This is a genomic window from Paenibacillus ginsengarvi, from assembly GCF_003626695.1.
Classification (GTDB): Bacteria; Bacillota; Bacilli; order Paenibacillales; family NBRC-103111; genus Paenibacillus_AB; species Paenibacillus_AB ginsengarvi.
Genome location: NZ_RBAH01000003.1, coordinates 292,845 through 388,914, shown reverse-complemented (window position 1 = coordinate 388,914; position 96,070 = coordinate 292,845). Strand labels below are relative to the sequence as shown.

92 protein-coding genes, 2 tRNA genes, 1 rRNA gene and 2 pseudogenes (1 of these 97 running past the window's edge) are annotated in these 96,070 nt (G+C 50.3%); 72 read left to right on the top strand and 25 right to left on the bottom strand.

The genetic code is table 11. The features are described from left to right. The 9 genes from D7M11_RS06755 to dnaA all read right to left on the bottom strand — a co-directional run. Positions 1 to 121: ribosomal RNA gene (locus D7M11_RS06755) — 16S ribosomal RNA — on the bottom strand; the annotation flags it as partial. A gap of 345 nt (positions 122 to 466) precedes the next feature. Next, positions 467 to 1,516 (bottom strand): HD-GYP domain-containing protein, encoded by a 1,050-nt coding sequence (locus D7M11_RS06750; RefSeq protein WP_120746382.1) that lies wholly within the window; start codon positions 1,514 to 1,516, stop codon positions 467 to 469. A gap of 47 nt (positions 1,517 to 1,563) precedes the next feature. Continuing rightward, on the bottom strand, positions 1,564 to 4,026 hold the full coding sequence (gene gyrA, locus D7M11_RS06745) for a DNA gyrase subunit A (protein ID WP_120746381.1): 2,463 nt from the start codon (positions 4,024 to 4,026) through the stop codon (positions 1,564 to 1,566). 103 nt (positions 4,027 to 4,129) lie between these two features. After that, a complete protein-coding gene (gene gyrB / locus D7M11_RS06740; protein WP_120746380.1) occupies positions 4,130 to 6,040 on the bottom strand; it encodes a DNA topoisomerase (ATP-hydrolyzing) subunit B in 1,911 nt (636 codons plus the stop codon). Positions 6,041 to 6,048: 8 nt separating this feature from the next. Continuing rightward, the gene (gene remB / locus D7M11_RS06735; protein WP_120746379.1) at positions 6,049 to 6,330 is read right to left on the bottom strand and encodes an extracellular matrix regulator RemB; all 282 of its coding nucleotides are present in this window, start codon (positions 6,328 to 6,330) and stop codon (positions 6,049 to 6,051) included. A 37-nt stretch (positions 6,331 to 6,367) separates the two neighbouring features. After that, complete coding sequence (gene recF / locus D7M11_RS06730; RefSeq protein ID WP_120746378.1) at positions 6,368 to 7,477, bottom strand: DNA replication/repair protein RecF; 1,110 nt, start codon at positions 7,475 to 7,477, stop codon at positions 6,368 to 6,370. An 11-nt stretch (positions 7,478 to 7,488) separates the two neighbouring features. Further along, positions 7,489 to 7,707, bottom strand: a complete 219-nt coding sequence (gene yaaA / locus D7M11_RS06725; protein ID WP_120746377.1) for a S4 domain-containing protein YaaA — start codon at positions 7,705 to 7,707, stop codon at positions 7,489 to 7,491. A gap of 14 nt (positions 7,708 to 7,721) precedes the next feature. Beyond that, positions 7,722 to 8,867 carry a DNA polymerase III subunit beta gene (gene dnaN / locus D7M11_RS06720; protein WP_120746376.1) on the bottom strand — a complete coding sequence of 382 codons (1,146 nt, stop codon included), beginning with the start codon at positions 8,865 to 8,867 and terminating at the stop codon, positions 7,722 to 7,724. Between the two features lie 219 nt (positions 8,868 to 9,086). Then, the gene (dnaA, locus tag D7M11_RS06715; RefSeq protein WP_240040980.1) at positions 9,087 to 10,451 is read right to left on the bottom strand and encodes a chromosomal replication initiator protein DnaA; all 1,365 of its coding nucleotides are present in this window, start codon (positions 10,449 to 10,451) and stop codon (positions 9,087 to 9,089) included. Between the two features lie 577 nt (positions 10,452 to 11,028). On the opposite strand from dnaA, the gene rpmH reads away from it, so the two are divergent. From rpmH to D7M11_RS06655, 12 genes are all read left to right on the top strand, one after another. Next, positions 11,029 to 11,163 (top strand): 50S ribosomal protein L34, encoded by a 135-nt coding sequence (rpmH, locus tag D7M11_RS06710; protein WP_110841751.1) that lies wholly within the window; start codon positions 11,029 to 11,031, stop codon positions 11,161 to 11,163. A gap of 93 nt (positions 11,164 to 11,256) precedes the next feature. Further along, the gene (rnpA, locus tag D7M11_RS06705) at positions 11,257 to 11,598 is read left to right on the top strand and encodes a ribonuclease P protein component (RefSeq protein ID WP_120746415.1); all 342 of its coding nucleotides are present in this window, start codon (positions 11,257 to 11,259) and stop codon (positions 11,596 to 11,598) included. 228 nt (positions 11,599 to 11,826) lie between these two features. Further along, positions 11,827 to 12,573 carry a membrane protein insertase YidC gene (gene yidC, locus D7M11_RS06700; protein WP_120746374.1) on the top strand — a complete coding sequence of 249 codons (747 nt, stop codon included), beginning with the start codon at positions 11,827 to 11,829 and terminating at the stop codon, positions 12,571 to 12,573. Continuing rightward, positions 12,570 to 13,187: an RNA-binding cell elongation regulator Jag/EloR gene (gene jag, locus D7M11_RS06695; protein ID WP_120746373.1), complete on the top strand. Its 618-nt coding sequence runs from the start codon at positions 12,570 to 12,572 to the stop codon at positions 13,185 to 13,187. The genes yidC and jag overlap by 4 nt, the downstream gene beginning before the upstream one ends. A 235-nt stretch (positions 13,188 to 13,422) precedes the next feature. Further along, the gene (mnmE, locus tag D7M11_RS06690; protein ID WP_120746372.1) at positions 13,423 to 14,796 is read left to right on the top strand and encodes a tRNA uridine-5-carboxymethylaminomethyl(34) synthesis GTPase MnmE; all 1,374 of its coding nucleotides are present in this window, start codon (positions 13,423 to 13,425) and stop codon (positions 14,794 to 14,796) included. Between the two features lie 51 nt (positions 14,797 to 14,847). After that, complete coding sequence (gene mnmG / locus D7M11_RS06685) at positions 14,848 to 16,743, top strand: tRNA uridine-5-carboxymethylaminomethyl(34) synthesis enzyme MnmG (RefSeq protein WP_120746371.1); 1,896 nt, start codon at positions 14,848 to 14,850, stop codon at positions 16,741 to 16,743. 4 nt (positions 16,744 to 16,747) lie between these two features. Further along, the gene (rsmG, locus tag D7M11_RS06680) at positions 16,748 to 17,470 is read left to right on the top strand and encodes a 16S rRNA (guanine(527)-N(7))-methyltransferase RsmG (protein ID WP_120746370.1); all 723 of its coding nucleotides are present in this window, start codon (positions 16,748 to 16,750) and stop codon (positions 17,468 to 17,470) included. Positions 17,471 to 17,671: 201 nt separating this feature from the next. Next, entirely contained in the window at positions 17,672 to 18,490 is an 819-nt protein-coding gene (gene noc, locus D7M11_RS06675) for a nucleoid occlusion protein (RefSeq protein WP_120746369.1), read from the top strand. A gap of 203 nt (positions 18,491 to 18,693) precedes the next feature. Continuing rightward, positions 18,694 to 19,455 carry a ParA family protein gene (locus D7M11_RS06670; protein WP_120746414.1) on the top strand — a complete coding sequence of 254 codons (762 nt, stop codon included), beginning with the start codon at positions 18,694 to 18,696 and terminating at the stop codon, positions 19,453 to 19,455. Then, on the top strand, positions 19,448 to 20,302 hold the full coding sequence (locus D7M11_RS06665) for a ParB/RepB/Spo0J family partition protein (protein ID WP_120746368.1): 855 nt from the start codon (positions 19,448 to 19,450) through the stop codon (positions 20,300 to 20,302). The genes D7M11_RS06670 and D7M11_RS06665 overlap by 8 nt, the downstream gene beginning before the upstream one ends. Positions 20,303 to 20,459: 157 nt before the next feature. Then, positions 20,460 to 21,623 (top strand): aminotransferase class V-fold PLP-dependent enzyme, encoded by a 1,164-nt coding sequence (locus D7M11_RS06660; protein ID WP_120746367.1) that lies wholly within the window; start codon positions 20,460 to 20,462, stop codon positions 21,621 to 21,623. Positions 21,624 to 21,664: 41 nt separating this feature from the next. Next, positions 21,665 to 22,177 carry a DUF4446 family protein gene (locus tag D7M11_RS06655; RefSeq protein WP_240040979.1) on the top strand — a complete coding sequence of 171 codons (513 nt, stop codon included), beginning with the start codon at positions 21,665 to 21,667 and terminating at the stop codon, positions 22,175 to 22,177. On the opposite strand, the gene yyaC is transcribed toward D7M11_RS06655, so the two are convergent. Next, positions 22,143 to 22,754, bottom strand: a complete 612-nt coding sequence (gene yyaC / locus D7M11_RS06650; RefSeq protein WP_120746366.1) for a spore protease YyaC — start codon at positions 22,752 to 22,754, stop codon at positions 22,143 to 22,145. The two genes, D7M11_RS06655 and yyaC, sit on opposite strands and share 35 nt — an antisense overlap. Before the next feature lie 125 nt (positions 22,755 to 22,879). On the opposite strand from yyaC, the gene D7M11_RS06645 reads away from it, so the two are divergent. The 4 genes from D7M11_RS06645 (at position 22,880) to D7M11_RS06630 (ending at position 24,477) form a co-directional block, all read left to right on the top strand. After that, the gene (locus D7M11_RS06645) at positions 22,880 to 23,137 is read left to right on the top strand and encodes a putative Se/S carrier protein (protein ID WP_120746412.1); all 258 of its coding nucleotides are present in this window, start codon (positions 22,880 to 22,882) and stop codon (positions 23,135 to 23,137) included. A 17-nt stretch (positions 23,138 to 23,154) separates the two neighbouring features. Then, complete coding sequence (locus D7M11_RS06640; RefSeq protein WP_120746365.1) at positions 23,155 to 24,024, top strand: mechanosensitive ion channel family protein; 870 nt, start codon at positions 23,155 to 23,157, stop codon at positions 24,022 to 24,024. A gap of 37 nt (positions 24,025 to 24,061) precedes the next feature. Beyond that, on the top strand, positions 24,062 to 24,286 hold the full coding sequence (locus D7M11_RS06635; RefSeq protein WP_120746364.1) for a DUF951 domain-containing protein: 225 nt from the start codon (positions 24,062 to 24,064) through the stop codon (positions 24,284 to 24,286). Between the two features lie 100 nt (positions 24,287 to 24,386). Then, positions 24,387 to 24,477: transfer RNA gene (locus tag D7M11_RS06630), tRNA-Ser, on the top strand. A 225-nt stretch (positions 24,478 to 24,702) separates the two neighbouring features. Here D7M11_RS06630 and D7M11_RS06625 read toward each other — a convergent pair. Further along, positions 24,703 to 24,888: a YjzC family protein gene (locus D7M11_RS06625; RefSeq protein ID WP_120746363.1), complete on the bottom strand. Its 186-nt coding sequence runs from the start codon at positions 24,886 to 24,888 to the stop codon at positions 24,703 to 24,705. Between the two features lie 261 nt (positions 24,889 to 25,149). Between D7M11_RS06625 and rpsF the strand changes: the two genes are divergently transcribed. The 4 genes from rpsF to D7M11_RS06605 all read left to right on the top strand — a co-directional run bounded on the left by rpsF (position 25,150) and on the right by D7M11_RS06605 (position 27,006). Continuing rightward, complete coding sequence (gene rpsF / locus D7M11_RS06620; protein WP_120746362.1) at positions 25,150 to 25,434, top strand: 30S ribosomal protein S6; 285 nt, start codon at positions 25,150 to 25,152, stop codon at positions 25,432 to 25,434. A gap of 48 nt (positions 25,435 to 25,482) precedes the next feature. Further along, complete coding sequence (gene ssb / locus D7M11_RS06615; RefSeq protein ID WP_120746361.1) at positions 25,483 to 25,989, top strand: single-stranded DNA-binding protein; 507 nt, start codon at positions 25,483 to 25,485, stop codon at positions 25,987 to 25,989. Between the two features lie 21 nt (positions 25,990 to 26,010). Next, positions 26,011 to 26,283 (top strand): 30S ribosomal protein S18, encoded by a 273-nt coding sequence (gene rpsR, locus D7M11_RS06610; protein WP_120746360.1) that lies wholly within the window; start codon positions 26,011 to 26,013, stop codon positions 26,281 to 26,283. 228 nt (positions 26,284 to 26,511) lie between these two features. After that, the gene (locus tag D7M11_RS06605; RefSeq protein WP_120746359.1) at positions 26,512 to 27,006 is read left to right on the top strand and encodes an RNA polymerase sigma factor; all 495 of its coding nucleotides are present in this window, start codon (positions 26,512 to 26,514) and stop codon (positions 27,004 to 27,006) included. 82 nt (positions 27,007 to 27,088) lie between these two features. On the opposite strand, the gene D7M11_RS06600 is transcribed toward D7M11_RS06605, so the two are convergent. Next, positions 27,089 to 28,309: an SGNH/GDSL hydrolase family protein gene (locus tag D7M11_RS06600; RefSeq protein WP_120746358.1), complete on the bottom strand. Its 1,221-nt coding sequence runs from the start codon at positions 28,307 to 28,309 to the stop codon at positions 27,089 to 27,091. Positions 28,310 to 28,541: 232 nt separating this feature from the next. On the opposite strand from D7M11_RS06600, the gene D7M11_RS06595 reads away from it, so the two are divergent. The 12 genes from D7M11_RS06595 to D7M11_RS06540 all read left to right on the top strand — a co-directional run bounded on the left by D7M11_RS06595 (position 28,542) and on the right by D7M11_RS06540 (position 43,004). After that, positions 28,542 to 29,477, top strand: a complete 936-nt coding sequence (locus D7M11_RS06595; protein ID WP_158606486.1) for a DUF2232 domain-containing protein — start codon at positions 28,542 to 28,544, stop codon at positions 29,475 to 29,477. Between the two features lie 21 nt (positions 29,478 to 29,498). Then, positions 29,499 to 31,460, top strand: coding sequence for a DHH family phosphoesterase (locus D7M11_RS06590; RefSeq protein WP_120746356.1), 1,962 nt, complete (start codon positions 29,499 to 29,501; stop codon positions 31,458 to 31,460). Continuing rightward, positions 31,457 to 31,897, top strand: coding sequence for a 50S ribosomal protein L9 (rplI, locus tag D7M11_RS06585; RefSeq protein ID WP_120746355.1), 441 nt, complete (start codon positions 31,457 to 31,459; stop codon positions 31,895 to 31,897). The genes D7M11_RS06590 and rplI overlap by 4 nt, the downstream gene beginning before the upstream one ends. A 28-nt stretch (positions 31,898 to 31,925) precedes the next feature. Beyond that, the gene (gene dnaB / locus D7M11_RS06580; RefSeq protein ID WP_120746354.1) at positions 31,926 to 33,293 is read left to right on the top strand and encodes a replicative DNA helicase; all 1,368 of its coding nucleotides are present in this window, start codon (positions 31,926 to 31,928) and stop codon (positions 33,291 to 33,293) included. A gap of 217 nt (positions 33,294 to 33,510) precedes the next feature. Beyond that, positions 33,511 to 34,797 (top strand): adenylosuccinate synthase, encoded by a 1,287-nt coding sequence (locus D7M11_RS06575; protein ID WP_120746353.1) that lies wholly within the window; start codon positions 33,511 to 33,513, stop codon positions 34,795 to 34,797. Between the two features lie 186 nt (positions 34,798 to 34,983). Further along, complete coding sequence (locus tag D7M11_RS06570) at positions 34,984 to 35,556, top strand: hypothetical protein (protein ID WP_120746352.1); 573 nt, start codon at positions 34,984 to 34,986, stop codon at positions 35,554 to 35,556. 280 nt (positions 35,557 to 35,836) lie between these two features. Beyond that, positions 35,837 to 37,291, top strand: coding sequence for a peptidoglycan DD-metalloendopeptidase family protein (locus D7M11_RS06565; protein WP_205127035.1), 1,455 nt, complete (start codon positions 35,837 to 35,839; stop codon positions 37,289 to 37,291). Positions 37,292 to 37,540: 249 nt separating this feature from the next. Continuing rightward, on the top strand, positions 37,541 to 38,257 hold the full coding sequence (gene yycF, locus D7M11_RS06560) for a response regulator YycF (RefSeq protein ID WP_120746350.1): 717 nt from the start codon (positions 37,541 to 37,543) through the stop codon (positions 38,255 to 38,257). 1 nt (position 38,258) lies between these two features. Beyond that, positions 38,259 to 40,097 (top strand): cell wall metabolism sensor histidine kinase WalK, encoded by a 1,839-nt coding sequence (walK, locus tag D7M11_RS06555; protein ID WP_120746349.1) that lies wholly within the window; start codon positions 38,259 to 38,261, stop codon positions 40,095 to 40,097. Beyond that, on the top strand, positions 40,094 to 41,371 hold the full coding sequence (locus D7M11_RS06550; protein ID WP_120746348.1) for a YycH family regulatory protein: 1,278 nt from the start codon (positions 40,094 to 40,096) through the stop codon (positions 41,369 to 41,371). The genes walK and D7M11_RS06550 overlap by 4 nt, the downstream gene beginning before the upstream one ends. A 34-nt stretch (positions 41,372 to 41,405) precedes the next feature. Then, on the top strand, positions 41,406 to 42,164 hold the full coding sequence (gene yycI / locus D7M11_RS06545) for a two-component system regulatory protein YycI (protein WP_120746347.1): 759 nt from the start codon (positions 41,406 to 41,408) through the stop codon (positions 42,162 to 42,164). A 33-nt stretch (positions 42,165 to 42,197) separates the two neighbouring features. Then, the gene (locus D7M11_RS06540) at positions 42,198 to 43,004 is read left to right on the top strand and encodes an MBL fold metallo-hydrolase (protein WP_120746346.1); all 807 of its coding nucleotides are present in this window, start codon (positions 42,198 to 42,200) and stop codon (positions 43,002 to 43,004) included. Here D7M11_RS06540 and D7M11_RS06535 read toward each other — a convergent pair. Continuing rightward, on the bottom strand, positions 42,973 to 43,182 hold the full coding sequence (locus D7M11_RS06535; protein ID WP_193556130.1) for a hypothetical protein: 210 nt from the start codon (positions 43,180 to 43,182) through the stop codon (positions 42,973 to 42,975). The two genes, D7M11_RS06540 and D7M11_RS06535, sit on opposite strands and share 32 nt — an antisense overlap. A gap of 175 nt (positions 43,183 to 43,357) precedes the next feature. On the opposite strand from D7M11_RS06535, the gene D7M11_RS06530 reads away from it, so the two are divergent. The 14 genes and pseudogenes from D7M11_RS06530 (at position 43,358) to D7M11_RS06470 (ending at position 57,013) form a co-directional block, all read left to right on the top strand. After that, positions 43,358 to 44,563, top strand: a complete 1,206-nt coding sequence (locus D7M11_RS06530) for a S1C family serine protease (protein WP_193556129.1) — start codon at positions 43,358 to 43,360, stop codon at positions 44,561 to 44,563. Positions 44,564 to 44,566: 3 nt separating this feature from the next. Continuing rightward, on the top strand, positions 44,567 to 44,734 hold the full coding sequence (locus D7M11_RS36865; protein ID WP_193556128.1) for a CxxH/CxxC protein: 168 nt from the start codon (positions 44,567 to 44,569) through the stop codon (positions 44,732 to 44,734). A 74-nt stretch (positions 44,735 to 44,808) separates the two neighbouring features. Further along, entirely contained in the window at positions 44,809 to 45,288 is a 480-nt protein-coding gene (gene rlmH / locus D7M11_RS06525) for a 23S rRNA (pseudouridine(1915)-N(3))-methyltransferase RlmH (protein ID WP_120746345.1), read from the top strand. Between the two features lie 476 nt (positions 45,289 to 45,764). Continuing rightward, positions 45,765 to 46,196 (top strand): arsenate reductase ArsC, encoded by a 432-nt coding sequence (locus D7M11_RS06520; RefSeq protein ID WP_120746344.1) that lies wholly within the window; start codon positions 45,765 to 45,767, stop codon positions 46,194 to 46,196. Positions 46,197 to 46,211: 15 nt separating this feature from the next. After that, positions 46,212 to 46,535, top strand: coding sequence for an ArsR/SmtB family transcription factor (locus tag D7M11_RS06515; protein WP_120746343.1), 324 nt, complete (start codon positions 46,212 to 46,214; stop codon positions 46,533 to 46,535). A gap of 15 nt (positions 46,536 to 46,550) precedes the next feature. Continuing rightward, positions 46,551 to 47,954, top strand: a complete 1,404-nt coding sequence (locus D7M11_RS06510) for an arsenic transporter (RefSeq protein ID WP_120746342.1) — start codon at positions 46,551 to 46,553, stop codon at positions 47,952 to 47,954. Between the two features lie 31 nt (positions 47,955 to 47,985). Next, the gene (gene arsC, locus D7M11_RS06505) at positions 47,986 to 48,411 is read left to right on the top strand and encodes an arsenate reductase (thioredoxin) (RefSeq protein ID WP_120746341.1); all 426 of its coding nucleotides are present in this window, start codon (positions 47,986 to 47,988) and stop codon (positions 48,409 to 48,411) included. 10 nt (positions 48,412 to 48,421) lie between these two features. Next, positions 48,422 to 48,901: an ArsI/CadI family heavy metal resistance metalloenzyme gene (locus D7M11_RS06500; RefSeq protein WP_120746340.1), complete on the top strand. Its 480-nt coding sequence runs from the start codon at positions 48,422 to 48,424 to the stop codon at positions 48,899 to 48,901. Continuing rightward, positions 48,898 to 49,341, top strand: coding sequence for a protein-tyrosine phosphatase family protein (locus D7M11_RS06495; RefSeq protein ID WP_240040978.1), 444 nt, complete (start codon positions 48,898 to 48,900; stop codon positions 49,339 to 49,341). Before D7M11_RS06500 ends, D7M11_RS06495 begins: the two co-directional genes overlap by 4 nt. 105 nt (positions 49,342 to 49,446) lie before the next feature. Beyond that, a complete protein-coding gene (locus tag D7M11_RS06490; protein WP_120746339.1) occupies positions 49,447 to 49,896 on the top strand; it encodes a MarR family winged helix-turn-helix transcriptional regulator in 450 nt (149 codons plus the stop codon). Between the two features lie 51 nt (positions 49,897 to 49,947). After that, a pseudogene (locus D7M11_RS06485) lies at positions 49,948 to 51,014 on the top strand (flavin-containing monooxygenase). A gap of 84 nt (positions 51,015 to 51,098) precedes the next feature. Beyond that, positions 51,099 to 51,983 (top strand): arsenite methyltransferase, encoded by an 885-nt coding sequence (locus D7M11_RS06480; protein ID WP_120746338.1) that lies wholly within the window; start codon positions 51,099 to 51,101, stop codon positions 51,981 to 51,983. A gap of 881 nt (positions 51,984 to 52,864) precedes the next feature. Beyond that, the gene (locus tag D7M11_RS06475; RefSeq protein ID WP_240040977.1) at positions 52,865 to 53,488 is read left to right on the top strand and encodes a DUF6518 family protein; all 624 of its coding nucleotides are present in this window, start codon (positions 52,865 to 52,867) and stop codon (positions 53,486 to 53,488) included. 501 nt (positions 53,489 to 53,989) lie between these two features. After that, positions 53,990 to 57,013 carry an HD domain-containing protein gene (locus D7M11_RS06470; protein ID WP_120746337.1) on the top strand — a complete coding sequence of 1,008 codons (3,024 nt, stop codon included), beginning with the start codon at positions 53,990 to 53,992 and terminating at the stop codon, positions 57,011 to 57,013. A 267-nt stretch (positions 57,014 to 57,280) separates the two neighbouring features. Here D7M11_RS06470 and D7M11_RS06465 read toward each other — a convergent pair whose 3' ends face one another. Beyond that, positions 57,281 to 57,757, bottom strand: a complete 477-nt coding sequence (locus tag D7M11_RS06465) for an SRPBCC family protein (RefSeq protein WP_120746336.1) — start codon at positions 57,755 to 57,757, stop codon at positions 57,281 to 57,283. 111 nt (positions 57,758 to 57,868) lie between these two features. On the opposite strand from D7M11_RS06465, the gene D7M11_RS06460 reads away from it, so the two are divergent. From D7M11_RS06460 to D7M11_RS06450, 3 genes are all read left to right on the top strand, one after another. Next, entirely contained in the window at positions 57,869 to 58,312 is a 444-nt protein-coding gene (locus tag D7M11_RS06460) for a winged helix-turn-helix transcriptional regulator (RefSeq protein ID WP_120746335.1), read from the top strand. Positions 58,313 to 58,375: 63 nt separating this feature from the next. After that, positions 58,376 to 59,257, top strand: coding sequence for a phosphotransferase family protein (locus tag D7M11_RS06455; RefSeq protein WP_120746334.1), 882 nt, complete (start codon positions 58,376 to 58,378; stop codon positions 59,255 to 59,257). A 72-nt stretch (positions 59,258 to 59,329) separates the two neighbouring features. Further along, on the top strand, positions 59,330 to 60,019 hold the full coding sequence (locus tag D7M11_RS06450) for a phosphoribosylaminoimidazolesuccinocarboxamide synthase (protein ID WP_120746333.1): 690 nt from the start codon (positions 59,330 to 59,332) through the stop codon (positions 60,017 to 60,019). 77 nt (positions 60,020 to 60,096) lie between these two features. Here the strand turns inward: D7M11_RS06450 and D7M11_RS06445 are convergent, their stop codons facing one another. Continuing rightward, entirely contained in the window at positions 60,097 to 60,429 is a 333-nt protein-coding gene (locus D7M11_RS06445) for a DUF1904 family protein (protein ID WP_120746332.1), read from the bottom strand. A gap of 168 nt (positions 60,430 to 60,597) precedes the next feature. On the opposite strand from D7M11_RS06445, the gene D7M11_RS06440 reads away from it, so the two are divergent. The 3 genes from D7M11_RS06440 to D7M11_RS06430 all read left to right on the top strand — a co-directional run bounded on the left by D7M11_RS06440 (position 60,598) and on the right by D7M11_RS06430 (position 62,765). Beyond that, a complete protein-coding gene (locus D7M11_RS06440; protein WP_120746331.1) occupies positions 60,598 to 61,908 on the top strand; it encodes a DEAD/DEAH box helicase in 1,311 nt (436 codons plus the stop codon). Between the two features lie 174 nt (positions 61,909 to 62,082). Continuing rightward, positions 62,083 to 62,283, top strand: coding sequence for a cold-shock protein CspD (gene cspD, locus D7M11_RS06435; protein ID WP_120746330.1), 201 nt, complete (start codon positions 62,083 to 62,085; stop codon positions 62,281 to 62,283). Positions 62,284 to 62,408: 125 nt separating this feature from the next. Beyond that, the gene (locus tag D7M11_RS06430; RefSeq protein WP_120746408.1) at positions 62,409 to 62,765 is read left to right on the top strand and encodes a nucleotide excision repair endonuclease; all 357 of its coding nucleotides are present in this window, start codon (positions 62,409 to 62,411) and stop codon (positions 62,763 to 62,765) included. Positions 62,766 to 62,884: 119 nt separating this feature from the next. Here the strand turns inward: D7M11_RS06430 and D7M11_RS06425 are convergent. Further along, a tRNA-Met gene (locus D7M11_RS06425) sits at positions 62,885 to 62,961 on the bottom strand. 80 nt (positions 62,962 to 63,041) lie between these two features. Beyond that, positions 63,042 to 64,142 (bottom strand): winged helix DNA-binding domain-containing protein, encoded by a 1,101-nt coding sequence (locus tag D7M11_RS06420; RefSeq protein ID WP_120746329.1) that lies wholly within the window; start codon positions 64,140 to 64,142, stop codon positions 63,042 to 63,044. Positions 64,143 to 64,274: 132 nt separating this feature from the next. On the opposite strand from D7M11_RS06420, the gene D7M11_RS06415 reads away from it, so the two are divergent. The 6 genes from D7M11_RS06415 to D7M11_RS06390 all read left to right on the top strand — a co-directional run bounded on the left by D7M11_RS06415 (position 64,275) and on the right by D7M11_RS06390 (position 76,073). Next, positions 64,275 to 64,622: a YciI family protein gene (locus D7M11_RS06415; RefSeq protein ID WP_120746328.1), complete on the top strand. Its 348-nt coding sequence runs from the start codon at positions 64,275 to 64,277 to the stop codon at positions 64,620 to 64,622. 6 nt (positions 64,623 to 64,628) lie between these two features. Then, positions 64,629 to 65,852 carry an RNA polymerase sigma factor gene (locus tag D7M11_RS06410; protein WP_120746327.1) on the top strand — a complete coding sequence of 408 codons (1,224 nt, stop codon included), beginning with the start codon at positions 64,629 to 64,631 and terminating at the stop codon, positions 65,850 to 65,852. A gap of 248 nt (positions 65,853 to 66,100) precedes the next feature. Beyond that, positions 66,101 to 73,009, top strand: a complete 6,909-nt coding sequence (locus D7M11_RS06405; protein WP_193556127.1) for an InlB B-repeat-containing protein — start codon at positions 66,101 to 66,103, stop codon at positions 73,007 to 73,009. Between the two features lie 219 nt (positions 73,010 to 73,228). After that, positions 73,229 to 74,977: a sensor histidine kinase gene (locus D7M11_RS06400; RefSeq protein WP_120746325.1), complete on the top strand. Its 1,749-nt coding sequence runs from the start codon at positions 73,229 to 73,231 to the stop codon at positions 74,975 to 74,977. Then, positions 74,955 to 75,299, top strand: a complete 345-nt coding sequence (locus D7M11_RS06395) for a LytR/AlgR family response regulator transcription factor (RefSeq protein ID WP_120746324.1) — start codon at positions 74,955 to 74,957, stop codon at positions 75,297 to 75,299. Before D7M11_RS06400 ends, D7M11_RS06395 begins: the two co-directional genes overlap by 23 nt. Positions 75,300 to 75,371: 72 nt before the next feature. After that, positions 75,372 to 76,073, top strand: a complete 702-nt coding sequence (locus tag D7M11_RS06390) for an AfsR/SARP family transcriptional regulator (RefSeq protein WP_120746323.1) — start codon at positions 75,372 to 75,374, stop codon at positions 76,071 to 76,073. A 34-nt stretch (positions 76,074 to 76,107) separates the two neighbouring features. On the opposite strand, the gene D7M11_RS06385 is transcribed toward D7M11_RS06390, so the two are convergent. Then, positions 76,108 to 76,347 carry a hypothetical protein gene (locus D7M11_RS06385; RefSeq protein ID WP_120746322.1) on the bottom strand — a complete coding sequence of 80 codons (240 nt, stop codon included), beginning with the start codon at positions 76,345 to 76,347 and terminating at the stop codon, positions 76,108 to 76,110. A 375-nt stretch (positions 76,348 to 76,722) separates the two neighbouring features. Between D7M11_RS06385 and D7M11_RS06380 the strand changes: the two genes are divergently transcribed. Next, positions 76,723 to 77,184, top strand: a complete 462-nt coding sequence (locus D7M11_RS06380; protein WP_120746321.1) for a phage tail protein — start codon at positions 76,723 to 76,725, stop codon at positions 77,182 to 77,184. A 43-nt stretch (positions 77,185 to 77,227) separates the two neighbouring features. Here the strand turns inward: D7M11_RS06380 and D7M11_RS06375 are convergent, their stop codons facing one another. Continuing rightward, the gene (locus tag D7M11_RS06375) at positions 77,228 to 77,797 is read right to left on the bottom strand and encodes a DUF4062 domain-containing protein (RefSeq protein WP_120746320.1); all 570 of its coding nucleotides are present in this window, start codon (positions 77,795 to 77,797) and stop codon (positions 77,228 to 77,230) included. A gap of 110 nt (positions 77,798 to 77,907) precedes the next feature. On the opposite strand from D7M11_RS06375, the gene D7M11_RS06370 reads away from it, so the two are divergent. The 6 genes from D7M11_RS06370 (at position 77,908) to D7M11_RS06345 (ending at position 86,329) form a co-directional block, all read left to right on the top strand. Beyond that, positions 77,908 to 78,930 (top strand): hypothetical protein, encoded by a 1,023-nt coding sequence (locus tag D7M11_RS06370; RefSeq protein ID WP_120746319.1) that lies wholly within the window; start codon positions 77,908 to 77,910, stop codon positions 78,928 to 78,930. 17 nt (positions 78,931 to 78,947) lie between these two features. Continuing rightward, positions 78,948 to 79,463 carry an endonuclease V gene (locus tag D7M11_RS06365; RefSeq protein ID WP_120746318.1) on the top strand — a complete coding sequence of 172 codons (516 nt, stop codon included), beginning with the start codon at positions 78,948 to 78,950 and terminating at the stop codon, positions 79,461 to 79,463. Between the two features lie 17 nt (positions 79,464 to 79,480). Then, complete coding sequence (locus tag D7M11_RS06360) at positions 79,481 to 80,809, top strand: SMI1/KNR4 family protein (protein ID WP_120746317.1); 1,329 nt, start codon at positions 79,481 to 79,483, stop codon at positions 80,807 to 80,809. A gap of 265 nt (positions 80,810 to 81,074) precedes the next feature. Then, on the top strand, positions 81,075 to 82,163 hold the full coding sequence (locus D7M11_RS06355; protein WP_158606483.1) for a GtrA family protein: 1,089 nt from the start codon (positions 81,075 to 81,077) through the stop codon (positions 82,161 to 82,163). After that, positions 82,163 to 84,448 carry a glycosyltransferase family 2 protein gene (locus D7M11_RS06350; protein ID WP_120746315.1) on the top strand — a complete coding sequence of 762 codons (2,286 nt, stop codon included), beginning with the start codon at positions 82,163 to 82,165 and terminating at the stop codon, positions 84,446 to 84,448. Before D7M11_RS06355 ends, D7M11_RS06350 begins: the two co-directional genes overlap by 1 nt. A 42-nt stretch (positions 84,449 to 84,490) precedes the next feature. After that, the gene (locus tag D7M11_RS06345) at positions 84,491 to 86,329 is read left to right on the top strand and encodes a hypothetical protein (RefSeq protein WP_205127034.1); all 1,839 of its coding nucleotides are present in this window, start codon (positions 84,491 to 84,493) and stop codon (positions 86,327 to 86,329) included. Between the two features lie 18 nt (positions 86,330 to 86,347). Here the strand turns inward: D7M11_RS06345 and D7M11_RS06340 are convergent, their stop codons facing one another. From D7M11_RS06340 to D7M11_RS37250, 3 genes and pseudogenes are all read right to left on the bottom strand, one after another. Next, on the bottom strand, positions 86,348 to 86,881 hold the full coding sequence (locus D7M11_RS06340; protein WP_120746313.1) for a hypothetical protein: 534 nt from the start codon (positions 86,879 to 86,881) through the stop codon (positions 86,348 to 86,350). Between the two features lie 118 nt (positions 86,882 to 86,999). Beyond that, a complete protein-coding gene (locus D7M11_RS37255) occupies positions 87,000 to 87,554 on the bottom strand; it encodes a hypothetical protein (RefSeq protein WP_240040983.1) in 555 nt (184 codons plus the stop codon). 30 nt (positions 87,555 to 87,584) lie between these two features. Beyond that, positions 87,585 to 87,884, bottom strand: a pseudogene (locus tag D7M11_RS37250) (helix-turn-helix transcriptional regulator); the annotation flags it as partial. 41 nt (positions 87,885 to 87,925) lie between these two features. Between D7M11_RS37250 and D7M11_RS06330 the strand changes: the two are divergent. Beyond that, positions 87,926 to 88,633, top strand: coding sequence for a DUF4386 domain-containing protein (locus tag D7M11_RS06330; protein ID WP_120746311.1), 708 nt, complete (start codon positions 87,926 to 87,928; stop codon positions 88,631 to 88,633). A 96-nt stretch (positions 88,634 to 88,729) separates the two neighbouring features. Then, a complete protein-coding gene (locus D7M11_RS06325) occupies positions 88,730 to 89,755 on the top strand; it encodes an alpha/beta fold hydrolase (protein ID WP_120746310.1) in 1,026 nt (341 codons plus the stop codon). Here the strand turns inward: D7M11_RS06325 and D7M11_RS06320 are convergent. Next, on the bottom strand, positions 89,722 to 90,432 hold the full coding sequence (locus D7M11_RS06320) for a G1 family glutamic endopeptidase (RefSeq protein WP_120746309.1): 711 nt from the start codon (positions 90,430 to 90,432) through the stop codon (positions 89,722 to 89,724). The two genes, D7M11_RS06325 and D7M11_RS06320, sit on opposite strands and share 34 nt — an antisense overlap. Positions 90,433 to 90,597: 165 nt before the next feature. Between D7M11_RS06320 and D7M11_RS06315 the strand changes: the two genes are divergently transcribed. Then, positions 90,598 to 91,407, top strand: a complete 810-nt coding sequence (locus tag D7M11_RS06315; RefSeq protein ID WP_338042479.1) for a TetR/AcrR family transcriptional regulator — start codon at positions 90,598 to 90,600, stop codon at positions 91,405 to 91,407. 50 nt (positions 91,408 to 91,457) lie between these two features. On the opposite strand, the gene D7M11_RS06310 is transcribed toward D7M11_RS06315, so the two are convergent. Together D7M11_RS06310 and D7M11_RS06305 are read right to left on the bottom strand one after the other, a co-directional pair. Next, positions 91,458 to 92,246: an ABC transporter permease gene (locus D7M11_RS06310; RefSeq protein WP_120746307.1), complete on the bottom strand. Its 789-nt coding sequence runs from the start codon at positions 92,244 to 92,246 to the stop codon at positions 91,458 to 91,460. After that, a complete protein-coding gene (locus tag D7M11_RS06305) occupies positions 92,243 to 93,139 on the bottom strand; it encodes an ATP-binding cassette domain-containing protein (RefSeq protein WP_420817726.1) in 897 nt (298 codons plus the stop codon). The genes D7M11_RS06310 and D7M11_RS06305 overlap by 4 nt, the downstream gene beginning before the upstream one ends. A 202-nt stretch (positions 93,140 to 93,341) precedes the next feature. Between D7M11_RS06305 and D7M11_RS06300 the strand changes: the two genes are divergently transcribed. The 4 genes from D7M11_RS06300 to D7M11_RS06285 form a co-directional block, all read left to right on the top strand. Beyond that, positions 93,342 to 93,848, top strand: coding sequence for a MerR family transcriptional regulator (locus tag D7M11_RS06300; protein WP_120746305.1), 507 nt, complete (start codon positions 93,342 to 93,344; stop codon positions 93,846 to 93,848). After that, complete coding sequence (locus D7M11_RS06295) at positions 93,845 to 94,288, top strand: SRPBCC family protein (protein ID WP_120746304.1); 444 nt, start codon at positions 93,845 to 93,847, stop codon at positions 94,286 to 94,288. The genes D7M11_RS06300 and D7M11_RS06295 overlap by 4 nt, the downstream gene beginning before the upstream one ends. Positions 94,289 to 94,290: 2 nt before the next feature. Further along, positions 94,291 to 94,725, top strand: coding sequence for an SRPBCC family protein (locus D7M11_RS06290; RefSeq protein WP_120746303.1), 435 nt, complete (start codon positions 94,291 to 94,293; stop codon positions 94,723 to 94,725). Positions 94,726 to 94,901: 176 nt separating this feature from the next. After that, on the top strand, positions 94,902 to 96,070 hold the 5' portion of the coding sequence (locus D7M11_RS06285; protein ID WP_158606482.1) for a methyl-accepting chemotaxis protein. The gene runs 553 nt beyond the window's last position; only the first 1,169 of its 1,722 coding nucleotides appear in the window; the start codon lies at positions 94,902 to 94,904; its stop codon lies off the right edge, out of view.

The window sequence follows — 96,070 nt, the reverse complement described above, 5'->3', positions numbered from 1 at the left end:
CGGGCAGGTTGCCTACGTGTTACTCACCCGTCCGCCGCTAACCCCGAAGGATTCGCTCGACTTGCATGTATTAGGCACGCCGCCAGCGTTCGTCCTGAGCCAGGATCAAACTCTCCAAAAAGGTAAAACCTTATCAGATAAGCTGATAGCTCATTACTTAACTAGCTTGTTGTGGTCTCTTGCGAGACCTTCACTTGCACGCTCGTTGTTCAGTTTTCAAGGAGCAATCAATGACTTTCGTCATTTTTCGCCGTTTTGCGGCGACCTCTTTAATATACCACATCAGCCTATCTTGTTGCAAGCTTTTTTTTGAAAACATTTTTCGTAGCTTGCTTTCGATCAATGCCTTCCGAAGCGGCAAGAAATAGATTACCACGCCCACAAGGTGAAGTCAACACTTTTTTTGAAAAAGTTTGTACTAACAAAAGAAAAGCGAATACCCTTAAGGGCATCCGCTGCTGCTGCTCTATAAAACTTCCTGGATGAACAACGTCCGATCGACGGCCAAATTAATGATAGTCCCGCTTACGTTGACCATCGGACGTGTCGGATTCGCTCTGTCCGTAAATATGATCTCTCCAGCCCGGTTATCGCTTAAACGTACGACTGTCCCGTTATGGAACTGCGTTACTTTGTTGATGAAAGTCGATACGATCGTAGGGTCAAGCTTGCCGAAGGACTCCTTCTGGACTTGCTCCAACACGAGATATGGCGACTCGGCCTTTTTATATGTCCGATTGCTCGTCATCGCGTGGAAAACGTCCGCTACGGCTACCACTTTCGCATACGGATGGATCTTCTCTCCTTTAACGCCCATCGGATAACCTGAGCCGTCGTCCCGCTCGTGATGCTGCAGGACACACAGCTTGGCGCCGTCGTTAAGCGAAGGTATGCTCTTGAGCATCGTATACCCATAAAGCGTATGCCGTCTCATTTCCTCCACCTCAGCATTCGTCAGCTTGGAGGGCTTGGACAATATAGCGGCATCCACCTTTGCGTTTCCGACGTCGTGCAGCAGGCCGCCGAGCGCGATCGGAATCCAGTCCTTGCTCTGAAAACCGTGCCACTTGGCAAGCAAGTACGAGGTTAAAGAAACCATGATGCTGTTGTGAAACAGATAATCCTCGGTGCCGAGCATCCTCGGTGTAAACGTCAGCACGTTATAATGCTCGATTTTGGCGATCAGCTGCTCCAATCGGGTGCGGATATCCAAAATCGGAAATTCGGGAGAAGACATCGCGTCCTTATACACCTTTTTGAGCAACTGGAGCATTTTATCGTACTCGGCGGTAAACGGCGTCTCCTCTTGCTTCAGTTCCTCCGCTTTGTCGGCTGCTTCCGGTTCTGTCTCTCTGGACTCGATCGTAACGGACGGAATCAGGAACGCCCGTAAAATGTCGTGCTCCCGCTGGGAAACGTTGAAGCCTTTTTTCAGTAGAACGTTCCCCATCTTCGTAACGACGTCTTCGATTACTTTATCGCCTATCTTTAACTGGGAAACGGAAATGGTCGCCATCTTATTCGCCTTCCTCGGGATTCAGAATATCGATTGTTCCGTTTCCGCTATTGCTCGGTTTCCGGATCGGCTTCTTCCGCGGCTTCCTCGTTTTTCTCCACTCTCGTAACGGTAGCAACCTCTTCGTCTTCGCGAATGTGAATCAGCTTCACGCCCTGCGTGTTACGGCCCATCGTGTTAATGCCGGACATGCTAGTCCGGATAATCGTACCCGACGCCGTAATAATCATTAGGTCTTCCTCGTTCTTGACCACCTTCAGGCCGACGACAGGCCCGTTTTTCGGTGTAATATTAAGCGTTTTGATTCCTTTGCCTCCGCGCGTCTGGATGCGGTATTCCTCCATCGGGGTGCGCTTTCCGTAGCCTTTGGAAGTCACGATCAGCACATCGTCGTTCAAGTCGACGACGTCCATATCGATAACGTCATCGTCGTCAGCGATCGATATGCCTTTTACGCCGGTTGCGGAACGGCCCATCGAACGGACGTCATCTTCCGAGAAGCGGATCGACATCCCTTGACGGGTACCCATAATGATTTCCTGCTTGCCGTCCGTCAGCTTCACACCGATCAGATCGTCGTCTTCGCGCAGATGGATGGCGATCAGCCCGGCTTTGCGGATGTTGATATAGTCGTCCAGCGGCGTTTTCTTGACGATCCCCTTCTTCGTAGCAAAAAACAAATATTGCTCCGAGTCGAAGCTCTCAATCGGGATAACCGCGTTTACGGTCTCTCCCTGCTCGATTTGGATCAGGTTAATAATCGGCGTCCCTCTGGCCGTGCGGCTCAAATCCGGAATCTCGTATGCTTTAAGCCGGTACGCCTTCCCTTTGTTCGTGAAAAACATCAAATATTGATGCGTATTGGAAACGAACAAATGTTCGAGGAAGTCCTTATCCTTCGTATCCATGCCGATCACACCACGGCCGCCGCGTTTTTGGCTGCGGTACGTCGTTACCGGCAAACGTTTCACGTAACCCGAGTGGGTAATCGTGATAATAACGTCTTCCTGTGGAATGAGATCTTCGTCCTCGATGCTTTCTTCGCCGATCGTAATTTCGCTGCGGCGCTCGTCGGCATATTTCTCCCGAATCTCGCGAAGCTCGTCGCTAATAATGCCGAGAATCAAATTCTCGTCAGCCAAAATAGCCCGGTATTCAGCGATTTTCTGCATGAGTTCCGCATATTCCGCTTCGATCTTTTCCCGTTCCAAGCCGGTCAAACGCTGCAAACGCATATCGAGAATCGCTTGCGCCTGCTCATAGCTCAGGCTGAACCGGCTGATTAAGCCGTCGCGGGCCTCTTCAGTCGTTCTGGATGAACGGATGAGCGTAATGACCTCGTCCAAATGGTCGAGCGCGATGCGCAAGCCTTCGAGAATGTGCGCCCGGGCTTCCGCTTTTCTCAGATCGTACTCGGTTCTGCGGCGAATAACTTCCTGCTGGTGTTTCAAATAATGATAAAGCATATCCCTCAGGTTCAGCACCTTCGGCTCGCCATTGACGAGCGCCAGCATGATGATCCCGTAATTGGACTGCATCGGCGTATGCTTGTACAAATTGTTCAAAACAACGTTCGGGTTCACGTCCCGGCGCAGTTCGATCACGATGCGCATGCCGTTCCGGTCGGATTCGTCGCGCAGATCGGTAATGCCGTCGATATGTTTGTCGCGCACAAGCTCGGCGATTTTCTCGACAAGCTTCGCCTTATTTACCTTGTAAGGCAGCTCATAGACGATAATGCGCGCTTTGTTATTGTTTTCTTCGATGTTGACCTTCGCCCGCATCGTTGCGCTGCCTCGGCCCGTCGTATACGCCTGGCGGATGCCTTCGCGGCCCATAATATAGGCGCCTGTCGGAAAATCCGGTCCTTTGATGACCTGCATAAGCTCGAGCGGCGTCACATCCGGATTGTCGATCAGCATCTGAACGCCGTCGATTACCTCGCCCAGGTTGTGAGGCGGAATGCTCGTTGCCATCCCGACGGCAATCCCGTAAGAGCCGTTGACGAGAAGGTTCGGGTAACGCGAAGGAAGAACGGACGGTTCCACTTCTTCGCCGTCATAATTGGGTACGAAATCGATCGTTTCCTTCTGCAAATCGCGCAGAAGCTCCGTCGATATTTTGGACAGACGGGCTTCCGTATACCGCATCGCGGCCGCAAAGTCTCCGTCGATGGAACCGAAGTTGCCATGTCCGTCGACAAGCATGTACCGGGTCGAGAAATCTTGCGCCATCCCGACCATCGTTTCATACACGGCCGAGTCGCCATGCGGGTGGTATTTGCCGATGACTTCGCCGACGATTCTCGCCGATTTTTTGTAAGGTTTATCCGGAGCCATGCCAAGTTCAGACATCGCGTACAAAATACGGCGGTGAACCGGCTTTAGCCCATCACGGACGTCCGGGAGCGCGCGGCTGACGATAATACTCATAGCGTATCCCAAGAACGACTCGCGCATTTCGGAGCTGATGTCGATATCTTTTATGAGCGAACGGTTTTCTTCAGACATGAGACCTCCTGGAAGCTGGTTGATCTGCGAAGCTTGCGGAGCCTGACGCCCCGCTGCCGATACGAGCGCAGCATCTGCTGCCGCGCCCGCACGGTCATCCTATTTATACGTCCAAATTTTTGACGAACTTGGCATGCTCCTGAATAAACTCCCGGCGCGGCTCGACGTTATCGCCCATAAGCGCGTCGAATATTGCGTCCGCCTCGATCGCATCCTGAATGCTCACCTGCAGCATCGTCCGGCTTTCCGGGTCCATCGTCGTTTCCCACAGCTGGCCGGGATTCATCTCGCCAAGACCTTTATACCGCTGAATGTTCACTTTGACGCCTTCGCCGAACTCCTGCAAAACCGCATCGCGCTGCTTCTCGTTATAGGCATAACGCACCGTTTTGTTCCGCTCGAGCTTGAACAGCGGCGGCTGCGCGATATAGACGTAGCCAGCTTCGATAATTCTTCGCATATACCGGTAAAAAAACGTCAGCAGCAGCGTCCGGATATGGGCGCCGTCCACGTCGGCGTCGGTCATAATGATGACTTTATGGTAACGCGCCTTGGCAATGTCGAAATCGTCGCCGATCCCCGTACCGATCGCCGTAATGATGGCGCGGATTTCCGCATTGGACAAAATTTTGTCGAGACGGGACTTCTCCACGTTCAAAATTTTACCGCGAAGCGGCAATATCGCCTGAAAATGCCGGTCGCGCCCGTTTTTGGCCGATCCGCCGGCGGAATCCCCTTCGACGATATACACTTCGCTGATCGAAGCGTCGCGGGAGGAACAGTCGGCCAGCTTGCCCGGCAAGGAGCTGACTTCCAGAGCGCTTTTGCGCCGCGTCAGTTCCCGCGCTTTTCTGGCGGCTTCGCGGGCGCGGGCGGCTTGAATGCCCTTTTCGATGATCCGCTTGGCGATGGCCGGATTTTCGTTCAAAAACTCCTCCAACTTGTCCGCAAACAAGGACTCGACGATGCCTCTCACTTCGCTGTTGCCAAGCTTCGTCTTCGTCTGGCCTTCGAATTGCGGGTCGGGAATTTTGACGGAGATGATCGCCGTGAGTCCTTCCCGGACGTCATCGCCGCTCAGATTGGAGTCGCTGTCCTTGATGGAGTTCGATTTGCGGGCGTAGTCGTTCAATATGCGCGTGAGTGCGCTTTTGAAGCCGGACTCATGTGTTCCGCCTTCGTGAGTGTTGATATTGTTGGCGAACGAATAAATGTTCTCCGTGTAGCTGTCGTTATATTGCAGCGCAATTTCCGCTTGAATCTTATCTTTCTCGCCCTCGATATAAATCGGCGGCTCGTGAATCGCCTGCTTCGTCCGGTTCAAATATTCGACGTAGGAAATAATGCCGCCGTCCGCCTTGAACGTGTTCGACATATCATGCCGCTCGTCCTTAAGCTGGATCTCTATGCCTTTGTTCAAAAAGGAGAGCTCGCGTATGCGGGATTGCAGAATGTCGTATTCGAATTCGGTTGTTTCCGTAAAAATGTCCGAGTCCGGCTTGAACGTGATCTTCGTCCCTGTCTCGTCAGTGTCTCCAATCACTTGAATGTCGTATTGCGGCGCTCCGCGGCTATATTCCTGCTTATGAATATGGCCGTCCCGCATTACTTCCACGATCAGCTGCTCCGACAGCGCATTAACTACGGATACGCCTACGCCGTGAAGGCCCCCGGATACTTTATACCCTTCACCGCCGAATTTGCCGCCGGCGTGAAGGACGGTCAGCACGACTTCGAGCGTCGATTTTTTCAGCTTCGCGTTTTCGCCGACCGGAATGCCCCGGCCGTTGTCGATGACGGTTACGCTATTATCCTTGTGAACGATGACCTGGATCAATGTGCAAAATCCCGCCAACGCCTCGTCGATGCTGTTATCTACTACTTCCCAAACCAAATGGTGAAGCCCCCGGACGCCGGTTGACCCAATATACATCCCTGGGCGTTTGCGTACCGCTTCGAGCCCCTCAAGCACCTGGATCTGGCTTTCGTCGTATGCGTGTTGGTTGACAGTCATTCGCTAGGTCACCTACTTCTTTGATTTGAAAATATCTCGATATCGCTAACGAGCAAACTGCTTGTCCGCTTTTTGAGAGTCGTCGACGAAATCGGGGAATAATACACTTTCGTCTTCGTCACGACGATCGATTTGCATTCTTCCTCGCCGATCACTTCCACGTTTTTTTCTTTTTGCGCATGAAGCACGAAACTTTTCGATATTTTCGAAGACTTCTCGATAGACAGATCGAAGATGGCGATCAGCTCGGACGTACTGATGATTTTTTCCCCGCCTATATGAATAAACATGCCGAATCAGCTCCCTCTTTCGAACTTAAGCGATTGTTTAAACCAGTTGGCCGTTTCGCACATGAAAAATGGAGGCGTTCTTCAGTCGATTCATCTGCAGGCTTTCGGTGCCGGTCGTCGTGATGAACGTCTGAACTTTCGTCTGGAACGTCTCGAGAAGTTGAGTTTGCCGATAAGTGTCCAATTCGGAGAGCACGTCGTCGAGCAGCAGGATCGGGTACTCGCCGACCTCCTCCTGAATGAACTCGATTTCCGCAAGTTTGAGCGACAGCGCGGTCGTCCGCTGCTGCCCTTGCGAGCCGAATGTTTGCACGTCCTTTTTGTTGATCGAGAATGCCAGATCGTCCTTGTGAGGGCCGTAAAGCGTCGTCCCCCGGCGCATTTCCTGATCTTTAGCCTGTGATAACTTTATCATAAATTGCTCAAATAAAACAGATTCTTCTACCGAACCGTCATAGGCGAAGGAAGGGACGTAGCCAATTTCCAGCGTCTCCGTGCCGTTAGTTATCCCCATGTGGATAGATTCCGCCCATTTTTGCAGCTTATGAATAAAGTTTTGACGCTTTTTCATAATTTTAATACTCAAGGTTACAAGTTGTTCGTTCCAAACCTCCAAAAGCGTCTCGTTCACCTTCGATTCGCGGAACGACGTTTTCAGCATATTGTTGCGCTGGGCCAGCACTTTCTGATATTGCGACAAATCGTATAGATACGAGGGCTGGACTTGCCCGATCTCCATGTTGAGAAATTGCCGCCTGATGCTCGGGGAGCCCTTGACAATATTTAAGTCTTCGGGTGCGAACATGACAACGTTGAGCGCCCCTATGAAGTCGCTCAGCCTTTTTTGATCCAGGCCGTTAATTTTTGCTTTTTTGCCTTGATTCGTAAACGTCAGATCCAGCGTACATGGACCGTACTTTTTTTCGATTTCTCCGCGCAGCATCGTCCGCTCCGCCCCGAAGCGAATAAGCTCCTTATCCTGATGCGTCCGGTGCGACTTCGTCAAGGCCAGCACGAATATCGCTTCGAGCAGATTCGTTTTCCCTTGTGCGTTCGGGCCGATAATGATATTGACGGCACCCTCCGTCGCAAGCTCCACCGATTCGTAATTGCGGTAATCGCGCAACGCCAGTTTTTTTAAGTGCAAGAAGAAGCCTCCTAGCTTCGCCGAGCGACTGTAAACTCGCCGCAGCCTTCGACTTTCACCCGGTCACCGGCATACAGCTTGCGCCCTCTGCGGTTTTCCGGTTCGCCGTTTACGGAAATAGTCGTTTCCTTGACGAAAAACTTCGCTTCTCCGCCAGTCGAGATGCAGTCCGCCAATTTGAGAAATTGGCCGAGCGTAATAAATTCCGTTGAGATCGTTATAGGTTTCATCGCTGATTACTCCGTTATCCGTTCGTCGTCCGGTATGGCATGATCAGATGCAGCATATTCCCATGATCGCCCGGCTTAATAATTATCGGCTGCATCGATCCGCGGAAGCAGATCTGAATATGTTCACTGTCGATGATTTTGAGCGCATCGAGCATATATTTGGAGTTAAACGAGATGCTGAGCAGGTCGCCGGACAATTGGTGCGCTTCGATATTTTCCGTCACTTTGCCGAGCTCGCTGGAGCTGGAAGAAATTTCGACCGTCTGGTCTTCCTTCAGCGTCATTTTGACAATATTCGTCTTTTCTTCGCGGGACAGCAAATAAGCGCGGTCGATGCTGTCCGCAAGCTTTCTCGTGTCAACCGTAAGCTCGGTCTGAAACGACTGCGGAATGAGCTTCGACGTATCCGGATAGGCGCCGTCCAGGATGCGCGTGTAGAAGGAGATGCGGTCCATTTTGAACAGCACCTGATTGTTCGCAACTACGATTTCGATGCCCATATTGTGGTCCGGAAGCAGCTTGCTAAGCTCATTCAAGCTTTTACCCGCGATAACGATATTTTGCAAATCTACGGCGTCGCCGATCGCGATCTGCGCTTCTCGGGATGCCATCCGCAGCCGGTCGCAAGCGATCATCTTCAGCCGCTCTTGTTGGAAATTCCACAAGACACCGGTCAAAATCGGCGACGTTTCGCTTGTGGACACGGCAAATGTTGTTTGGCGAATCATGCTTTTGAGCAAATCGCTGGAGATCGTCATTACGTTGTTCTCTTCGAGCTGAGGGAGCAGCGGATATTCTTCGGGATCGAGACCGACGATCTGAATTTCGGCCGAGCCGGAGCGAATCCATGTAATAAAATTTTCTTTCACCTCGAGCGTTACGTCGGACGATGGCAATTTGCGCGTCATTTCGATAAAAAACTTCGCCGGCAGCACAACGCTTCCGGGGGTCATGACCTGAACGATCTCGGTGCCGTCGATTTCGATCGGAATAAAACTTTGTATCGAAATTTCCGTATCCGAAGCGGTCAGCGTAATGCCGGTAGGTTCCACATCTATTTTGATGCCGGTCAAAATGGGAATGGTGGTCCGGCTGGAGATCGCTTTGGACACGTGCTGAATCGCCTCGTTGAAGACGTCTTTCAAAATATTCAGTTTCATCATTTCAACTCCCGGTTCTAAATGGTTCCGATGCGCGCATAAGAATAGGCGTAGGGAATCGCCCTAAGATGCGCGAATGCCGAACGTCGCTATTCATAAGTATATATCTTTTATAGTGATGGTAGTAGTAGGGACCCTGAATATGTGGATATGTGCGAAAATCGCTTGAACAATAAAGCCTATCCACATGTGAATAGTTTGTGCATAGGCTTCCGCTTATTAAGAGGACGGGTTTTTAATTTTTTCGGTAATCGCCTGAATGATTTTGTACAAGTCCTGATCGTTCTGCAGCGCGGTCGTTATTTTTTCGTGGGCGTGAATGACGGTCGTATGGTCCCGGCCGCCGAACGCTTCGCCGATCTTCGGGAGCGAGTAGTCGGTCAGCTCGCGGGATAAATACATCGCCACCTGCCGCGGAAAAGCGACGGCTTTCGTCCGCTTTCGCGCCTTGAATTCCTCCAGCTTCAGGCTGTAAAACTCGCCGACCTTTTGCTGAATATCATGGATCGTAATGATTTTCGGCCTGCTGGACGGGATAATATCCTTCAGCGCCTCGGCTGCCAGATGAGTCGTGATGTCCTGGTTGATCAAGGACGAGTAGGCGACGACACGAATCAGGGCGCCCTCCAGCTCGCGGATGTTCGTATCGATCTGGTTGGCGATGTACACCATCGCTTCGTTCGGAATATCGAGGTTTTCGGCTTTCGCCTTTTTGCGCAGGATGGCGATCCGCGTCTCCAGATCGGGCGGCGCGATGTCGGTAATAAGCCCCCATTCGAAGCGGGATCTCAGCCGGTCCTCCAGCGTTGGAATTTCTTTCGGCTGGCGGTCGCTCGAAATAATAATCGCCTTATGCTCCTCATGCAGAGCGTTGAACGTATGGAAAAACTCTTCTTGAGTTCCTTCCTTGCCGGCCAAAAACTGTATGTCGTCGATCAGCAGCACGTCGATTTTCCGGTATTTGTTGCGGAAATCTTCGCCTCTGTTGTCGCGGACGGCATTAATGAACTCGTTCGTGAATTTTTCGGACGATATATATAAAACGCGCGCCCCCGGATTGTGCTCCAGCACGTAGTGGCCGATCGCGTGCATCAGATGCGTTTTGCCGAGCCCGACGCCCCCGTACAAAAATAAAGGATTGTACGCTTTTGCGGGCGCTTCGGCAACGGCCAGCGAGGCTGCATGCGCGAAACGGTTGCCCGATCCGACGACAAACGTATCGAACGTGTACTTCGGGTTGAGAATGTTATAAATGCTGCCGTCTTCCAATACGGGAGGCTGCTTGACGATCGGAGTGGCTCCTGAAGGAGCGGCTTTGCCCACCGGTTCTTCGGTGTCCTGGATAATGAAGCTGACTTCGACGTCCCTTCCCAGATATTCCAGCACGTTTGCGGCGATCATCTTCTTGTAGCGGCTCTCGAGCCAATCCCGGGCAAAGCTGGACGGTGCGCATACGGTCAGCTGCGTTTCGGTAAAGACGGACGCCTTCGTTGATTTCAGCCAAGTGTCGAAGCTTGGTTTACTTAGTTTGGTTTGAATCACGGACAACACTTGCTGCCATAAATCGTGGGTATGACCGTCCACAGTTTGTTCACTCCTTCGATTATTGCCGGTAGAACAGTGGGCCATGCTATGTGAAAGACTTCAAAGGTTATGTCGGTAATTATCCACATTTGTCAAAGGTTTGGGAATATAATAATGAACGTACGGGGAAAATTGTTCACAAACTTATCCACAAGCTGTTGATAACCGGAGAAGTGCGGAAGACTATTCACAACCGAAAACAATACTATAATAGCAGAGATGGCGCGTGTTTTCAAACATTATCCACAATATCTAGACCTTGTGCGTAAAAGTTGTCAACAGCACTACATATTGTTTATAGGCTGTGTAAAAACCGACAAATTGCGATTTTAAAGCCTCGAAAGTTATACACAAGTGGATAATGGTGGCGAAAAAGCGAACCGGGGCTGTGAATAGTGGACAAGCTTCGACGGGACAGACGGATTTTGGCAGCCGTCAGGGCGAATGACGGAGCGGAACATTTGCACCAGGACAGAGAGACGATCGATTAATAAAATTGACTTTTAGGGGCAAAAATGATTTAATGTATAGAGGCGTTTTCGGATGATTCACGGAAATACCGTAGGAGGTGCAATCGATGGGTCCGACCTTTAAACCGAATGTTAGCAAACGTAAAAAAGTGCACGGTTTTCGCAAGAGAATGAGCACGAAAAATGGCCGCAAAGTGTTGAAAGCACGCCGCCAAAAAGGAAGAAAAGTAATCAGCGCGTAATGAAAGGCCACTTCAAGGTGGTCTTTTCTTTTTGAGTGTTTCCGAAAATTTATACTTCCGCTAATCGCATTAGCAGGGTAGATGGTGAAGAAGATGCAGAAAGAGCTGAGGCTGACCCGCAGGGAAGATTTCAATAAAGTGTACCGCTACGGCAAGTCGACCGCGAATATGCAGGTTGTCGTATATTGTTTGCCAAATCCGCGGATCGAGCGTTTCCGGATGGGGGTATCGGTAAGCAAAAAGCTTGGAAGCGCCGTTGTCCGAAACCGGATCAGGCGGCTGCTGAAGGAGATCGTCCGGTTGAACGAGGAGCGGATCCGTTCGCATTACGATTTTATCGTCATCGCCCGCAAGCCGGTCGTCGACATGGACTACGGCCAGCTCGAAAAAAGCTTGATGCACGGGCTGAAAAGAGCCCAATTACTGCGAAATTAAGGCGGCAAACGGTTGTCCACATGTGGACTAATTTGCTGAGCCGAAAATTCCAGCGGAAAGTTTCATTTGCTGTCCAACATGTGGTATAGTTGATGTTGGATAGGAGGGCCGTTTCCCGTCTTTGACGGTGCCTTTTTTTGAACGATTCGGGAAGGTCTAATGTTCCGGGTACGGTCGACTATAGCTTGCATAGCGTTTCATAGATAAAGATCTAGGAGGAAGCAAATTTTGGCCCGACGTCGCATACAATTTGCCGCGCTGTTTGCTGTTGCCGTCGTTTTGTTATCCGGTTGCAGCAGTATGTCGGCGCAAACGAACCCGATTGACCCGAGCAACGGGATCTGGGACCGGTATTTCGTGCATCCGCTTTCTTGGCTGCTGAACTGGTTCGCCGACCTGTTATGGGGGCAGTACGGTTTATCCATTTTGGTCGTAACGATCATTATCCGCTTCCTGGTGCTTCCTCTTACGCTGAAGCAGTACCGCAGCTCCAAGGCGATGCAGGCGATTCAGCCCGAGATGAAGAAAATCAAGGACAAGTACAAGGAAGATCCGAAGAAGCAGCAGGAAGAAACGATGAAGCTGTTTCAGAAGAACGGAGTCAATCCGCTCGCAGGCTGTCTGCCGCTTCTCGTGCAGATGCCGATTCTGATCGCGCTGTATAACGCCATCGTCCGCAACGGCGAAATCAGCCAGCACACGTTTCTGTGGATGCAGCTCGGCACGCCCGATCCGTATTACGTGCTGCCGACGCTTGCCGCGATAACGACGTTCCTGCAGCAAAAAGTAATGGCATCCCAGACGACTCCGCAGATGCAAAATTTGATGCTCATTTTTCCGGTGCTGATTTTCGTCATGTCGATGAATTTCGCCTCGGCTTTGCCTTTGTATTGGGTATACAGCAACCTGTTTACTGTCGTGCAATCTTATTTGCTGTACGGTAGATCTAACCAAAAGGGTGGCTTATCGAAATGAGAACAATCGTTGTCACGGGAAAAACGATCGAGGACGCTGTAAAGTCCGGACTCGCGCAGTGGAGCGTTCCGGAAGAGCGGGTGAAGGTCAAAGTATTGGAACAGCCCTCCAAAGGGTTATTCGGCTTGATAGGCGCGCGGGAAGCGAAGGTAGAGCTGGAGCTTATTCCGGATGCGCTGGAGGAAGCCGTCAAGTTTTTGGAAGATGTGTTTCGTACGATGGACATCCAAGTGAAAATCGATCGTGAAAATACCGATGACGGCGTGCAGCTCAATTTGACAGGCAAAGAATTGGGTATACTGATTGGAAGAAGAGGCCAGACGCTGGACTCGCTGCAATATTTGCTCAACATTGTGGCGAACCGCTACGCCGACTCCCATATCCGAATCGTGCTCGACGCGGAAAGTTTCCGCAAGCGCCGCAGACAGACGCTAGAGGAGCTGTCGAACCGGTTGGCGACGCGAGTGATCCGGACCCGCAAGGAAGTCGTGCTGGAGCCGATGTCGCCGCAAGAGAGAAAGGTGATTCACTCCAAGCTGCAGCATCATCCGGATGTGAAGACCTACAGCAAAGGGGAAGAGCCGAACCGCCGAGTCGTTATTGCACTCAGATAGATGACTTCAGGCATGAGCCGTATCCCCGCAGCAACTAAGGAGCTTTAGCGGAATGGTCGTCTTGGCTGACGAGCGATGTGTTGCAGACCGTAAGGGCGGGCCTGTTCGTCAAAAGAAAGGCGCGTTATTCCGGTAAGGCCCTTAAATGGCAATGGCTCCGCTTGGGCGGCAGTCATTGTTTTTGTTTTTCCGGTCTTGCAGACGTAGGGGTAAAGGAAAGGTGGTGTATAACGAGATGGCAGATACGATTGCCGCGATTTCGACTCCTCCGGGCGAAGGAGGCATATCCGTCATTCGCGTAAGCGGCGCCGATTCGATCGGAGCAGCCGATCGAATTTTTTCATTTAAAGGAAAGCTGAAAGATGTTCCTACTCATACGGTGCATTATGGGCATGTGATTCAGCCGGCTACGGGGGAGCGCGTGGAAGAGGCGCTTGTAACCGTCATGCGCGGCCCTCGATCGTTTACGACCGAGGACGTTGTCGAGATCAGCTGTCACGGCGGCATTATAGCGGTCAAGAAGGTGCTCGATCTTGTGCTGGAGCAAGACGTCCGTTTGGCCGAGCCGGGCGAGTTTACGAAGCGGGCTTTTTTGAACGGCCGCATTGATCTTGCCCAGGCGGAGGCGGTTATCGACTTGATCCGAGCGAAGTCGGATCGGGCGTACAAGATCGCGCTGCGGCAAGTGGAGGGGACGCTGTCCAAGCAGGTGAAGCAGCTGCGGCACCGGCTTGTTGAACTGATGGCTCATATTGAGGTCAACATCGATTATCCCGAGCACGACGTAGAAGAGATGACGAACGCTTTTATCCGGGACAAGTGCAAGGAGGCGCTCGCCGATCTGGACCGGCTGCTTCGCACGGCGGAACAGGGCAAAATTCTTCGCGAAGGCATCGTCACGGCGATCGTAGGCAGACCGAATGTAGGTAAATCTTCGCTGCTTAACGCCCTCGCCGGAGAGAGCAAGGCGATCGTTACCGATATTCCCGGCACGACACGCGACGTTATCGAGGAGTACGTCAATTTGAACGGTATCCCGCTCAAGCTGCTCGATACGGCCGGTTTGAGGGAAACGGATGATATCGTCGAACGGATTGGCGTCGAGCGTTCGCGCAGCGCATTGACTGACGCGGATTTGATCATAATGGTTGTGAACCGCAGCGAGCCGCTCCACGAGGATGAGAAGCTGCTAATCGAACAGGTGCGGGATAAGATGAGCATCGTCGTATTGAACAAAAGCGATTTGCCTTTGCAGGCCGATCTGGACTATATTCAGGCTCGTTTTGAACCGGAGCGAATCGTCTCGATGTCGGTCAAGGAGGAAGAGGGACTGGAGCGTTTGGGACAGGCGATCGGGGGCCTCTTTTTCGGCGGTCAGCTCGAGATGAACGATATGACGTATGTGAGCAACGTCCGGCACATTCATCTGCTGAAAAGCGCGATGAGATCGCTTGAGGAGGCGCTGGAGGCGGTCGACGGGCAGATTCCGATCGACATGATCCAGATTGATATAAGCCGGGCGTGGGAGCACCTCGGGGAGCTTGTCGGGGATTCGGCGCATGAATCGCTGCTCGATCAAATATTTTCGCAATTTTGCTTGGGGAAATGAATGGGAATGTATGTTCGTATATATTGACTGGTAGGCAAAGGAGGGGTAAGGATGATAACCAATTATACTGCTGGCCATTATGATGTTATCGTTATCGGAGCCGGTCACGCCGGCTGCGAGGCTGCGCTGGCTTCGGCCAGAATGGGCTGCGATACGCTGCTGCTGACGATCAACCTCGATATGGTCGCATTTATGCCATGCAACCCGTCGATCGGCGGGCCGGCTAAAGGGCATGTTGTCCGGGAAATTGATGCGCTCGGCGGTGAAATGGGACGCAACATCGACAAAACGTTTATTCAGCTTCGTATGCTCAACACGGGGAAGGGACCTGCGGTTCATGCGCTGCGCGCCCAAGCCGACAAATTTCTGTATCAGCATACGATGAAGGAAACGATTGAGAAGCAAGAACGGTTGACGATGCGCCAAGGGATGGTCGAGGAGCTTATTGTCGAGGACGGCGTGTGCACCGGTGTTATTACGAAGACGGGGGCACAGTATTTCGGCAAAGCGATCGTGCTGACGACCGGCACGTATTTGCGCGGCAAAGTCATTATGGGCGATCTCATGTACGAGAGCGGGCCTAACAACCAGCAGCCTTCGGTCAAGCTGTCGGAGAGCTTGAAGAATCTTGGCCTCGAGCTCGTTCGTTTCAAGACGGGGACTCCGCCGCGCGTACAGAAGGAAACGATCGACTTCTCCAAGATGGAGATTCAGCCGGGCGATGAGCAGCCGAAATATTTCTCATATGAAACCGAGCCGTTCGTAAGGGAACAGCTTCCATGCTGGCTGACGTATACGTCGGCTGATACGCACGAAATCATTAACAGCAATCTGCATCGGGCGCCGATGTTTTCCGGAGCGATCGAAGGGACCGGACCTCGCTATTGTCCTTCTATCGAGGATAAGATCGTCCGCTTCGCGGATAAGCCGAAGCATCAAATCTTTTTGGAACCGGAAGGGCGGAATACGTCGGAGTATTACGTTCAGGGGCTTTCCACTAGCATGCCGGAGGAAGTTCAGCTTTCGATGCTGAGGTCGATTCCCGGTTTGGAAAATGTAAAAATGATGAGGACCGGTTATGCAATCGAATATGATGCAATGGTCCCGACCCAGCTATGGCCTACGCTGGAAACGAAAAAAATTCCCGGCTTGTTTACGGCTGGTCAAATTAACGGTACGTCAGGTTACGAGGAAGCGGCCGGGCAAGGGGTTATGGCCGGCATCAATGCAGCAAGAAAAGTACTCGGGAAAGAACCGGTCATCCTGGATCGCTCGCAAGGGTACATCGGAGTACTCATCGACGATCTCGTGACGAAAGGAACGACCGAGCCTTACCGGCTGCTTACTTCAAGAGCGGAGTATCGTCTGCTGCTTCGCCATGACAATGCGGATCTTCGGCTGACGCCGATCGGTTACGATATTGGGCTTATATCGGAAGAGCGCTATCAGAAGTTTTTACACAAAAGGTCAACAGTTGCGCTGGAAGTGGAGCGTCTGAAAACGACAAAGCTTCGTCCGGAGCCGAATGTTCAGCAGCTTCTGACGGACCTGGGGACGGTGCCGCTTAACAATGCGGTGGACATGATTTCCTTGCTGCGCAGACCGGAAGTGACCTATGCCCATCTGGAACAGCTATCGCCTTCGCCGTACGAGCTGAACGAAGAGATGAAAGAGCAGGTTGAAATCCAGATCAAGTATGAAGGCTATATCGAGAAGCAGCTGATCCATGTCGAGCGCTTGAGTAGGATGGAAAAGAAGAAGCTGCCTGAAGATTTGAACTACGCAGAGATCCGCGGTATAGCGAATGAAGCGAAACATAATCTTGCGCAAATCAGACCGCTCTCGATCGGGCAGGCGTCACGAATCGCGGGGGTTACGCCGGCCGACATTTCGATACTGCTCGTATATTTGGAGCAATACAATAAAACCGCAACCGCAAGAGGCTGATACGATGAACGATGTGAAAAAGCTGTTTACCGACCTTTTGCTTCAAAAAGGGCTGCACGTATCCGATACGCAGTGGAATCAATTCGAGGCGTATTTTCGCGAGCTTGTTTCGTGGAACGAAAAAATGAATTTGACCGGCATTACGGAGAGAGAGCAGGTGTATATCAAACACTTCTACGACTCGCTTTCTCTTTCTTTTTTTGTGCCGATGTCCGGCATCGCTACGATGGCCGATATTGGGTCCGGTGCCGGTTTTCCAAGTATTCCGCTTAAAATCATGTTTCCGCATTTGCGGGTTACGATTGTAGATTCCTTAAATAAACGAATTCAGTTTTTGAACCATCTTGTTCAAACGTTAGGGCTTGAACATGTCGATTGCTTGCACGGCCGGGCAGAGGATTTGGCCCGCAACGTTTCACTGAGAGATTCGTTCGACCTGGTTACCGCTAGGGCAGTGGCGAGGCTTAATGTGCTGAACGAATTTTGCTTGCCGTTCGTGAAATCCGCCGGTTTGTTTGCCGCGATGAAAGGGGCAGACCCGGAGGAGGAACTGCAAGAAGCGGCTTTTAGCTTGAAGTTGCTTCGCGGGGAAGTGAAGTCGGTTGTACGTTTTGAACTTCCGGTTGAGCAATCGGAACGTCATATGATTATAGTGGAAAAGACTGGGAAGACGCCTGCCAAGTATCCGCGAAAAGCGGGATTGCCGTTAAAGCAGCCGTTAGTTTAATAAAACTGCAAATGAAATGTTCCACGTGAAACATTCAATAAATGTTTATATGGCAGAGGCAGGAAATCGAGAGTTTCTGGAGAATTAGTATAGTAAAGTCGAATGGGATGATGGCAGGATCAGCAGCCATTCAAACCAGGATGGGGAACCCTCGGACAAAGCTTTCATTGCAACGAAAGGAATTGGGTGATTGGTTTCCATATGAAAGAACAATTCTCCAAGCTGTTCGGGTTCTCGGAGCGGACAAACCAGGATGAAGTAAAAAATGTTTCTATTCATGAAATCGTGCCGAGTCCCTATCAACCAAGGACTGTATTTGACGATGAGAAGATCGATGAGCTTTGTCAAACGATAAAAACTCACGGTGTTATTCAACCGATCGTCGTTCGAGTCCGTAATCACAAGTTTGAGATTATTGCCGGGGAACGCAGATGGAGAGCTTGCAAAAAGCTGGGCCTCGATACGGTACCGGCGATCGTACGGGAGTTTAACGATGCTCAGGCGGCATCCATCGCTTTAATCGAAAACTTACAGCGCGAAGGATTGACCTCGATCGAAGAGGCGGTAGCTTACCAACAGTTGATGGAAATTCACGGCTTGACGCAGGAAAGCTTGGCTCAAAGGCTTGGGAAAAGCCAATCTACGATCGCGAATAAAATACGGCTGCTGAATTTGAGCGAACCCGTAAAGCAATGTTTATTGGAACGCAAAATAACAGAACGACACGCGCGGGCTTTGCTTGCTCTCGACAGCGAAGATTTACAGCTCAAAGTATTAAATGATATTATTACGAAAGAGCTGAATGTCAAGCAAACAGAGGCGAGAGTCAAATTTTATAATGAAGCCGCTTCTATAAAGAAAAGTAAACGAGTTTCTTTTTCCAAAGATATTCGGCTGGCTGTTAATACAATCCGTCAGTCTGTGGAAATGGTCGCCGGATCTGGCTTGCAAATTAAGACGGATGAGAAGGACCATGACGATCATTATGAATTTATTATTCGTATCCCTAAAAAGCATTGATGGGTTTTGTGAGAAAAGCTCCAATTCATGGAGCTTTTCTTTTTTTTAGGAGCGCGAAATATTTCAAGTTGCTAGAGTTTAATGGTATAATGGAAGATGTCGACTCATTATTGGATGGTTTGAACATAGGAAGAAAAGGCTTAGAACTGAAGGCGTTTTAATGCAGCCATGCTGTGTAGGGATTCTTGATTGAGGTGAAGATGTTGGCTAAGATTATAGCTATTGCGAATCAAAAAGGCGGGGTCGGGAAAACAACGACATCCGTTAATCTGGGAGCTTGTTTGGCTACTTTGGGCAAACGAGTCCTGCTTGTAGATATAGACCCGCAAGGAAACACAACGAGCGGGATCGGCGTAAATAAAGCTGATGTTGTACATTGTATTTATGATGTTCTTATTAATGATGTGCATCCGAAAGATACGATTGTAAGTACCGCGATCGAAAACCTGAAAATCATTCCTGCGACGATCCAGTTGGCCGGAGCGGAGATCGAGCTCGTTCCGACGATTTCGCGCGAGGTTCGGCTGAAGAAATCGTTGCAACTGGTCAAGCATATGTTTGACTACATATTGATCGATTGTCCGCCGTCCCTAGGAATACTGACGATCAACTCTCTCACTGCGGCTGATTCGGTCCTTATTCCGATTCAATGTGAATACTACGCGCTGGAGGGATTAAGCCAGCTGCTCAATACAGTGAGACTGGTTCAGAAACATCTGAATACGAACTTGCAGATTGAAGGCGTATTGCTCACCATGTTTGATGCCCGGACGAATCTCGGCATCCAAGTTATTGAAGAAGTGAAAAAGTATTTCCAGCAGAAAGTGTATCAAACGATTATTCCGCGTAATGTACGTTTAAGCGAGGCTCCGAGTCACGGACAATCCATCATTACTTACGATCCGCGCTCAAAGGGAGCGGAAGTATATTTGGAATTGGCGAAGGAAGTGGTCTCCTATGAGTAAGCGTCTTGGCAAAGGACTGGACGCGCTAATCCCGTCGCTTCATGTAGGCGAAGAAGATAAAGTAGTCGAAATCTCTTTGAAAGAGCTTCGGCCCAATCCATATCAGCCGCGTAAAACTTTTAATGAAGACTCGATCAGCGAACTGGCTCAATCGATCAAAGAGCACGGTGTTATTCAGCCGATTATTGTTCGTAGTGTTCTTAGAGGGTTTGAGATTATTGCCGGGGAACGCAGATTTCGAGCGTCGCAGCATTGTGGGCTTGAGAAAATACCGGCGGTAATAAGAAATTTTAGCGATCAACAAGTGATGGAAATTGCTTTGATCGAAAATGTACAGCGTGAAGATTTGAATGCAATCGAGATTGCCAATGCGTACCAAGCTTTAGTTGAACAGTTTCAGTTTACTCAAGAAGAGCTGTCGGTTAAAGTGGGGAAGAGCCGATCTCATATTGCAAACTTTTTGCGGCTGCTGCAGCTGCCGGATGATGTGAAGCAACATGTTTCACGTGGAACATTATCGATGGGGCACGCGAGAGCGATTGTTGGTGTGAAGGATGACAAGACCAAAAAAGAGTTGGCAAATTTGACGGTTAAAAATGAGTGGAGTGTCCGTTTCCTGGAAGATTATATTAAACAGCTGGAGGAAACGAAACAGCCGCAAAAAGAGAGAAGCAAAGAAAGGAAAGGCGACCCATATATCGATCAGCTGGAGGAATCGCTGCGCGATCGATATCGGACGACAGTTAAAATCAAACATCAGAACGATAAAGGAAAAATCGAACTGCTTTATTATTCAAAGGATGATTTGGAACGGTTGCTTGAATTGCTGCAGGGAAAAATAAGCTAAGGTAATTTTTCGAGAATGATTCGAAAAAACCTTAACATCAGACCAGTAAAGCATACCAAACTCATACCCATCTAGGGGTGACATGGTATGCTTTTTCGGTGAAATGCAAGTTGATATTCAAAAAAATGCAGTCAAAAAGAGGGAGGGAGAGGGCTGTATGGCAGTTAAGTATTTTGACAACGCAGCTTCTTCGTGGCCGAAACCGCCAGCTGTACTCGAAGCGATGCATGAAAGTATGTTACATGCGGCAGCCAATCCCGGTAGAGGCAGCCATCAAATGGCGGTGAAGGCGAGCCGTATTTTGTTCGAGACACGGCACGTTATTGCGAAGCTGATCGGGGTTCATAATCCGAATCATATTTCGTATGCGCTCAATACGACAATGGCATTAAATGAAGCGATAAAGGGATTTGTCAAAAAAGGCGATCATGTGATATGTACAAGTGTGGAGCATAACTCCGTGAGAAGGCCGCTTGAATATTTGAAAATCCACATGGATGTGCAAGTAACGTATGTAGAGGCGGACAGTACGGGACAAGTGAAGGTGGAGGATGTCGAAGCGGCTTTCCGATCAAATACTACACTCGTCATTTGTAATCATAGCTCAAACTTGCTCGGAACGATTTTGCCTGTGGAGCAAATAGCGGAACTGGCCCGAAAAAGAGGGAGCAAACTATTGGTGGACGGCGCCCAAACGGTTGGGATTATTCCGCTCCATGTCGAGCAAATGGGGATTGATATGTTCGCCTTCCCGGGACATAAGGGGATGCTTGGACCGCAAGGAACCGGTGGACTTTATATTCATCCAAACTTGGAACTGGTACCGCTGCTGCATGGGGGGACGGGAAGTCAGTCGGAGTCAATCGATCAACCGACCGTGAGGCCAGACCGATATGAAGCAGGTACGCAAAATACGGTAGGAATCGCGGGACTTAGAGAAGGTGTAAAATTTGTACTGAATGAAGGTGTCGAGGCGATCCATAATAAAGAATGGAATCAAATTCAACTGCTTATGGAAGGATTGCAATCGGTGGAAGGGGTAAGGCTGCTTGGGCCGAAATTAGGTGAACCTAAAACAGGGATTGCCGCATTCGTGCTGGAACATGCCGATTCATCGGAAGTTGCTTTCATTTTGGATCAAAGCTTTCAGATCGCTGTTCGTGCCGGTTATCATTGTACACCTCTAGCGCATGAAGCGGCAGGGACGACAAAAACGGGAGCTGTACGGGCAAGTATCGGATATTATACGACAGAAGCCGAAATATCAGACTTTATTGGGGCGATTCGCGAAATTAGCAAGCATTACCGGGATATGGTGTAAGACCGTGTGACGATCCAAAAAAGAGGGAAGGAATCAAAACGTTGAACGATTGGGCGAACTCCATAAAACCTGTTTATATGCTCGCAGGCTGTGCTGTGCTTGCGCTCTTATTTATCGTCGTACTAATTGTACTCATCGCTCTGTCCGTCAAGCTGTCTAGGCTGCGCAAATCGTATGAAGAAATGATGGGCGGAGTAAACGAAACGAATATAGAGCAAATGCTTCTCGAATATAAACAAAAAATCGATATGGCGGTAGCGTCCCATGAAACCCAAAACAGACGCATAAGCGATATCGAATCGAAGCTGAAAACCGTAACGTCCAAAATCGGCGTTGTGCGGTATAATGCATTTGGGGAAAGAGGGTCCGATCTTAGTTTCTCGGTGGCGTTCTTAAGCGATAATCAAGATGGTGTTGTTTTGTCAGGTATTCACAACCGCGACGAAACGCATATGTATGCCAAACCGATTTCCGCCGGGCAGTCCGTTTATCGGCTTACCCCTGAGGAAAAGGACGCGATTATTCAATCCCTGGAACTTGTTGAGTCGAAGTAATTCGCCTGGCCAGCATAAGAGAGCGGAAGATGGAGCGGGATATAATTTCGGACATTTTCATCACGACGCTAAGGCGCGTATTTTGCAGCACAAAGTATTCCATAAAACCGCCGACGTTTACGATTCCTGTAATGTGCATATGTCCGAGCGGAGGCAGTTCTTTCTGGACTCCGGCTCCTGGTTTGACAGGACCGTCTGCAACCGTAATGCATCCGACACTGGATACTTGGCCCAGGCATGCGTCAAGTGCAACGATGTAAGGAGAGTCGTACAGCCGGTCGATTTCGGCGATCGTATCGTTCAGATTCATGGCGTGTACCGGCTCGTCCAACGTACCAAAAAGATGGAGACCGCTGTAGTGGTATTTATGCAGATGAGTACCGATTAACGGGCCCAGTGAATCGCCGGTTGACCGGTCAGTTCCGATACATACGAATACGATTTGCTGATGGACAGGGACCTGCGCGAAATAGTGAAACAGACGCTCGGTGAGCGAATCCACAACGTTAGTATCGCTATAATTGAAGCGATAGCTGGCCGGGTCGGTTTTGTTGAACAGACCGAGTGAAAACTTCATGGCGGTTCCTCCTAAGCTACATAGAATACGATAACGATGGCGATTTTTACTAGTATACGAAAAAGAATGCTTGTTTATACGTACCGGATATGAGAGAATTGGAGATCATTTATCCACAGGCGGTGATGGACCTGGAGACGATGCTGATTGCGTTTGATTCGACGCAACAGGCGCTGCGTACGGAAATGCTGCTGGAATATGCAGATGTGGATATCGATATTCGGCCGACGCCGAAGGAAATAACGGCAGGATGTGCACTGTCAATTGATTTTCCGGCCGAGGAGTTCGAGAAGGTGAAGGAGATTATTCAATCCGAAGATGTGGAAATTCGCGGAATTTTCAGACGATTAAACGAAGAGTATGAGCTGGTTTTCAGTAGCTGAAATCAGGAGGATGCGTTATGGGAAGTCATCAAGCATGGATATCCATGCTTCAAGATGTGAGCGGGTGGGCACACTTTAAACAATCTACATGGGATTATTTGGTAGATCCGGCGAATTGGACTTCCTGGTTAATTATTCTAATTAAAGTAGTTGTTATTTATACGGTAGGCCGGGCGATCAATTCGATCACGCGCAGAGCGGTCCGGCATATGGTGCAGGAAAGGGAAAAGAGCCCGCTTAAATTCGATCCGAGACGGACGAAGACGATTGGAAGGCTCATTGGCAATCTGATCTCCTCCGTTGTTAATTTTTTTGTCATTATTCTTATTCTTTCGCAGTTCGGCTTTAATTTGGCTCCGATTTTGGCAGGTGCCGGCGTGCTTGGGCTTGCTATCGGCTTCGGCGCGCAAAGTCTTGTTAAAGACGTCATTACCGGATTTTTCATTATTTTTGAAGATCAATTTGCCGTAGGCGATGTGATTCAAACCGGGGCGTTTAAAGGGACGGTAGAAGAGATTGGCATGCGGGTTACTCGCATTCGGAATTTTACAGGGGAAGTACATATTATCCCTAACGGACTCATTACTCAGGTTACGAACTACTCCAACTATAATTCGCTAGCTATCGTAGACGTCACCATTGCTTACGAAACGGATCTGGAGAAGGCGCAGCAGATAACCCGGCAAACGCTGCATAAGGTTTATGAGAGCAGCGATCTGATCGTGAAGGAGCCGGCCATACTCGGCGTGCAGGCGGTCACCAATACGGAAGTAACGCTCCGTATTTCCGCTGAATGCAGACCGAATACGCAAGCGGAGGCCATCCGCGGCATGAATCTGGAACTGATGAGGGCGCTGGAGCAGAACGGTCTTAAAAAGATTGGATAGCCGCCCTGCGAGTGGCGGGAAGGAGAGGAAAAGAGAGATGGAACGAAAACAATTCGATCTGGGCGATATCGTGCAAATGAAAAAGCCGCATCCGTGCGGAACGAACGAATGGGAAGTCATCCGGATGGGCATGGATATCCGCATCAAATGCGTACACTGCAAGCATAGCGTGCTCATTCCCCGGTTGGAGTTCGAGAAAAAGATGAAGAAAGTGCTTCGATCGGCAGCTGCCGGCGATGCGGAATCAGGCGGAGCATCTTAAATCATTTTTTGGTAAAATCATTGCGAAAAGGGCCTTGCGAAACCTCAAATCAGTGTGCTATAATAAATCTTGTCCTCATTTTGAGGATAGTGGCCGATGCGGAAAGGTACCCAAGAGGCCCAAGGGGGCTGACTCGAAATCAGCTAGGCGTCGCAAGGCGTGCGTGGGTTCGAATCCCACCCTTTCCGCCATACATAAAAAGTCACGACTCTTCGGAGTCGTTTTTTTGTTGCGGAAGGGGGCTGGGATGAGAACCGAAGGTTCGTCGGAGGATAAGCTTCGATAGGAACCGCTGCGCAGTCGGCCGTAAAGGCCGCATCCCACCCTTTCCGCCATACATAAAAAATCACGACTCCTCGGAGTCGTTTTTTGTTGCGAACAACCTCCTACCCGGGTAGGAGGTTGCGCTGCGTGATTCAGTCGTTTCCCTTCTTCGTCCATTTCCGGTCTTTGTTCGTCGTTTCCGGGAACTTCTCGCCCTGCTTGAGCTGAATCTGCTTGGGGTTCGTAATGCCCATATGGAAATCATTCTCGCCGATTTCGATATAGGTTCCATTGTTTGGAGCCGTCATTCCTGGCTTGAATTCGGTTTGTTCTCCCATCGTTGTCACCTCCGAGCGTTATGTTTTTTCAGTCGATGCCGCATCTGTAGGTTGCGGTTATAGGCGGCAAAACATGCCCCGAGCGGCCGACCATATTTTACATAGATGAACGAAAGCATGAAGCGGGATTGTGCTGAGGTTTCGACTTGTATTACAGTGGGCATTTTGATATAGTTATAAGGTGCGAGTTTTGACTGCAAAGCCCGCTCCTTGCTTCCGGCAAATCCGGAAGCCGCTAAGTCCAAAAGGAGGTGAATATCCATGCGCAAATACGAAGTGATGTATATCATTCGTTCGGACATCGAGCAAGATGCTGTTCAAGCAACGATCGAGAAATTCCAAGGCATCATCGGTAACGGTGGCGAAGTTACTAAGCAAGAAGTAATGGGGAAGCGCCGTCTTGCGTATGAGATCAACAAGTTCCGTGACGGGATTTACGTGTTGGTGCATTTCAACGCGACGAACGAAGTCATTGCTGAACTTGACCGCGTAATGAAGATTTCCGATGAAATCATTCGTTGCCTGATCGTTAAAGACGTAGCTTAATCGTTCCTGAATGAGTAGTAGTAGTCGATCGTTAGGGAGGGGTTTCGATTGTTGAACCGTGTAATTCTCATCGGCAGACTGACGCGCGATCCGGAGCTGCGGTACACGCCCTCGGGCGTTGCCGTTACGCAGTTTACGATTGCCGTAGACCGGCCGTTCTCGAACCAGCAAAACCAGCGCGAAGCCGACTTTATCCCGGTAGTCACCTGGCGGCAATTGGCTGAAACTTGTGCGAACTATTTGCGCAAAGGCCGATTGGCGGCGGTGGAAGGCCGGATTCAAGTGCGAAACTACGACAACAACGAAGGAAAGCGCGTTTACGTAACTGAGGTAATAGCCGATAACGTACGATTTTTGGAATCGGCTAACAGTGGGGCGAATCGCGACGAATTCGGCGGTGGAAGTGGCGGAAGCAGCGGCGGCGGTAACAGCGGTGGCGGAAGTTATGGCGGGAATAGCGGCGGCAGCCGAAATGGCGGAGCGCGGGACAATCAGGATCCGTTCTCGGACGACGGAAAACCCATCGATATTTCCGATGATGATTTGCCGTTCTAGGCAGAAAGGAAGGAATCTCGCATGAACAGACGTGAGGGCGGAGAAGATCGCGGCGAACGCAAATTCTCCAAAAAAGGCGGACGCAACAAGCGCCGCAAAGTGTGTTATTTCACAGCCAACAAAATCACTCACATTGACTATAAAGACATCGAAACGCTGAAGAAATTCATCAGCGAGCGCGGCAAAATTTTGCCACGCCGTGTCACCGGTACGTCCGCGAAATACCAACGCATGCTGACGATCGCTATCAAGCGTTCCCGTCAAATCGCATTGCTGCCGTATACGACGGAGTAATCGTAAGCCTATAGCAAGGTGATCCAAACAAGAAGGCAGGGCGTTCATACGTCCTGCTTTTTGCTTTTGACTATTTAAGATAAAGTTAAGAAATCCGGCTTATTCTCCTTAAGGTTTGCGCGGTACAATAAATCCCGTAAAGCAGTTTTAACGAAATAACCAAGAAGGTTGCTTTATTTCGTTAAACAGCGTAAGACCAAGAAGAGATGAAAGAGGCTGGGCCGGATTATGACACAAGCTGAAGAACAATTGTTCCAACACATATATAGCACATACCGGATTCCGCTGCATCGCTATTTGGCTAAGCGTACCGGGGATGATAGCGAAGCGGCCGATTTGGCGCAGGAAACATTCGTGCGCATGTACGAGAAACGCGTGCAGCCGGAAACTGCCAAAGCTTGGCTGTTCAAAACGGGCTATCATCTGTTTATCGATCAGTGGCGGAAAAAGCGCAGAACGCCGCAAGTGCCGCTCGAATCGATTCCGGATATGCCGGTCGTCGGCGGATCGCCGGAAGTAGTAGCGGTCGGTGCGGAGCTTCGTTCGGAAATCAGCCAAGCGCTGAGCAAGCTGAAAGCCAGAGACCGGCAGGTGCTGCTGATGCTGCTTAACCGGGGGCTGACATATAAGGAAATAGCCGATCATTTCGGAGTTACCGAGAACGCGATCAAGACGCTCGTGCATCGGGCCCGGAAACGGATGAGAGAGCTTATGGAAGCTTGATATGGAGCTTATTCGAATCATGAACCGTAAAAAATAAGGAAGAACCGGAGGCTGCTGCTCCCGGTTCTTCTTTGCTTTTTGCTTAAGAGTTGATGAAGGCAGTGCGGCTCTGCTGCACGTATTGAACGTCGAAACCGAGTCCTTCGGCCATTAGGCGAAGCGGAATATAGGTTTTCATCTCGCCGTTGCTGTCATGGGCGTGGGGAGCGGCGGTTTCGATCTGCTTCGCGGTACCATTCACGGAGATCGTTGTGGAGTCGAGAGTAAGCGCCACGCTGCTTCCGTTGTAACGGACGGTTGCGGTTTTCGTTTCGTCATTCCAGTCCACAGTGGCTCCGAGAGCTTCCGAATATTCACGAAGCGGTACGAACGTGCTGTCTCCGATCAGCGCCGGCAGATGCGGTGTAGCAATCGTCCGGCCGCCGACCACGACCGTAATCGGGTCGGTTTTCGCCAGATCGTCGCGATAGTCGCCCCAGATCGACTTGGCGAACAGCTCGGCGATTTTCTCATAGCCGGACTGGTTCGGATGAATATCTTTCTCGGCAATATGCGTAAACGTTCCTTCGCTGCCGACAAACGCTGCGGCCACCGGTACGGCGGTAACCTTGAAATTGTTTTTGGTAAACGACTGTTCGATCTGCTTCAGCGTAGCGGTAAACAGGTCCTTGAGCTTCTGCGCTTTTGCATATTCCGCCTTCATGAAGGCAGGTACGGGCGAATATTGGTCCGCGATGTACACCCGAACGTTTTTATTGATGGTGAATATGTTTTGCAGGGTAGAGGTCACATTATCGGTATAGGTTTTCATCCAGGTTGCCGCGAATGCATCCAGATCGGCATCATTCATGTTCTGCAGATCGGTTATGATTTTCGAGCCGATGTCGTTGCCGCCAATCGTAATTGTGATGAGCGTCGCCGCGGCGATGTCCGCTTTGATTTTGGCCGTATCGCTGACAACCTGATCGGCGCGGGGGTCGGGCAGCGAAGGCTGGAGGTCGGATCCTTTTATTTTTTTCCCGTCGGCAACGGCTTGCAGCATCGTCTTCAGTCCGGCGCTCGTCAGTCCGCCGATCCCGTAGTTGGCTGCGGTTGCGCGTCCATGCAGAAGAGCTTGTTCGTACACCCGGTCGGAGTAGCCGTATGGAATGGAATCGACCGTCATGCCGGGCTCGAAACCGATAGCGATCGAATCGCCGAACACGACATACCGTTCGGGAGCGGCGGATGCGGCTGAGACGCTCGAGGCGAGACAGGCGAAAACGAGAAAACAGGCGAGCCAAAGCGAGAATAGGCGTTTCATGAAGAAGGGTCCCTCCCAAGTTTTAAGCTTTAGATGTATATATTCGCCTTCGCCAAACCCGGCACCTGCGGACCTTATCTGGAAAATCGTGTTTTTTGCGGCGGTTCCCCGAAACGGGACAGTATCCGGGGTTTATGCTATAATTTGTATCATAGCCAAAAATAGCTGTTTGGCCGGGAGCTGCGAGGATCGGTGCCGCTTGAACCTGATTTCGTTAAGAGGTGACGTTTTGTTGAACAACAGGCAAGCCTTGTTATGGAGCCTCATCCTGGTGGTGCTGCTCTTGCTCATGTTTACCCCGCTCGTCATGGTGGCGATCAGTCTTGCCATGATTCCGACGGTGTTTTTGTTCGTCAAATTGGATACGAAACGATTTGTTGTTTATTATGTATTGTCGCTGCTGGCCGTTTATGTCGTAACTGCCATATTCGGCGCGGGTATTCTAGGTACGGTCGCCTCGATTGTGTCTTTGTCGCTGTTAATACCGAGTATCGTGATGGGGATCTTCTACAAAAAAAGATCGTCGGCGCGCTCGGTGCTGACGGGCGGCACGATTGCTTTTTTGACGCAATTGCTTGTGTTCCTGATTCTGCTTACGACGTTCGGGGTTCACGTAACCGATGAAATGCGCCAATTCGTGCGCAGCAGTCTGGATACGATGCCGGGAGAGCTGAAGCAGATGCTGCCGCAAAATATGATCGATCTCATCATCGATATGATGATAAGGCTGCTGCCGCTTTATTTGATCGGCATATCCTTGTATTTTAGCGTGATTACCCACTGGCTTGCCCGGAAGGCGCTAGTGCGCAGCGGAGAGATGATTCCTGCCTTACGTCCGGCGAAGGAATGGATGCTGCCGAAGTCGTTTGTGTGGTACTACTTGATTGCGCTCATTCTCGGTTTCATATTCACGGGAACCAGCGATACGATGATCGACATGATCCTGCTGAACGTGATGCCGATTCTGATGGTTGCTTTCGCTGTTCAGGCGCTCGCCTTCTTTTTCTTTCTCGGCGATGCGAAGGGGTGGTCCCGGTCGGTGCCGGTCGTCATTGCCGTCGTGCTGGCGCCGCTCATGGTGCTTCTGCCGTTTCTCATGCAGCTGCTCACTTTGCTAGGCTTGTTCGACGTCGCCTTCCCGATTCGGGCCCGAATGAAGAAATCATAGACGTTTAGGAGCGGAGGACGTATGCCGAAGTATTTGTTGAATCGCTGGCATGGACTTCATATTTACTGGTCGTCAATCGTTATCCTGCTGCTGTCGATTGCGCTTTTTTTCTATGAATGGATTCTCGGCGTCTTGGGCCTCATTACCGGGGGCGTACTGGCGTATTACACGCTGGCGGCGGAGCGGGCGTTTCGCAAAGGGCTGAATCAGTATGTCGGAACGCTGTCGCACCGGATCAAAAAAGCGGGCAACGAAGTTTTTAACGAGCTGCCGATCGGCATTATTTTGTACGATGAGGAACGGACGATCGAATGGCATAACGGGTTTGTCGGCAAAATGACGGGCCGCGATTCGCTGATCGGCGAACCGCTGCACGAAATGCTGCCGGGCCTAAAGGGCAAGGATGACAAGGATTGCAGGCTTGACCTTACCGTCGGCAAAAACATTTTCCAAGTGCAGGTCAAGGCGGAGCACCGGCTGCTGTATTTTCAGGACGTAACGGAGCATAGGGTGCTTGCCAAAAAGTACGAGGAAGAGAAAATCGCCATCGGCGTCGTCATGCTGGACAATCTGGACGAAGCGACGCAAGGGATGGACGATCAGAGCCGAAGCGTCATGCTGGCGAAGGTGACCAGCGAATTGACCGGATGGGCCCAGAAAAACGGCGTTTACTTGCGCCGGACGGCGTCGGATCGATTCCTCATCTTCATGAATAACAGATCGCTCCGGCAGCTGGAGCAAGCCCGGTTCGAAATATTGGACGACGTCCGCGACCTGACGATCGAGTACAAGCTGCCGATGACGCTCAGTATCGGTGTAGGGGCCAGCGCCGACAGCTTGATCGAGCTCGGGCAGCTCGCGCAAACGAGTCTCGATATGGCGCTCGGGCGCGGCGGCGACCAGGCGGCGGTCAAGGTCGGGCAGCGGCTCTCTTTCTACGGCGGGCGCTCGAATGCGGTGGAGAAGCGAACGCGCGTAAGAGCAAGGGTCATCTCCCACGCGCTCAGGGACCTGATCCGGGACAGCGACAAGGTCATCATTATGGGCCACCGCATTCCCGATATGGATTCCATAGGAGCAGCCATAGGCGTTCTGAAAGCGGTCCAGGTCAGCCAGAAGGAAGGATATATCGTTCTCGAGGGGATGAACCCGTCCATCCTGAAGCTGATGGAAGCGATCAAGGAAGACGAGAAGCTGTACAAATGGTTCGTAACGCCGGAGCAGGCGATGCAGATTACAACGCCGCGAAGCCTCGCTGTCGTCGTCGACACGCACAAGGCGTCGATGGTGGCGGAGCCGAAGCTGCTCCAGCAGACGCACCGGATTATGGTGATCGATCATCATCGCCGCGGCGAAGAGTTTCTCAGCGAAGCGACGCTCGTTTATATGGAGCCGTACGCCTCGTCTACGTGCGAGCTTGTGACCGAGCTGCTGCAATATTTTCACGACCGGCTATCGATGGATGTGCTCGAAGCGACGTCGCTGCTGGCCGGTATTGTCGTCGATACGAAGAGCTTCTCGCTGCGCACGGGGGCTCGAACGTTCGAGGCGGCTTCGTTTCTGCGGCGCAACGGCGCGGACTCCGCGTTAATTCAGCGGATGCTGAAGGAAGATTTGGAGCAGTACATCCGCAAAGCGGAGATCATTAAACATGCAGAAATTATATATGAGCATATCGCGGTGGCGACTACTGCCACAGGGCGTAAATATCCCCAGTTGCTCATTGCGCAGGTTGCCGATACACTGATCAACATGACCGATATTATGGCTTCGTTCGTGGTCAGCGAGCGAACCGACGGCTTGATTGGTATCAGCGCCAGGTCGCTGGGTCAGATCAACGTTCAAGTTATCATGGAACGGCTCGGCGGAGGCGGCCATTTAACCAATGCGGCTACACAGCTCAGCTGTACGGTAGAAGAGGCGCTAGCCAGGCTGAAGCAGGTTTTGAAGCAAGTTAATGAAGAGGAGGGGCTATTCGAATGAAGGTTATTTTTCTGAAAGATGTTAAGGGCCAAGGGAAAAAAGGGGAAGTCAAAGAAATGGCGGAAGGTTACGTCCGCAACTTTTTGCTGCCGAAAGGACTCGCTGCGATTGCGTCGGACGGGAACGTCAAACAGCTTGAGCATCAGAAGCTGTCCGAGGATAAGCGCAAGGAGAAGGAAAAGGCCGACGCGCAGGCGCTCGCGGAGAAGCTGAAGGAAATGGTCGTTACGATCAAATCGAAGGCAGGCGAGGGAGGCCGGCTGTTCGGCTCGATTACGAGCAAGCAAATCGCCGAGGAACTCGAGAAAAAAGGAATTCATCTCGACAAGCGCAAAATCGAGATGAACGACGTGATTCGTTCGCTCGGAACAACGATCGTTAAGGTGAAGCTGTATCCGGAAGTAACGGCCGAGCTTCGCGTCCAAGTGTCGGAATGAGCCAGGCAAGCGAAAGAAGGAGTAAGACATGAACGGGGAACAGTTGCTCGAAAATCGCATACCGCCGCAAAATTTGGAAGCGGAGCAAGCGGTTCTCGGAGCGATCCTGCTGGACAGCGATGCTCTGATCACAGTCATGGAACGGATCGGCAGCGACGATTTTTACCGCACTTCTCATCAGCATATATTCGGCTCGATGCTGGAGCTTGCGCAGCAGAACGAGCCGATCGACCTCATTACGCTGACCGCCAGGTTGCAGGACAATCAGCAGCTCGAAGGGGTCGGCGGGGTCACCTATTTGAGCCAGTTGGCGAACAGTGTGCCTACGGCGGCCAACGTCGACTACTACGCGCAGATCGTCGAGGAGAAATCGATGCTGCGCCGCTTGATCCGTACGGCGACGCAAATCGTCTCCAGCGGTTATGCGGGCGAGGACGACGTCAGCAGTTTGCTCGGCGATGCCGAGAAGCGCATTCTGGAAATTTCGCAGCGCCAGTCGGGAAGCGGATTTATTTCGATTCGCGACGTGCTGATGGAAGTATTCGAGAAAGTCGAATTTCTATACAATCACAAGGGCGGGAATAGCGGTATCCCGTCCGGCTTCCCCGATCTCGACCGGATGACGTCCGGCTTCCAGCGTTCGGACCTCATCATTGTGGCCGCGCGGCCGTCTGTAGGGAAGACGGCGTTCTCGCTTAATATTGCGCAAAACGTCGGAGTCCGGGCGAAAGAAACGGTCGCCATCTTCAGTCTCGAGATGGGCGCCGCTCAGCTCGTCCAGCGGATGATCTGTGCGGAGGCCAACGTCGATGCGACGCGGATGCGGACCGGCCAGCTCGAGGGCGATGATTGGGAGAAGCTGACGATGGCGATCGGAACGTTGTCCGAAGCGAATATTTATATCGACGATTCTCCGTCGGTGACCGTCGCCGATATTCGTGCAAAATGCCGGAGGCTGAAGCAGGAAAAGTCTCTCGGCATGATCCTCATCGATTATTTGCAGCTTATTCAGGGCCGGGGCAAAGCCGGCGAGAATCGGCAGCAGGAAGTATCGGAAATATCGCGGACGCTCAAGCAGATCGCGCGTGAGCTGAATGTGCCGGTCATCGCCCTTTCGCAGCTCAGCCGTGGCGTTGAGCAGCGGCAGGATAAGCGGCCGATGATGTCCGACTTGCGGGAATCCGGCTCGATCGAGCAGGACGCCGACATCGTCGCGTTTCTGTATCGGGACGATTACTACGACAAAGAGTCGGAAAAGAAAAACATTATCGAGATTATTATCGCCAAGCAGCGGAACGGCCCTGTCGGAACCGTGGAGCTGGCGTTTCTGAAAAATTACAATAAATTCGTTAGTCTCGATCGCACCCATCAAGAGGTGGCAGCCGGGGCGGGTTGATCGTGCGACCCGCTTCGTTTTTCTTTTTAATTGGAGTTTCACTTCCTGGGGTTATAGTATATTGTCTATTTTCCGAACAATAGGCCCTCACTGAGTGGAATTGTTCGTTTATTCGTTGACTTTGCACAAGGTGACTGATAAACTGAAAATGCCGCCTTGGATACGAGGCGGTGAACTCAGTGTGCCGATTTTCACACTTTAACTGGAGGTTTTGCGCATGTCTAGCGTTGTTGTTGTCGGTTCCCAATGGGGCGATGAAGGAAAAGGCAAGATTACCGACTTTTTGGCGGAATCCGCCGAGGTCGTTGCGCGATATCAGGGCGGAAACAACGCCGGGCATACGATTTTGATCCAGGATAAGAAATATAAGCTGCATTTGATTCCATCCGGAATTTTCTATAAGAACAAAATTTGCGTTATCGGCAACGGCATGGTCATTAATCCGGCTGCCTTGATCGAAGAGATCAACTACATCCACGAGAACGGCTTTACGACGGACAATCTCAAAATCAGCGACCGCGCTCATCTGATTATGCCGTACCACCTGCTGCTGGACGGCCTGGACGAAGACCGCAAGGGAGCGAACAAGATCGGTACGACCCGCAAAGGGATCGGTCCTTGCTACATGGATAAGGCTGCCCGTAACGGCATCCGGATCGCCGATCTGATGGACGCCGAAGAATTCGAGCGCAAGGTCCGTCACCTCGTCGCCGAGAAAAATACGCTGATCGAGCAAGTATACGGCGGCAAAGGGCTGAATGCCGACTCGATTTTGAAAGAATATTTGGAATATGCCGAAGTGCTGCGTCCATACGTAACGGATACGTCCGTCGTACTGAACGATGCGATCGACAACGGCAGACGCGTTCTGTTCGAAGGCGCCCAAGGCGTCATGCTCGACATCGATCAAGGCACTTATCCGTTCGTTACATCGTCGAACCCGACTGCGGGCGGCGTATGTATCGGTTCCGGCGTAGGACCGACGAAGATTCATCAAATTATCGGCGTTGCCAAGGCGTACACAACGCGTGTAGGCGACGGTCCGTTCCCGACCGAGCTGAACAATGAGACCGGCGACTGGATTCGCGAGAAGGGCAACGAATACGGTACGACGACAGGCCGTCCGCGCCGCGTAGGCTGGTTCGATAGCGTTGTGCTCCGTCATGCAAGACGCGTAAGCGGGATTACCGGCTTGTCGCTCAACTCGATCGACGTATTGTCCGGGCTGGAAACGGTCAAAATCTGCACCCATTACGAGTATCGCGGCGAAAAGATCGACTACTACCCGGCAAGCCTGAAAATGCTGTCCGAGTGCGTAGCCATCTACGAAGAGCTGCCGGGCTGGTCGGAAGACATCTCCGGTGCCAAGTCGCTCGAGGATCTCCCGGAGGCGGCCAGACATTATGTAGAGCGCGTCTCTCAGCTGTCCGGCATTCCAATCGCGATCTTCTCCGTTGGACGCAACCGCGATCAAACGAATATCGTGCGCCCGATCTACTCCTGATCGCACGTCACATAGCCTTAGGAAAGCCGTCATGCCGGTCGTTTGCGCCGGACAGGGCGGCTTTTTCGCGTTTAGGATGTCCGGCAATCGAGCATATTTAAAGTTTCAAGCGAGCCGTTTTCGTCAATACTGGTGCTATCGAACTTTAAAGCTTCGCAAGATGAGGCGACAAAGGTGGGAGACATCATGAAATGGATCGGCTGGCTTTTGAAAACGATCGTAACCGGAATCATCGTGGCAGGCTTGACGGCCGCCGCCACTTTGTATGTGCTAAACGCTTACGTGCAGGAGATGCTGAAGCCGTATGAGGCGATATTGCCAACCAAACCCATTGCTTTTTCAGAATTTGTAGCAAAATTGTGGTCCGGGTCGAATAAGGTAAGTGGAGGGGGTAATCCGCAAGCGGGGAAGGAGAGGACGCCTCAGCCAGATACGAACAAACCGGTAACGCAGCCGCAGCAGGACGACGCTGTAGCGGTCTGGTCGCAGACGGGAAATTCGGATGCCCGCGAAAAGGAAAAAGTGGTGATGAGCGCCGAGCAGTTTCAGGCGAAGCGGGAAAAGCTTTCGGAGCAAGACAAAACGAGCGTGTTTACCCTGCTCATTTCCAAACTGCCGGAAGAGGAGCTTCAGCTTATTTCGACGAAGCTGGAGGATGGGCTTACCGCCTCGGAGCTGAAGGAAATCGAGAAGATCGTGGAACAGTACTTGCAGCCGCAAGAGCTCGCAAAATTGATGGAGATTGTGAACAAATACTAGACTTTCTTCGACATTTTAATAGGGATAGCGGTCCAACTGTTTGCAGATGCCGCCTTTTTCACGATCCTCTCACTTGGCTTTGCCGCAGAAAAGTTGAAACAAGTAGACAGACTGTGGTAAAGTAGAAACGTTGGTGTCGGCTTTTGCTGCCGAATGTTGCCAACTTTCGTAAAAACCAACGTAAGAGGAGACGCTCATGGACTCATACAAGAGTAAAGGTTGGGCGAAGACAGCGTTTGAATCGGTCAAGCGTTTGTGTTCCAAAACCCAATATATAAGCTTGTTTGATAGAATCAAGAAAAGACGGCCTCTACATCGTACGGAATCGCTGCTGCGCACGTATCGGCTTCGGCTATTGCAAGGCGTAGGCGCCTTGGGGCTTCTGGCCTCCATTTCGATCGGCGGCAACGAATACGTACAGATGCATACATACGAAGTATACCATGTATATGTTGGCGATCAGCTCGCGGGAACGGTCAGCGATCCGAAAGTTGTGGAAGAGTACATCATAGGCAGAGTCAAGCAGCTGGAAGAGGATAATCCAAACGTACATATGGTGCTTAATACGGATGAGGTCGCCTACAAAGCTGAAAAGGCTTACAAAATACAAAGCGACGACCAAGGCACGCTTGGCAATCTGAACGAGCTGCTGAAGTCTCACGCGGTCGGCGTACAGCTGCTTGTCGACAACAAGCTGGTCGGTATCGTCAAGGATAAGGAAACGGCCGAAGTCGTTCTGAACCGGATCAAGGATAAATATGCGCCGCAGAAAAAAGAAGCGGGACGCGTATCCGTACTGTCGGCGCCTCCTGAGCCGCAGGTCGGTGAATCGGTACTACAGTCCGCCGATTTTATCGAGAAGATCGACATGAACATTACCGATATTAAGCCAGAGGAAGTTGCGGCTCCTGACGATCTGGTCCGGAAGCTGGAAACCGGCGATGTGGCGCCAAGCAAATATACGGTCGTCAAGGGAGACTGTGTCGGCTGTATCGCCAAAAAGCTGAACATTTCCAAACAGCTGATTTATGAGAAAAACCCATGGATTCAAGACGATAAAATCAAAGTAGGCGACGTGCTCGACGTGACGATGCTGAAGCCTGCCTTAACGGTAAGAACGGTCGAGAAGCTGGTTGAAAGCCAGGAAATCCAATATGAGACGATCTACGAGAAGGACGATACGATGCGCGCCGGCGAAACGAAGACGATCAAGCCGGGCAAAAACGGCTCGAAGAAGGTAACGTTCCTCGTAACGAAGGCGAATGGTTATATGGTGGAGGAGGAGCTCGTTGGCGAAGAAGTGGTCGAGCAGCCGACTCCCGAATATGCGAAGAAGGGCACCAAGGTCATTCTCGGCGAAGGTACGGGCAAGTTTATCTGGCCTGTAGTTGGAGCGAAGCTGTCGGACTACTTCGGCATGCGTTGGGGCAAAATGCATAAAGGCGTCGATATTACCGGCAACCGCAACATTATGGTCGCCGACAATGGCATCGTAACCTATACGGGCGATAAAGGCGACGGATACGGCAATAAAGTCGTCGTCGATCACAAGAACGGTTATGTGACTGTGTACGGCCACTTGAGCAAGATTGAAACAACCAAAGGCAAAGTCCTCGAAAAGGGCGAGAAAATCGGTATTATGGGCAGCACCGGCGATTCGACCGGCGTGCACCTGCATTTCGAAATTCAGCGTAACGGCGTACCCGAAAATCCGCTTAAATTTTTATCTCAATAATAAGGCCTTATTTCTGCGTCATCCAACAGGTGCGGAGCCGAACTTGATTCGGCTTTGCGCCTTTTTTGTTTATATTTTCGGGGCTCCCCGCAAAGTATCTGGAATAAGCTTCGGAGCCTAGGCTTCACTTTGTGGGGTTTTTTTGGGATATTATTGTATTACCCGAAAGCATGCGATTTTGAAACGCCATGTATGGTAAAATAAAGGGAAGTGAAAAGTAGAATCTCCCATAGAGGACGGTGAAGGCGAATGTACGGCAAAATACTGGTCGTGGACGACGAGCAACCGATCGCGGAAATATTGAAATTCAACCTGGAGAAGGAAGGATACCAGGTCATATGCGCATTCGACGGCGGTAAGGCGGTAGAGCTCGCCTTCTCCGAAGATCCGGATCTCATTCTGCTCGATATTATGCTGCCGGTCAAGGACGGCATGGATGTATGCCGGGAAGTGCGCGCGAAGAAGGATACGCCGATCATTATGCTGACGGCCAAAGACTCCGAGGTGGATAAGGTGCTCGGACTTGAGCTGGGCGCCGACGATTATGTGACGAAGCCTTTCGGCACGAGAGAGCTGCTTGCCCGGGTGAAAGCCCATCTGCGCAGGCAGAACAAGGCGAATCAGGTAAGCCAAGAGGCAGTGGAGCCGGCGGGGCTGCGCATGCACAGGCTGACGATCGATACGGATATGTATTTGGTATACAAGGACGGACAGACGCTTGATCTGACGCACCGGGAGTTTGAGCTGGTTTATTATATGGCTAGAAACAGCGGCCGGGTCATGACGCGCGAACATCTGTTGCAAGCGGTGTGGGGCTTCGAATACTTAGGCGACGTCCGGACGGTCGATGTGACGATCCGCCGGCTGCGGGAGAAGATCGAGGACGATCCGAGCCGTCCGGAGTACATCATGACACGCCGCGGGCTAGGCTATACGATGCGCAACCCGAAGGCGGGAGGCGCTTAATTTGAAAGGAATGCGTTTTTTCCAGTCGGTCCAGAGCAAGATCATTATCATTTACGTGCTGCTGATCTTGATGGCGATGCAGCTCATCGGTGTGTACTTCGTGCGTACGATGGAGCGCTCGTTCATCGATAACTTCACGTCTTCGCTCAATACGCAGGCCGATCTGCTGGCCGGCTTCTCCAAGCGGTATTTGACCGAGGGGCAGGATGCCGGTCCTTCTGCGGAAGCGAAAAAGTCCAACGCGGAGCTGAACGAAATCGTCAAGCTGTTCAACATCAGCGATGCGGAAATCCAGATTATCGACGCGAACGGGATCGTGCTGACGACCTCGGTGTCGAGCAAGGCTTCGCTCATCGGGCAGAAGTCGACGCAGGCGGAAGTCGTTTCGGCGCTGCAAGGGATCAAGGATATCGAATCGGTCATGGTCGACAGCGACGGTCATCGGCGCAAGGTGGTAGCTCAGCCCGTCAGCGAAGGAGCGAAGGTGCTCGGTGCCGTCTATATTGTGGCTTCGATGGAATCGCTGTACGGAACGATGAACCGGATCAACAAAATCTTTTTGTCCGGTACGGGAATCGCGCTTGCTTTTACCGTGCTGCTTGGCATCGTCCTTGCGCATACGATTACGAACCCGATCAAGGAAATTACGAGACAAGCTTCGGCGATGGCGGACGGCAATTTCAGTCAGCAAGTTTCGGTCAAAGGGCCGGACGAAATCGGACAGCTTGGCAATGCGTTCAATCATATGACGAACCGGCTGAAGGAAGCTTTATCGCTTAACGAGGAAGAGCGCGAGAAGCTTTCGTCTGTGCTGGCCAACATCAACGACGGCGTTATCGCGACGAACGATCAAGGGACGGTTATTCTCGCCAATCGCAAGGCGAAGCAAATGCTGCAGCCCGCCAGCGACGATATGACGGACCGGAGTATATGGGACGTGCTCGGGCTGGAAGAGGGGCATATCGGACAATACGTGCAAGGGGAGCATCAAATCGCAACAATCGAGATTCCGAACGAGGAAGAGGGGGATTTCGTAACGCTGCGAGTCGTCTTTACCCCGATACATCGCAGGGGGATCGGCATTACCGGAACGATCGCGATGCTGCAGGATATTACGGAGCAGGAGCAGCTGGAGAACGCACGGCGGGAGTTTGTTGCAAACGTATCGCATGAGCTGAGGACCCCGCTTACAACGATCAAAAGCTATCTGGAGGCGCTGGACGATGGCGCTCTCGAGGACCGGGCATTGTCGCACCGGTTCGTAGGGGTTATGCGCAACGAATCAGAGCGGATGATCCGGCTTGTTAACGACCTGCTTCACCTGTCCCGGCTCGATTCGCGCAAGGGGCTTGTGAGCAAGGTGCCGACGAATGTGCTCGACATGCTGGAAGAGGTGGCGGACCGGTTCTCATTCCAGCTCGATCAGAAGGAAATCTCGATTCAGATCGAAGTGGCGCACGACATTAACGAAATTATGCTCGACCGGGATCAGATCGATCAAGTGCTGGACAATCTCGTATCAAATGCGATCAAATATACCCCGGAAGGGGGGGCGATTACGATCCGCGCAAGCCGTACCAACAAGGACTGGCTGGAGATTTCCGTACAGGATAACGGGATCGGTATTCCGAAAAAAGATTTGGCGCGTATCTTCGACCGGTTCTACCGCGTAGATAAGGCGCGTTCGCGAAATATGGGGGGGACCGGACTCGGCTTATCCATTGCCCGGGAAATAGTAAAAGCGCATGGCGGAACGATCTCGCTCGATTCCGAGCTGAATCAGGGAACGCGCGTTTCGTTCGCGCTGCCGATCCCGCCACTGGAAGGTGAAGCGGTATGATCGAGAAATCGAAGACGGTCATCCTCGCTTTTCTCGTCCTCGCCAGCCTGCTGCAAAGCTATATGCTGCTGTTCAGCTCGCCGCGTCCGGCGCCGACGAACCAGGCCGAATACGTGCAGACCGATCCGATCGGAACGCAAACGACGGCGGCCGAGCTTATTTTTCCCGAGCTGATCGTGCTGCATACGGGCAAGACGACGCATACGGCGGTGTACCCGAACCATCTGCATTATAAAGAAATTATGAAGATGCTGAAGGGTCGGACATTCGATAACTTCAGACGCATATCAACGCTTCAACCGAATGTAGACTGGGAGGAAGTTCGCAGCAAAATGGCTGGCGTCGAAGTCCGCTTTCAGCGGGGCGGCGTTCCGTTCAGCATTCTGAAAACGGTGTTCCAATTGCGAGGCGATGTTCCGCTCGATACGGAGGGCGTTAGCCGCATATGGATCTATGTCAACCGCGACGCCGAAGAGGTGCGGACCTTTTTCCAAACCGACTACAACCTATATGAAGCGAGAGCCGATCTGAACAACAAAAATATTGAGCAAATGGTCGGATTCGGCGAACTGCTCGTGAGCTATCACTACAAGGACGACTTTTACTTGCCGGATCTGCCGCTCGAAGTGCCGAGGTATAAGATCGCGATCAACGAAATGCCGGTCGACCAGCTCCAGAAGACGTTGTTCGTGGACCCGCGCAATACGCGCAACTTCCGCAACAAGGACGGTTCGGACACGTACTACACCGACGGCAAACGAGGGCTCCAGGTAAAGCCCGACCAGCAGTGGATGAGCTATACCGACCCGATTCCAGTCGTAGACGCACGTAACGATGTAAGGGAAAATCTGAACGCGGCCGTACAGTTCATCAACCAGCACGGCGGGTGGAACGGCAGCTTTATGACGAAGGCGATTACGCCGTCCCAGCTCATTGGGCGCCAGCAGTTTACGTTCCGGCAGTATTACGACTCGTTCCCGATCATCGGCGATGGCAGCGAAAGCTTCGGGCTCATCCGGATCGTTCTGCAAAACAGGGTCGTGGCGAGTTATGAACGGTCGCTTGCGATGCTGGACAACTCGAGGGTCACTCGTTCGCTTGTTACGATCGAAGGAGGCAAGGCGCTGGACGATATGGTGAACGCCTTTGTGCGCAAAAATCTGATCGTGGCGATTACGCCTGCATATCAGCCGGTTCTGCGGGATAAGACGATGGAGCTGAATCCGGTATGGGCGGTGGAGCTGCGCGACGGAACGTACGAATATTTGAAATGATGCTGTAGGACGAGGAACGGGGGCTGGCGGCAGCATGGATTGGAGCAGAGCGAAATCGATCTTTATCGTAGCTTTTCTGGGGCTAAACCTGCTGCTCGGGTACGAGCTATGGGTAGGCAAGTGGAATATTATCGGCGATTCGAAGCAGACGTCGGCGGATATCGCCCAGGAGCTGGACCGCATCATGATCGCTCGGGGTATCAAGATGACCGCTGCCGTGCCGAAGGATACTCCGAAAATGCGGGAAATAACGGTCAAATGGGTCGACGGAGAAAGCTACGGGCGCAAGGTGATGCTTCCCGAGCCGATCAAATATAACCTGTTTTTAAGCAAAGGCTCGCTTAAGGATCTCAGCAGCAAGGCTATACCGAAGATCGAGTCATATGCGTATGATCGGGTGACGAGCAAGGACGGCTTGTTTATGATGAACCAGCTTGTCGGGGAGTATCCGCTGTTCGACATCAATTTGGAGCTGTTCATGAACAACGGGGAAGTGAACGGCTACCGGCAATCGTTCGTCGAGGTGGATGCGGAGTCGGAAGGCAAGGAAGAGAAGAAGGTCATCTCGGCGTATACGGTGCTGCGGACGCTGGCGGAGAAATATTTGCAGAACGGCGCCGTTATCTCGGACATTCGGCTCGGCTATCACGGCCAGTTTTTTGAAACGGAGCAGTGGTCGACGCTGCCGGCTTTCCCGACATGGCGGGTGGCGCTGGAGAACGGGGATATTTATTACGTGCAGGGCTTCCGCGGGGATGTGGAGACAGCGGAACGCGTGCCGAAGAAGCCGTAAAGACGAAATGAATTGGGACAGGAGAAATGAACGATGACGATCCGGTTTACGATATTGGCAAGCGGCTCGACCGGCAATTCGCTGCTGGTGGAGAGCGAGGAGTCGAGGGTGCTTGTGGATGCCGGACTAAGCGCCAAAAAAATCGAGCAGCTGATGGGGGAGCGGGACATATCGGGTTCGCAGCTCGACGCGATCCTGATCACCCACGAGCATTCGGATCATATCAAAGGCGTAGGCGCGCTGGCGCGAAAGCACGATTTGCCGGTTTATGCGAACGAGAAAACGTGGGAAGCGCTGAACAAACATCTGGGCGAGCTGGCCGAAGAAAAAATCAAAGTCATGGAGACCGGCAGCGTCGTCCAGTTCGGAGCGCTCCAGGTGGAGTCGTATCCGATCTCGCACGACGCCGCGGAGCCGGTCGGCTATTGCTTCCATGACGGGGAGCATAAGCTGAGTCTCGCCACCGATCTCGGTTATGTCAGCTCGAAGGTGAAGGAGAAGCTGGCCGATTCGGATGCGATCATTCTCGAGTCGAACCATGATGTGGATATGCTGCGCATGGGCAAGTACCCGTGGAATATCAAACGCCGCATCTTAGGCGATACGGGCCATCTGTCGAACGAATCGGCGGGCGAAGCGCTCTGCGAGATCGCCTCCGGACAGACGGAGACGGTTTATTTGGCTCACTTGAGCCGGGACCACAACTTGATGGATTTGGCCAAACTGACCGTGAATAATATATTAGAGGATCGCGGCATCGAGTGCGGCGACCGCAAGGTGGAGCTGAGAGATACATATTTCGATCGGCCTACGAGATGGGATAGGCTCGGTCCGGAGTGAGGAGCCGGTCGACTTCGGCCATCTTGGCCTCGATTTCGCCGCGCGTCATAACGCCTTTCTCGATCAGCAAATCCATGAGCACGGTGACGAGCAGCGTATTGCGGTAATGCTCTTCCTTCAGGTCGGCGAGCTTGCCGATCCAATTCAGCTCCTGCAAGGAGGTTGAGATGCGATTCAATATATTTCTCCCCTTTTCCAGTGAATTCGGCTCGTACTTTGTGTCCAAATCTAGTAAAATAAGAGGGTAGCGGCTTGTAGTATTAGTATAGGCTGCTAGAAGCGAAAACATTCCTCTTTTTTCCGGACGGAAATCGAGTGGAAATAGAGTGAAGGACCCGAGAGGAGAAGCGGGCATGAGCTTGTTTGATGACGATTTTTACACAACGAAGCTGCCCCGAAAAAACCGCTGGACGCATGAAGGATCGGAATTTCCTTCCGCCAGACGGAGTAAGATCGGCTCTCCCGCGATCGCGACGGTGGCAGGCGCTACGGCGGCTCTTGTGCTCGGGGCAATCCTGATCGGGGTCGGCACCCACCGCAGCGAACCGGAAAGTGCGGCGGCCGTGCCGGTCATGTCTACTGGAAATAGCTATCAAATTATGGAGGACCAGGTCGTACGGGCGGTAGAGCGCGTAAAGCCGGCGGTCGTCAGCATCATCAGCGCTATGGAAAGTGCGGGCAGCGGACAGAGCCTTGGCATCGGTTCGGGCGTTTTGTTTCGCAAGGACGGAGACAAGGCTTACATCGTGACGAACAACCATGTGGTGCAGACGGCGACCCAGATCGAGGTTATTCTCGCAAACGGCGAGCACCGCAAGGCGAAGCTGAAGGGCAAGGATATGATTACCGATCTGGCCGTTCTGGAGATCGATGCAGCCGGCATCCAGCAAGTGGCCGAGTTCGGCGATTCCGAGAGGCTGAAGGCCGGGCAAACGGCTATCGCCATCGGCAGTCCGCTCGGACTGCGCTTCGCGCAAACGACAACGGTCGGCGTCATCAGTTCGCCGCACCAGAAGGTGCCGATATCGTTCGGCGGGGACGGCAACTACGACTGGGAGATGGACGTCATCCAGACGGATGCGGCCATTAACCAGGGCAACAGCGGCGGGGCGCTGGTCAACCTGGAGGGCAAGCTGATCGGCATCAACAGCATGAAGGTGGCCGAGAAGGGCGTCGAAGGGCTCGGTTTTGCGATCCCGATCAATTCCGCCAGAGAAACGATCGAGAGTCTGCTGAAGTACGGCAAGGTGAAGCGTCCTTATATGGGCGTTACAACCGAGCCGCTGCGGAGCTACAAAGGAACGGAAGTATTAAAACTGCCCGATTCGGTCAAAAATGGACTTATCGTCATCGATGCGATCGGCCCGTCGAAGGAAGCGGGACTGGCGACGAACGACGTCATCACCGAGCTCGACGGCAAGCCGGTCTACGACAACATCACCCTGCGGCAGTACATGTACGGCGAGAAAAAAATCGGCGACAGCATCAAGGTGACGTATTACCGGGGCGGGAAAAAAGCGACGGCTACCGTCCAATTGGGCGAGAAGAAAGAGGATTAAGCGATGCTGGTGGTATGCAAAGAGCATGTAGAGCTGGCGATCGACATCTTCGTGGACGAATACGAAGAGGCGCCGGACATCTATGATCTGAAGGAAGTCCATTTCACCGCGTGGGAGCCTCCGGCTACTTGCGAACGGTGCAAAAACAAGCCGGAATTTTTGGTCATATAACATGAATCGTGCGGGGGCCTGCGAAGGCTCCCTTGTTGTATATATAGAATTAGTGAAGGGAACGAACAAGAGCCATGCAAATTCAAATTATCGCGGTAGGCAAATTGAAGGAGAAATATTTTACGGACGGCATCGCCGAATATTCGAAGCGGCTGACGCCTTACGCCAAGCTGACGATTACCGAAATCACGGAAGAAAAAGCGCCCGAGCGGATGAGCGATGCCGAGGAGCAACAGGTGAGGCAGAAGGAAGGAGAGCGTATCCTGGCAACGCTTCGGCCCGACACGCATGTTATCGTCATGGCCATCGGGGGCCACATGTGGTCATCCGAGGAGCTGGCCGATCAGATCGACCGACTGGGTACCTACGGCAAAAGCCACGTCACCTTCATCATCGGCGGCTCCATCGGCCTTTCCGACGACGTGCTGAAGCGGGCCGATGCAAAGCTGTCGTTCGGACGTATCACGTACCCGCATCAGCTTATTCGCCTTGTGCTGGTGGAGCAGGTTTATCGGGCTTTTAAGATTATGCGGGGGGAGCCCTACCATAAGTGACGGCGAAAGATTAGGAGTGAAAAAGTTCGTCTCGCCATATATTCGCCCTGTTCACTCATCGGGCCATACGGCCCTCGGCCTGTAGCGATAACCCAATTCAACGTGTTCTATCCGTTCCATCACGGCCTCACACGCGCCCATGTTCCACCAAGCCAAAACAAAGGAGAACGTCCATCACAGGTGTTCTCCTTTTCGTCACGCATGATCTTCCATTGCCTCCTTTGCTTCCATCTGCGCATAAGCTTCACCCAGTCCAATGGACTTGTAATACTCCCGCGTCACATCGTCCATGAGCCTCACAGCTTATGGGAGTATCCCCCCCAATAAGATTCAGACAATAGGCAACGTGGAGAAGAGTCCCAGGAAGATTACTAAAACGAATATGTCGTTTTTCATAAGTCTTTACAAATACTTAACTTTCCTTAAATAATCAAGTAATTATATAATCATTTACAAATGGAATTGGGTGTGGGAAAATGAATAAAAAAGTAACCCAAATTTATTTTCTTTGTGGCCAGAACCGTTGTCGTAGTCAAATGGCTGAAGCTTTTGCCAAGCATTACGGAGGCGAGCGTGTCGTTGTGGAAAGTGCCGGCTTAGAGCCATCAAACATGCTTCATCCTTTCACGATTGAAGTCATGCGGGAGGTGGGCATCGATCTTTCGCAGAACGTTTGTAAAAAGATTGACATGAAATTTTTTATTTCCGCTAACGCTATTGTCAAACTTTGTGAACAAGTGGTCGAACGTTGCCCGATCGTACCATTCAATATCATGAACGTTGAGTGGAACATTACCGATCCTCTGGCCATTGATGGCGGAACGATTCAGGATGTTAGGAGAGCACGGGACGAGATTCAGGAAAAGGTCATTGATCTATTGAAGGGGATGAATATCCCTTTTGCCTAGAAAGGAGTAACATGCATGAATTCAATTGAAGAGATAGCCGATGTGTTGAAGCTGCTGGGCGATAAAAACAGACTTACAATCGTTGCCTTGCTGAATGAGAAGGAACTATGTGTGTGCGAAATTGTTGACTTGCTACAAACGAGCCAGCCGAACATTAGCCAACATATGCGCAAGCTAAAAGACGGCGGCCTGGTCAAAGAGACGAAAAAAGGGCAATGGGTCTATTATTCCTTAAACATTCAAGACAAACCCTATATCGCAGAAATTCTAAAGCAGATTCCTTCGCAAAAAGAAAAGATTCAATCTAACATCTGCGAAGAGAATGATTGCTGCAACTGAGTCCGGAGGCTTTATATGATTGCTTTCCTTATTTTTTTAATCACCTTAACGTTTGTCATTTGGCAGCCGAAAGGGTTGAATATCGGTTGGTCGGCGAGTGCCGGAGCCATTCTCGCATTACTTTTCGGCGTAGTTAGCTTCGCGGACGTCGGCACCGTTACCGGCATTGTTTGGAACGCGACCTTGGCATTTGTGGCCATTATTTTAATATCCCTTGTGCTTGATGAAATCGGATTTTTTGAATGGGCAGCATTGCATATGGCGCGATTAGCACGCGGAAATGGATTGCTCATGTTCGTGTTTATTGTGCTGCTTGGATCAGCCGTTGCAGCTTTGTTCGCTAACGACGGAGCAGCCTTGATCATTACGCCAATTGTGCTTGCTATGGTGCGTGCGCTTAAATTTGAAGAAAAAATGATTCTTCCGTTTATTATGGCAAGTGGTTTCATTGCGGATACGGCTTCTTTGCCACTAGTCGTTAGTAACTTGGTGAATATTGTATCGGCTGATTATTTCAGCATTGGTTTTGCGGAATACGCGAGCCGTATGATTATTCCGAATTTCTTCTCGATCTTGGCGAGCCTTCTCGTGCTGTACCTGTATTTTCGAAAAAGTATCGCGAAAAGCTACAAGCTCTCCGAGCTTAAAATACCGAAAGAAGCCATTAAGGAGAAAAGATTGTTTCAACTCTCCTGGGTCATTCTAGCGGCTCTCCTTGTTGCTTATTTCGGCAGTGAATTTTTATCCATTCCGGTGTCCATCATTGCCGGAGTGGCTGCAATTGTGTTTCTGATGGCCGCAAGAAAAAGCCCTGTCATCCACACTTGGAAGCTCGTCAAAGGGGCTCCCTGGGCTGTCGTCATCTTCTCCATCGGCATGTATGTTGTCGTGTACGGCCTACGAAATGCAGGTCTTACAGACGCATTGGGAAGCGTTATTCAAATGATCGCAGACAAAGGGCTGTTCGCTGCTACCGTGGGCATGGGCTTCATTGCGGCGATTCTGTCCTCGATAATGAACAATATGCCAACCGTCATGATTGACGCTTTGGCGATACAAGGCACACAAGCCGAAGGTTTCATTCGCGAGGGACTGATCTATGCGAATGTGATCGGCTCGGATTTGGGGCCGAAAATCACCCCGATTGGATCCTTGGCCACTTTGCTTTGGCTGCATGTCTTATCGACGAAGAACGTGAAGATCAGTTGGGGTACGTATTTTAAGATCGGCATTATTCTAACGATTCCCACATTATTCATTACGCTTGTCGCTCTTTTTGCGTGGCTTTCCTTACTTAAATTCTCGAGCGTCAATGTCTGGCTCCTTATTATGCCTGTCGTTTTAGTTCTTGCCATTATCGCCATGCTCGTCTTTAAGGGGGCATTAGGAAGCAAGAATAGAGGAAACCAAGAAGTCTAACCATAATCGGATAAATAAGGAGACGTATACCGTGGAGAAAAAACCTTTCGTTTACTTTTTGTGCACCGGCAATTCGTGCAGAAGCCAAATCGCAGACGGATTTTTACAAGCATTAGGCAGCGATAAATACGAAGTCAAAAGCGCAGGGCTTGAGGCACATGGATTAAATCCGCGTGCGGTTGAGGTGATGCAAGAAGCTGGCGTGGATATAAGCCGGCATACGTCCGATGTAATCGATCCGGATGTGTTGAATCGTGCCGATTACGTGATTACACTATGCGGCCATGCAGATGAACATTGTCCCGTGATCATGAACAAAAACGTGACGAAATGGCATTGGGGCTTTAATGACCCGGCCAAAGCAACCGGAACGGAAGAGGAAATCATGAAGCAATTCCGCACCGTACGGGATTCGATTAAAAGTCGGATTGAACAATTCGTCAAAGAAGGGAAATGAGGTTGCTCCTATGATCAAAAGAATGCATGTCGCATTAAACTGTACCGATCTGCATAAATCCCTTGACTTTTACCGGGCCTTCTTCGGGTCAGAACCGAGTAAAATCAAAGAGAATTATGCTAAATTCGAGCTCGATGAACCGTCCCTCCATTTTTCGCTTAACGTTCGCCCCTTCGAACAAAAGGGTGTACTGAACCACTTAGGATTTCAAGTTAACAACACCGAAGAAGTGCTTGCGATGGGTGAACGGCTCCGCCAGAGCGGTCTGTTGCTTATTGACGAGATGAATACGACTTGCTGCTATGCTGTACAAGATAAAGTATGGGTATACGATCCCGACGGGAACGCATGGGAAATTTTCTACACGAAAGAGGACTCGGAATTCGAGTCGGCCGGAGAAGCACGAGACTTATCACTATGCTGCGCACCACCATCGGCACCGGTTAAGGTGGAGTTCGGATCTTTTAAAAGGGGGGGGGATAATCGGTGACTGCTGAAAAAAGCTATCAAGCTTTAGTCGAGGATAAGATTTTTATGGGCGCCGCGGCTGATTTGGAAGCGATGGTGAAGAACGAAGGCATCGAAATCGTCGTCGACCTCCGCGGAGAAGCAACGGAAAGCGCCTATCCTAACCCGGGCGTACAATGGATACAAATCCCGTTGACCGATCAATCTAGCATCCCCCAAGAGGAAGCATTTCGAACAGCTATTCAAGCTGTGACGGATGCGTACCAGCAGAACAAAAAAGTAGCTTTTCATTGCGGCGGGGGAAAAGGAAGAACGGGGACAGTGGCTGCCGGGACCTTGCTCGCTTTGGGGGCATGTCGAACGGTTGATGAGGCTGAGGCTATTGCAAAAGGGATTCGTAGCGTCATTGATATGAAACCTGCGCAAAAAGAGTCATTGATGAAATTATATCCTAATCGATAAACATGATTGAGACCACTTGTTCAAGCGAGTGGTTTTTCTTTTTCGAAAATAATATTTGCATTTTGCAAATAAATGCGATATAACTGATACAGGAGGCGAGAAGCCGTGGAAAATACCCGAGAGTTATTCCAAATCATGACCCGGCGATTCGGGTTTCTAAATAAAAATTGCTGTACGGCCGGTGGTTGCGACATTTCCTTGATCCAGAGCCATATTCTTTATGAAATCGATCATCAACATAAACCTTCTATGCAGCAGGTTGCTGAAACTTTGGGTACCGATATTACCACCTTCAGCCGTCAAGTTCAGTCACTGATCAAAATGAATTTGGTGAAAAAGGTCCCGGACCCGGATGATCGGAGAGTTTATGTGTTGTCGCTGACCGTGGAAGGGAAGTATGTAGCGACGACGATTGATCAGCAAATGAATGCTTATCTGAACGAGATTTTTTCACACATGAACGATTTTGAAAAAGATACCGTCATTCGCTCGATTAAGCTGCTGAATGAGGCGATGGCAAAATCCAGCCTATGCTGTACAACCCCGGTGGGGTAATCTTTTTGATTAATACTTGCAAATTGCAAATAATTATATAAGGGTGATTCGATGACATCCATATGGGACGCAATCGTAATCGGGGGAGGGCAGGCAGGTCTTGCTTCCGGATATCATCTGCAAAGGAAGAAGGGATTGAATTTTGTCATTCTCGAAGCGAGCGAACAGGCGACTGGTTCTTGGCCTCAATACTACGATAGTTTAAAGCTCTTCTCTCCGGCCCGGTTCTCCTCTTTACCAGGAATGAAGATCCCGGGGGATCCTAAACGTTATCTTCGAAAAGACGAGGTCATACGCTACTTACAGGATTATAAGGAAAAGTTTCAGCTACCGGTCAAATACCATCAACGTGTTGAGTCCGTCGAGAAACATGGACACCTATTTACGATTCATTCAAAGACCGGGGAAGTGTACCAGACGAGAACGATCATAAATGCGACCGGTTCCTTCCATAATCCTTATACTCCCGGAATACCGGGACGCGAGACTTTTCAGGGCGAGGTCATCCACGCCTCCGGGTATCGAAATCCTGATCGATTTTTCAATAAAAGGGTCGTAGTGGTCGGGCGCGGAAATTCGGCCGTGCAAATCGGTGTCGAGTTGGCTGAGATAAGTCATACCTCTTTAGCAGTTCTGCAACCCGTGCAGTTCATGAGACAACGGATTCTGGGTCTGGACCTGCATGTTTGGATAAAAGCAACCGGTTTCGATATGTTTCCGTTCTGGCGCTTCGGTAAAAAGGCGCCAAGCTCAGGCTCCGTAATCGATCTCGGACAGTATCAAGAACGATTGAAGGAAGGGAAGCCCGATCAGCGCCCCATGTTCACGTCGTTTTACTCCGATGGAGTAGTATGGCGGGACGGAACGAAAGAACCGGTGGACTCGGTTATCTTGGGACAGGATATCGACCAAATCTTTCGTACTTTGAACGGATAGGGGCATTGGATGCCGAGGGAAGGCCCTTACAAATAGCCGGAGTGAGCATCTCCGTCCCGGGATTGTATTACGTAGGTCTCGAAGGCCAACGGTCATTTGCTTCAGCTACCTTAAGGGGGGTGGGGCCGGACGCCAAGTATGTTGTACGTAAGTTATTGCTTCATCTAAATAGCATTGCTTAGAAAGGTATCAGAGCGGGAAGTGAAATGTAAGCAGGTAAGCAAGAGCCTACCTATATTATTAAATAACATGAGGGAGTGGTGGTTATGAGTCAAATGACGAACGATCAAATTCGTCAAAATGTTCGCAGTCGTTATAAAGAAATCGCTTTGAAACCGGTGAAAATGGGTTCAAGCTGCTGCGAAACACCAGTCAACTTTGAAGATGTTTCCGCCCAACTAGGCTACTCGAACGAAGAATTAACAGCCGTTCCGGAGGGGGCTAATCTGGGCCTCGGCTGCGGAAATCCACAAGCGATTGCCGCGCTGCTGCTTGGAGAAGTCGTACTGGACTTGGGTAGCGGTGGCGGCTTCGACTGCTTCCTAGCTGCGCGGCAAGTAGGAGGAGCAGGCCGTGTCATCGGAGTAGATATGACGCCTGAAATGGTTAGCCGCGCGCGTAACAACGCAATTAAGGGCGGCTTTACGAATACGGAATTTCGGTTAGGGGAAATTGAGCACCTGCCTGTTGCAGATCGAATGGTAGACGTTATTATTTCCAATTGCGTAATCAACCTTTCTCCAGCGAAGCAGCAAGTATTTGACGAGGCGTTCCGAGTTCTGAAATCTGGGGGACGCCTTGCGATCTCGGATATTGTCACGACGGCCGAACTTCCAGAAGAAATCAGAAGTGACTTTGATACCTTATACTCGGGTTGTATTTCCGGAGCATCGTCGGTTGATGAGATAAAGGATATGTTAGTTCAGAGTGGATTTACGGATGTGGTAGTGGAGCCGAAGGATGAGTCAAAGTCCTTTATTAAGGACTGGGTTCCGGGGGCAGATGTCGAGAATTACATTGTTTCGGCTGTAATAAAGGGGGGAAAGCCGCAACGGATAACTGTTTATGAAAGACGAGCAATGGAGTACCTCACTAAGAGTTGGGAAAGCGGTCGGTTTCGGGCCTCGCCAAAGAAGGTCTATGGTTTTTAGACCCTTCAAGCAGGGATTTTTCCTGAAAATTTCCTTGCATTAAGTTGCATTCCAAATTGGATTCAGAGAAGTGGGCTGACGTGAAAAGCTTAGAAAGATGAATGGGAAGTGGAGAGACGTATTTACTATTAGAAAGAAGAAGTAAGCTATCTAACTGGGAACCATAGATAATAAGGCCGCCGATTTCTTCGGTGGCTTTCTGTGTATATTTATGAAAGTTCGATTAAATCTTGAATTTGGCTTTGTTTAATTAAATGAGCAAAAACAGTTGAAAATGCTGTATAGAGGCAACTTAGACTGATTTTTCACCGATAGACCCGTTAAGCTGAACCGTATCATAAATGACGGCGAAATATTGGGGGGCAAGGGTTAAAGAGCTGTTGGAGTAGCAGAGAAGAATGCTAAAGAGTAAATGTATATCCCTCTAGAGATGGGCTTTAGGGGGATGTTTGTGTAACCAGATGCGACAATGTTTTCCAAACTAGTGGTATGATTGTGGTACGTATTAATTCGAAAAGACTTAAGAATATGAACTGATTTCGAAATTCGTAAAAAAACGTTAGGAAATACTGAAGAACTTGCCTCAATGCTTCGGTTCTCTTGGTTTTTTACGGTAATTTGGTAAGCTTTACGTTGCAGAGCTTACAGACTGCAAAAACGCAAGTCGCTTTGAAGCTCGGAATGCCGCCGCGCGGCAAACTTAGGCGGATTTTTAGTAGATAGACTCAGGCCAAAAAGACGGCTATTATGTGAAACAGCGTTTGATCATTTTATTAAGCTCTGGCAGGTCAGTTGAAGAACCGAAACAATTTCTCGATTCTACCGTCATATCATGTAAAGGATTCTGTTTCATGATAATGATAATAGGAGAATTAAAATTAATGAAAATGATTAGCCGGTTGAAAACCTTGAATTTTAGGCAGTATATGTTATTTTCGGCTGGAGTCGGAATCGTTGTAGGAATACTTACGGTGTTAGGACAAGAAGTGCTTCCAGGAAACTGGGGTTCCCTTGCCAATTCAGGAACCGCATGGTTGATTCCAGCTTTCTTTGTAGGAGGATTAGGTCCTTCAAAATTAAAGGCAGCCGTAGCAAGCATCCTTACCCTTTGTGGTATGGTAACGGGATATTACGGTTACGCCATGACTATCCAAGATGTAGCTCACTCGGTCTTTTATATTCTAGTTTGGGCGGGAGCGGCCATTTTGGGCGGTTTGATTTTTGGAATTGCCGGTTTTTTGTGGGGGCAGGATCAAGGCAGCAAACATAAATACGGAAGCGCCCTGATCGGCGGAGTGTTTATCACCGAAGGATTGGATTTATATTTACATATTGATGACTATGGTCATATGCTGCCTGTTGGAGCAGTTAAAATCACTGTTGGTTTTATTCTCCTTTTGGTATTAGAACGCTCGAACAAAGAACGTGTCGCTTCTTTACTGGCTTTGATTCCTGTTATTGTATTAGGATTGATCGGGTATCAAATATTGCATTCAATCACATAACGATTATAAGTCTACGGAAACAGCATTTATTACGTTACGGGTACGAATCATCAATAATAAGGCCGCCGATTACTTCGGCGGCTTTCTGTGTAGATTTATGAAAGCAGAATCGGATATTGAAAGGTTCGTAACTATGCGCCGCGACAGCTACTTTCGCATTTTTCGCCGATAGACCCGTTAAGCTGAGAAGTATCATAAGTGACGGCGAAAGTTTTCTATAGCCGCAGCGGATTTTTCGTCTATTTGGGTGTTAAGTTGAGAGGTATCATAAGTAAGGCGAAGAATTTGGTATGACCAATTGAGAGGTATGTTGGTCAAGGGGGGATTCAGGGAGAAATATATCGCGTAATATAGGAGAATGAGATATTGCCAACAGAATAACGGTATCGAAATAAAAGTAATTGTTACAAAACATATCAGATTTGACACTATAGCATCTTAGAAAAAAATGTAATAAAGTAATAAATAATATACTTAAACTAAGGAGGAAGAATGTAATTCATGGAGATTGATAAAAACCCGCTATTAGAAACTAATGTATTTAAACAACTATTAAAAGTGGAAAGCAACACAGATAAACTTTCACAGACAGTATTAAAAATTGTAAACCGTGTTGTACCAATTTTAGCTCGGATTCCAGAAAATATGCCAGAATATACCCTTCATGATGAAACCCACAGTCTGAAAATAGTTCAAATTATGGATCGTATTATCCCCCAAGTAACTTTCGAGAATCTTAATGATATCGAAATTACACTGCTTATTCTATCAGCATATTTACATGATATCGGAATGACCTGCTCTGTTGCTGAAAGAGAGGAGATTATTAGGAGTTCGAAAGAGTATGAAGTACTACTAATTACGGATCCATTATACAAAGATTATATCCATTCTAAGCAAATAGGTGATCATCGAACTTCAACCAGAGTTGAAGATAAGATTTTTACGGAATTTTTAAGAAAGAATCATGTTAAACGTAGTGCTGAATTCATCGAAAGAGAGCTTAGTCATGGAGAATTAAAATTAAGTTTTAATGACATTCCACTACATAAATTTTTGATAGATATCTGTAATAGTCATGGAGCGGCTGTTAAAGTATTACGTGAAGCACTTAAATACCCCAGAAACAAACTAGTCGGTTATAAATATGTGAATATACAGTATATTTCTATTATTTTAAGGTTAGCTGATATCTTGGATCTAGATCCTGAAAGAACACCACGTGTAATCTTTGAATTTGTCAATCCACAAGATCCAACGAGTGTTCAGGAATGGAGAAAGCATAGATCAATAATTGGTTGGGATATAAATGCAGAAAGAATTATTTTTGAAGCAGAATGCAATACTCCCGAAGTAGAGAGAGCATTAAGATTATTTATGAATTGGATTGAGATAGAGAGAAAAGAAAGTATGGACTTACTGAATAAGTACTCAGATATTATTGCTCAAAAATATAAGTTGTGTTTGACTGAACCAATCAATGTAGAAAGAATTAGGTCAGATGGGTCTTATGAATACAGTGAGGTTAAGTTTGAATTGCACTATGAAAAAATAATGGAATTGCTTATGGGTCAACGATTATATCGTAATCCTCTTACGGCAATACGAGAATTACTCCAAAATTCTATAGATGCAATAAAGGCAAGACAACTTTTATTTAAAGATCGAGAAGAAAATTTTATTCCCAAAATTGAGATTATCTATAATGATGGTGAATTAATCATAAAAGATAATGGTATAGGAATGGATAATAACGTATTCAGTGAATATTTTCTCCAAGTGGGAAAAAGTTATTATAATCATCCTAAGTTCTTTGGATCCGATCTTGATTTAGTTAGTGAATTTGGTATTGGAGTTCTCTCTGTTTTTATGGTAGCTGATTCAATGATAGTTGAAAGTCGAATGGAACCTGAAAATCCATTATTTCCGCCTAAACCAATACATTATGAAATTCCAACTGCTCATCATTTTTGTATTAAGCGAAATAGTAGTAGAATAGAGATTGGTACTCAAATAACTTTGTTATTAAAGAAAAATAATCCTTTCCGATCACATCAATTAGTAAAGGTAATACAAGAAATAATACCAAATCCCCCCTTTCCAATAAAAATAATTATCGATAATAATGTTTTTGTACATGAAAGTACTCCATTATCCAATATTCCAAAAATTATAGAAGGGATGGATGAGAGTTTAATAGTTAACAAGGAATTCAGGGAGAGTAGAGAATATTCCCATCGCTTGATAAAAATTAATTTAAATGAAATTAAAGAGTTTGAAGTTAATGGCCAACTCTTTATAGTTAATACGGGTACAATGAATTATAATGGGACATTATCAGGATATGTATCCCAACGATACTTCAATTTGGGCTTACCAAGTACTAATGATATAGAATTTAAATTATTACCTTCGAAGTCATTGATGGAATTATTCCCTAAGTGGATAAGTGTGTATACGAATATGGATATATATGGAAAAAACGGACTAACAATTACGCCAGATAGAACCGAGGTGATTGTTGACCAAAAATATAAATTATTGAAAGTTGCAATAGAAAGAATTATTATTTCCTCATTAAAAGCACATTTAAATGATTATAAGTCACGACATTCATTAGATGAATACCATAGGTATGTAGATTTTTTATTTAGCACGGGTTTTATAGGGATACCAGGCGCGTACAATAAAGAGTTGCTCTCTGAAGAAGCAAGGGCTTTCTTTTTGGAATATGTATCTTTCCCCATAATATCCAATAATGGTGGCATTAATAGAGTGTTTGGTAGTGAATTAATTAAAAATAGATATATAGGGGTAATTGAACGTGATTGGTCAAGGGATTATTTACCCAAAATGGCCGATTTTCTTCAAAAACAAGAAAGTATTAATGTAATTGTGTTAAGGGAATATGAGATGACGAATTCATACAATATGGGGAAGGTTATCGATGAACTTTTCAGCAACATTGGATACAATATAACAACTGAATATTTAATAACGCCGATTCCTGGTTTACATGTGGAGGTTTTGGACTTAGAAAAACTGGAAAAAACATATATTCATAAGTATCATATTGCAGATCAAATCTTTACAAACTTTACAGATGAAAGTAAACGTATTCTATGCATCCCAAGCCAAACTGGAGGGTTTTACCATATTTTTAATAAAAAACATCCCGCAATAGCTCCAATAATTAATGATGGAAAAATAATAAGTAATGTTGCTCAAGAGATTTTTGAAGAACTGCGGGATTCACTCAATAGTATTATGTATGGTTACATGAAAGAAATGGATGATCCCAACGATGCAAAGTGGCAACGAATTCTACGCAATACCGATCATAGTTACATATCAATAGGGGTATTTTACTATTCGAACAAAGTATTTGAAAAATTCAGCGAAGCCATTTCGCAATATTGGTGTAAATTAAAGTGTAAAAAGATTATTAACGATAGTGAGCCAGATCAGATAATAACGAAGCAAGATTTCCCATGGTACTTCAGCGTAGAAAGAACACCTCAATAGACCAAGCCAAACCACGGAGTATATACTTACCGTGGTTTTGTTTTTATTGCGAGAAACAATCACTTATGTTTTAAATTATAAAGATTTTCGCCCCAGTAATGTTACGCTGAACCCTACCATAAGTACGTCAGTTTTTTTAGAGAGAACCCCTCAGGAGCCTGTGTCGACTACTGCTAATACAATGCTCGACGCTTTCAGAAGAGGCAGCGCAATTTCTTGGCAAAGCCTCGGTGCTAAGCGCCGAGCTTTCTCTATAGCATTGGGTTTCTATGAATGGTTAGCTATACCGTGTTTATTTGCAATTTGCTCGCTTTGGTTGGGCTGGCCCTTACCCTTGGTGATCAAGTCGCGAAGACTGCCGTTTATGTAGATGCCCCAGGAGTCGGTACAGACGGCGTAGCACTCATACGCGGGGACGAGGCCTACGTGCGTAAATCGAACTTCTGTTTGGCCGTCTTTCTTGTCGATGTCAAAGACAATGTCGGTATCCGTCCACTCCCTCTTGTCCTCTACGAAGTTAAAGTAGTTGTCAGTAATGTGCCAAACCACCTTTTTATCTGGAACAAGCTGGGTGATTTGGATGGTGCAGCGGTGAATATCTTGGTGGTGGTACTTAAATTCACCGAGTTCGTCGGTCTTGCCCTCAATTTCCTCTGACCACCATCCGCGGACGTTGGTGATGGCGGCAAAAACTTCTTTGGGGCTTTGGTCTACCGTAAATGAAGTGCTGTAATTTTGATTCATACCAGGTATCTCCCTCGTTAATTGTTAAGTACACACCGAGTATAAATTACGTACTTGCAAAACGCAAGTACAAACTTGCAAAATGCAAGCACGAATTGTATAATCAGTCTCATGAAAAAGCGAACTTCCTCGGTATGTCCAATCGTATATGCACTCGACATATGGGGCGATCCATGGAGCCTAGTGATCCTTCGCGACGTCCTTATCCATAACAAGCGGTATTACCGCGAGTTTCTTGCTTCACGCGAGCACATCTCAACTAATATTTTGAGCGCACGGCTCCAATCGCTCACGGATGCAGGCTTGCTCGTCAAGATAGAAGGCGATTCAAACCGCGCGCAAACGATGTACCGACCAACGCAAAAGGCGCTTGATCTGTTTCCGGTCGTTTTTGCCATTATGCACTGGGGTCTGAAATACAACCCCAATACCGATATGACTATTCCGATCATGCAAGAACTAAAAACAAACGAAAAAGGGCTGGAGCAGCGCCTTTTGCAAAATTTTGACGATATAAGAGATCGGTCAACAAAAGTTGAAAACAGTGGATTTTAGCCCGGGCACTCTAAGGAGTGCCTTTGTATTATTTCAAAATCGCTCCAAAACAGGAGGTACTATATGAGCTCCATTCTAAACGTTATAGAAAAGCTAAAGCTGAACGTCTTGAATGTTGAAGATGTTCCAGAGTCTTTTAGCTCTGAGGTATACAAGCTTACTCTTGCCAGTGGTGAAAACGTTTTTGTAAAAATTCCATATAACAAGGATAAACTGTTCCGTGAATTTCAGATGCTTGAAACATTAAAGGGTATACTACCTGTTCCTAAGGTATTGGACATTTGGTACGGGGATGAAAGTACTACTGGAGCATTGCTTCTTTCGGCGATTCAAGGTATGCCTTGTACAGGAGACATTGATGAGAAGCTCTCTTTTCAAATTGGAGTGTATCTTGCTATGCTCCATGAGGTTAAAACTCCCGGTTATGGTTACCATGTAACCGATGGTTTTAAGTTACTTGACCACAATAATTGGAGATTACATATCAAAAGTAATTTTGAAAAGTGGAAAGAGCCATGCAAAGAGATTCTCGATCCAGAGCTGTATGAAAGATGCATTCTTCACTTTGATGGCCTATTTTCAGCTTTACCGGATCCTGACGGGCCATGCATGGTTCACATGGATTTTAGACCGGGTAATATATTAGTGAATGGGAACGAGGTTGCGGGCATTATTGATTTCGAGAGTGCTCGTGGCGGATCGTCGGAAATAGATTTTACCAAAGTCAATCGATATATTTGGGAGGTCAATCCGAGAACAAAGCTACCGTTCATGGAAGGTTATCAATCGATTCGACCTATGTTGGCTCTGGAAAGAGTGCTGCCCTTTTATGATTTTTACGATGCATTCTGCGCAGTTGTTTGGTGTAAAAACAGAGGGATTGAAAAAAATCAGACGTTCCTTGAGGAAAATATTCTTACTTTAAGGAATTCGGTTGGTTATTAATTTGCCGAAATCACCACGTTTTCGATATAATGGAACGTAATATATGGAAATTGCGAATGGGGAGTCGTTCAGATGCAGCTGGTATATCAGGGAAAAACTAAAGATGTATTCGCTCTAGAGAATGGGAATTACTTGCTGAAATTTAAAGATGATGTTACCGGAGAAAACGGCGTTTTTGACCCTGGCGCGAATACGGTTGGCTTGGTGATGGAAGGCGCAGGCCGAGCAGGACTAAGCTTAACCAAATACTTTTTTGAAAAATTAGCGGAAGCGGGAATCCCTACCCACTATATCGATGCCAACATCGAAGAAGCCACGATGACGGTTAGACCAGCTTCTGTGTTCGGCAAAGGCATTGAAGTGATCTGCCGTTACAGAGCAGTGGGGAGTTTTCTACGTCGTTATGGCATGTATGCGCAAGAAGGGCAGCCTTTAGACGCATTTGTTGAAGTAACGCTAAAAGACGACGAACGGCAAGATCCTCCAATTAGCGAAGATGCACTCGATATGCTGGGTATCCTCTCCGCGGAAGAATACCGTACCTTAAAACAGCTTACTAAGCAAATCGGCCAAATCGTAAAAACCGAACTTGCACAAAAAGGAATCGAACTGTACGATATCAAATTCGAATTCGGTCGAGTTGATCAAGACCGGAAAATTGTATTGATCGATGAAATTTCCGGCGGGAATATGAGAGCATACCAAAACGGTCAATATATTGAACCGTTGGAATTAGAGAAAATGATGCTTTCGACCAAGTAATACAAATCTTCTGCAAAGGAGCCTTAGAGCTCCTTTTTGTGTTGCTACCCGTACAAAAGTACTGTTCTTTCGATCAACTAGGTATTATACCGGCGTCCGTTCATATAAAAATTGTCCTCGCGGCCGACACGGAAGGAAATCTCCAGATCAGGTATACCGAGTGACCGGACATGTTTATCGATCGCCTCGGCCATCTGATCCCGCACTTCGTCCCCCCGCTCAAACCACCATACATCGATGAAAGGGTACGAGTCGGTAAATTTTCCGTCGAATATAGCGGTGACGTGCAGGCACTCCAAGGTGAAATTATCCGTTCCGCATTGGCATATTGCGGCCATCTCCTCTACGAGTGGTATACTGATTGTACGTATGCCCTCGGCTGGAATTCCTCTAAAAATTAATTGCGGCATCTAACATCCTCCTGTCGATATGACTTTAGCTCTTGTCATTGTCTTATTGTATATGTACAAGTCTGTCTGTTGCAAACGGAGAATACTGTCACGGGTTGATTATCATCATTGGATCGTGTATAAAAGATTGGTAATCGAGATGAACGTCGACATGAATAAGGAGACCTTATGACATTTGAACAATTGCAGTTGATTTCCCCCATTCTTAAAGCGCTGGCCAAGGAAAATTATAAGCAGCCCACACCGATACAGGAGCAGGCAATCCCCTCCGTACTGGCTGGCCGTGACTTGTTCGGATGCGCCCAGACGGGTACCGGAAAGACAGCGGCGTTTTTGCTGCCGATCATCCAGCTGCTGAGTACGCAGCGGGATCCCGCGAAGGGCAAGCGCCCCATTCGTTCGTTAATCCTGACGCCTACCCGGGAGCTGGCTATTCAGATTTCCGACAACCTTAAATCTTACGGACGGTTCACGAATCTGCGCAGCGCCGTGATCGTGGGCGGCGTCTCGCAGAAAGCACAGGAGCAGGCACTGGAGGAAGGTCTGGACATTCTGATCGCAACACCGGGCAGGTTGATTGACCTGATGAACCAAGGGTTCGCCGATCTGTCTCGCGTTCAGATTCTGGTGCTCGATGAAGCCGACCGGATGCTCGACATGGGCTTCATCCATGATATGAGGCGAATTATCGCCAAGCTGCCTGTTAAGCGGCAGACGTTGTTCTTCTCGGCCACGATGCCTCCTGAGATCACGTCTTTGGTAGACTCGCTGCTGACGAATCCTCTGAAAATCGAGATTACACCGGTTTCCTCGACGGCGGAGCGGATCAAGCAGAGTCTCTACTTCGTGGACAAGCCGAATAAGCTCCCGTTGCTGATCGATCTGCTGCAGGATCAGTCGATTACGAGCGCGCTCGTCTTCACTCGTACGAAACACGGAGCGGATCGGCTGGTAAGCGGTTTGATGAAGGCGAAGATTACAGCGCAGGCGATTCACGGCAACAAGTCGCAGAACGCCCGTCAAACGGCGCTGAAGAACTTCAAGAGCGGCGCGACCCGCTTGTTGGTGGCGACGGACATCGCGGCCCGTGGTATCGACATTGATGAGCTGTCGCATGTCATCAACTACAATCTGCCGAATATCCCGGAGACGTATGTGCATCGGATCGGCCGCACCGGACGGGCGGGCTTAAGCGGAGTCGCGATCTCGTTTTGCGAGTACGAGGAGATTCCTTATCTAAAGGATATCGAGAAGCTGACGAAGCAGAAGATTCCGGTGATCGGGGATCATTCGTATCCGATGGTGATTACGGAGCCTGTTCCGGCGAAGCCGGAGAAGGGCAGAGCGGGTGGTGCAGCGTCCAAAAACAATGCCCGCGTCCATAGCGGCGGCGCTGATCGGAGCGGCTCTGCCGGGAAGGAAGGAAGCACCGCCGTCTCCGGTAACCACCGCCGACGGTCGAAGAAAGCCGGCAAGTAAGCACGATGATTCTTAATGGATTGCCTTTTCGAAGCGATTGTGGTAATCTGATACAGATTTATATAAGTGGAAACCAATTGACATACAAAAAGGTCACATTATATAAAGAGGGTTTTCCCAACGCGTGATTTTTTTATATAAATGATCATGCAAAAAAAAATTGGAGGTTACTATATGCAAACAGGTACAGTTAAATGGTTCAACAGTGAAAAGGGCTTCGGATTTATTGAAGTTGAAGGCGGAAACGATGTTTTTGTTCACTTTAGCGCGATTCAGGGCGATGGTTACAAATCGCTGGATGAAGGTCAACGAGTTCAGTTCAACGTGGTTCAAGGTAATCGCGGACCGCAAGCTGAGAACGTTGTAAAGCTCTAGTAAGCTAAAGCGAGGCTGCTCCTGATGTTAGGGGCGGCTTTTTCTTTTTCGCGCCAGGCAAAGCTGCTGAAAATACATGAGGCGAACCGAACCTAACAAAAACGCAGAAGAGAGTGTGAATGTTCTTGATACAAATCACGATTCCGACTCCGGATTTCACGATTTACAAACAGAAGTCCCCTGAATTAAGCCATGTTTACGGATTTACGGATTTCATTCTGATTCCAAGAGATAAAGCGGGGATCTTTATGTTCTACAATGATAAGGATGAACTCCTATTCGTTGGCAAGGCACGGAAGCTAAGACCCCGAATCAAGAAGCATTTTGAGGATACGGTGTCGGTCATGAAAGAGAAGCGGGAGGAAGTGAGCAAAATCGAGGTTTGTTTAGTCGAGGATCCCGTTCATAGAGAAATATACGAGACGTACATTATCAACGAATATAAGGCTAAGTACAATGTAGATAAGGTGTTATACAAATAATAGACGGAGCTCCTGTTGCCCAAGGAGCCATGAAAGTATAGAATAACGCAAAAAAGCCTTTAATCCACGATCAGCGGGTTAAAGGCTTTTGGTATATATGCCGAGCTAAAATGGTAAGTTGGTTGCGGGGGCAGGATTTGAACCTGCGGCCTTCGGGTTATGAGCCCGACGAGCTACCGGGCTGCTCCACCCCGCGATAGTAAAACTAAGCATTGTAATCTTTGTGTTGACTAGATCTTTCATATTACAGCAATTCGAGCCAATATGCAAGCTCTTTTACACCAATTGAAAAGAAGTCGCAGCCAAAGGCAGACCCATAAACCTGCAATACCGCCCGGCAGCCTCAATGATGTGTTCTTCTCTGTCTTTGCGAGGTGCAAACAGAATGAATTCGATGTCGATCCCCTTGCTCTTAAGGGTTCGTTTCCATATGCCGGACACTTGACCGTCGATAACGATCGTCGGCATGAATACCCCGTTATTGCCCGGTACAACATGGGGGGCGTGCGCCGGGCTTAATACCGCACTGCGGTCTTTGTAGCCAAGCAAATATTCATCGAATCCCGGAAGCAGATAAACGGATGGTTCTTCATGGCTAACGCGAGCCGGAGCCTTGTCGGCTGTCCAATATTCCTGTCCGTTTATTTTCTCGGCCACCAGCCGGGACCGAATAGCTTCGACTCCTTGTCTTGCATCAGTAAGCGTGATTCCGGCCCACCAGGCTAAATCTGGTACGGTTGCTGGCCCATGACTCGTAAAATACCGCTCGGCGAGCAGAGCGAGCGCTTCGCTTTTCTCCAGTTCCTTGGCGGCAGGCACCCATTCCTCCAGCAAAACAAAGGTTTGCTGCTTGCCCTCCCTCGGCCCAAGGCAAATGTGACCGCTCTGTGCGAGATACCACAGAATATGATAGCCCCGCTGATTTTTCGTGTGGACTCCGTTTTCCTCCAACAATTGCATCAGATGGGGCCGGGATATCCGCCTGTTCCCTTGCAAGGTATCGTAGATGATTCGTCTGCAACGTTCGATGATTTCCTGGTTGAGCTCCAATTGCTGCAATCTCCGCCCATCCTGTGCGAGCAAACGCGAAGCCAGATACTTTAGCATCCATCTTACGTTTTCCGGATGCACGAAATGAATCGTACCGCGCATGGTCCAAGTCAGAACGATCCTGCGATCCTCAATGATCTGCTCGATATCGGCCACAGTAGATGACAACGTACGCATTCCGATCGCCCACAGGGCCTGATGATAATCCTGTGCCTGCAGAGCACCGAGTTGTTGGACAACCTGTTCGCCCTGATCCATCCTTTCGCCAGCGATGTGCAGATTGTGCATCCGCCGATAGGGAATGCTTTGTTCCTTTAAGGTTTCCATTATCGACAGCCTCCCGAATCCGAATAAGGTATATAATAATAAAAATGTTTTGGTATTGTAGAAATCAGTATAGCCTATACGTCAGTATAGCGAAACCAAATTCCAATACGGATTTAAGAGAGGAGTTTTTGTATGAATTACACTTTGATGTTTTATGAGAGCCAGGAGGACTTTGCGGCAAGAACGGACCCCGCTCGACAACAACAATACTTGGCGGGATGGACGCATTATGTGCATGCTTTGCGGCAGGCTGGTATTGTGGTGTTCGGTTCGGGTCTCTATGCTCCTGAGACAGCTGCAACGATGAAGCGGCGCGGCGGCGAGATGGTAGTTCAGGACGGACCGTTTCCGGAGACGAAAGAGCAGCTCGGCGGCATATTCGTAATTGATGTTCCAGACTTTGAAACGGCACTGGAATGGGCTGCCCGGGGGCCCGTCGATACGGTTGAGGTCAGACAGAACATTCCCCCTTTGAAGTAATAGACTATGGAAACGAATCAGGTCATTGAAGCAGCGGCACGTGATGCTTACGGCCGATTGCTCTCCTATTTGGCTGTACATTGGCGGGACCTGCAGGCAGTTGAGGACGCTCTTGGAGACGCTTTTCTTGCCGCGCTAGAAACTTGGCCTAAGGTTGGCATTCCGGATAAGCCTGAAGCCTGGCTAGTTACGGCTGCTCGAAGGAGGCTTATCGACCGTGCCCGACGTATTCGTATTTCCGAAAGTGCGCTGCCGACACTCCTTGCCATGTCCGAGGATGCACAGCGTCTGAATTCCGCAAGCGTTGCTTTCCCGGACGAACGCTTAAGGATGATGTTTCTATGTACGCATCCGGCCATTGAACCTGCAATGCGCACTCCGCTTATGTTGCAGACCGTGCTTGGCATCGATGCAGCCCGAATTGCGTCTGCATTCATCGTCAAGCCCTCTACGATGAGCCAGCGTCTTACTCGGGCAAAAGCAAAAATCCGTGCGGAACGCCTTCTTTTTGAAATGCCTGATGCGGATGAGATCCCGGATCGTCTCGATGCGGTTCTGGAAGCCATTTATGCCGCTTACGGGAGCGGATGGGGCGAGGCCGCTATGGCGGATTCGCCTCGCAGGGGATTAACGGCGGAAGCCATTCATCTGGGTAAGCTGCTTCTCCCCTTTGCCCCCCGCGAACCGGAGATTTACGGTCTGTTGGCGCTAATGCTGCACTGTGAGGCGCGCCGTGAGGCCCGATATGATGATGAGGGGAATTATGTTCCCCTCTCTGAGCAAAGTTGTATGCAATGGGAACAAGGCATGATCGTGGAGGCGGAGCGTTATCTGCATACCGCTGCGCAAACTGGCGGAATCGGCCGCTTTCAACTTATGGCGGCGATTCAATCGGTGCATGCCCAGCGTTTATGGACGGGGCGTACCGAGTGGGAGGCGATTGCGCAGTTATACGAGGGCCTCGTTCGTAAACACCCGACACTGGGCGCATTAGTCGGTCGAGCCGCCGCGGTCGCAGAGGCATATGGAGCGGAACGCGGCATGATCTTGCTGGAAGCTATTCCACCTGGAGAAGCGGCGGAGTACCAGCCCTATTGGGCGCTTGCCGGTTATTTGTACAAGCAGATGAATCGAAAGGAAGAAGCCCGTTCTGCGTATAGCCGGTCTATCGGACTAAGCACAGATGCTTCTGTCCGACAATTTCTAAACAACCAAGCTTCTACGATATAATTGTGGCACTTCGGGTAAAAGGTCTCCGGAAGGCACCCCAGCGGGGTGCCTTTAAACTTGCCGGTATAGACAGCGCGGAGAGCTTTATCCTATTCCATCCATCCTCGTCTCTTTCCTTTTCAGTCCGACTGACCTCCCTAAGCTTTCAGTACTCTTTCATAGCGCTATGTTAAAATTCAAGGGCTTGCTAGTTGAGAAAAATGGATAGTAAGAGGAGTGTTTGGATGAGGTCCCGAATACGAACAAAAATGAGATTCGTTTGCTTGTTTTTATTGGCGGTGCTGGTGTATGTGTCGGGCGCTTCAGGCACAGCGGATGCGGTAGCTACGGGAGTGGCAGACGGTACTTATGATTTTGGCGGCGTCTTGGCGCCCTACGACAATACCTATAAAAAGACGGGCGACAAGTTCCTGGTGAACAAGGATGTGGTCAAAGGCGGTACAAGCTTATGGCCGCAAACGCAAAAGGATGGAACAGTACCGGGGTATATGCTGCTCACGGCCGAAGGCACAACGACGCTCGGCAGCTTTACATTTCAGGACTTGGGCTTTAGCGCTACAAGCGATAACCTATTGCTTGATTTTATTCATATTACATTAATAGATGCGGCTGGCGCCACGATCGAAACGATCGATAATTATCGATATGGAGGGGGCGGCCTCCGCGTCGGGACAAGTACTGTTAAACTTTCGGCGATGTTAAATTCAAATAAGCTTTTTCAGTTCAAAAATGTGAAATCGATTAAAATATTGTGGATATTTTCAGATGACGCCGATCCATCCCGATTAAAGCTGGACAACATCACCATAGCGAATGCGCAAAAGGGTAAATACAACGTTACTTTTAACAGCTACGGCGGTACGCCGGTGAATAGTCAGAGTGTATTTTATAATGAAAGAGCAACAGTCCCTGGCAACCCGACGCGGGAAGGTTTTATATTCGACGGATGGTACACGGACCCAGAATTGACAAAACCGTTTGCGTTTACGACGGCGATCAAAGAGAACACGCAGTTGTATGCGAAGTGGGTATTGATCTTTTATACGGTTGCGTTTGACAGTGGCGGCGGAACGGCGGTGAGCAGCCAGACGGTATTCTATGGTGGTAATGCGATAAATCCTATGCCGGCCCCGACGCGAACGGGCTATACGTTCGAAGGGTGGTACATGGATACAGGGCTGACGCGATCTTTTGATTTCAACACGGTGATTACGAAGTATACGACACTGTATGCGAAGTGGACGCTAAACCATTACACGGTCACGTTCAACAGCAACGGCGGAACGGCGGTGAATAGCCAGACGGTCGGTTATAACAACAGGGCGACAGCACCTGCCAATCCGACGCGGACGGGTTATACGTTCGGAGGATGGTACACGAACACGGGGTTGACGACAGCGTTCGCATTCACGACGGCGATTACGGGCAATACGACTTTGTATGCAAAATGGACGTTGAATAATTACACGGTCACGTTTGAGAGTAACGGCGGAACAGCGGTGGGCAGCCAGACGGTGGGCTATAACAACAAGGCGACTGCGCCTGCCAATCCGACACGGACGGGTTACACGTTCGGAGGATGGTACACGAACACGGGGTTGACCACAGCATTTGCATTCACGACGGCGATTACGGGAAATACGACGCTGTACGCGAAGTGGACGCCAAACCATTACACCGTCACGTTCAACAGCAATGGCGGAACGGCAGTGAACAGCCAGACGGTGAGCTATAACAACAAGGCGACGGCGCCCGCCAATCCGACGCGGACGGGTTATACGTTCGGAGGATGGTACACGAACACGGGGTTGACCACAGCATTTGCATTCACGACGGCGATAACGGGAAATACGACGCTGTACGCGAAGTGGACGCCAAACCATTACACGGTCACGTTTAACAGCAATGGCGGAACGGGAGTGAGCAGCCAGACAGTGAGCTATAACAACAAGGCGACGGCGCCTGCCAATCCGACGCGGACGGGTTATACGTTCGGAGGCTGGTACACGAACACGGGGTTGACGACGGCGTTCGCATTTACTACGGCGATTACGGGAAATACGACGCTGTACGCGAAGTGGACGTTAAACAATTACACAATCACGTTCAACAGCAATGGCGGAACGGCAGTGAGCAGCCAGACGGTGAGCTATAGCAACAAGGCGACAGCGCCTGCGGCTCCGACGAGAACGGGTTACACGTTCGGAGGGTGGTACACGAACACGGGATTAACAACAGCGTTCGCATTCACGACGGCGATAACGGGAAATACGACGCTGTATGCGAAATGGACGTTAAACAATTACACGGTCACGTTTGAAAGCAACGGCGGTACTGCGGTGGGCAGCCAGACGGTGGGCTACAACAATAAGGCGACGACACCTACGGCCCCGACACGAACGGGCTATACGTTCGGAGGGTGGTACACGAATACGGGGTTGACGACGCTTTACGATTTTAATGCGGCGATTACCGGAAATACGAAGCTGTATGCGAAGTGGCTGCCCAATTACACGGTTTCGTTTAACAGTGGCGGTGGATCGGCGGTGAGCAGCCAGACCGTCGCCAGCAACGGCTTGGCTGCAGCACCTGCCGCCCCAACCAAATTAGGCCATACTTTTGGCGGGTGGTATACGACCGCGGGATTGACGACACCAGCCTCTTTCGCCACCGCGATTACCGGGAATACGATTTTGTATGCCAAGTGGGTACCCCATACATACACGGTCACGTTTGACACTTACGGAGGAACGCCTGTGGGCAATCTGATCGTTAGCTATGGCAGCAAGGCGACAGCGCCCGCCGACCCCGCCAAAACCGGCTACACATTTAGCGGGTGGTACACAGATGCTACGCTGACAACACCGTTCCTGTTCACTACAGTTATTACAGCGGATACGACCTTGCATGCGGGATGGGCGACAGACAGTTATGCGGTGACGTTCCACAGCAACGGCGGTACATCCGTAAACAGCCAAGCAGTGAGTTACGGTGCTTTGATCGTGGAACCTGCGGCTCCGACGAAGGTAGGCTATACGCTCGCAGGCTGGTACACAGATGTAGCGCTGATGGATTTTTTTGATTTCAACACGGTGATTACAGCGGATAATGAGCTGTATGCAAGATGGACGAAGGACGTATATACGCTCACGTTTGACAGTAAAGGAGGTACGCCTGTCACGGTTGTGACAGCGACTTACGACGACCTGATTCCGGCGCCGGGAGACCCGACGAATGTGGGTTACGCCTTCGGAGGCTGGCATGCGGATGAAGAGCTGAAGATTCCTTTTCCATTCCCTGCGAAGATTACAGTGAATACGACGGTGTATGCCAAGTGGATAGAGGGACGTTACACGGTTACGTTTGACAGCAACGGCGGCACGGAGGTCACGGTGGTGACGGCCACCTACAACACCCCGATCGCGGCACCGGGAGACCCGACAAGGCCGGGCTACACGTTCGGAGGCTGGTATACGGATGAGGAGCTGGAGCTTGCATTTGAATTCACAACGGCGATTACGGGGGATATGGCGCTGTACGCCAAGTGGACGGCAAATGAATACACGATTACATTTGACAGCGGCGGCGGTACGGCCGTGAGCAATCAGACGGTGAGGTACAACCAGACCGCTGTCGAGCCTCCAGACCCGACCCAGTCCGGTTTTGCGTTTGGCGGCTGGTACATGAACACCGGCTTGACTGTGCCTTTCACCTTTTCCATGGCCATTACGGGGGATATGGTGCTGTATGCGAGCTGGATCGCGGACAGTTACACCGTGACGTTCGACAACAACGAGGGTTCGATCGCACAAGTGCAGGTGCCCTACAACAGCTTGGTTACACCGCCTGCCGATCCGGTGAGGCCGGGTTACGCGTTCGCAGGCTGGCATATGGACGAAGAGCTGACGACGCTTTTTCCGTTCACCACGGCGATCACAGGCGATAAGACGCTGTATGCGAAGTGGGAGACGGACAGCTATTTGGTAACGTTCGACAGCAATGGCGGTTCGCCCGTGAACAGTTTGACGGTGAGCTACGAGGGGATAGCCGCTGCACCTGCCGATCCGACGAATACAGGGTACATATTCGCCGGCTGGTATACGGACGAACAGTTAACAACTGCCTTTTCATTCAACACGGTGATTACGAGAGATATAACGCTGTATGCGAAGTGGGAGAAGGATAGCTACACGGTCACCTTCGACAGCAACGGCGGAACGGCCGTGAGCAGCTTGGCAGCGAGCCACAGCAGTATGATCACGGCACCTGCCGATCCGGCGAAGTCGGGTTACACATTCGGGGGCTGGTATGCGGACGAAGAACTGACAGCCGTTTTCACGTTCTCCACTCCGATTATAGGAGATATGACGTTGTATGCGAAGTGGGCGACAGACAGCTATGCGGTCACCTTCAACAGCAACGGCGGCACATCGGTGGGCAGTCTGGCGGTGAGCTACAACAGCACGACCCCCGCGCCTGCCGATCCGATGAAGGCAGGATATACGTTTGCAGGCTGGTATACAGACGCGGAATTGACGGAATCCTTCACATTCGCGACGGCCATTACGCGAGATATGTTACTGCATGCGAACTGGACGACGAACCGTTATACCGTGACGTTCGACAGTAACGAAGGCAGTGCAGTGAGCAGTCAGGAAGTAAGTTATACCGGCACCGCCACGGTACCGGCCGACCCGATCAAGACAGGTTATACGTTTGGAGGCTGGTATGCGGACGAAGAACTGACAGCCGTTTTCACGTTCTCCACTCCGATCATTGGAGATACGACGCTGTATGCGAGGTGGGCAACGGACAGTTTCTCGGTGACGTTCAACAGCAACGGCGGCACGGCTATTAGCGGTCAGGCGGTGAGCTACAATGCGCTGGCAACCGAACCTGCCGACCCGACGAAGGCGGGCTATACGTTCACAGGCTGGTACATGGACGCAGAATTGACAGCCCCCTTCACATTTGCGGCGATTATTACGGGGAATACGACGCTGTATGCGAAGTGGACAACAAGCAGCAGCGCAGATTTGAGCAGCCTAATCGTTTCGGACACGATCCCGAGTCCAGCTTTCGCCCCCGGTACGACTCACTATACGGCCACTGTGTTAAACAGCATTACGGCGGTTACGGTGACGGCATCGGTGTACGACAGTCATGCCGCTATCCAAGTGAACAATACGGCTGTTCCAAGCGGTCAAGCGACTGAAGTGGTTCTGAACGAGGGAAGCAATACGATCGTTGTGGGTGTGACGGCGCAAGACGGTTCGGCCAAAGCCTACTCGGTTACGATTACGAGAGCGCCGAAGTCTCCTGTCGGACTGGTGGGAAATGCGGCTGACGGAATGGTCACGTTAAACTGGCAGGGTGTGCCGGGAGCCGTATCCTATAGTGTGTACGGAGGGACTGCTACCCGTTCCTATGGCACTGTTCCTATTGAAACCGTAAGCAGCGCGACATATAGTTATACGGCATCAGGTCTGACAAACGGCATCGGCTATTACTTCACGGTGATGGCAAATAACACAGGAGGGACTAGCCTGTACTCCAACGAAGTCCTTGCTATGCCGCTTAGCGGGGATGCAAGTCTGGAAAGCTTGAGCTTAACGGATCTTACACTAAGCCCGGCATTTGAGCGAGGAGTGTTCTCGTACGATTCCCGTGTCACTAACCGAATTGGGGCTACCACGGTAACAACAGCGGTATATGAGAAGCATGCCACAGCGAAAATCATAGTGAACGGTACGGAGGCTCCGGATAACCAGGTAATCTTGGGTGTAGGCAGCAACAAGATCGATATCGTGGTCACAGCACAGAACGGATCCACGAACACCTATGTAGTGACAGTTGATAGAATGTCTTCCGGGTCCTATCCGCCAACTCCGGCGGAGCCGCAGCAGACGGAAGAAGTTCGACTGATCCTTGGCGACCATTCTTATGAATTGTTAGCGAAGGCCAATATGACGGGGGAGCAGGAGCTGACGATTACGATAGATGCCGCCCAGATGTACGATCTCCTTGAGAAAGCGGACTCTATGTCGGTAGTCGGTATGATTATCTCATCCAAGGTAGATTATATCTCCGTGCTTCTGCCAGGGGATATAGTTAAAGCGATGGAAAGAAAGCATATGGTATGGGAAATTCGCACGCCCTATGGAACACTCCGTCTACCCGCATCAGAAATTGGAATCGATCGTTTGGCGGCCCGATTTGGCACAGAAGACGTGCAGGATATGATCGTTCAGGCTCGGATCGGGAAGAGCGATTTCAACGAGGGATGGCGGAAGGCAAATGGAGCGGGAAATCGTAATTTTACCTTTGTGGGGCATCCGGTCGATTTTCAGGTAACAGCCGCGTATGAAGGGAATGCAGAGAAAGTAGGCAAGTTCCGCTCGTATATAGAGATGGAAATTTCACTGCCGGACGGGACAGAGCCTGGCGGCATCACAACCGCTGTAATGATCCAGGAGGATGGAACGCTCCACCATGTACCCACTTACGTGAGGTTAAAAGACGGGAAGTACTTCGCGATTATCCATAGCTTGACAAATGGCGTATTCGCTCTTATTAACCATCCAAAAACGTTTGCGGATGTGGAGCAGCATTGGTCCAAACATGCGGTGAACGATCTGGCTTCGCGCTTCATCGTGAACGGCATCGATGAGACGCATTATAACCCGGATGGAGCGGTGACGCGAGCGGAGTACACAGCGATTATGGTTAGAGCATTAGGGTTATCCGACACAGGAGGCGTATCTGGATTTACAGATGTGCAATCCGGCGATTGGTATGCAGGGGCAGTAACAAAGGCACAGGAATACGGTCTCGTCGATGGATATGAGGATGGAGCGTTCCGTCCTGCGAACACCATCACACGCGAGGAAGCGATGACCATCGTCATACGGGCCATGAAGCTGACAGGGCTGGGATTGGAAGCAACTATGAACCCGGCCGATATCGAAGCGGCATTATCGATATTTTCGGATAGCCAGGCAGTAAGCACATGGGCTAAACCTGCTGTTGCCCTGGTAGTGAAGAATGGAATCGTTGACGGTACCGGCGCCGGGTTGAAGCCGGCGAGCGATATCACAAGAGCGGAAACGGCTGCCATTATTCAGAGAATGTTGAAGAAGGCAAAGTTCATTGACTAATTGAATAGGTCCAATAGCAACAGATTTAGGCCGGTCCGCTACGTCATGATTCATGACAGAACGGACCGGTTCTTTTTTGTCTTTGCGAAAAATGGATAAGGCTTATAGAAATTATGGCCGTGGTCGATATATGATAGAGAGGACATAGGCATCGGATGCAAACCACAGCTGATGATGGTGGAGGAATCTTCTTAAGTCATACATAAGGTGACCTGATCTATGAGTGCAACAATGCAGCCTATCTTTATGATTGCTTCAGTGATTTTGACGTGCGTCATCTTTGTTTTTGTATACGGATTTAGAAAAGAACGCGGTGTAACCTATCTGCTCGGTGTGATCGCATGCCGCATTATTTATACAAGTGGCGTTATTCTGGAGACAAACAGTTATACTTTGGCGGAGAAGCTTTTTTTTCGCAATATTCATCAAACGGCTTTAAATCTGATGGTCCCGTTCTTCGTTTTGTTCGTGCTGGAACTGGTCGCCTACGACAAATTATTAAGGGGACGAGGGAAGATTATCTTTCTTGCGGCCTTCACGCTCTGGTCGATGATGATGTGGTTCGATTCGGATCTTCATGTGGTCTATCAGAAGATTGAACTCTATGAGGATCATTTGGTAACGACGAAAACCGTTTATTCGATAGCGTATTCGATGTTTTGCTACAGTATCTTGGCTGTATCTTTTTATTTCCTGTTTCAATATATCCGGAATATCCGCAAAGATTTGCGTAACCCCGGGATGTGGGTTCTGTGTTTGATCTCCGTTACGGTTATTATAGAAATTGTGAAACTGGTTAATCCAGGGTGGGCGTCTTGGCTGCTTCCCTTGTCGGTATATTGCAGTTTTCTGGGCATGCTGGTGCTAATCATTGTGCTGCGATACAAGTTTTTTTCTCTCGTTCCATTTGCCAGAAATATTGTATTGGATACGCTTCAGGAAAGTATTCTGATTGCGAATGCTGCGGGAAAAATTATAGATAGCAATAAACAGGCTGCACACTGGTTTTCAAAGCTGGGTTATGCGAATATTTCCGGCCGAAACATATCGGAACTATTGATTCGTTGGCCCGATTGGGGCGCGCTGTGCCGTTCTATGCAGCAAGGCAATGTAGAGATTGACGCTTGGCTCGATGGCGAAAGAAAAATATACAGCGTGAACGTATATCCTCTGCATACGCTGCGCAGGCAGGGACAGGGAAGTATTTCGCTCATCTTCGATATTACGGAGAAGCAGCGTCATCTGGAGCAGATTGCCCAGCTCAACCAGTTGAAGGACCAGTTGTTCACGATTGTATCGCACGATATTCGCAGTCCGCTGGCGCTGCAATTTCAACTCGTTGAATTGCTGGAAGAAGATCGGGACCGTCTCGATGCGGATCACCGCGAGATCGTGGAGATGCTGGGCGACCAGATTCGGAATACGCTCGGTATGGCTACTAATTTATTGGAATGGTTCCGCAGCCAGCGGGAAGACTTGGCGCTTCGTCCGCAGCTCGTGGAGTTGTCCGAGGTTGTGGAGGAATGTTGCCAAACGCTGCATATCCAAAGCGAGGCCAAACAGATTACGGTGTTTCCTCCCATTACCCCAGGCACTCGTGTGTATGCGGATCGGGAAGCGCTAGGCTTAATACTTCGCAATTTGTTGTCCAACGCGATTAAATTTACCGGATTGGGCGGCTCTGTCCATGTACAGGCTTTGTTATCGGGAGACATGGTGACTATTTCCGTCCGCGATAATGGGGTTGGCATGGAAGAGGAACAGGCTCGTCAGTTATTTAGCGAGAAGCAGCTCCATTCCTTGCCTGGCACCGGGGGAGAGAAGGGCGCGGGACTTGGACTTCTCGTAAGCCGCCAGTTCGTGGAGCGGAGCGGCGGGAGGATGTGGGCGGAAAGCAAAGCAGGACAAGGAAGCGTATTTTACTTCACGATGAGAGGGGAACAGCATGATGAAAGTTCTCATAGTTGACGATGAGCCTGCCATGCTGTTTGCTATGAAGCGGATGTTATCGACGATGCAAGACGTGGAGCTTGTCGGCAGCTTCCAGCATGCGGAGGAGGTACTGGACTTCGTCCGGAACGAGGATGTGGATCTGGCCTTTCTGGACATCAAGATCGCTGAGGATAACGGATTGGAGCTGGCCCGCCGCTTGCGTTCGCTTCGTGCGGAGCTTGACATCGTGTTTACTACCTCGCATTCGGAATTTGCGCTTGATGCTTACGATGTTTATCCTTTGGACTATATGGTTAAGCCGATTTCCAGAAAGCGACTGGCCCAGACGGTCACTTAAGCCGCCAGCAGAGGCAGATCTCCTTCTGATGACGCTGGCACTTCCCCGCTTAATCGGTTGACGGTTCGGGGGATGGGTGGTTTCGAGGCCAGTAGTAAGCAGGCGGGTACAGTAAAATGGATTTCCAAAAAAAGTATGGAGTTATTCGCCTATTTGCTCGTAAACCGGGGGCGAAGCGTAACCAAAATCCGAATCTTGGAAGATGTTTTCCCGGAGAGGCCTGTTAAAAATGCAGAAGTGTATCTGAATACGGCGGTTTATCAGCTTAGAAAAGCGCTGTTACCGCATGGACTCAAGGAAATGGTCATTTCCGTGCAAGAGCAGTATCGTGTTGATCTGGAACAAGCCGATGTCGATTTTATTCAATTGGAACAGGACATGAAGGAGTTATCCGATATCAACGAAGAGAACGCTGCGGCGGCCATCGATCTGGAGAAACAGTTTGCAGGCGAGCTTTTCGAGAATCACTCGTTTGTATGGGCTACTGCGGAGCATGAGCGTTTGGCCGTTTTGTACGACTCCTTTGCCGAACGTCTTGCGAACTGGCTGCTGGATCGGAAGCGATTTAGAGAAGCGGCGCAAATTGCGAGAAGGCTTGTATCCCGTAATGAATTCGAAGAAGAATCCAATCTGCTGCTGCTGCATATATACGGGGCTCTGGGAGATCGGCAGTCTCTTCATAATCACTATGAGCAGTATAAGCAGTTGCTGCTTCAAGAGCTTGATTTGCAGCCTTCGTCGATTGTTGAGCAGCTGTATGAACAATATCAGTGACCGCCTCCTAGGCGAGCATGATTTGAAATGCCGGTTATCCTACACCATCACTTTCCAATAAGGAGTAAAAATTATCGCGGTCTTCATCATCGAATTTGCCAAGCGACCGTACCCGGACGAATTCATGTCCGCCGTATAGGTCGATCTCCTCGCCATATTGGTTATAAAGCGCGATCATCTTGCCATCCGAATTGAGCTCCATGTACCCGTTACATGGCTTTTCTTGCGTTTCACCGTAATAAATCAAAAATCTGATTTTGTCCACGCTGTTCATACTGCCCCTCCTTTTTTTCTTAATCGCGATCCACCTGAAGAAAATTGTACGTGAAACCGGTTGAATTGGAAAAAGCGATATGGCTCTCCATACTCGGAAATTCATTCCGGTTTGGAAAAAGGAAGGGGGCTTTCCCGTTAAGCCGCTTTTTCGCAACTTATCTCTTGACGGGACGAGGTTTGTGCATTATGATAACGTGCCGGTTAACTCTACAAGGTAAAGTATCGTTTCAACTCCTTAAATTAAAGGGTTTTGACGCAGCAACGTCGTATATTTGGTTGTATATTTCAAGTGGCGTTTGTGAATACCAGTCTGTATGAGCAGGTGTGGATTCTTGTTGTTAGTTTAAATAAAGTGAGAAAACGAGGGATGAACATGTCGTATATCGTTGATTTTAAAAATGTGTCCACGGTTGGACTAGAGTCTTCGCCTGTAGCGGAAGCGCTCGCCGGTTTACGCGCTAATGAAGCTCGTTATTTTATGACTAAATACAAGCATGAATTTACGGTTATACCGGCCAGCGAAAGTCAGGAGAACCTGGATTACGTGAACCGTATTTTGAAGGAAGAACGCAATATTGAGTTTGCGGCCAAGCCTTTGGAAACTTCGCAGTTTCAAGTCGAAAATATCCAATTTACTTACGTCTTTTATGAGGACGGTCTTGGGCTCAATGTCATGTATACGGTGGATGACTCTAAGAAACGAGCCGTCGGGTTTAAGCTTTCCGAGGGGATGGAGGTACCGGCGGAGTTAGGGAAGTTTAAGTTTGCCAGGCAGAAGTCCAAGCTGGCGGGAACGATTCGGGGTTCGTTTTTTGTTATTAAAGGACAATATTAAGATGAACGAAGGGGAGGGGCTGGTTGTGCCAGTCCCTCTTTTTTCATTTCTTTTTCTCTAGCTCCGCCTTTAACCTTGCGTTCTCCTCCAACAGCTTCTGAACGTCCGGGATATCCTTGCTGGAAACCCAGCCATGCAAATCGTCTCGTGCCGCATACCCCGGCAATACATCGCGAAGCACCATTTTAATGTGACGAACATCTGCAACATAATAGGTAGGGACTTCTTCCATGACCGATTGTTTAAACGCTTGAAACTGCTGGTAGTATTCAATGGCTGCGAAATCGTATGGCATTTGTCTCAAGACTTCATCTGTGACAACAAAAGCAAATCTAGGTTTGCCCGTTTCCCCGGCATATTCATACTCCCATTGCGTATAACTCTTGGATTCATCATCAGGAAGCGTTAAACCATAAAATCCTCCGAGAAACAGGACGTATATATCGGACTCGTCGATCCATCGCTTCCTGATTTTCACCGGGCTTTCCTTGAAAAATTGCTCGATTCCGGCAGGGATATGACCGGCTTGAAGGATGGCTTCAACGGCGGTATGTCTTTCCTCAATCAGATCGTTGAAAGTAGACGATATGTATATTTGTAGTTTTTTTCGCATAGGCCCACCTGATTCTTATAAAATTAGTATAAATAGAATCTACCATTCGCTCACTTTATTTGTCAAAATGGACTGGAGCTTGCACAAGGGCGGCAAATGGAGGCGAACGGATGCGTAAGAAATGGAAAAGAAGAATTCTGATCAATAATCCTGTCACGCTGGACCGGGCGCAGATCGGGCAGGACCTGCGCGATGGCAATCAAGTGATTGTCCAGTTCTCCCACCCGGACTATTACGACTCCATCCTGGAGGAAGTGGATGAGCTTTGCGCGCGGCTGGATGACAATTTCGGTGTACGATTCTACGGCCATTATTCTCTCTCCTTCGACGGTCGCACGCTCCAGCGCATTCCCCATGCCAAAATGCTGCACCTCAATTGTCTCGCTAAGGCGCATAACACCGAAGCCTTGGCCGCGCTGGAGCATTTGCACAGCTTGCACCTGGGCCTATATGAACTGGAGAACCCGGACATTCTGGGAATCGATTCGCTGCGCTCCTTAAGAGACTTAACGATTATGTCGGAGAAAAAGACGCTTAATCTGCAGTATTTCAAAGAGTACCCTCATCTGGAGTTATTGCATGTGGGGGGCAAGGTGAAAAACCTGGATGCGGTAGGCGATCTGGAAGGTTTGACTTACCTCGCGCTGCATTCGATCAGCAAGCAACCGTTGCATTTTGTGAACCGGCTGAAGAAGCTAAAGCATCTTCGCCTTTTGCTTGGCGGACGGGAACATATTCGGGAAATTGAGGAGAATGAAATCGACGATCTGGAAATCTCCAGAGTCCGCGGTTTACAGGACCTGAGCGATATAACGAAATTCCGGGCGTTAACGAGCCTTACGATCGAGGATCAAATTCAACTTCAAACCATCGACTTCGACCGGGAGATGGGGAGGCTGGAGGAGCTGTCCATTTCGAATTGCAAAGGCTTGGCTCGTTTGTCGGGAATGGAGCGGCTGCCTTCGCTGCGCAAGCTCCGCATTTTCAAAACGGCTATCGATTATGATTCGTTTATCCGACAGAAGCTGCCGCAAGCTTTATCGGAGCTGGAATTTGCCACTTCCAAGAGCAAAGTCGATCAGGACATCGAGCAATCGTTATTCCAGCTGGGTTATCGAAAATGGAGTGTTTAGGAAGGAATTGTTAGGTTATGATCATCGCTGTTGACGTATTTTATGGGGAAAATCGGGCGAAATCGGTGGGGGTTCTTTTTGAACGTTGGGAAGATTCCAAACCGCTCGACGTGATCGCGTCTTATACGGACAGCCCTCATGAATACGAGCCGGGCTTGTTCTATAAACGGGAGCTCCCTTGCATACAAGAACTGATGAAGCTTACGGATATCAGCCAAATCGATACTATTGTTGTGGATGGCTATGTGTACCTGAACAAGGAGAAGAAGCCTGGGCTCGGCCATTATGTGTATACGAATTATGCAGGAAAGATCCCGGTGATCGGTGTGGCCAAAACCGCCTTCCGCGATAATGAGGCCGAGGCCGTTGTCCGAACGATTTACAGGGGGATCAGCACCAAGCCTTTGTATATTACCGCCGTGGGCATGGAGCTGGAAGTCGCTGCCGCGCAAATCCGGAACATGTACGGGGAATACCGCTTTCCGTATCTGCTGAAATTGCTGGATCAGCAAACGAAGGAGACCCAGCCGTAACAACTAGGGGGTTCACTATGTGGTTTCGGAAGAAGGAAACGCAGCTGGATCGAATCCATACCAAGCTCGAAAAGGCTATGCGTAAAGATACGGATTTGGAAGTGTTCGGGGCATCGTCTCATCGATACAAGGTTCAGGAGAAGCTTACAGGAAAAGCGCTTGAGGACTGGCAAGCCAAGCATCGAGTCACACTCCCGGAGCCTTATGCGCAGTTTCTTATGCAAGTCGGAAATGGTGGGGCCGGCCCGTATTACGGGATGTATTCGCTGGAAGAGGCCACTTCCTATACCGATACCAATGCACTCGCTGCTAAATGCGCTCTGCACCCGGGAATGTCTAAGGAGGAATGGAATCAGCTGGCCGAACCGTTGATCAGCGATGAGAACATAACCGATCCGGAATACGACGCTGCCCGTGCCAAGGTGCTGGGCGGCATGCTGTGCATCGGCACACAAGGCTGCGAATACGATATGTACCTTGTGCTGGAAGGAAAGCATAGGGGGAGGATCGTTTACACAGCGGATTTTTACCCGGATCATCCTTTTTTCTTCGTTTATGAAGATAGTTTACTCGACTGGTACGAGCGCTGGCTGGATGAAATCATTCTGGATTATGACATCGGGTGGTTCGGCAGCAAAATGCCGGGCGATGAAGAGGCGTTGATCCGCGTTTATCAAAACGCACCGAACGAGGATATCCAATCTAAAGCGCTGGACGGCATGTTCAAGTTTAAGAAAATCTCGCAGCCGACCGTTGATTTTTTGAAAGACGTTGCCGATCAAGGGCGTCCACATCGCACCACAGCTATTCAGCTAATCTGCAAAACTTCTTTTGACGCGGGAAGGGGCTATCTTCTGGAGCTGCTGCATGCCGAAAGCAACGAGGAGTTTTTACAAGCCTTAATGATGCTGAACTGGTACGGTAAGTCTGTCGATATTACGGAGTTTATAGAAGTGATCGTACAAAGTCTGGACCGCGTACACGACCCGGAAACGCTACGGCACGCGGGCTATGTTTTGGAACCCTCCGGTGCGATTACGCTTCAAAACTTTGCGCCATTCCTGTGCCACTCCGACTCGAATATGCAAGCTGCGGCAATCTATGCCGCACGCGGCTGCGATGGCAAGCCGGAAAGCTGGGAGATCATCGAACGGATGTTCATGGGCGGCGACAAAGAGGTCATGAAAAACTCGATTTTATTTTGGGGCGTGATCCCTCATGAGAAGCTGCTGCCGTATTATAAGGCTGCATGGCCGGAGTACAAAGGCAATCCTAATTTCAAGGAAAAATTCACGGGTTGTTTGAACGAATTACATTTGCCCCATGATTATTTTGACACCCCCTAAAAATGAAGAAAGCGGTATGCCCAGGGTACCGTAATGCAAGCAGCTTTTACCGCCGTTTTTGATTCCATGTGCTCGTTTACTGTCACCCCTTTCGGTGATATACTTCTACATCATCGGACATAAACCGTTCACAGATTTAAAATAGTTTAAGAGTAATAGCTGTGATATAGTGGAGGACAAAGAGGAATTGACAAAAACGATAGTATAGTCCGATAGATTGGAATGGAATCCTAAAATTCGCAGGAATAGGTCGGTAGGGATGATTGTGGGGAAATCAAAGGGCGAAATTATTATTCTGATTCCATCTCTTGAACCGGATGAGCGATTGTTATCTTATGTACAGCAATTGCGCCAGTACGGTCTTGAGCATCTTGTCATCGTGGACGACGGTTCCGGTGAGGCCTACCAGCCTATTTTTCGGGAACTTGGCGAGAACGGCTGTGTCGTGCTGCGGCATCGGGAAAATCAGGGGAAGGGCGCTGCGCTCAAGACGGGTTTTCGATACATCGAGCAGCAGTTCGCCGAGGTGTCTTGCGTCGTAACGGCGGATTCGGACGGGCAGCACGCTGCCGAGGATGTGTACCGGCTGGCAGAGGAGGCGGGCCGCCACCCTGACGCGCTGCTGCTTGGGGTAAGGGACTTCAGCAAAGAGGGCATACCGCCCAAGTCTCTGCTCGGCAACCGGATCAGCTCGTTGATGTTTGCCGCGCTGTACGGCAAGCGGTTGTCGGATACCCAGACAGGGCTTCGGGCTTTCGGCCCGCAGCTGCTTACGTACATGCAGGGCGTCCGGGGCTCCCGATTCGAATACGAGCTGCAAATGCTCATTTCCTGTACCCAGTCCGGCATCCCGATTCATACCCTGCCGATTCAAGTGATCTATGAAAATGGAAATGCGGGGACTCATTTTAAACCGATCCGCGACAGCGCCCGGGTGATGGGCGTGCTGTTCTCCAATTTCGCGCGGTTTATTTCCTCTTCGCTGGCCAGCAGCGTAGCCGATTTAGGCATTGCCTGGCTTTTAATCGATCTCTTGCGGCCCCTGCTGGGTCAGCAGGACTATTTAAGAATTTTGCTCGCGACGGTGATCGCTAGAATCATTTCCATCCTGGTCAACTATTTGCTTAATAAACATTTTGTATTCCGCAAAGAACAAAGCCAGGGAAGTTTGTGGCGTTATTTGACGTTGTGCGCATTCGTCATATTGCTTTCCAGTACCGGAGTTTATTTGCTCCATACGATCTTCTTCCTAAGTGAGAAAATAGCGAAACTCGTTTGTGATGCCGTGCTGTTCCTGCTCAGTTTTCAAATGCAGCGGCGGTGGGTATTTTCAGCAAGGGGGCAGCGGCTTTAGTGCAAAACCAAACACGGCAAAATATTTTGTTTGTCGTCACGATGATCCTGATGTCCATCTACTTGCTGTGGCGTATGCTGTTCACGCTGCCATGGGATGAAGGTGTTCTAAACATTTTGTTCGGCTTCCTGCTGATTATGGCTGAAACGATAACGGTGCTGACTACGTTTGAGCTGTTTCTGCAGAAGATGCAAAAGGAACGTACGCAGCTCGACTTCCCGACCATTCCGCCGGACTATTATCCGCATGTGGACGTGTTTATTGCGACACATAACGAGCCGGTCGATCTGCTCTATAAAACGGTCAATGCCTGCACATTTATGGATTATCCGGACAAGTCGAAGGTCCATATTTATTTGTGCGACGATGGAGCGCGGCCTGCGGTGGAGGAGCTTGCCAGACAGTTTGGCGTCGGGTATCTTGGCTTTCCCGGCAACAAAGATGCCAAATCCGGCAATCTGAACAATGCGCTGAGCAAATCCTCCTCTCCGCTGCTGGCTACCTTCGATGCCGACATGATTCCGCAGCATACCTTTTTGATGAAAACCGTCCCGTATTTTCTGCTTTCGGAATTTATTGAGGACAACGGGCAGTGGCGGCTTCGCAGCGAGGAGGAACGGGACGATACCTTCAAGCTCGGGCTGGTTCAAACGCCCCAAAGCTTCTACAACCCGGATTTATTTCAATTCAATCTGTATGCCGAGCAAGGCATTCCTAACGAGCAGGACTTTTTTTCAAGAGAGGTTAATATTTTGCGCAATGCCTCCAATGCGGTGGCGTATACGGGCAGCAATACGGTTATATCGCGGAAAGCGATGGAGGAAATCGGCGGTTTTCCGCTGAAGACGATCACCGAGGACTTTGAGACGAGCATCCGGCTGCAGCAAGCGGGTTATATCACTTATGCAACCCAGGAGGTTCAGGCCGCAGGGCTGACCACGACGACGATTCAGAGCATGATCAAGCAGCGGATTCGCTGGGCGAGAGGCATTATCCAAAGCTTGCAGAATACCCGCGCTGTCTTCTCCAAAAAGCTTGCCATCTGGGGGAGAATTACTTATTTAAGCAGCTTTTTGTACTGGTGGTCTTTTTTTAACCGGTTGATTTTCCTGATGTCGCCTATTTTATTTGCGCTGTTTGATTTCAAAATTGTAAATACCACTTTTGTGGAAATTTTAATTTTTTGGCTTCCGTCCTATTTTTGCTACAGTATGTCGATGCGGTACTTATCCAGTAATATTCGCAATCAGCGCTGGAGTCAGATCATCGATACGATCTTCATGCCGTATCTGATCGTGCCGGTCTTGCTGGAAACGTTCGGCATCCACGAGAGAAAGTTCAAGGTGACAAACAAAAACAAAGGTGTTACCCAAAAATGGGTATCGTCCCTGATGTATGCACTTCCGCACATCTTTCTGATAATGCTTTCGATTGCGGCGCTGGTCAAGTATACGTATGGCAAATACGGCTTGGCTCTTCTGTATAGCAGCATTATCGTGTTTTGGCTCGTTCACAACATGATAGCTTTATGCTACGCGTTATTCTTTATGGTGGGCCGCCGCGCCTATCGGGAGACAGAGCGGATTCGGGCGAAAGAGCAGGTCACGATCCATTACAAAACTAACAATCTGCAATATGAGGCCCAAACGATAGATGTATCGGAGCATGGCATTGCCTTGTATGTTTCGCGGCCCATTTACTTGCCGCCGCACACTGCGATTTCCTTAACCGTGAAGAGCCGGCGCTATGAGGCGAATCTGGAGGCGGAGATCGTTTATGTCGCGCAGGACGGGGAAGGCTGGCGTTATTCGGCAACGGTCCAGCCGATCGATGAGGCGAACAAACGCCAGTATATGCAAATCATCTATGACCGCAAGCATTCTTTGCCAGAGCAGTTGAATCTTTGGGATACGGCCTACGACGATATGGTTCGCAACGTGAAGCGGCGCATCATTCAGCCTGTATCGTTTCAGAGGCAAACGCCGCGGATTCCGCTCCAGTGTCCGGTCGTGTTTACCAATGGCGATAGCTGCACGCTGCGCAGCTTTAATTTCCTGTTCTTCTCCGCCTCCTCCTTTGACTTCAAGGGCGATACTACGACCGGAAATCTCGTTACTTTTTATACGAAAAGCAACATTGAGGTCATTTTGCAGCATCAGCGAAAAACCAGATCCCGTCGGCAGGAGCTGCTGCTCGCGGTCGTCAATATAAACGAACTTGTGGAGCGCGGCCTGATCGATCAGATGCTGGAGGACTTGATCCATTCGCAAACCGAGAGCGCTTAGAGGAGAGAAGAGATCGAGATGCTGATCAGCCTTCCGATATGGATGGGAGTCCTTCTGGTAGTTTCCTGTTTGGGTTATATGCTGCTTGTTCGCAGTAAACTGGCGCTGCAATGGGAGTTTATCCCGGTGCTCGTATTTTCGGCTATTGCCTGCCTTGTTTTTTTGGGCGGTTTGGCAGGGCAGTTGTTCCCGGTCAGCCTTGCCGTTATGCTTATAGGCGTGCTGGCGTTTGTGTGGGCCGTGGTGCTCTGGGTGCGACAAGGGGCGAAGCTTCGCTTTGCCTTTTCCATCTTCCAGCTTTCCTTTTTGGCGGGAAGCCTTGTTTTTCTGCTGCTGTTGTTCCAGACCCGCTTGACGCATTACGATAACTTTTCCCACTGGGCGATCGTGCTGAAGGCGATGTTAAGTACGGATGCTTTCCCAACGCCATCCTCCAATCTGATCGACTTTAAAAATTATCCGCTGGGCGTCTCGTCATTTCTGTACTATTTTTGCCGGTTTGAAGGACATTCCCAGTACGTGATGCTGCTTGCGCAGGGGCTGCTTATTTTTTCTTGTTTTTACGCGATGTTTGGCGTCATTTCAGAGAAGAAACGTTTTCTCCTGTATGCTTTTCTTGGATTGGGCCTTTCCGTGCTTTCCTTTTTCAATATTACGATCCGTATTACCAACTTGCTGGTGGACTTCTTGCTCCCGATCTATACGCTGGCCATCTTCGCGATCGTGTATCGGTATCGGAATGAGCTTAGGCGTGCATGCCTCTTGGTGCTCCCGCTTGCGGGTCTGCTGACGATTATGAAAAGCACCGGTATTTTATATGCGGCAATCGGGCTGATCTTCCTGATCTATACTTGGCTGACTCATTGGAAGAAACCCGGCTGGAAACTTGCGCTGCCCGTGATCGGGACCCTCTGCGGCGTTTTGCTGCCTTACTTCGGCTGGAGCTTGCGTATGGCAACCGTCTTCCGGGGGGTAGAGAACAAGTTCGACGTTTCCTCCTCCGGTCTGCAGGGGATGGAGGCGGGGAAAACCGCGGAGCAGATGCAGGACATTGTTTCGCTGTTTCTGAAGTCGAGCCTCGATCTAACGACTCGGCCGGCGCTGGGGATTGTCATCCTGCAGCTCGTAGCGATCGCCGCTTCTATTGTTGCGGCGGCTGTGCTCAAGAAGAAGTGGCGCTTGTGGAAAGCGCTCATCGCCCTTGATATTGTCCTGGTGCTGTATTATGCGGGGATTTTGGCGCTGTACCTTTACTCCATGCCGCTGGATGAGGCGATATGGCTGGCCGGCTTCGAGCGGTATGCATCGAGTATTGTAGTGCTCTTTGCCGGAGGTTTGGTGCTGTGCGCTGCGGTGGATTTAGAGCGTTCCTTTCATTATAAAATCGGCGAGGTGCCCGCCGCGCGCGCATTTAAAAATATAAAAACAAAAGGCTACTATCAGAAAGGCATCATGGCCTGTATAGCCATTGCCGCCACCTTGCTGTTATCGGAATATAACGGTATTGTTACCATTGCCAAAAGCTACGAAACAACGCTTCCCTACAAAGTATATTCGGTTACCGGCGACCGGTGGTACCCGGACGGCGAGGAAGATCAAAGCAAATATTTGTTCTACGCCACGGACGCCGAGCAGCAGGTAACAAACTACTACATGCAATATATCGGCAAATACTTCTTGTATGCTTCCAAGGTGGACGGGATCTGTTTGTTCTATGAGGACAATATGAATAACCTTCTGAGCGGCTACGATTATTTGGTCGTTGTGGAGAGCGATGCCGACGGGAAGCGATTATTGAAAAAGCAATATGGCGTTGACATGCAAGAGGGCATCTACAAAATTACCCGCTCCGGGGAACGGGTCGTTCTGAATCGGATTTGAGGTCTGCCGGCCGAATGCTCAGGATGCGGTAAAGAAGCGGAGCAGACCCAGCAGGGCGAAAACGAATAGGGAGGCCCCGGACCCGATGCCCGTGATGGCGCTAGGGGCAACGCCCAGCCTTCGGGCGACATAAACGGAGACGGCTGCCACCGCGACCATGAGGGCGGCAAGCACATACAGACCGCTGTCCTCGAATACGCTTTTCAGACTAATAAAGTGAAGGCCGACTATAAACGTAATCCATGGGGCTGTAAAGTCCTTTTTCTTTGCCCTGTACAACAGGTAAGAGCCGCCGCCGGCCAGCACGATCTCTGTGTAGAAGGCGATCAAGTACGCCCGGAAAGCGCGATCGTCGTTTAAGGCGGAAGGTGCGCTCCAGTTCGTGATGCTGAGGTAGACGCCGGTTAGGCAGACGAGGAGCGCGAGTCCGGAGGCGATCCCGAGATAGAGGCGCCAAGACTCGCGCGGCTTTTCCTGCGCCCAGCCGAACCAGCTCATGCTGAATAAGCCGAAGACCGCCGCATACATCGCATAATCTCTCAAATACTCCACTCCATAAACACCTCCATTTTTTCCAAAGGGTCCATAAGTCCATAATACCATTGTTTTGCCGAAGCATATTTCTTTCTGCAAGGATACAGCAAGATGTGGAAAGTGAATCTGCAAGCGATTATGTTATCTTAGGTTCATCGAACGCATCGATGGGGAGGCTTTTGACAGGCGCATAGATGTGGTAGGCGGAGCCGAGATCGTGAATGTTATCGAATACTTGGACGAGCTCGATGTGCGAATCGTCTGCTTCCTGCCTGGTAATTTTCAAGAATCGTATAAAGTCGGTTATAAACACATCGCCTATATCAAGGAGGTCGCCGAAATATTTGAACTTGGCACAGAAGAGCGGCGGTACATCGACGGTAAAATAAAAAGGCTTCTCGGTCTGAAACGTATGCGGGGTACCGACCAGGACCTTGAAGCAGGTGGAATCGGGCTGGCAGTTTGAATAAACGACATAACAAGGGCCCTTTACTGTCTTATCGATCGTACGCAGCAGCTCGTTTGAGCGGGATCGGATCTTCGCCTTGTAATCTTCCGCTGCCAGATCAACCTCGAAAGCTACGCCGCTCAAGCGGATCGGCTCAAGCACGGTCAGCGTAAAATCCGCTACAATATCGCCATTGATGTTTTTAATCGGCCTTTTGACAACAGAGGGTATTGGGCTTGGCACGATATCTGCTTTGTTGGCTTTAAGAGAGCTGGGGGCAATACCGTATTGACGCTTGAAAGCGCGGGTAAAGGAGGAGGGGGTTCCGAAGTTTAGCCGATACGCTATATCTGTTAGCGATACGTTCTCGTTTAGTATCAGTGAAATCGAGGCGTTTAATCTTCTGGACAGGATATATTGATTTAGGGAGCACCCCATCATGGAGGAAAAAAGCCGATGAAAGTAATATTTCGAGATTGCAAAGGTATGGGCCACGTCCTCCAGTGATAAAGGCTGGTCCAGGTTTTCCTCGATATGGGTCAAAGCGCTCTCGATAGTCTCGTAATGGTCCATATATACCTCTATACCATATTTTTTTAAAGGGGTTGCAACTTATGAAGCAGGACAGAAGGAATGCGATCATCATTGGAATCTTTTATATTGTGGCTGCAGTTACCTCCATCATTGCCGTAATTTCTTATGGGCCAGTTTTGTCGGAGGAGTGGTATATGTCCGTAGTGCATGGATTTAAACATAAGGTTTTGCTGGGAGTCAGCAATGATCTGATGCTTATTGTGACGGCGGTAGGTACGGCGGTTATGTTGTTCCCGTATCTTCGGCGTTGGAATGAACAAATAGCATTAGGATATTTATGTTTTCGATTTATGGAAGCTGTTCTAATTGCAATCGGTGTAGTGAGTATATTGGGTTTATTGCAGCTTAGTATTCATTATGCTGCGGGCGGCTTAGCAAATCAAGACAATCTCCGCGAGATCGGCTACACGCTGCAGGCGTTCCACCGTTGGACCTCGATGCTGGGTCCCAATCTGATGTTGGGTTTGAACACGGCCTTGTACAGCTATTTGTTTTATCGATCGGGCTTGGTCCCTAGATTGTTGGCGCAGTTTGGGATAATTACAGCCGGGCTTGTGTTCCTTGCCGGTATGCTAGAGATGTTTGGAATTGTAGAACCTCTCTCTGCTACTAAAGGTGTTTTGGCTTTGCCGGTAGGTGTGTATGAGATGAGTTTGGCCGTTTGGCTAATAACGAAAGGTTTTCACAAGCAAAACCTCGAACGACTTCGAGAGAACCGTAAATTTTAGAACATAGGTTCGGAAGGATTATGATGTATAATAGATTGGGTGATTCGCCGCGAGTTAATGTGCAAGTAGAACAACAGAGAATGGGACCGGAGACGAATGAAGAAAAAAAGACGCGCGCGAATCGGATATAAGCCTCTGTTCGTCGTACTCCAGCTGCTCCTGATCGGCAGCATCTGGCAAAGCGCGATGAGAGGAATCGAAACTCGCGAATATGTGCCGATAGGGCGGACGTATACGGTGGGTGGTCATGACACCCATATGTACGGCGCGGGCGCGGGCCCGTCTACCGTCGTGTTCCTTGCGGGGGCGGGCACGCCGAGTGCCTATACGGATTTTTATTACTTGCAGAACGAGTTGAAGCCGTATTTCAGAACGATTAGCTACGACCGCCCCGGATTTGGCTGGAGTAAACGTACGGATGCTCCAAGAACGATTGATACGGTCGCGGAGGAGCTGCGTGAGCTGCTGCGGCTTGCGGACGAACAGCCGCCCTATACGTTGGTAGGCCATTCTCTCGCTTCGCTCGAAGCGATTCGGTATGCCCAGCTTTATCCGGACGAAGTCAAAGGCTTGGTGCTGCTGGACGGCGGCAGTCCCGAATATTACGCCGAAGATTCGGAGCTGAAGTCGTATGCGATCAATCGGGCGTTTGCCGCGCTGCGGACGACCGGTATCGTCAGGGCGCTGGGCGCCGTCGGCGTGAAGCTGCCTATTACGGGCGAGTCTATTCGCAACAAGTCGCTTCCGCCGGAGCTGAGGAAGCTGGATGCCGCCATGTACTACAACCATATCGGAGATTCCGCGAACCTGGATGTGATCAAGCATATCAACGAAAATGCCCGGAGCGTCATCGAGGGGGGCCCTTTGCGCGATATTCCGCTCCGGATCGTTTCTTCGGATAGCGGGGGTCAGTGGGAGCAGGTGCAGAAACAGCTGCTGTTATGGTCCGATCGGAGCCAGCAAGTGACGCTGCCGCATTCGGATCATTATATTCACTGGTCTAACCGGGAAGCCGTCGTGGCCCAAATCAGAGAAATACTCGAGACAGCGGACACGGAACCAAAACCGGAACCGGAATCGTTCGCCAATTATTTGGACGATAGCGGCCTAGAAGCTCCGTAAGCGACGGAGAAACCGTCCCTGTTCCGGTTCGGAAGGGAAGGAGTTGAAACGGTGCGGCCTTCTTGCACCATCGTTCCCCGATTTGCCCGTTTCAGCAACGGTCTTATGCCGTTCGCGCGGCACCTGGTGAAAGCAAACGTCGTATAGCGGGCAAGGGGCGTAATTAGTCCGTTTACGGAAGGGGCCTCCATAATCCACTCGACCGTCGAGGCCGGCCCCTTGTAGGTGGCGACTTTGCGGAACGTCCAGCCTTTCGTTCGATTGGTAAGCACAATGAGCCACCGGTTGCCGCTTATTTTCGCTATGCGGGCATACATCCGGTCGTTCGCGGAAACGGGAAGGCGGATCTTCGTTTCGGCTTTGGGCAGTATTTCCCACCAGGCGTAATAGACGGCTTTGCCGTTAATGACATCCTGCTCCGTTCCGGTCTGAATCAAGGACGTATTGCGGAAGCCGTCGATGCCGAGCCATACGGACGAGAAGCGGTTTGTCGGGCTGAGCCGCACCCGCGGTACCGTCCAAGAGGCCGATATCGAGCGATACGCATTTCGCCGCGTCTTCCTGATCGCATAGCCCGACCAGTTCGTCGATGTCCAGCCTGGTCTTACTTGGAGCTTGGTTTGTACAGAGGAAGAGGCCGGCTTGCATGGGGCAGCTTTCTTATTGGTTCGTGTCAAACGAGTCCACCGCCTATCGGGATATGTGTATATCGGTATTTGTATGCAAATCCGGACGAAAGGGCCGGGCGTTTACCCGCCAGGTCCGGAAAAACCGGAGCGTCCTTAGAGAGCGGGCTCCCTATGTGCTATACTGAATACGGGATACACAGTTTCTGAAGCGACATGGAACGCAAATGGAGGGTCAGACGGATGGATAGCGGCGATTTTACCGATGCAGAAGCGATCCATAAGCTGCCGCCCGGGGTGGCGCTAAGCTGGGGAATCGTCAGGCAGCAGCGCCGGGGGCCGAAGGGCGAGTTAAGCGTGAAGAAGATCGTCGATGCGGCGATCGAAATTGCGGACCGCGATGGCCTTGCGGCTGTTTCCATGAGCAGGGTCGCCCAGTCGCTCGGTTTTACGACGATGTCGCTATACCGGTACATTACGGGCAAGGACGACCTGCTCGTGCTCATGCAGGATGCGGTAAGTAACATCCCGATTCCGCCGGAGGAAGCGGATAAGCCGTGGCGGCAAGAAATGGCGGAGTATGCGTGGGCCTGCATCGACGTGTTTCGGAAGCATCCGTGGTATGGCGATATGCCGATTACCAGCGTTCCGCTCACGCCGGGCAATCTTCAGGTGATCGATTGGATGCTGCGTATTATGAAGCCTTTCCCGCTTACCGACTTCGAGAAAATGTCGTTTCTGCTGCTGATCAGCAGCTACGCGAGAGCTTGCGGGCTGATCGCGAGGGATATGGAGCGCGTCATTCGCGAAGGAGGGAGCCGGGAGGCATTCACCGGAGCCGGCTATGGCGAGGCGCTCAGGCAACTGGTCAAGCCCGACCGATTTCCGCATTTGCATCCGGTCCTTATGTCAGGCGCGTATACCGACGAGGCGGAAAATCCGATCGGCGACGATCTCGATTTCGGGCTCGAGCGGATACTCGACGGCATCGAGCATTATATGCGGCAAAAAACGGCAGACAAGTAAAACAGCGTTTCGGCGATGGCCGGGACGCTGTTTTTATGTCGATTTGCGACTTACCGCCGCCCGCCTTTGCGGCGGAAAGCGAGATTGCACCATAGGAGAGCAATCGCCAAGATCGCGGCGCACCATCCGATCGCCCACCAGACGTAATCCGCTGCCGGCGCACCGGTCAACAGGCCGCGAATCGTTTCGATGACGGGCGTGATCGGCTGATGATTGGCGAACCCTTGCAGCCAGTGGGGCATCGTGCTCGTCGGTACGAAGGCGCTCGACAAGTAGGGGACGAAGAGCAGGATAAAGCCGTAGCCGCTGGCCGCGGAAGGGCTCCCCGTAACAAGGCCGATCGCGGCGAACAGCCATGTGAACGTCAGGATGAACAGCACGATGACGGCAAACGCCCCCAGCCACTCGGTGGCCGTAGCTGCCGGGCGGAAGCCAACCAGCAGGGCGACTCCGAAGACGATGCAGGTAGCGAGCAGATTGCGGAGCAGGCTCGCGGCGACATGGCCGGTTACGACGCTCATGCTGCGGATCGGCATCGTCCGGAAGCGGTCTATAATGCCGTTGGTCATATCGGTTGCGACATCAACGGCAGTACTGGATGAACCGAACCCGGCACATAATAGAATGATACCCGGCACGACATAGTTGACGTAATCGCCGCCTGGATCAATCGCGCCTCCGAAGACGTAGGTGAACAGCAGCATTAGCATAATGGGCAGCATGATGGCCATAAGCAGCGATTCGACGTTGCGCAGGCTGTGGCGGATGCTGCGGCCAATAAAGACGGCGCTGGTCGCACCGAATGAAGCGGTTTTGTCGAGCGGGTGAACGTCGTTCATGCGAGTGTAGCCTCCTTTTGCTTCGTATCGGTCAGGTCGAGAAACACATCGTCCATGCTTGGTTTGCGAATGACGACCCGTGTATCCGCCGGGTACGAGGTGGCAAGCTCGTTCAGCGTATGGCGAATATCTTGAACGCTGCCGCTCGTAGGTATCGTTCGAATGATCTCATCTTGACGATTACGCAGCTCGATCACCTCTCCGCCGACGCGTGCCTTAAGCTGCTCGGGCGTGCCTGTCGCTACGATCCGCCCGCCGCTTAGCACTGCGATTTCGTCGGCGAGCTGGTCGGCTTCCTCTAAATATTGCGTCGTCAAAAAGATCGTCATGCCCCGCCGCTTCAGCCGCAAAATAAGATCCCACAGCGAGCGGCGGCTGACTGTGTCCAGGCCGGTCGTCGGCTCGTCGAGAAAGAGCACCGGACGATTGACGACCAGACTGACGGCCAGGTCGAGCCGGCGCCGCATGCCGCCGGAGTATGTTTTTACCCTTTTCCCGGCAGCGTCCTCCAGCTCGAACTGCTTCAATAGCTCTGCCGTTCGCTCGCGCGATTGCTGCGCCGTCAAGCCGGATAGCCGGCACATCATGACGATGTTTTCTTTGCCGGTCAGTACCTCGTCGACGGCGGCAAACTGCCCCGTGAGGCTGATCGAACGCCGCACCGCCTTCCGCTCCGCGATTACGTCATGCCCTTCGATGCTTGCGGTTCCGCCGTCCGGCTCGATAAGCGTTGAAAGAATGTGGATGAGCGTCGTTTTGCCGGCGCCGTTCGGTCCGAGCAGCGCGAATATCGTTCCTTTTGCCACATCCAGATGAATACCGTCCAATACGGTTTGTTTGCCGAAGCGTTTGCGCAGCTCGCGCACTTCGATGGAATTTGTCGGCAATGCCATCACCCCGTTCGAGTAATTGTTTATTTCATAAACAGTATATTATATACTCAGTTATTCCTCCTCATTCTCCAGACCGATTCGAAGTCGTATCGAAGTCGGGTTTAAAAAAAATTGAAATAACGCTTGCACCTGACGTAACGTCAGGTTTTATAATCAAGTTACCGGTACTACAACAAGCTGACATAGATGAGGGGAGATGGTGATGCAGCCATTTTGGAAGGTCGGGGAGCTCGCCAAGCTGACGAGGCTCACGGTGCGAACTTTGCATTATTACGATCAGATCGGTTTGTTCTCTCCGTCCGGCCAGACGGAATCGGGGCACAGGCTGTACAGCGAAGCCGATCTGTCGCGCCTCCATCACATTTTGTCGCTGAAGGAGCTGGGCTTATCTCTCGAAGAGATCAAGTCGGTGATGGATGGAGGGCATATCGGTCCGCTTGAAATCGTGAACTTGCAGATCGAGCGAATTCAAGAGCAGATCAAGCTGGAGCAGAAGCGGCTGGAGCAGCTCCGGCACGTATCAAAGCTGATGCAGGGGAAGGCGGAAGTGACGGCCGATCATTTTATAAGCCTCCTGCAAACGATGAAGGCCGAGCTGGATAAGCCCGTTCTGGAGCGGCGCGCGAGCTGGGAGCGTCATCTGGACCTGCTCGGGGAGTTTATAGCCCGGGAATATGAACAACCGAAACCTAAGGAGGAACAATCATGAACGAACATTTCGTCAAACATGCGACTTTTGTCATCGAACGCACCTATGCGGCCTCGCAGGAGCAAGTTTACCGCGCCTGGGCCGACCCGGCTTTTAAGGCGAAATGGTTTTCGAAGCCGGATTCGTTCGAATTTCGGATCGGCGGTCGGGAATACAGCAAGGGCGGACCGCCCGAAGGGCCGGTCTTTACGTTCGACGCCGTCTACCAGGAGCTCGTTCCCGGAGAGCGGATCGTGTACACGTATACGCTTGACTCGAACGACACGCGAATTTCCGTCTCTAACACTACCGTCGAGCTGATTGCTGTAGAAGGCGGCACGAGGCTGATCTATACCGAGCAGGGAGCCTATTTCGACGGTCACGACACGCCGGAGATACGAGAGCACGGGACGGCTCTCATGCTGGATGGGCTGGGCAAACTATTCGAAGGGGAGGCGTAAGGATGGCTATTTTGGGCGACAATGAAATCATCTCTTCGCGCGAGTTCGACTTTCCGCGGGAGTCCATGTTTCGGGCTTGGACAACCCCCGAACTACTGGCTCGCTGGTGGGGGCCGAATGGGTTTACGAATACGATTCACGAATGCGACGTCCGTCCGGGAGGTTTGTGGACGTTCACGATGCACGGTCCGGACGGGACTGACTATCCGAATCGCGTCGCTTTTGTTGAAATTGTGCCGGACGAGCGGATCGCGCTCGATCATCTGCCTCCCCACGAGTTTCGCGTAACGGCCACTTTCGAGGATTTGGGCGGGCGTACCAGACTCACGTTCCGCCAGCAGTTCAAACTCGCGGCGGAGTTCGAGCAGATGAAGGCGATCTGTGCGGAGGCCAACGAGCAAAATCTCGACCGTCTGGGCGAGCTGCTCGCCGAATAAAGAAGGTCCCATATCAAGATCAGGATGATGCCCGGGGCACATCCTGTTTTTTTGTTTCCGCTGGCTGCATAAGTCCGGATGCTGCGCCGAGCAGTTACAACGGTTAGGATAATTGTGGTAAAATGGACCGAGTGATTCGACCTGATGCGACATCCATCTACAAGGGGAGAACGGGCATGAGAAGGGTAATAAAGCGGCTTTCGGCGGTATCGATACGCGTGAAGTTTTTTATGCTGTCGGTATTGATATTGATCGGTTCCTTCACCATTATGGGCTACCAGCAAGCGCAAAATGTGACTAGGCTTATACAAGGGGAAGCGCTGGAGAAAGCCCGTACCGATCTGCAAACCGGCATGTTTATTATCGAGACGAAGTATCCGGGGCCGTGGCAAGTGAAGGCGGGCAAACTGTACAAGGGCGAAACGCTGATGGACGGAAACGAAGAGATCGTCGATACGATCGGGAGGCTTACGAACGGGGATACGGCCACTCTCTTTCTGGGCGATACACGGGTTGCGACGAACGTTATCGCGGACGGCAAGCGCGCGGTCGGCACGAAGGTGTCCGAGGCAGTGGCCGAGAAGGTGCTGAAGCAGGGCGAGATTTATTTGGGCCGGGCCAATGTCGTCGGCCATTCGTATCAGGCTGCCTACATGCCGATCAAAGACCCTGGCGGCGCCATTATCGGCATGTGGTATGTCGGGGCCCCCGATGCGGACGAACGCATCCGGCAAATCGAGAGGGACATAATCATGAAGCTCGCGACCGGCGGAGCGATCCTGATTGTTGTCGCTCTGGCGCTGTATTATTTGCTGACCCGTCCGATGCTCGGCCGGCTGCAAGCGTCGGCCCGCTTGCTCCAAACCGTTGCCGGCGGCGACCTGACCGCCGGGGAAGCGAGGGTAAGCAGCTTGGATGAAACGGGGCGGTTGGTGCAGTCCGTCAATCGGATGACGGGCAGCCTGCGGTCCGTGCTTACGCAAGTCCATGAAGCCTCTCTGCTGGTGGCATCGTCCTCGCAGCAGCTATCGGTCAGCATCGAGCAAACGAATGCGGCGACCGAGCAAATGAACGTAGCGATGCAGGAGGTGGCAGCCGGGGCGGAAAAGCAGCTAACGGGCATAACCCATTCCGCCGCCGCCGTTTCGGACGTGACCCGAGGAATGGATCAGGCGACCGAGGCGATTCGGAATATGGCCGAAGGTTCGGCGCAAGCGAGCGAAACCGCAAAGTTCGGCACCGGGGTCGTATCGCAGAACATCGGGCAGATGCAGCTCGTTCAGCGGACGGTCGAGGATGCGGCGCGAGCTTTGCAATTGCTGGAGGAAAAGTCGCAGGAGATCGA

Bases quoted from the DNA above. Each gene is read 5' to 3' on its own strand.
- D7M11_RS06405 (WP_193556127.1), top strand. From the start codon at position 66,101: ATGAGATTCGTTTGCTTGTTTTTATTGGCGGTGCTGGTGTATGTGTCG.
- cspD (WP_120746330.1), top strand. From the start codon at position 62,083: ATGCAAACAGGTACAGTTAAATGGTTCAACAGTGAAAAGGGCTTCGGA.
- D7M11_RS06460 (WP_120746335.1), top strand. From the start codon at position 57,869: ATGAAAAAGCGAACTTCCTCGGTATGTCCAATCGTATATGCACTCGAC.
- D7M11_RS06295 (WP_120746304.1), top strand. From the start codon at position 93,845: ATGAACGAACATTTCGTCAAACATGCGACTTTTGTCATCGAACGCACC.
- yycF (WP_120746350.1), top strand. From the start codon at position 37,541: ATGTACGGCAAAATACTGGTCGTGGACGACGAGCAACCGATCGCGGAA.
- D7M11_RS06390 (WP_120746323.1), top strand. From the start codon at position 75,372: ATGGGTGGTTTCGAGGCCAGTAGTAAGCAGGCGGGTACAGTAAAATGG.
- D7M11_RS06345 (WP_205127034.1), top strand. From the start codon at position 84,491: ATGGGAGTCCTTCTGGTAGTTTCCTGTTTGGGTTATATGCTGCTTGTT.
- D7M11_RS06330 (WP_120746311.1), top strand. From the start codon at position 87,926: ATGAAGCAGGACAGAAGGAATGCGATCATCATTGGAATCTTTTATATT.
- D7M11_RS06375 (WP_120746320.1), bottom strand. From the start codon at position 77,797: ATGCGAAAAAAACTACAAATATACATATCGTCTACTTTCAACGATCTG.
- yaaA (WP_120746377.1), bottom strand. From the start codon at position 7,707: ATGAAACCTATAACGATCTCAACGGAATTTATTACGCTCGGCCAATTT.
- D7M11_RS06520 (WP_120746344.1), top strand. From the start codon at position 45,765: ATGAATAAAAAAGTAACCCAAATTTATTTTCTTTGTGGCCAGAACCGT.
- rnpA (WP_120746415.1), top strand. From the start codon at position 11,257: ATGCAGAAAGAGCTGAGGCTGACCCGCAGGGAAGATTTCAATAAAGTG.
- D7M11_RS06365 (WP_120746318.1), top strand. From the start codon at position 78,948: ATGATCATCGCTGTTGACGTATTTTATGGGGAAAATCGGGCGAAATCG.
- D7M11_RS06605 (WP_120746359.1), top strand. From the start codon at position 26,512: ATGACACAAGCTGAAGAACAATTGTTCCAACACATATATAGCACATAC.
- rpsF (WP_120746362.1), top strand. From the start codon at position 25,150: ATGCGCAAATACGAAGTGATGTATATCATTCGTTCGGACATCGAGCAA.
- noc (WP_120746369.1), top strand. From the start codon at position 17,672: ATGAAAGAACAATTCTCCAAGCTGTTCGGGTTCTCGGAGCGGACAAAC.
- D7M11_RS06400 (WP_120746325.1), top strand. From the start codon at position 73,229: ATGAGTGCAACAATGCAGCCTATCTTTATGATTGCTTCAGTGATTTTG.
- D7M11_RS06415 (WP_120746328.1), top strand. From the start codon at position 64,275: ATGAATTACACTTTGATGTTTTATGAGAGCCAGGAGGACTTTGCGGCA.
- D7M11_RS06480 (WP_120746338.1), top strand. From the start codon at position 51,099: ATGAGTCAAATGACGAACGATCAAATTCGTCAAAATGTTCGCAGTCGT.
- D7M11_RS06665 (WP_120746368.1), top strand. From the start codon at position 19,448: ATGAGTAAGCGTCTTGGCAAAGGACTGGACGCGCTAATCCCGTCGCTT.
- D7M11_RS06385 (WP_120746322.1), bottom strand. From the start codon at position 76,347: ATGAACAGCGTGGACAAAATCAGATTTTTGATTTATTACGGTGAAACG.
- D7M11_RS06645 (WP_120746412.1), top strand. From the start codon at position 22,880: ATGGACCTGGAGACGATGCTGATTGCGTTTGATTCGACGCAACAGGCG.
- D7M11_RS36865 (WP_193556128.1), top strand. From the start codon at position 44,567: ATGCTGGTGGTATGCAAAGAGCATGTAGAGCTGGCGATCGACATCTTC.
- D7M11_RS06475 (WP_240040977.1), top strand. From the start codon at position 52,865: ATGAAAATGATTAGCCGGTTGAAAACCTTGAATTTTAGGCAGTATATG.
- D7M11_RS06410 (WP_120746327.1), top strand. From the start codon at position 64,629: ATGGAAACGAATCAGGTCATTGAAGCAGCGGCACGTGATGCTTACGGC.
- D7M11_RS06310 (WP_120746307.1), bottom strand. From the start codon at position 92,246: ATGAACGACGTTCACCCGCTCGACAAAACCGCTTCATTCGGTGCGACC.
- D7M11_RS06625 (WP_120746363.1), bottom strand. From the start codon at position 24,888: ATGGGAGAACAAACCGAATTCAAGCCAGGAATGACGGCTCCAAACAAT.
- D7M11_RS06550 (WP_120746348.1), top strand. From the start codon at position 40,094: ATGATCGAGAAATCGAAGACGGTCATCCTCGCTTTTCTCGTCCTCGCC.
- D7M11_RS06455 (WP_120746334.1), top strand. From the start codon at position 58,376: ATGAGCTCCATTCTAAACGTTATAGAAAAGCTAAAGCTGAACGTCTTG.
- D7M11_RS06315 (WP_338042479.1), top strand. From the start codon at position 90,598: ATGGAACGCAAATGGAGGGTCAGACGGATGGATAGCGGCGATTTTACC.
- D7M11_RS06290 (WP_120746303.1), top strand. From the start codon at position 94,291: ATGGCTATTTTGGGCGACAATGAAATCATCTCTTCGCGCGAGTTCGAC.
- rsmG (WP_120746370.1), top strand. From the start codon at position 16,748: ATGAACGATGTGAAAAAGCTGTTTACCGACCTTTTGCTTCAAAAAGGG.
- yycI (WP_120746347.1), top strand. From the start codon at position 41,406: ATGGATTGGAGCAGAGCGAAATCGATCTTTATCGTAGCTTTTCTGGGG.
- D7M11_RS06305 (WP_420817726.1), bottom strand. From the start codon at position 93,139: ATGGCATTGCCGACAAATTCCATCGAAGTGCGCGAGCTGCGCAAACGC.
- gyrB (WP_120746380.1), bottom strand. From the start codon at position 6,040: ATGACTGTCAACCAACACGCATACGACGAAAGCCAGATCCAGGTGCTT.
- D7M11_RS06325 (WP_120746310.1), top strand. From the start codon at position 88,730: ATGAAGAAAAAAAGACGCGCGCGAATCGGATATAAGCCTCTGTTCGTC.
- D7M11_RS06360 (WP_120746317.1), top strand. From the start codon at position 79,481: ATGTGGTTTCGGAAGAAGGAAACGCAGCTGGATCGAATCCATACCAAG.
- D7M11_RS06395 (WP_120746324.1), top strand. From the start codon at position 74,955: ATGATGAAAGTTCTCATAGTTGACGATGAGCCTGCCATGCTGTTTGCT.
- D7M11_RS06440 (WP_120746331.1), top strand. From the start codon at position 60,598: ATGACATTTGAACAATTGCAGTTGATTTCCCCCATTCTTAAAGCGCTG.
- D7M11_RS06575 (WP_120746353.1), top strand. From the start codon at position 33,511: ATGTCTAGCGTTGTTGTTGTCGGTTCCCAATGGGGCGATGAAGGAAAA.
- rpmH (WP_110841751.1), top strand. From the start codon at position 11,029: ATGGGTCCGACCTTTAAACCGAATGTTAGCAAACGTAAAAAAGTGCAC.
- remB (WP_120746379.1), bottom strand. From the start codon at position 6,330: ATGTTTATTCATATAGGCGGGGAAAAAATCATCAGTACGTCCGAGCTG.
- D7M11_RS06370 (WP_120746319.1), top strand. From the start codon at position 77,908: ATGCGTAAGAAATGGAAAAGAAGAATTCTGATCAATAATCCTGTCACG.
- jag (WP_120746373.1), top strand. From the start codon at position 12,570: ATGAGAACAATCGTTGTCACGGGAAAAACGATCGAGGACGCTGTAAAG.
- D7M11_RS06470 (WP_120746337.1), top strand. From the start codon at position 53,990: ATGGAGATTGATAAAAACCCGCTATTAGAAACTAATGTATTTAAACAA.
- rpsR (WP_120746360.1), top strand. From the start codon at position 26,011: ATGAACAGACGTGAGGGCGGAGAAGATCGCGGCGAACGCAAATTCTCC.
- D7M11_RS06570 (WP_120746352.1), top strand. From the start codon at position 34,984: ATGAAATGGATCGGCTGGCTTTTGAAAACGATCGTAACCGGAATCATC.
- rlmH (WP_120746345.1), top strand. From the start codon at position 44,809: ATGCAAATTCAAATTATCGCGGTAGGCAAATTGAAGGAGAAATATTTT.
- D7M11_RS06540 (WP_120746346.1), top strand. From the start codon at position 42,198: ATGACGATCCGGTTTACGATATTGGCAAGCGGCTCGACCGGCAATTCG.
- D7M11_RS06420 (WP_120746329.1), bottom strand. From the start codon at position 64,142: ATGGAAACCTTAAAGGAACAAAGCATTCCCTATCGGCGGATGCACAAT.
- D7M11_RS06635 (WP_120746364.1), top strand. From the start codon at position 24,062: ATGGAACGAAAACAATTCGATCTGGGCGATATCGTGCAAATGAAAAAG.
- rplI (WP_120746355.1), top strand. From the start codon at position 31,457: ATGAAGGTTATTTTTCTGAAAGATGTTAAGGGCCAAGGGAAAAAAGGG.
- D7M11_RS06600 (WP_120746358.1), bottom strand. From the start codon at position 28,309: ATGAAACGCCTATTCTCGCTTTGGCTCGCCTGTTTTCTCGTTTTCGCC.
- D7M11_RS06750 (WP_120746382.1), bottom strand. From the start codon at position 1,516: ATGGCGACCATTTCCGTTTCCCAGTTAAAGATAGGCGATAAAGTAATC.
- D7M11_RS06530 (WP_193556129.1), top strand. From the start codon at position 43,358: ATGAGCTTGTTTGATGACGATTTTTACACAACGAAGCTGCCCCGAAAA.
- dnaB (WP_120746354.1), top strand. From the start codon at position 31,926: ATGAACGGGGAACAGTTGCTCGAAAATCGCATACCGCCGCAAAATTTG.
- D7M11_RS06660 (WP_120746367.1), top strand. From the start codon at position 20,460: ATGGCAGTTAAGTATTTTGACAACGCAGCTTCTTCGTGGCCGAAACCG.
- mnmG (WP_120746371.1), top strand. From the start codon at position 14,848: ATGATAACCAATTATACTGCTGGCCATTATGATGTTATCGTTATCGGA.
- D7M11_RS06380 (WP_120746321.1), top strand. From the start codon at position 76,723: ATGTCGTATATCGTTGATTTTAAAAATGTGTCCACGGTTGGACTAGAG.
- D7M11_RS06510 (WP_120746342.1), top strand. From the start codon at position 46,551: ATGATTGCTTTCCTTATTTTTTTAATCACCTTAACGTTTGTCATTTGG.
- D7M11_RS06300 (WP_120746305.1), top strand. From the start codon at position 93,342: ATGCAGCCATTTTGGAAGGTCGGGGAGCTCGCCAAGCTGACGAGGCTC.
- D7M11_RS06515 (WP_120746343.1), top strand. From the start codon at position 46,212: ATGAATTCAATTGAAGAGATAGCCGATGTGTTGAAGCTGCTGGGCGAT.
- dnaN (WP_120746376.1), bottom strand. From the start codon at position 8,867: ATGAAACTGAATATTTTGAAAGACGTCTTCAACGAGGCGATTCAGCAC.
- D7M11_RS06500 (WP_120746340.1), top strand. From the start codon at position 48,422: ATGATCAAAAGAATGCATGTCGCATTAAACTGTACCGATCTGCATAAA.
- yyaC (WP_120746366.1), bottom strand. From the start codon at position 22,754: ATGAAGTTTTCACTCGGTCTGTTCAACAAAACCGACCCGGCCAGCTAT.
- D7M11_RS06465 (WP_120746336.1), bottom strand. From the start codon at position 57,757: ATGAATCAAAATTACAGCACTTCATTTACGGTAGACCAAAGCCCCAAA.
- D7M11_RS06445 (WP_120746332.1), bottom strand. From the start codon at position 60,429: ATGCCGCAATTAATTTTTAGAGGAATTCCAGCCGAGGGCATACGTACA.
- mnmE (WP_120746372.1), top strand. From the start codon at position 13,423: ATGGCAGATACGATTGCCGCGATTTCGACTCCTCCGGGCGAAGGAGGC.
- D7M11_RS06590 (WP_120746356.1), top strand. From the start codon at position 29,499: ATGCCGAAGTATTTGTTGAATCGCTGGCATGGACTTCATATTTACTGG.
- gyrA (WP_120746381.1), bottom strand. From the start codon at position 4,026: ATGTCTGAAGAAAACCGTTCGCTCATAAAAGATATCGACATCAGCTCC.
- D7M11_RS06450 (WP_120746333.1), top strand. From the start codon at position 59,330: ATGCAGCTGGTATATCAGGGAAAAACTAAAGATGTATTCGCTCTAGAG.
- D7M11_RS06640 (WP_120746365.1), top strand. From the start codon at position 23,155: ATGGGAAGTCATCAAGCATGGATATCCATGCTTCAAGATGTGAGCGGG.